This window comes from Spirosoma harenae (assembly GCF_054776975.1).
In genome coordinates this window covers 115,344-230,686 of record NZ_BAAHBD010000027.1, presented here as the reverse complement: position 1 = coordinate 230,686, position 115,343 = coordinate 115,344, and the positions used below count along the sequence as shown (strand labels likewise).

The window sequence follows — 115,343 nt, the reverse complement described above, 5'->3', positions numbered from 1 at the left end:
AGGAAAACTCTATATCCTGCACGGCGTTGAGGAGAAACTATACATCGTTGATATTTCGGGCTTTGTGCCTGGGGTCAGTTCACCAATCGCAGCCAGTACACTTACTGGGTTTGATATTGGCACGTTTGTGCGAAATGCCCATCCAAACGCGCCAGATCCGAAAGATTCGAACCCGTATAACCTCACATTTGGTCCGAATGGCGATCTGTTTATTGTCGACGCTGGAGCCAACGCCATTATTCGTCGGGATAAAACATCTGGTGCATTGAGCATTTTCGCCGTTTTCCCAGACGTACCTAATCCAACGTATCCGGGTACAGTAGCGAATCCGGCAATGGGCCCTCCAACGATTGATGCTGTACCAAGTGGGATTGTCTTTGATGGGTCGAACTTCTTTGTCAGTACACTGTATGGGTTTCCATTTCCTCCGGGTATCGCCAAAATATATCAGGTAAGTGGCGCTGGCACCCCACCGCTTAGTCCTTCGGTATACAAATCCGGTTTCTCAGGCCTTACCGATTTAATCTTTTCCCCCAGCGGCAAACTGCTGGTGACCGAATTTGGATTTACTCCTCCCGGACGCATTGCGAATGGCGACGATCCAAGCGCAACGTTGTTCTCACCCGCTATTACGCCTGTAGATATTCATTTGAGTACACCTTTCGGAGATACCTATTATCTACTGTATTATGGTCCAGGCATCGTGGTGAAATTAACGGCGAACTGATCTCTTATAGGACGCTGATTTCATGCCCTTTGACAATCAGCGTCCTATCGGTTAAATGAAACGATTTCTCTTAAGACCGTTACTTTTCAATAGCCTGCTCGTATAAAGTAGATAAGCCAGATCGAAAACTGGCACGCTAATTGAATAAGACAGGGCATGACGAATCGTAATGTTATCAGCGCGGGCATCAGTTTGGGTATGCTTCTTTTCTCGGTGGCCTGTTGGACAGTTGTATTCAAACTGTTCGTTTGGTAGTTACCCCTTATTCCACCTAGGATTACTGGCGGCTGTCAATTTATTCACTATTTCATCAGAAATGCTTATTTTTGGTCAATCCAGACCGGGCCATTTTAGCCCATAAACCGGCTTTTACTGGGTCTGCTATGACCGAACGAGTTGCTTTTTTCGATACACCTCTCCTTTATCTCAAGGGATTAGGCCCTCAACGGACAGAATTGCTCAACAAAGAGTTAAACCTGTTCAGCTACGGCGACCTGATTCAATACTACCCTTTTCGCTACGACGACCGAACCCGTTATTACACGATCAGTGAGTTGATGGACTCCATGCCCTCTGCACAAGTTCGTGGTCGGCTCCGCGACTGGTACATGGAAGGAGAAGGCCCCAAAAAACGCTTAGTGGCCAATTTTCAGGATGGAACAGGTACGATGAGCCTGGTTTGGTTTCAGGGGATAACCTACATCGAAAAAATCCTCCGGCGAGACGGCGAATACATAGCCTACGGCAAGCCGCAATCGTTTAACGGTCAGTTCAGTATTATTCACCCCGAACTGGAAAACACCGCAACAAGCACCGAACATGAAGCTGGTTTTTTTCCGGTCTATAACCTGACTGAAAAACTTCGCAAACGCCACATGGATAGCAAAGCCATTGGCAAAGTGATGCGAATGCTGCTGGAACAATCGTGGCCACATATTCGTGAAACGCTACCCGATTCGCTGATCCAACAGTTTCGACTGATCGGTAAGCGAGAAGCGATGTGGAATATCCATTTGCCACAAAATCAGGCCTGGCTCAAACAGGCGCAACGGCGATTGAAATTCGAGGAGCTGTTCTACAATCAACTCCGACTAATCAAAAACAAGCTCATTCAGAAAGAGGAGTTTCCGGGGCAAATTTTCCGGGATACTTCGCTGATGAAGCATTTTTACAACGAGCTGCTTCCCTTTGAATTGACACTGGCGCAGCAGCGAGTGATTAAAGAAATTTACGCTGATTTCCTGACGGGCAAACAGATGAACCGACTCTTGCAGGGGGACGTAGGAAGCGGCAAAACGATTGTTGCGTTTATTGCCTGTCTGATGGCTATTGGCAATGGCGCACAAGCTTGTTTGATGGCGCCAACCGAAATTCTGGCCGACCAGCACTACAACGGCCTCAAACCCTTTGCCGATGCGATGGGCCTGAATCTGGGCATTTTAACCGGCTCCACGAATAAAAAACGCCGACTGGTTCTTCATGAAGAATTGCAATCGGGGAAAATGCATATTCTGGTCGGTACGCATGCCCTGCTTGAAGATGTCGTACAATACAAAAATCTTGGCCTCTGTATCATCGATGAACAACATCGTTTTGGTGTAGCGCAACGAGCCAAATTGTGGCGTAAAAACGAAGTCGTTCCGCCCCATATTCTGGTCATGACCGCAACGCCCATCCCACGAACGTTAGCCATGACACTTTACGGCAATCTCGATGTATCGGTCATTGACGAGTTACCTAAGGGTCGAAAACCAATCAAAACGGTGCATAAGTACGATAAGCATCGTTCGGAAGTGTTTGGCTTCATTCGCCAGCAAATCGAACTGGGTCGGCAAGTGTACGTCGTTTATCCGTTGATCGAAGAATCTGAAAAGCTGGATTACAAAGATTTAATGGACGGGTACGAAAGTATGCAACGAGCATTTCCTCGTCCGAAGTATGAGATCGGGATTTTGCACGGGAAGATGCTCCCTTACGAAAAAGACGACGAGATGAAGCGGTTTCTTAAAAACGAAACACAGATTCTGGTTGCGACTACCGTAATTGAAGTAGGTGTAAATGTACCGAATGCGAGTGTTATGGTCATCGAAAGTGCCGAACGATTTGGCCTGTCGCAATTGCATCAGCTGCGCGGACGCGTTGGCCGGGGAGCTGATCAATCGTACTGCGTAATGATGACGGGCTACAAACTCAGCACTGATACACGTACCCGGCTCGAGACGATGGTACGTACTAATAATGGCTTCGAAATTGCGGACGTCGATCTACAACTACGCGGTCCTGGTGATCTGTCTGGTACGCAGCAAAGTGGTGTCATGGATCTGATGATTGCCGATTTAGCGAAAGATGGCCCGATTCTAGCTGCCGCCCGCGATTCGGCTCAAGCCATTCTAAACGAAGACCCTGAACTCGTACTTCCCCAACATGCGCCCATCCGAAATCATCTGGATGGCATCAAACAAACCGATAGTAACTGGGGCCGCATTAGTTAGTATCCCTTCCCTATAGCCAAATCCACCATCCATGTAAAATACATTCCATTGGATTTTACTGGCGTCTATATTTCTACCGCTCAGTGTATAATCTGACCTCAATGTTTAACAATCACCTGATGATCAGCCTTATACTCAATTACAATCGTATTCGTAAACCGTTATTCGATCCATGTTCGGCAAGAAATCACCAACTACGCCAAAGCCTAAAAAATCTCCCCTACGGGAATGGCTCGACTCCATACTATTTGCTGTCATAGCCGCAACGCTCATTCGATTTTTGACCTTTGAAGCGTTTGCCATTCCGACGCCCTCAATGGAAAGCGACTTGATGGTGGGCGATTATTTATTTGTCAGCAAGCTGCATTATGGAATCAGAACTCCCAAAACTCCTCTTCAGGTACCACTGACCCATCAGAAAATCTGGGGAACGAATATTCCTTCCTACAGCACGGCTATCCAGCTGCCTGTCTATCGATTACCGGGTTTTACGACAGTGAAAAATGGGGATGTGGTCGTCTTTAATTATCCGCCTTTAAAACCGGGAGAACCAGATTATCCAACCGACCTAAAGACCGATTTTATCAAACGATGCATTGGCATTCCTGGCGACATCGTCGAAATTCATCAGGAAGAGGTGTCTATCAACGGGAAAGTATTTCCAACACCTGATCGGGCCCAAACCACCTATTTTGTCAAGACTACCGAAGAACTAGACGAACGGTTCTTTCGCAAATTCGATATTGTAAACGATTATAAATCGGCAGAAGGGCCGTTCATCAACTGGCAACCACTGGCGCAGTATAACGATACCACAAAAACATACAGGTTAGTTGGCTATCGAGTGAATACGACCAAAGATGTAATTGCCAAATTCAAAGCATTTGACTGGGTCAAAGGCATTGAATCACAGACGGAACCCGCAGGGCAGACCGAACAGGGCATTTATGGCAGCTCTGCTTTCGCCTGGAACAAAGACAATTACGGACCATTGACAATTCCCAAACAGGGCATGACTATTCCTATCAATAGCCAAACGATTGCGACATACGGGCCTGTCATTGAGCGTTATGAAGGAAATGAGAATGTGGTTATAAGCCCAACTTCGATTCAGATAAACGGAAAGTCTATTCAGTCATACACCTTTAAACAAGGCTATTATTTCATGATGGGCGATAATCGTCATAACTCCGAGGATTCGCGTTACTGGGGGTTTGTGCCCGAAGATCACATCATCGGGAAAGCGGTTTTCGTATGGCTGTCTGTTGATCCCGTTCCGGCTGATATCTGGCACAAAATCCGCTGGAATCGTATATTCCGATTGATTGATTAAGCCAACCAAACATCGTTTAATCCCTCCACCCTTCTGGCTTAAACGGTGTTTGGTTATCGGTTTGCAAGCAGGGCGCTAACGGTGGCCGGTCAGCATTAGGCCAGAGCCGGACTTTGGCTTTTGCACGCTCGCCAATATAAGGTGGTGAAGGTTCTGGAATCGGTTGGCGAGAATTGATCGCATAAAAGAGCGCATCTCCAGCTTCATTATACGAACCAGTCGCACGTGTAGTATCAACAGGTCCGGTTGCTCCATAAGCCACAACGCCCTGCGTATCCTTGCGATCCAGCCAGTAATGAACCAGCGAAACGGCGGACGCGGTAAAATAACCTACTACGCGCACCCTCGATTGCCCAACCTGACGAATATTTCCGACTAAAGCTGTTGGAGGTGTGTCGGCCAGACCACCCGAATGTTGAGTCTGTTCCTGAAAGAGTTTAAAGTATCGGTAAGCGTCAGGCGCCAGCGAACTCTGGCGAATATCGACTAACCCCGGACCGGAATCATAAAACGGTACTTGCGCGACCCGTTGTAAGCTAAGCAATCCACCATTGATATACTGATCGTCAAAAACTTGAATATCATATCCGTAAATGATCTGCCAGCAAGGTGTTCGGCAACGATAATCATACAGCCAATCTCCGCCGGGAACTTCAGGAGCTTCTTCGCCTGCTTTACCCGGCGATGGACTAAAACAATCTTCATTAAGTTCGTTACCCGTTACAAAATAATCACGATCCTTATACACACCCGGCAGTACTTTATTGACCGCATATACACCCTGCCGACAGGTATGACACCACGCCTGACGTTCCCAAAGTTTCCACTCCCAACGGTAATAATTATGCGTTGCCGCCGGGTCCTGCGTATCAATAAAGATGTCGTGAGCCGCCCGATACCCCTTTAGCTGCTGTGCCGATAAACTGGTTGGATTAAACTTGGCGCGAACTTGCGTTATAGGAGGAACATCAAGCATTATCTGCTGTGTAGATTCGTAACGAGTTCCATCGGTAAGCGTAAATCGAAGTTGATACACATGCCCCACCTGTCCTTTGAAATCATTCGGCAACTGATAACTCCCATCAATGGTCTCGTGACAGGGAATCACCTGCGATGAATCCATAACTACTTCCACCATGGCTTTCGTGATGGGATTCGTGCTGAATTGACCCGTCAACCGATCTGTAAACGCTCGTTTAAGCTTAATTACCTGTGCCTCAGCCAGGTTAGTAACAGTACCATCTACAACAAGCAAGTCAATTGTACCGACGGGGCTGGAATTATCAGGATCAATGCAGGCAGATATGCCCGCGAGGAGTAGAATTAAAACTAGTATCTGTAATGGAATAGCGCGCATGGGGGACTGTTGAGTACACTACAAAGCCTTTTACGCCATCACTTTACTACCAGTAATCATGTATGAAACGCGGATTTTAATGATTTTTTATAATAGGCACTAATCATAATTATCATTAAAACCCGCGTTCAATTTATTGTTTTACCCGATTACGGAAACTTCGGGAATTTGCTAAAATCCGGTTTACGCTTTTCCATAAAGGCATTTTTGCCTTCCTTGGCCTCTTCCGACAGATAATACAATAGTGTAGCGTCGCCCGCCAATTGCTGAATACCCGCCTGTCCATCAAGTTCAGCATTGAATGATGCTTTGAGCATTCGAATAGCAATTGGACTCTTCTCAAGAATTTTACGGCACCAGCTAATCGTAACTTCTTCCAGTTGATCCAATGGGACAACTTTATTAACCAGACCCATATCTAATGCCTCTTTTGCATCATACTGATCGCAGAGGAACCAGATTTCACGGGCTTTTTTCTGACCCACAATCCGCGCCAGATACGACGAACCAAATCCGCCATCGAACGAACCCACTTTCGGACCAGTCTGACCAAAACGAGCATTTTCGGCCGCAATCGTCAAATCACACACAACGTGTAACACGTGTCCACCGCCAATCGCATAACCAGCGACCATGGCAATAACAGGTTTTGGAATACGTCGGATCTGCATTTGTAAATCCAGCACATTCAGACGCGGCACCTGATCTTCACCTACATAGCCGCCATGGCCACGAATCGATTGATCACCACCGGAACAGAAGGCCTCTCCACCTTCACCTGTCAGAATAATTACACCGATCCGTTCATCCTGCCGGGCCAGCTCCATCGCTTCCGACATTTCCTTGACAGTTAAGGGTGTAAATGCATTCCGTTTATGTGGTCGGCTAATACTAATTTTAGCAATTCCGTCATAATAGCCGAACAGAATTTCCTTGTATTCCTTAATCGTTTCCCAGGGGTAATTGCTTTGCATAGTTAGTAATAAGTGATAAGCGATGAGTGATAAACGATAAGTTTACTGACGCTGGCATTTACGTAGTGCGTCAGCAAGCTCATCGTTTATCATTTATCACTCATCGCTTCATAATTGGTTTCATGATATTCAACATCCCACGTATGGTCGGCCATCATGCGGACAGTCGCTAAACAGCGCTCAAATGGGAATTTGCGCCCCCATTCGTGGGGACCGACCATTGATAATAAATCGGTGCCGTTCTTTCGCTGGTAAAAATAGTAGGTGTGCCCAACCACTGGCTCAAAACTCATGTGAGCGGAGTAAATACGCTCCGACACCTCGACACGATGACGGATAGCCGTAGCCTGTTCGGCCAGCAACTGCATTTGTTTATACAACTGGCTCAGTTGCATATCGGTTTGCTCACGCATGGCGGCCACCGCCCGGCCTGTGATTTTACCTTTGTCTTCGGGGCGAATGACTGCCCCGCCGGCCGTGTGTGCATAGGCGAGCAGACCTGGCGATTCGGCCACTTTATCCGGCGAAATCGGATTAATGAATACTTTCGCTTCTTCCATAGTTGTTAATTTGGGATACCGCCCGGCGAACATCCGGTTCGCTGTCGTTGAATGACAAAAAATAACGCATCTTTACACCGTATGAATTGGTGTGATGCCACAAAAATACGCGAAAACCTTATGGAAACTACCACGCGCCCATCAGATGGCTCAACAATGTCGCGTCAGGACTTCTTTCGCCTTGTTGGAATCAGCATCGGTACCATTTTGTTGACAGATGCCAGTACAGCCTGTGCAGGGCATACTACCGAGGAATTATCACCGGATAAAATTCCCACAATTGACTTTACTCTCCAACTAGACGCAAAAGCCAACGAAAATTTAACGGTGAAAGGCGGTTATATTGTGACGAATAACATTATTGTCGCCCAAACGAAAGATGGCCAATTTATAGCCGTAGCGGCCAAGTGTACGCAGGACAACACATTGTTAGTTTTTAAATCGGCTTCCGGCGAATTTTACTGCCCACTTGATCTGTCTCGATTCGACACGACTGGCAAAATCGTTTCAGGTCCAGCCACTACTCCACTTACCAAATACGTTGTTGAGGCAAATTTGCCAGCGGGTACAGTGAGGGTACATAATTGATTACTGTATGATTATCGATCCCGTTGATCCTGATAGTTGGCCCGACCCAAAAACGCCGTACGAAGCGGAAGCATTAACCTTTTGCATTGACTGGTTAAGTGGTCAGACTGTATTTATGCTTCATACATCGGGGTCGACGGGGACGCCGAAGCCCATTCGATTGACACGCTCGCAGATGCAGGCCAGTGCGCAATTAACTGGTCAGACACTTGGGCTTCAGACTGGCGATGCGGCTCTAGTTTGTCTCAACATACGCTACGTGGCAGGTATCATGATGCTGGTGCGTGGATTAGAACTCGGTTTGCCGATGACGATCATCGAACCGACAAGTAATCCATTAGCTCAGTTCGAAGTCGACAAAACTCGATTTGCCTTCACTGCATTCGTGCCTTTGCAACTTCAGACGATTTTAGAAACATCCCCCGATAAACTGCCAATCCTGAATCGTATGCGGGCAATTCTTGTTGGTGGAGCGGCTACGAGTCCAGTGTTGGAGCAAGCTTTACAGATAATTACAGCCCCTGTTTATGCCACCTACGGCATGACCGAAACGGTTTCTCACATTGCGCTTCGGCAACTAAATGGACAGACTAAAACAGATTCCTATACGGCGCTCAATGGCGTTCAACTGGGCACCGACGAACGAGGTTGTCTGCATATCATTTCAGCAGCTACCAATTTTGAACCTGTCCAAACGAATGATGTAGTTGATTTGCAGGACGATCGGCATTTTCGATTACTTGGCCGGGCTGACAACATCATCAATACAGGCGGAGTGAAGCTACAGCCAGAACCGATCGAATCACTGATTAGTAAAGAGTTGAGTAACTACGGATTCTCGTATCGTATTCTGGTTGTTGGGCTGGCTGACGAGCAATTTGGCCAGCGCGTTACGGCCTTTGTTGAGGCATCGGATTCTGTTGATAATAGACGTTTTTCAACTGCATGGCAAGCCGTTCAGAAAGCAGTCCGGGAACGGATCGGACCGTACGCTGCCCCCAAAGATGTTTTTATTGTTCCTACCTTTGTCGAAACGGCTACAGGTAAAATCGACCGTCGGGCAACAGCAGCCGCTTATAGTTCAGCCATATAGCTGATTTCTTACAACAGTATGTTTAAAACGCTTCACATTCGCTACCAGACGGCCCGTTCCCTACCGGCACCATACGCTTATTTTTACACACTTACAGCCCACCCGATCGGTACGAATGCATTACAAGTCGAACTCGCTATTACCTATCCTGATCGGGAGGATATCGACGACGATGAATTAATTGCGGAAGGATACACACGGGATGATGATTTCACCTGGTCGGGCAAATTGCCTAAAGCCTGGCTGGAAAGTTTCGCCAATTTACTGTCAAAAACCAGACTACAATTAATTGACGAAGAGAGCCTTGGTGAAGATGATGATTTTTGGGAAATGAGCATTGAGTCGGATGACAAAGGAAGCAAAACAGGGACACCTGCCAACGCTGATCTTTGGCAATATCTGGTGCAGGAGCTTATGCAGGCAGCTTACGAAGCAACCCATCGGGAGCGACCATTCGAGCTGATTTACCTGGACTCAAACAATAGTCAGGGAGATATAGAACTACATTTGACCGCTTCATTCGCGGAAAGGAATGTAATCGTTCGGCAAATACAAAACCAGCGAGAGAAAAACCGAACACTGCCCTGGTCGACACTTCAGCAGGTAATGAGTCAGGTATACAAGCACGATTTTTCGGCTGATGATGCGCAGTTAAAACGACCCAAACGGGATGGGCAGTGGCTGAATCTGGGCAGCGAAGAATGGTATGATATTCGTAAGATACCGGCCTTAATCAGGCTTTTAAACAAGTTATAACAATGCGCAATTCGGTGTGCTTGTTCCTGATCTGTATATCGACTGCTCTTATGGCACAATCGACACCTAAACCAAGAGGACGCGATCTTGGCATTCCTTTCAATGGCAAACCTGGAAAATTTAACGCGATTACCGATGTACCGGGTGTATTGGTTGGCTATACAACGAGAATAGAAGGGGCAGGTGCGTGGAAAGTTGGCGTTGGGCCTATTCGAACAGGAGTCACGGTCGTGATGCCGACGGGGAAAACGGCGAAAAGTTATCCGGCTGGCTACTTCATTTTCAACGGAGATGGCGAACTGACGGGTATTCCAGCTATCCACGATTATGGAGTAGGTTTCGGACCGATTGGCATTACCAATACGAATAGCGTCGGAGTCGTTCGCGATGCCATCGGTGCTTGGTGCTACCAGAAATTTGCGTCAAAAAATCCACTCGATTTCGCGTTTGGGTTACCTGTCGTTGGTGAAACCTGGGATGGTGTTCTGAACGATATTAACGGCTTGCACATTCAGAAAGAGCATGTCGTAAAAGCGCTGGACGGGGCTGCTTCCGGGGCAATTCAGGAAGGAAATGTAGGCGGTGGTACAGGTATGGTTTGCTACGCCTTTAAAGGCGGTACAGGAACTGCTTCCCGTATCATTTCCATTGGAAATCAGACCTATACAGTTGGCGTTTTAGTCCAGGCAAATTTTGGGAGACGACCTGATTTGTTGATTGGTGGATTACCCGTGGGTCAGGAAATTACGGATATAATGCCTATCATGAACGAAAAAGATGGGTCGATTATCGCCATTGTAGGTACAGACGCACCGCTGGTTTCAGCCCAACTAAATCTAGTAGCCAGGCGAGTTACGCTGGGCATTGCTCGCACAGGAACGTATGGTACGAACAGTTCGGGCGATATTTTCATGGCATTTTCAACACAAGCCCCAGAATCCGATCAGGCGACGAAAATAACTCGCTATCAAGCAATTGACAAATCCAGCCTTGACCCACTATTTAAAGCTACTGTTGAAGCGACAGAGGAAGCGATCATCAATGCGCTGGTAGCGGCCGAAACGATGGAAGGGATCAATAACAATAAAGTGTACGCCCTCCCCCACGACCGACTCCAGACAATACTCAAAAAATACAATCGACTTCAGAAATAGTCAGGTTAAACTTCCTTTTCCCAAATTTCAGCAGAGACCATCCCTCCTACCTGCTGACTTTGTTGTTTTAATACAAATCCGGCTTGCTTCATACACTGCTGCCAGTCAGCTAATTCCTTCGCTTCGATTGAAGAAACAAATCTGAAAAAGCGAATCATCACCCAAAGGACCGCCTTTTGACGCCAGCTGTTCGTCTGTACAAAGTCTGTGATAATCCATAAACCGTTTTCTTTTAATGCGTTCCGAAGCGGTGGTATAAACGCTGTTGTTAGGGTTTCTTCTTCATATAAATCGAGAACGAAGGGGGTTAGTATGACATCAAAATGTTCGTCAGGCATTAAAGTACCCCAATCACCCCTTCGAAAATCTACTGAACCTGTGATTCTCTGGTTCAGTAGTCGTTTACTGGCCTGAGCAATCATTTGAGATGATGTTTCGAGATAAACAACTCGCTTTGGCCGACAGCGACTTAAGACCTGTTCAAGTAGCCAACCCGTTCCGCCCCCAACAATAAGGATAGACACATTAGCCGAAATTCGATCCAGCCAGACAAGTTGCGCTCGTTGCAATTTTTGACCAAAAACAACCCAAGCCAGTGCGTCGTAAAACGGAGCGATTCCGTCGAAATTCTCACCTGAGTATGTTTTCCTGCGCATTTAATGGTTCATCTCCTTTCACAATTGATGATTTACCCAAAGCCCGGTTATAAAAATAGGCTTTCCCCTGCGTTCATAATGACAAAAATGATTGCTTTCTACTTCTTTGTTTCTTCGCCAAACAATAGAAAATCATTGTACATAGCGCACTCACGAATCATTTCCTGATGGAACATAGTACGTGTGTGATTATTGACATACTCATTGAAGAACTGACTATACTTCGACTTTCGTAACGCTTGCATCTTCTTTACGAAAGTTGAATCTTCATCGTACACATACCCATTGCGTGTCTGCTCGATTGATTTTTGCAGATTGAAAGCATTCTCTTCACAACGAGCCGCCATGTAGGCCGATCGGTCGGCGATTGATTGGGTTTTAGCCGCTTTTGCAGACTTTTCAAAGTAAGAACGAGCGTAGGTTGTTGTGTAATAGTCCGTATTCGCCAGGGCCTCGAATCGCTTTTGCTTTTCGGTTGGATCAGTGGGCAGATCATACAGAATTGGCTCAGCACCACTCCAATACGCCCTTTGTATGAGCCACGCATTGCCGTACCAGCTTAAATTCCAGGCACCGCAGCCTAACTGATAATATAACTCAGCCGCTTTATCGCCCGAAGCCGTTTTAGCCTGCTGCTCCAGTTCGGCCATTCGTTTTGCAAACGTGAGTGGGGTATACGGATTCTCTTCTGGCTCAGCCGGAAAGTTTACGGCTCCCGCCATATGCTTTGTTTTTTTTGTCGCATCCGGATTGTCCTCCACCTGCTGAGCCGATGCCGACAACTGAGGCATTTTTACTGCAAATGGATTTTTTCCGAAAAACATGGAAAAATTTTCGTTCTCCCAAGTTTTAGGATCGACCTTGGCAAAGGCGTCGGCGGCTTCCGCATAGCGATGTTCCGACATTAATCGACGGCCAAAGAGCAGATTCAGGTAATCATTGGTTAAGCCGGAAAGTTTCAGCAATCGTTTGTCGAAATCTGTTGGATTGGTTTGCGTCGCGTAGGCAATTGTTTGCTGGACTACCACCGGCGCGAGCGTATCCTGAATCGTATTGGGATCGGCGACACTTGCAAAATATCCGTTTTCTCCGCCTTGCGTTGTAAGCATCGTCAGTAAATACGCTTTGGCTAAATTCGGTCCCTCAACTTCGGGTGTTTTCGACCGGCTACACCCGGACAACCACCCACCTTTCGATGCCGTTTTTTCCTGATACAGATCAGCAAACTGTTTACAGGTAGCGACGAAGGCATTATTCAGTCGAAAGTTTCCGGTGGTATCAAACTCTTCCAGATACCCAATCAGCTTATTTTCAACCTCTGGCGTAATCTTGTCTGTTTGTGCAGCTAATAACAACATCCGCTGTACGGCAATCTGTTTTTTTAGATTCGGATTCTTGGTAGGTAACTGAGATGCCTGATCCAGATGTTTTTGAGCCGTCTCGTAGTCTTTGCCAATGTAATCGAGGTATGCACCCGCCGTATACCAGAATGCGCCATCACCAAGCTCCTTATTCTCAGCCGATTGAATAGCGAACTCCCGCAGTTTATCAAAATAAGTCAGGGCTTCAGCTTTCCGCCCAACAAACCCCGATGAATCCATTGTCGACATTGTTCCATCATTATAATAATTCTCGGAAGGAGTAAAAAAATAGTATTCATTCCGGTTGATTTCGCGCGCCATCACCAGTTCGACAAGTGGGTTTTTAGGCGATAAATGCACCAACGCTTTCAATAAATCCAGCCCATCTTGACCTGGTTGAATCGCGCAAAGCGCATACACAGCCGCACGTTCCTTGTCGGTCTTTGCGTATTGTAGGGATTCATCATGAAACTTGATACCATACTTGCGTAAGCTGTTTTCGGCCGCAATTCGTCGCGATGGACAACGATCAAATACCTGCGCAAATTCATAAATAGCCAGTGCCGTATCGCCCAACGATAGTGAAGCGCCTGCCCGTCGGCACAACGCCCAATCGCTGATGAACGACTTACTGGACAGTGGATTTACCAACTGGTCATAAAGCTTTTGGGCCTGTTTATAATCGCCCAGTTCACTGGCTAACTTGACCGTTTGAAACGCATATCGCTCTTTCAAAAAAGCATCGCTGGTGGTTTGATAAGCATTTTTTGCGTCATTAATTAATTGTGGAAGCCTTGTGCTATCAATCGGTGCAGCATCCGCCGACCACGGATTAGACTGACCATCATCGACGGTCCAGGCAAATTTCAGATAATCAATAGCGGCTGTTTTCGTAGGCTTCAATGCCGATGTTAATTTGCCGACAGCATCAGGTTTTTCTCCATAAACTGCCTGGCTGACAACAGTTTCCGATATATCCCCACCCGTATATTTTGCCCATGCACGAACATTTTCATCGACTACAATTGTATCTTCTTCATCCATAACATCCCACTCCGAATCGGCATAAAACTGCGGGGAGAACATATATGGACGATCGCTCTGGGGCGTATTTGCCGATTCGGGCAGGAAAAAGCTCATAAACTCATTCGGATCGAACGAGGGTCCACAGGCAAAACCAAGCAATATGGCTACAGAAAAGGCTATTTTACGGAAGCGGACGGAGAAGGGTTTGGATGGTTTCACGGGAATAGGACGATAGAACTATTGAATCGAGGTGGTATAAAGCAAATGTAATCGACGGGTTACTAATCTGATTGAGTACCTTCTTTTTTTCGGTCAGCAAGACCGAAGCCGATACAGCCTCAGCCCGAAACAAATCACCCCGACGAATGGAAAAACCAAAGGCTGACGTATCCCGACTGGCGATAAATCGGGAACTATCTGATTGAGCCGACAGGAAATTTGTTTTAGCTAATGCAGACCGATCTACATTATTGAGGAAAGTAAGGAAACGATTGTTTCGATACACGACCGTCCAGCGAAAGAGTGGCATCACCAGATCGAGTGGCAATGGATACGTAGATAAATACGATAGATAGCTATCAGCGATTTTGGCATCGTAGATTGAGTTGCGCGTATCAGCTCGTTTCCAATCCGCTACATTGTAAAGCATCAGCATACCACGACTAACTGGCGGAATTCCCGTCTGATCCGTGTATTTAATCTGATGCAATCGAATTGTTGCCGAAAGAGGGCAGTTTAATTGAGCCTTTAATAGTGTTAGCAGTTGAAAATAGCGATCGCGCGTCTGTAAACTCCAGTCGCAGTCAAACTGCACTTCCTGAAATTTAATAGACTGTTTTTTAGCCAGTTGCTGAATAGCCTCCGTAATATGTCTGGCTAAATCAGGTAAGGCCGATGGCGTTAAATTCAGGAGCGTACGGTTGGTGATAAAAACTACGGGGATAATATTTCCCAGCGGTTTCTGTCGGAATCGAACCAGAGCTTTGGGAATGGGTTGACGGGTTTTAGGGTCCCAGTCCACGTCAAAAAAGTGTAAATAAAGTTTGTTAACGTTGGCGCTTTCAAGCTGTACTTTCTCTGATGGGGAGGGATCATACGTAGCTTTCCAGTGGTAAAAAGCAGGCAAAATCTGTTTGGGCTTTTCGTTGGATTGGCAGGACAAAATAGCTACCAGTAAGCCTGCCATCAGTGCTATACCCTTAACTCTGTCTGTCAATTGTGTCATTTACTGTAAATATAGATGACCAACCGTTGCCTGGATGAAACTGCTCAGAATCTATAGTTCAGAGATGGATTTTCGAGATTGTTGATCCAGTGCTGCACCTGTGTAAGTGTCCCCACAAAGGCACCTGGTTGACCACTCACTTCTCCTTTATTCTGGTCAATGTCCAACGTGACAGTGCAGGATAATAAACCTGGATATAATCTGAGTTCCATCATGACTGTCGATGCATTGAGCCAATCGATATCGGAGGCAGACCACAAGCTATTTAGCGTAAATAAGGTTGCATCATCACTTATACGGGTCAAATAGGGCGAATCAATCCAGTGACTCATTCGTATTTCATTACTAGCCAAACTTACCTTAAATCGATTATCAGGCGAAAAGTACTCTTCCATTTTTACCGCTTTTAGTTGACCAAAAATAGGATGGTCCTTACCAACGGTATAGAAGCAGTTAACAGCTGGCGACTATGCATGAACAATAGGCAGTCGAGAGTTTATAGTTGGCGGTTGGCAAAAAAAGAATCCTGAACGGCCAGCCATTCAGGATTCTTGAACACGACGATCAGAAGTTATCGACCAAAGTTCACGCCATAGGCAAAATTGAACGAAAACAGGCCACTCCCCTGTCCGAAACTCGTAATGAAACTCGTGCCCACATCTATATAATCCCGGTTTGGCAGTCGAATGGCGTATCCTGCCCCTGGTTCAAATCGGAATGAGGTGGCAGCCAGTTGACTTACCCCGATATCGACACCCAAATTCAATCCAACGTGCAAACCATCAACGATATAGAAACGGGGACCAAACGTTATTGGAATCGAAATACCCGAAGCGGTATCGAAATAGTATCGATAATACTCTTTATATCGCCCTTTGACCAGAAAAAATTCCGCACCTGTTTTCGCCGTGATCGTAAATTTAGATCCTAATAGATGCTGGTATCGAAAATCCAGTCCCGTCTGGAAACCGGTTCCATTATATCGGCCAACGCCTACGCCAGCCTGTGTTCCGATGAATAAAATCTGATTGCGTCCCTGCGCGTGAGTCATTGTTTGTACGCCGGAAACTATCAACAGCGTAAACAGGCTAAGAAGTGCGTAGCGTTTCATAGGAGTTTATTTTGATGCGTTGAATTTTAAAGCTAATGTCTCGCCAGATTGTACGTCGGTTTCCGACAAATTGAAGATGATGTTGTTACCATCGGCATCCGCAACGAGTTCGCCATCGACGTAAAGTCCATACGCTTCGCTGCTTTTCTGGACCTCCACATTGTCGATCTCGATCGAGGAATCTTTCTGTCCCGTTACTTTCAGCGTCAGCGTAAGGGTAACATTATCGTCGGAAGTGGAAGTCAATCGAACCGTACCCGAAATGGTTTGGCCGCCCTGGGTGTAGGGCATTCGGGGGAGATCAATTTCATCGGAACCTGCCGCGTAATAAAATGACGTAAGCTTGTACGACCCCTCAACTGCCTGAGCTGGCTTCCGTGGGTTGATATCGTTTTCACCTTTTTTGCAGGCACTAAAGGCCACAGATACGAGCAGGAAAAGAAGTAGCTTTTTCATGATATTGTCTGTTTTTCGAGTGATTTCCGTCAATCACTGAGGCAAAACTACCGGCTCAAATCAGGCCCGACAATACCACATTTGTATGATTTTTCAGGATCAATTTTGAATGAGTGAATGATAGAATGTGTGAATTATTTGCGTCAATCTATTCTACTATTCTATCATTCACTCATTCAAAATTCATTTCCTCCCCAGATACTTATTAACAGCCTCCACCTTAGAGTGTACCTGGAGTTTTTCGTAGATGTTGAAGATGTGCTTGCGAACTGTAGTCGGGCTAACAAATAGTTCGTTAGCCACTTCTTTATGGCTGTGCCCTTTGGCAAGTCGGTCGAGGATTTCACGTTCGCGGGGGGTTAATACGTCGAGTTCGCTGGTGGCCGTGGGACTGACGTGAAAGGAAACGGCAATTTTACGCGCAATGGTGCTGCTCATTGGCGCACCTCCTTCGTATAGCTCATTTATGGCTTCAAGGAGTTTATGCGGTGGACTACGTTTTAGGATGTAGGAATTAGCCCCTGCTTTCAGGGCTTCGAAAACGGTTTCGTCCTCGTCGTACATCGTACACATCATAAACTGCGTACTGGGGCAAAGCCCTTTCAGATGACGAACGCAATCAATCCCATTCATACCTGGTAAGTCGATATCCATCAGCACGATATCGACACAGTGGCCCGGCAGATAGTCGAGTGCAGCTTCGGCGGTTTCGAACGTAGCCTGACAGCTGAACCCATCGGCTCCGTCGACCAGAATGGCTAACGATTGACGGATAGGCTCTTTGTCTTCGACAATGGCGACGGTGATCGGGGTTTTCATCCGGCAATATTGACCGTTTTTTCTATGGAATGCTATACTACGTTTGTAGTATTTTCTTAACTGCGATTGGCGGATATGGATACGTAATTTTCACACAAGTACCTGCCGATGACGAAGAAATTTCACAATTACCCCCCGATTCGGCAATGCGTTGCTGCATATTACCGAGTCCGTTTCGTAGCGATGTTTTCTCATTTGGTGTAAATCCGCGCCCATTATCCCGTACTTCAATCACCAGCTGATCGGTTTCGGGGCGAATTGTGAGTGCAATCTGGGTTGCCTGCGCGTGTTTGACGGCATTATTCAATGCTTCTTTTACCGTCAAAAATACGTTTCGGCGATCAGCCCCCCGAACAGCAATTTCCTGAGCCGATTCTTCTACATCGGTTTTCAGAATAAGCGATGTATTGTCGATAAATTCACTGGCATAAGCTCGTGTATAGGCGATCAATCCGTTCAGGCTGTCGTTTTTGGTATTCAGCGACCAGATGATTTCGTTCATGGCCGTGACCATATCCGCTGAAATACTCGAAATTTTCTCGACTTCGGGGGTTGTGTTTGGCCCCATACGCGTTTTCACAACTTCACTGAGCAGACCGATGGCCGTCAACGACGCACCTAAATCATCGTGCATTTCTTTTGATATGCGTAATCGCTCCTTCTGCTGCCCCTGCAATTCTGATTGCACAACTGCCAACTCACGTTCTCGCTTAGCGATTAATAACGCATTATCAGCCGTACGCTGACGTTGGCGCGTGTATAGATAACCAAATGCCAATGCCCCTGCCACACTCAACGTAATCAAGCCCGCAATCAGTAGCCACAAATTCTTGCGTTGATGTTCCTGTTCCAGCCGGTCAATCTGGCGCTGTTTTTCAGCTAGTTTCTGGCGAGCTTCGGCTTGCTTGATCTGGAGTTCATAATCTTCCAGCAATTCTTTTGTTTGCTGATTATTGAGCGAATCATCGACGCCGATGTATTTATCGAGCCACTCGGCTGTGGCTTTATAATTATGAAGTCCTTCATTAGCAATCGCATATTCGCGATAAATATTCCGAAACTCCGTTAAGCCAACTTTATTTTTTTCTGCAATGGCGTGCGATTCATCCAGTAATTTTTTAGCCGCTTCATATTGCTTCATCTGGCTTCGGGTCTGCGCTATTGTCATCAAAATATGCAGTTCATGGCGAGCATTCCCCAATTGCCGACTGAATCGGAGTGCTTCATTCCGATAATACAAAGCCGAATCATAGCGTTGATCCAGGCTGTGTTCAAACCCTATATTGTTGTACAGATTGATCATAAAATCCAGGTCATTTTTCGGATCAATCCATCGTTTGGCTTTCTGGTAATAGTCCATCGTCTCGGTACGTTTACCCTGATCGCTGAAGACGACACCCATGTTAAAATAATCGGAAGCGATGGATCGTCGGTCGGCTTTATCTTGTGTCCAGGTTGTATCGATTGCTAAAGCTCTTCGGTAATACTCAAGCGCTTGCGGATACATTTTCTGTTTGCTGTATATGTATCCCAAATTCTGATTAACAGCCGCCACATTTCGTAGACTTCCTATTAATTGCATGTACCGGGCGGCCTGCTTGTAATTTGGAATAGCCTCCTGATATCGGCCCATGAACAGCGCGGTGTTGGCCAGTGCAAAATAACTCAGTCCCAGGTGGCGCTTCGAGGTGTCTTGTTTGGCCTTTTGAACAGCATTTTGCGCAATTGTCCGGGCTTCTTCATGACGTCCCATATTGTTCAGTTGATACGCAAGCAGTCGGATACTTTCAAAATAGCCTTTAGTAAACTCTATTTTTTTTGAGAAGGCGTAGGCTTTCCGATAATAGTTCAGGGCATTTTCCGCCTGCTGTGTTTCAATGGCTTCTCCTTTTTTCAGCAGGCTCAACACGTAGCTGGTATCCGTCGGATTTGGTTGTGACTGTCCAAAGCAGGTAACACCGTTTAGTCCTATGATTAGCCAGAATCCCCAAAGCAATTTAGACGGCATAGTATAATTCGTTGGCTTAACGCACTATCGATTAACAATTGAAAATCAAAAATTCTTTGCTTAAGTAAGCTAAAATCTACATGTTCACATCATCATTAAAGCCCCTCAACTTATGAAACAACCTTTTCTGCTTGTCTCGATTCTGTTGATTTTCATTCCGACTGTAGTTGTATTCGGTCAGCGTCAGGAGATTTCTATTTCGCCCGTTGGCCTTTTAAATCTAAGATATCAATTGGTTCATTATGAACACTATCTGGACACGAAACAAAGCCTGACGTTTTCATTGGGCTATAACGGACATGACAATACCGGGCGTAATCTGGGCATCTTATACCCTCCTCGTACGGATCGGTTCACCAATTCACGGTTGGCAATCGGTTATCGCTATTATATACCCGGTTTAGGTATTGGCAACGATCTGAAATTATTTGTATCTGCACGCGCTGTTGTCGATTACTCCAACTTGCAGCTTTCTACTGATTCCCGATATACAATTTCTCCCGACTCATTAAAAGCTGGTAGTTTTTCACTGGCTCCCGAATTGCTATTCGGTGGAAAAGTGACCTTTCTAAACCGCATTACTTTATCAGGAGCGGTTGGCGGCCAGTATTTGTTCAAACTTTTCTCTACTCAACAAATCACTCAGAATCAGCCCTATTGGGACGCCATTTACTGGACAAATGATGGTCAGGATTGGCAACGTAAACGGAGTGCTACGACCCATTTTCGCCAGGAATGGTATCCGTCTGTACAGATTACACTTGGTGTTATTTTAGGAAAACGGTCGAGATTAGTTGACTAATAGTTTGACCTTTTGTTATAAATCAGAAATTGCGTGTTTTTGTCCTTCCGACGTTAGAAGGAATCTCAAGCCTCTTAATAGCTAAACATGAAATTTCTCCTAACATTGGAATGATAAAGACGCTGTTCATGTAGCGAGAAAGGTAACCCAAGTCTGTTATTTTCGATCCGAGTGACCAAGATCTTTTTCTGGATTGACGATATCCCGAACGAGCTGTTTTAATTCCTTAATGTCGGGGAAACGCCCAGCCACTTTACGGTCGAAAATTACCTCTTCATTTATACGAACCGAAAATCGACCGCTGAATTCTGAGGGGTGTAATAAAACACCATATACATCATCAGTAAATGTAGTCAGTAATTCCTGTGCCATCCAGGCCGATCGCATCAGCCACCCGCATTTCGGGCAATATTCTATTGTAACTGTTGGCTTCATAAATAGTATACTCTCTACTCGGCTAATGGACCGTATTTTCGGTTGATTAGTTCAGCGATTAAGCCTGTCCAGCCAGTTTGATGGCTGGCCCCTACGCCCCGGCCGTTATCGCCATCAAAATATTCATAGAACAACACATAATCGCGGAAGTTCGGATCCTGGTACTTGGGATGCTGCCCCAACGCAGGCCGTTTGCCATTTCCGTCTGTTGTGAACAGGCTTATCAATCGATTTGTGAGCTCACACGCAACCGTTTTGAGCGTAACCTGCTGGCCTGATCCTACTGGATACTCAACCGTAAAACTGTCGCCGAAATAGTCGTAGAATCGTTCCAGGCTTTCGACAATCAGATAATTCGTTGGCATCCAGACGGGTCCGCGCCAATTGCTGTTTCCCCCAAACATACCACTATCGCTTTCCGCAGGGGTATACGTCAAGCGAAACGTGGTGTTGTCTAAGGTAAATTCGTAAGGATGATCGCGGTAATATTTGGATACAGCCCGAATGCCGTGTGGGCTTAAAAATTCAGCCTCATCCAGCATTTTCGACGCCAGCGATTTCAGTCGAAAACCGCGAAGTAAACTTAAAAGCCGTTTTTCATCAATGCCCGTTTCGGTGTAACGGGAAACCTGATTATATAAATCGGGCCGATGACTCTGAAACCAATTCATTCGACGCAGAAATTCTGGATTTACTTTTAACAATTCGTGATCCAACACCTCTACAGCAAATAGTGGAATAAGCCCAACTAATGTCCGTACGCGCATGCGCTCAACACTGCCATCGCTCATCCGGAGCTGATCGTAAAAAAACGCATCTCCTTCATCCCAAAGTCCCAGATTGTCTTTTCCAATGTTTGTAATGGCGCCGGCGATGTAGAGAAAGTGATCAAAGAATTTCGTGGCGAGTTCGTCGTAAACAGAGTCATTTCGAGCCAGTTCAAGAGCGATCCGCATCATGTTCAGTGCGTACATAGCCATCCAACTCGTGCCGTCTGCCTGTTCGAGATGACTGCCATCCGGGAAAACCGTATTCCGATCAAAAACACCAATGTTGTCCAGTCCTAGAAATCCACCCTCAAAAATATTATTGCCAACTTCATCTTTTCGGTTTACCCACCAGGTGAAATTGAGCATCAGTTTGTGAAAGATTCCCCGTAAAAACGTCCGATCTTCCTCTCCTGGCGGTTTTCGCTCCAATTCCTGATGATAAATTCGCCAGGCAGCCCAGGCCTGTACCGGCGGATTCACATCTGAGAAATTCCATTCATACGCAGGCAATTGGCCATTCGGGTGCATGTACCACTCGTTGGTCAGCAGCATCAGTTGCTGTTTGGCAAAACCGGGATCGATTACCGACAGTGCCACACAATGAAAGGCCCAATCCCAGGCGGCATACCACGGATACTCCCATTTATCGGGCATAGAAATTACCCCAGCATTAATCAATTGCAGCCAGGTGTGATTACGCCCTTTTAATCGCTCAGGCGGAGGAGGGGGGCTATTTTGGTCCCCTGCTAACCATCGGGAAACGTCGTAATAATAGTATTGTTTGCTCCACAACATTCCAGCAAAGGCTTGCCGCTGCACTAATTTCTCATCAGCAGTTGCCTGAGCGGGTTGAATATGGGCGTAAAATTCGTCAGCTTCCTCCTTTCGCTTCGTCAAGATCTGTTCAAAATCCACGAAAGGTGTCAATAATTCCGCTCCAAGCGGGCCGGGAGCTTCTAATCGCAATCGGATTTGGATAGAATCTTTTGGCTCAACGACCAGCCGATAATGGGCTGCGGCTTTTGTTCCTGTATGTTTTGGATTAACGGTCTGTGCCCCGAACACAACGTGGTTATGAATACCATCTTTCGGGTATTGCGATCCAGTATGGATGTTATAGAAACGAATCATATTGGTCTCATTATCACAAAATAACCATTCCGGTTGACCCTCCGCATGAAGCACATACCGACCTAAATCTGAATCGTCTACGGATACCGTTCCGGCAGGTTGTAAAACAAGAGAAGGCCGATAATTGGGTACACCGTCGGAATCATCACCAAAAATCCAGGTATTTCGAAACCAGAGCGTTGGCAGCAGGTGCAACTCAGCGGCTTCGGCCCCTCGGTTGTGCACCGTAATGGCCATCAGAATATCCTTTGGCCCCGCTTTGGCGTATTCGACAAACACATCGAAATACCGATCCTCATCGAAAATACCCGTATCGAGGAGTTCAAACTCAGGATCTAGTCGGCTACGCTGGCGATTTTCTTCAATCAGTTGCTGATAGGGATACGCAGCCTGAGGATATTTATAGAGCATTCGCTGGTACGAATGCGTCGGCGTGTTGTCGATATAATAATAGAGTTCCTTGACATCCTCCCCGTGATTTCCCTCCCCGTTTGTCAGGCCAAAATAGCGTTCTTTCAGAATTGGGTCTTTTCCATTCCAGAGCGTTAGTGCGAGACACAATTGTTGTCTATCGTCCGATATTCCAGCAATCCCATCCTCTCCCCAACGGTAGGTATAGCTGCGTGCCATGTCATGCGTGACATAGTTCCAGGCATCACCATTTGCGCTATAGTCTTCCCGAACCGTACCCCACTGTCGGTCAGAGACATACGGCCCCCATTGACGCCAAGCCGGATCTTCCAGACGTTCTTGTTCGATAGTCAACTTATGATTGTTAAGGATGAATACTAAGTGATGAGATATGAATGATGAGTGATGAATTTACTGACGCTAACAATTATTATAGTGCGTCAGCAAACTCATCACTCATCGTTAATAACTTACCCTCCAGTCGCAAATCCCTCAAATACGGTCATGCCACCGTCGATGAAGATGCTGGCGCCGGTAATATAATCGGATAAATCAGAAGAAAGGAAAACGGCGAGATTACCGATGTCTTGCGGTTGACCAATTCGATTGTATGGAATCAGCGTCATCAGGCTATTCAGTGCTTGCGGAGTTTCCCAGGCAGCGCGGTTGATGGGTGTTTGAATGGCTCCTGGACAAATGCTGTTTACTCGGATTTTACGGTCGCCGTACTCCTGCGCCAGCGACTGCATCAGCATCTTAATGCCTCCTTTCGATGTCGCATAATTGACATGACCAGCCTAGGGAATCAACTCATGCACAGAACTCATGCAGATAATTTTTCCGGTAGCAGCAGACACTTCCGGACGCGGTCCCCGGCGCAGGAATTCTCGAATGGCTTCGCGGGCACATAAAAATTGTCCCGTCAGGTTAACGTTAATTACGGTATTCCATTGATCGATCGTCATTTCGTCGAACTTCGCATCTCGTTGAAGTCCAGCATTGTTAATCAGAATATCGACTGTTCCATAAGCGGCTACAACATCGGCAAACATCTTGATTACCTGCGATTCCTGACTTACATCGCACTGGGCTACCATGCCATTTCCCCCCGCATCGATAATTTCTTTCAATACTGCATCGGCGGCTGGTTTGCCCGATTCGACGGGATAGTTTACGACAACCGTAGCTCCGGCAGCTGCCAGCGATTTAGCTACCCCGGCACCAATACCACTACTGGCACCGGTAATAATGGCAATTTGCTCTTTTAGTATTTGATCCATGAATCGTAAAACAGAATTTGATGAATAAATGGATGTACCAATTCGACCCCACCGGATCCAAACTACAACCTATTGACGGTTACTCCTGTTTGAACTCGCGCAATTAAATGAATTTAATATTGGGCTAATTATTTCTAAGCAAAACGATAAATTAACATAAACTTCTTTTTTAGTGACGTTAAAATTCAATAGACTTACAGCTTTAAATCAGCCCAAACCACAAACCAATGGCTCAGACAACCCTTAATCCCTATCTTTTCTTTCCGGGAAATTGCCGGGAAGCTATGGAATTTTACAAGCATATTTTTGGTGGCGAACTAACCCTGAATACGTTTGGCGATGGCCCACCAGATGCACATGCTGATCCGAAGGCAAACAGCGAAGATGTAAAATCAAAAATTATGCACGCTCGTCTTTCTGGCGACATTGTTTTGTTAGCCAGTGATGATCCCAATAGTACAGAGTCAAACAAGAAGGGTCATTTCAGTTTATCGCTGGAAGGCACAGACAATGCTAAACTAACCGACTACTTTGAAAAACTGTCTCAAAATGGAACGGTACAAGCACCACTCGTCAGACAATTCTGGGGCGATGTTTTCGGAATGGTAACCGACCAATATGGTGTCAACTGGATGGTTAGCATTAATGCATCAGCAGCTTAAACACTTCGTAAACTGGCCAGGCTAAGCTCGGCCAGTTTTTTATAGCCACCCAACGACAGCGTCACTTCAATATCAGCCAGCTTATTTTGAAGAACCATTCCGACTCCTCGTTGCCATCCTAGCGCTAAACCATGTACATGCGACCGCCCAAGGCAACCGGCTTTAACTGATGTGAATTAGGCTGAATAGTGTAAACTTTCCCGGTGAATCCGTTCAGATAAATTTTCCGTTGCCAGTCTAAAACCCGCATTTTCCTGTATTAATCACCCATAACACCAAACACGACTGTAATTACCGTGTTTGCGGAAAAATTTTGCCATTCTACTAAAAGCAACGTCTTAGAAAAGTATAAAGAAATCTTATGATGCTCATTTTGCACATATGACAAAATCATACACTACGTTTCCCTAATTAACTAATGTTATATAAAATTGCGCTTACCGTTCATAATAAAATATATAATAAATTATCTTTTTCAAATACAGCATATCTGATCTTATCATTCAAAATATCTATTTTCAATCGGTTATAAAAAGGGGTTTTCTAATGTAATTGTACTATATAAATAAAAAGTAGTTTCCCAAACGTATATAGTACAATTATTTAGAATTATTAGAAAAATACAATCCATGCGCGATTTTCATGGACTTGTTGTACTTTTCCAATAATCACCCTATTTAACAAATAGGCAATTGTACAAAAAAAAGAATATTCACCTTCAGAATGCTTTACAGGCGCTTGTCTATTGCATTAAAGCTAGTTAACACCACACCTTTGTAGCGGTTAAAACAAAAAAATATTTCAAACCAATGAAACAGTTCCGTTTATCAATTGCCGTACTTTTATCTGTATGGGGTCTGGCAGGCATGGGAGATGTCAAAGCAGACAATGGATCAGGAATGGGTGGTGTGAAAGTTGAGAAGTCCGAACAAAAGAAAGTTAAAGTTTATACAAAAGCTGGTGCTTCTGTTGACGTGGCGATCATCGACGCTGACGGTAACGTGCTCTACCAGGGATTCATCGCAAAAAACGCTAAGGGTGCTACGTCGTTCAACCTGAATAACCTGCCTGACGGTCAATATTTTCTGACAGCTGGTAATAATTCCTGGTGGATGTCGCAGGGGATTACGATTAAATCAAACAGCGTTAATATTGATGAGCGTAACATTCAGCAAATTGCTGAGCCAACGCTAACAGCATACGAAAAAAACAAAATTGAAGTATCGCTGCCTGCGAAAAACGTAGAGGCATCTACGGTTGCTATCTACGATACGCAGAATGTTCTGGTACAAACTGACACATTCAAAGGTGCTACTCGTCGATTCGATTTATCAAGTCTGCCTGATGGAGCTTACACATTTATTGTAGGTTCAAGTCAGAAACAATTTGCACAGCGAATCGACGTTCGTCACTAAGCCATCACTAGAGAAGGGCTACCTGATATAGCGTAGTTCATTACACTCCTCAACTTTTGCGGCCAGTCTTTTCGGACAAGCCTGGTTGCCCACCATTCTGCCCGCTGCTCAGAGAGCAGCGGGCTTTTTTGTGTTATATGAATGCGGCAATGGCTGTTTGTGGATCCATTACATCTGTTTTAGTCAATTTATCAAACGCATTTTGCTTCTGTTTCGGGCTATCCGAGACGGATACTGCTGGCTGATGAAGTAGTGCACCATTTTTACGGCTTCAACGGTTGACACTGGAAAAAGGATCGAGCAGTTGACCCCATCTGCCTTACGGGGATTATGGTGATTCGATAGCCGGATCTTGCCATTCAGGCAGCCAATATACAGTGAGCCAGTGGTGGCTTTCTTAACAGAATAGATTTTGATATTGTAGGCAAACAGCTGGTTCAGGACAAGCTGCTTGAGCGCGGCTACTGTTGTAATACGATCTATATCCTCCATACGTGTTTATGTGAGGAATAGTATTTTGTTACAGAGTAGGGAAAGATTTATTTTTCTTTCACGGAATCCGCCGGAGTGGTGGCCAGGCAGTAATCTCAGAGTTATTACTACTATTTATCACTAATACTGTGGTACTAGTTTTTTCGGCTCTTCTGAATACTATTCATATGGAAGGAACATGGATATTAGGTAAATTAAAGCTCGTACCTGCATCAATACATCAGAAACGGGTTAACCAGGACGGTCAATGAACTGACGACGAATATAATCCAGACGGGTAATTTTAAAAACCACTTTAATTCTATATCAACTCACTGTCAATCAATCTCCTAACAGCCAGATCCTTCATCTTACATTCGAACACAATATCAACCTCTTTCCCGTACGTGTTCGCTGGTGTATACAGCCAATCCGCATGAGCTTCCCGACGGGCTTTTGGATCTTCGTACACTTGTCGTGAGTTGGAATAGTGGAAAACGGGACGGACATCCCAGGTATTATAAGCCGTCAGAAAAGCTTCTTCCTCCGTTTGAGTTCCCGGATTGAGCAAATGATGGAAATAATCGAAGACAATCGGAATCCCCGTACGCTCATAAACCGACACCAGGTCAGCCACCGTATACAAACTCACCCGATCATCATTTTCAACCGTTAACCGAGCGCGCAGATTTTCAGATAGTAAGCTAAAGTTCTGGACAAATCGAGTGAGTGTAGCGGCTTTATCGCCATACGTTCCGCCAACGTGAATATTAATTTTATTCCAGTGCGACGGCGTCAAACCCATTAAATCAAACAACTCTGACTGATATTCAAGATCAATCTGTGTATTGGCCAGTACTTTTCCTTCACCAGCCAGTTTATTGAACGGGCCGGGGTGAATGGTCAATCGGATCGGTCGGCTGCCGATTTCTTCAAGAGTTGCCCGAATGTCTGGAAAATCAGGCAGATTCGAAATGCGGTACTCGGACGCCCAGGGGAACAAATCCGACGAAATACGAAACAGGCCAAATCCATTCCCGATATTCCAGTCGACGATTTTCAGTAAATCTTGTACGTTTTTCAGGGCCAGCTCCGAAGCATACGCCAGACCTCGCTCTGTAAACGTTCTCCTGATCATTCCCCGGTTTGTCGTGATTTTCTCTGCCTGAAGCGTTAGGTTAATACAGGCGTATCCAATGTTATATGGCATTTGATTCATTGCCTCATAACAGGAATCTCAACCTTGAGGTTTTACTATTTTGACCGTTTGGTCAAAAGTTAAACCTTAGTAAAGAGTCAGTGACTTATTTTACCTGCGCAAGACACACCCTTTGCCAATGTGAGCTGATTCAGCATTGAATCTGTTTATGGAAGATTTTACGCCTGACCAAATAGTTACGATTACCAACGGTTACTGCAATATGGCTCGTGCACTAAACGCCTATCAGGCACAGCATTGGCTTGAGCTTTCGCATGAACAACAGTTGGACCTGAATGCCTATCAGAATAGTTTATTGAATCGTTCGCACGATCTCCAGACGAATGCAACCCGACCTGCGTTTTCCGATGCGATTTCAATGGCCGCCAGCATTCAGCAGGCCACTACCAGCGCCCAGGATAGTCTACGTTATATTGACAATACGACGGTTGCCCTGAATGTAGGAGCCGCCACGGTCGCCCTTGCGGCCTATGTTGCCCGAGCCAATCTACGCGGTATCCAAACGGCCCTGCGCGAATTAAGCGATTTGCTGGTGATAGCGAGGGAAGGGTAAATCAAAAAAACTAAAAGCGAACAACCGTCAGTCCTGGTTTGGTCTAACGGTTGTTCGCTTTTAGTTTATACAATTAAACAATCAATCCTGAAGGAGATTTAACTCCGACGAGTTCGACTTCAAAGGTAAGCTCCTGGCCAGCCAATGGGTGATTGGCATCAAGTGTAACTGTGGTATCGGTTAGATCACGGACAATCACGGGAATAGGTCGTGGATTACCGTCTTCGTGCATATTGAGAGTCATTCCCAATTCGAGTGGAATATCATCTGGAATATCCGTCCGATTCAAGGTAAAAATCATATCCTCATTCGTCGGACCGTATGCATCTTCTACAGGTATATTGATCCTTTTCTTGTCCCCCTGATTCATACCAGCGACTCCTTCATCGAATCCCTTAATCACCTGACCGCTACCCACTGTAAACTCCAACGGCGTGCGTCCTTCTGACGAATCGAATATGGTTCCATCGGTTAGCGTTCCAGTATAATGTACCTGAACAGTATCACCTGATTTTGCTTGTGCCATAATACAAATAGTTTTTTGTAATGATGCTGCAAAAATACCGGAACTTCCGGCTAGAGTTCATTACGCTATTAATTTTTAGCAACTTGTTAACCTACCGAAAAGTTTACGGTCTTCGGTTTACAGTTAGTTAACGTCTTTTTCCCATTTGCGTAACTCATCTGTAAACCGAAGACCGTAAATCAGGTAAACTACTGATTAACAGAGTCTAAAAATTTAATACTCGATACCGTCATAAGCGGCTGAATCGCTTTAGCTTTATCGTTTTTAAAGACAAAATATACATCGTGAACTCCTTCGGTATCTTTCAGATTCATCTTGACGGATGGCACCGGACGTCGGGGTCTTGGCGGGGGTGCAGCGGCAGTTCCTGCGGTTGCTGATGTACTAGCTGGTGCTGCTGATTCCATTTGAGCCATCAATTTAGCCATATCAACTTCTGGCGCTACGTCAACATTAGTTTCCCCAATCAACGGTCCGGTCGGTGAATCCAGCCTGACTTCAACAGTACCACCTGCACTGCCTTCCCGTCGTTGTGCCGATGCATTCATATCCAGTTTCTTGATCCCGGTCAGATCGAGTTTGTGAAAACCAATATATGAATTGGCGAACGGAATCACGTTCATGCCTGCCCCCATACCACGACCTTTCAATTCAGCTCCATGTACGACAGCCGCACTCGATGCATCTACCTGGGCACTACGCAAAACAATCATTTGTTCAGCTGTTTGCGTCGGAATTCCTTTAGCGCCCCGGTCGGTATAAGCAGCCCGAACCAGCACTGACCCCTGGCCATTGTCACCTTCCGGCAATTTAAGACTGTAGGTTCCTTTGGTTGGCAACGTACTAAATGTTTTCTCGTTGATGTTCAGAATATATTTCACGATAGCTTCTGCATCCGCAACAGACATAGCTGGGTGGCCGGGCATGGCGACATCGCCCCAAACACCTACTCCTCCATTGCGAATTTTCTTAACTAACTGATCCATAGCTCCGGCATTGCCTTTGTATTTTGTAGCAATAGCCGTAAACATAGGTCCAACTGATTTCGCGGCTACCTGATGGCATACCTTACAATCGCTCTGAGAAATAAGCGTTTGGGCTACGGCATATTGAGTAGATGCATCAACGCTACGCTGCCCCTGCATAACTTCAGCATAGTCGAATCCCTCAGAAGTATAGTCGATACTCATCGCCACTTGCGACGGAGAAATTTTACCATTAGTCAAATTACCGTCTTCTTTATCATCTACACTCACATTATATTGAATGGGTTGATTTGGAAAGAAGAACGTTTTGTTACTGGTCAGATTTAGTGCTACTGCAGGCGGTTCATTTCCAGCAATAATTTTTACCGACTGACTATTGGCAGCACCTTTCGAGTCAGTTACTGTCAGCGTAGCCGTGTATACGCCCGCTTTGTCGAAAGTCACGTCTGGGTTGGCTGTTGCAAACGTTTTTGGCGCAACGCCAGGAGCTGTTACTTTCCATTGGTATTTGAGTTGATCGCCGTCGAAGTCTTTCGACCCATCCGCTAATAGTGTTAATTTAAGCGGAACAGTACCTCCTTTTTTACTGGCTGATGCCTGAACAATTGGTTTTCGATTTCCTCCATTATACTCAATCCGAACCAATCTGGAGTTGTTACTCTTGCGGAACCAGTTGCTACCATATTCCAGTACGTACATATCGCCATCGGGACCAAACTTCATATCGATAGGCTCGACTGGATGGTAGCTGGGAAATACACGTTCCATCGATTTATAATTTCCTTCGGCATCCATCGTAATGGCCATAATCCAGCCACGCGAGAAATCCGTTGCGATCCACTTGTTTTCGTAATATGCAGGCCAGGGACGCTTGGCCCCTTTGAAATCGGCCTGGTGATAAATCGGCCCACCCGTTGCCGAACGAGAGCCTGTACCAACCAACGGAAACTCCTCCGATACACCATACGGATAATATATAAAGGAAGGCGCAACGGGGGGCAACTCGCTTAACCCCGTATTATTTGGCGACGTATTAACCAGTTTATCCGGATCTTTTTTGGCTAGTGGTTTCTTTTCGGCGTAATCATACACTGGGAACGCCTGCCGATTTCCGACAAACCACGGCCAGCCAAAGTTACCCGGTTTACGTGCCTGATTCAATTCGTCGTAGCCACGCGGGCCAATTTCTGAGTCTGAAGTGGCGTCTGGACCAACTTCACCCCAATATATATAGCCAGTCTTGCTGTCAATCGAAATACGCCAGGCATTGCGATGTCCCATCGAATAGATTTCCGGACGCGTTTTTTCGGTTCCTTTTGGGAATAAATTGCCTTCAGGAACGGTATATGTCCCATTCGATTCGGGATGAATACGGAGAATTTTACCCCGCAAATCGTTCGTGTTCCCCGCATGCCCCTGATCATCCCAACTGCTGCGGCCAGGTCGTTCGTCAGTTTGGGCGGCCTGCTGGTTTCCTGTATTATTCCCGACAGTCAAATAGAGGTTTCCGGTTCGATCCCAGGCCATTCCTCCGCCCGTATGGCAACATACTTCGCGTTGAGTTGGGACTTCGAGCATTACCTTTTCTGAGTTCGGTACCAGCTTACCATCGCGAAGTTCCCAGCGCGTAAGTTGGTGTTGCTTCTTTGTCGGATGCGCGTAATACAAATACACCCAATGATTTTGCTCGAAATTCGGATCGAGCGTAAGGCCCATCAGTCCTTCCTCAGCTTCAGTTACCTTTCCTTCCGCCGACGTATATTTCGTATTGACCGGAATCTCTCCAATCAGATCGACCGTTTTGGTGACCGGGTCGTATTTTTTGAAAGCGCCTTTCCGTTCAATAATGTAGGCCGTCCCATCTTTTGCCACTTCAAACACCATTGGCTCATCGAGATCCTGCGCTAATACAACTGGCGTAAACCGGCTCTCGTCGGGCTTCATGGGTGCTTCCTGGACAACGAATGAAGCAAGCCCAACGAGAAGTGTGGTATTGACTACCAGCGAAATAGGCCTACGCCATTTGCTGACTAACCTGTTCACGCCCATTGGCGATAGATAAATTGAAGAGATCATATTAAGCCTGTAGTTTCTTCAGATGTGTATAACTCGTTGCAATACTTTCGAAAGGTTCAGCGGCCATATCCTGCTCCACAAAGAAATATTTTAGCCCAGCCGTTTTTGCCGCAGCAAACGCATGTTTAAAATCGACAACCCCGTTGCCAACTTCGGTAATCGTTTTCATGTCCGCTTTGATATCCTTGATGTGCCATAGGGGGAATCGACCCGGATGTTGTTCAAAGAGTTTTACTGGATCTTTACCCGCTTTCGTTGCCCAGGCCAGGTCTAATTCCATCTTTACCAGATCTTTATCCGTTTGTGAGAGAATCAGATCGTATGGCGTTTTTCCGCCTTCTACTGAGTCAAATTCCGTGGCGTGGTTGTGGTACGCAAAGCCGATACCTGCTTTTTTACAAGCCTCTCCCGTTTTTTGAAATACCTCAATTGACTTCTGAATCTCATCAAGTGTTGCCACGGGCGTACTGGCACAAACCAGATACGACAATCCACCTTCTCCCGCTTCATCTACCAACTGCTGGTAATTATCTCGCAGGTTAAGCATGGGTGGCATTTTAGAAAAATCCATTCGCTGCCCTCCTCCCGCTGGAGCGGCTCCGGTTGCACTGGCCGGAGGTGTAGGACGGGGCTTGAATGGAGCACCACCCGCATGGTGGGCCCGCCAGATCATGCCATATCCTTCTACCAATTTTTTAAACTCTTTTGCGGTATAGCCATAATATCCGCTCTTTAAACTAAACGCCGATTCTACTTCCTTATAGCCCACTGCCGCTACTTTTTCAAGCGTTCCTTTCGGATCATCGCTCATAGCACGAAACAGGGTAAATAACTGTAAACCAATAGGTCGTGGAGCAATTGAACTAAAAAGCGAATCTGCATGACTAAGCTTCGGTAGTAATAGGCTACTTATAGTCAATGCGCTTGCATCGCGAAGAAACGTACGTCTGTTTGTCATAGGTAAAAAAGTAAGGTATATAGATCGAATCAAGAAACAAAAAAACGTCAGTCTATTCACTCGTGAAAATCGAATAGACCGGAAGCTCAAAAACGTCGGCAGATTCCTAATTTCAACCGATGAACGGACTCACCGAATATGTATATTCTACATACTGAAATTACAAAAAATAAAAGGCTAATTCTTACAGAATCTACGATTGATTGTAAGAATTAGCCTTTTATTTTAATCAAAAAACGCCTGTTGTTCAGGACTTTACTAACGCAATTTTAATACGCCCGAGCAAATACAACGCGTCCTTTTGACGGTTTTCCTGAATACACGCAAACGCCCTCTTCAGCCTCCTGGCTGAATGGAATACAACGGATAGTGGCTTTGGTAGCCTCTTTAATAGCCTCTTCTGTTTCAGAGGTTCCATCCCAATGAGCCAATACGAACCCATTTTCAATCTGCGTCTGGAATTCGTCAAACGTATCGGCGTTGAACGTGTGCTCTTCCCGAAACGCTTTGGCTTTGTTGTAAATGCTCTCCTGAATATCGTCCAGCAACGCTTTGATCCGCTCGGTTAATCCATCGAATGGCACCGTTTCTTTCGTTTTTAAGTCACGTCGAGCAATTTCGACCGTACCATTTTCCAGATCACGACCACCCATAGCTAGTCGAACAGGCACTCCACGCAGTTCGTATTCGGCAAATTTCCAACCGGGTTTGTTCGCATCCGAATCGTCATATTTAACCGAAATACCTGCTTTTTTCAGCTCCTGCACCAGTGGCTTGATTTTAGCTGAAAGCTGATCCAATTGCTCTTCTGTTCGATAAATAGGGACGATCACGACCTGAATAGGCGCTAGTTTTGGCGGCAATACCAATCCATCGTCATCGGAATGGGCCATAATAAGAGCGCCCATCAGTCGGGTCGAAACACCCCATGATGTGCCCCAAACGTAATCGAGTTGATTCTGTTTGTTCAGGAATTGCACATCAAACGCTTTTGCGAAATTTTGCCCCAGAAAGTGTGAGGTGCCAGCCTGAAGAGCTTTCCCATCCTGCATCATCGCTTCAATGCAGAGCGTATCTTCGGCACCAGCAAAGCGTTCATTAGGTGTTTTAGCTCCTCGAATTACTGGCACTGCCATCCACTCTTCCGCGAATGTTGCATATACTTCGAGCATCTGGCGGGTTTCGGCTTGTGCTTCTTCTGCCGTTGCGTGAGCGGTATGCCCTTCCTGCCATAGGAATTCGGCGGTACGAAGGAAAATCCGCGTACGCATTTCCCATCGTACCACGTTTGCCCATTGGTTCACCAATAGTGGCAAATCACGGTACGACTGAATCCAGTTTTTGTAGGTACTCCAGATTACCGTTTCAGAGGTTGGGCGTACGACCAATTCTTCTTCCAGTTTCGCTTCCGGATCAACAATTACACCCGAACCATCTTCAGCATTTTTCAGCCGATAATGGGTAACGACGGCACATTCTTTAGCAAATCCTTCAACGTGCGAAGCTTCTTTGCTTAAAAATGATTTTGGAATAAATAACGGGAAATACGCATTCGTATGCCCCGTTTCTTTGAACATATCGTCGAGCGCACGTTGCATTTTTTCCCAGATGGAAAAACCATAGGGTTTAATGACCATACACCCTCGAACAGCTGAATTTTCGGCCAGATCGGCTCGTTTCACTAACTCATTATACCACTCGGAGTAGTTTTCACTACGGGACGGAATCGCTTTAGCCATGTTGGAATGAAAAAAAGAGAGAAGAATCAGTAAGAAAGATGGCCAGTCAGTTTGCGTATATCTACTTACGTGACCCACTGATCTCCTGAAATCTTTGCTCTTTTTTCTAGAATGAATTAAACCTTAGTTAACAAAATGGAGTCTAATAGGTAAGAGCTTGCAAATATAGGTTTTTGCTCTATTTTTGTAATGAAACCAGTCAATCTTGTGTTATAGTGTTGAAAAGGCTAATATCATGAGTCGTTATTACTTTAATTCCCTTGCCAAATGAAAACGCAACGCCTATATTCTTACCTGACGTTGGCTGCGCTGATTAGCATCTGGAGCTGTACCTCCAGTCGCCAGACGGCACAGAACGCAGGTGATGTCGATGATCTGTACGGTAGTGCCGGCAGCTCGCCAGTTTATGCCAGCAATTCAGATGCTTATAGTGGACAATCGTCTCGTCCACAACAGTTTGGTCGCCAACAACGAACAAACCGCAACGCCAATCCTGACTACAACGATGAACAGCAGGGTTATAACTCCAATACCGACGAATATTACACTGAATTAAGTGCTCGTAAACTGAACCGGGGTCTTTCGCCTGATCCAGGTTGGAATGACGATAATTCATACAATTCCGGCTTTGTGAATGGTTACAATGCTGCTACGGCATCGGCCTATAGTTGGAACCGTTGGGGCTTCAACAACACTGGATTCTATAGCGGACTTGGCCTTGGTTTAGGCATGGGTGCTTTCGGCTATGGCTATCCTGGCTTCCGTCTTGGTTTTGGCAATCCATTCTACTCGCCATTCGGCTATGGTAGTGCGTTTGCCTATTCGCCATTTGGATACGGCAGTTTCTACGATCCATTCTATAGCTCATATGCATACGGGTGGGGAGGATATAATTCTTTCTATTCGCCGTTCTATGGATACGGTAGCTATGGTGGCTTCTATGGAAGCCCTGTCTATGTGAATAATGTTTACGTAACGGGTGCTGATCCTTATCGTAATCGGACATATAATAGAACTTTCGAACGATCGGCTGGTCGCTACACCTCAGGCTTCGACAATTCGACACGTACTTATAATCCGAACGGTGGACGAGCAAGCGCAACTACTTCGGGCGCAACGGGTAGCCGGGGTGATGGATATTACGCACGTCCTAGCAATGGCAGCAGCCGGGGTAATTACTATTATGACAATAGCTCGAGTGGAAACGGTCGTGTAAGTTCTGGTGCAACAGCACCAGCTTATAACAGTAACTCAGGTAGTTCTGAATACTACGCCCGTCCTCGTGAAAGCAGCCGGGGTAGTTATACTCCATCAGGTAGCTCAAGCGGTGGCCGGAGCAGTTATCAGCCAAATTATAGCCAACAAAACTCAGGTTATAGTCAACCAAACCGGGGTAGCTATCAGCAATCACAGCCAAGCTTTAGTCAGCCAAGTCAGCCGAACTTTAGCCAACCAAGCCGAGGTAGCTACCAACAATCAACGCCTAGTTTTAGCGCTCCTTCCGGTGGTGGAGGTGGTGGCTTCTCGGGTGGCGGAGGTCACTCAAGTGGTGGCGGTCGTGGTCCACGATAACCACTTATATAAATTAATCAATAAAAAATCCCCGCTGATTAGACAATTAGCGGGGATTTTCGTTTTGTATTATTGAATAGGTGGCGTATTTATATAATACTAATTAAACGTTTATACGTTACGATGTTCTAAGACGTATATATATACTAAGCGTTGTCCACCAATCGCTTTTTATAAAGCTTACTTACCATGAATAAGCATTTTTATTTTTCTGTAGCCTTCGGGTTGCTTTCGCACCTGACGTTTGGTCAGGGAGCTGCATTCGATTATGCGGATGATGCCTTTCGGTATTCGGATTTCAGTCAGAATGGTACGGCACGTTTTCGGGGCATTGGTGGAAACCATGCTGCTTTGGGTGGCGATGCCAGCAATTTGTCGGGCAATCCGGCCGGATTGGCTTTCTACAATCGTTCGGAATTGAGTATCAGCCCCATGTTTACATCGGCTAATAATCAAAATACCTTTCTGGGCCAAACGACTACCAGTAGCGGTGGCAAAGTGAGTATTGGCCAATTTGGGCTTGTTTTACCGGGGAGCAGCAATGGAAGTCGTCGCTGGCGTCGAACGGCTTTTGGCGTAACGTATTCGCAGTCAACCAATTTTTTCGACTACATCGATACGCGCGGGTTGAATAACAATCCCAATTCATCAATTGCGCAGACATACATCAACGCAGCAAACAATGCGAAGTATAGTGAAGCTGAGTTAAGTGACTCATTCTTCCCAAACAGCCGGCAGGCTGATTTCAAAGAAGCAGCGGCTTACGGTTTGTACTTGATTAATCCGACTAATTTAGGCGCTAACGGATCGGGACCACCATACACCCGTTACGACGCAACGGTACAAAAAGACCAACGTTCGACCATCAGCCGTTCTGGCGCTCATTCGCAATGGACGTTATCGTATGCCGGTAACCTGGATGATAAGTTTTACATCGGCGGTTCGATTGCCCTAACCCGACTTAAATATTCATCGGAGGTTATTTTTCTGGAAACACCTGTGAACGGTAGAGTCTTTACAAACTACGGCCAGACGAACCGACTTGATGTGAGAGGTAGTGGCATCAATGCCTCGTTGGGCTTTATCTACAAGATTGTTCCAGCGTTCCAGATTGGAGGTACATTGATTTCGCCAACGTTTAGCAGTGCTAACGAAACTTTCGGCCAGACGTTAACAGCCGTTGCCAAAGATCCAGCACTTCAGCTAAAAACGAATTATGTCGATGTAGTTGACCCGTCTAACGATTTCACTTATTCGCTGCAAACGCCTTTGCGGGCATCAGGAGGTGCTACTTACTTTCTGGGAAATGGTAAAATCGGTTTTCTGACGGCCACTGCGGAGTATGTCAATTACCAGGGTATGCGCGTTCGAACAAATGCCTTCACCAATCAGCAGGATAATAGCGATTTTAAAAACGACGTAAAACGTTTTGTTCAGGATACATATCAGAATGTAGTAAACGTGCGGGCAGGGGCCGAAATCCGGGCAGGGGTCGTACGAGTGCGCGCTGGTGTTGGTTATTTACCCAGCGCCTACAAACTCGACTTAGATCGGGTAGCTAAAGCGGATCGTAGCAAACTGTTGCTCTCTGCTGGATTAGGCATACGGAATGATAAATTCTTTGCTGATATATCGGGCTCTTATCTAACCTATAAATCAGGCTATTCTCCATTCCAGCTCCCTAGCGATGCCGATACGCCAACTGTTTTAACTAACAACCGAAGCACAAATTTGATGCTATCGATGGGTGTATTTTTCTAAGTGACGAGCGATAAACGATGAGTGATGAGTTTGCTGACGCATTCAATAATCGTTGGTGTCAGCAAACTCATCACTCATCGTTTATCACAACCACTCTCCTACTTGCCGAAGTATCTCCTCTTCGGTTGTCTCTCCCGAAACAATAATGTGCGCCTGATTATAAATTGGGAGTCGGGATTCGTACCGTTTTTGCAAAACGATTGGCAATTCAGGATCACTTGGATTATTGAGGGGTCTATCTTCCTGCGCGTGTGTAAGAATACGCCTGACTAACACGTCTACTGGTACATTCAGAAATACAGATACGCCTGTTGCATTGATATAACTGATATTGTCGTGGAAACAGGGCATACCTCCTCCGGTCGCAACAACAAAGCTGCCTCCGGGCTGAATCGTCCGCAAAATCCGACGCTCTGCTTCTCGAAAATACCCTTCTCCTGATTGCGCAAAAATATCCGCAATGGATCGCCCCTCTTCCCGAACGATCAATTTATCAGTATCAATAAAACGATAGTGTAGTTGGTCGGCCATACGCTTACCCAGCGTACTCTTACCCGAAGAGGGCATACCAATCAAGAAGATGTTCTTCATTTATTAAAAGAGTGAATGAGCGAATGAGCGATTAGATAAGCCGGATGGTTTCGCTCATTTACTCTTTCACTTAATATCTCTTCACCCTTTGACCACTTTTTTCACTTCTTCCGCGTCTGGCGTTGAATTGTAGTGCCATTTACCACGTACTACGCCATTATTCATCAGCCATGTTCCAGGATTGGAACGCATAATGGTTTTCAGGACGGTGGCATCCGCTTTATAATAGGGTACGTTTTCTAGCTGAAACTCCTTACGGAATGCCTTGATTTCATCATCACTCGTCGATGTCAGAATATAGGGTGAAATCGTTGAACCCTGCAATCCTTCTACCAACGCCCGAATCGCTGGCAAGCTGCCAGCATCAATATCTTTTGTATTTTTTATAATAATGAAGAGTTTAGCACCCTTAAAAGTCTCCTGCGTGAAATCGCCTTCATCATCCCAGACGCGATAATCTGTAATCTTTGGTTTGGCTTTTTCATTGATCAGCACCATTTCCTTGAATTTATAGCTCTGATCGGTTGGGTATTGCTCAAATTCAGTGGTTTTCCCATCTTTCTCCATGACATACTTATATCGCAATGGTTCGGATGGCTTCATCTGTGTCGGAATGCTCTTACCAACAGCGTACGGTAACATATCGATCGGTGGCAGAAATTGAACGGCGTAAATACCTAGGCCAAGGGTAAACACAATCGTTAGTGCTACCAACCAACCCGTATTTCGAGCGCGGAGTCGGTTGCGATGCCCGATAATAAAGAGGATCAATACAGTCAACACAACGTCTTTACTGAAGGATGTCCAGGGCTTAAGTTTGATCGCGTCCCCAAAACAGCCACAGTCCGTTACACGGTCGAAATAAGCCGAATAGAAGGTTAGGAACGTAAAAAAAATAATCAAAAAAAACAGTAACCAGACCGTCACTTTGGGCTTATAGGACGCTAACAACGCAACACCAAGAATCACTTCAGCCGCGCAGAACAATACTGACATGACCAGTGTGAATGGAACAAGCGCCATGAAGAAGTCGTGCATGAACGGGACATCCTGCGCGAAAACCTCGAAGTACTCTTCAAACTTTATCTGCGTGCCAACGGGGTCGTTGAGCTTGATAAGACCCGAAAAAATAAACACAATTCCGACCAGGATACGGGCAATCCGGGCCGCGATTAACATGGGTGGTGTACCTGTTTTAACTTTGGGTTGGGCAGTTGTTGATGCGCTCATTCGTCACTAAGTCGTGAGTTTTATTAAACAGAAAACAGCGTAGTTAATCATATCCATATAATTGGCCTCAACGCCTTCCGACACCAACGTATTGCCTTGATTATCTTCAATTTGCTTGGTTCGCAGCAATTTCATCAGAATAATATCGGTCATCGAACTGACGCGCATATCTCGCCAGGCCTCACCATAGTCATGATTTTTAGCAAAGAGTAGTTCAATAACCTGGCCAATTTGACCGTCGTAGAGTTTTTCCAGCTCATCAGTAGGAATATCGGTGCGCTTATCGTGCACTAACTCCAACTGAATCAGCGCCATAACGCAGTAATTAATTATACCAACAAACTCTGGCTCGATACCCTCTCCTACCCGACTCACACCCGTTTCCTGTAACGTACGAATGCGTTGTGCCTTAATAAAAATCTGATCGGTGATACTGGACAGCCGAAGAATACGCCAGGCAGTGCCGTAATCTTTATTTTTTTTCAGGAATAGATCTTTGCAGCGTTGGATAACCTGCCGATATTCGGACTCAGTATTGGACATAGTTTGACGTCTGTGGGTTACAGTTCGAGGTTATGTGAACGAAGTAATCTTCAGCTTCAAGCCACAAACTACAAACCTAACCATGTTCAAAAGTACAAAAAAAACACTGAACTGCCGGGGACGTCTGGTCGATTTGTCAAAGCCAGTGGTCATGGGCATCCTCAATGCGACTCCCGATTCGTTCTTTGCCGGAAGCCGTATTTCGTCAGAAAAAAGTGCCATTACAAATGCAATTGAAGTAGCCCAGCAGATGCTTGATGAAGGGGCTACGTTTCTGGATATTGGCGGATACTCAACCCGCCCAGGCGCTGCCGCTGTCGATGCGAATGAAGAGGCCGACCGAGTGCTTCCAATCATTGAAGCCATTGCCGCCACCTTTCCCGATGCCCTGATTTCAATTGATACCTTTCGTGCCTCGGTGGCGCGCCAGGCCATTCGAGCTGGAGCCGTACTGATTAACGATGTATCGGGCGGTACACTTGATTCGGCTATGTTCAGTACGGCGGCTGAGTTGAGTAAATACATGTCGGTTCCGTATATATTGATGCACATTCGGGGCACTCCTCAAACCATGCAATCGCTGGCAACCTATCAAAACGTGGTCACTGAAGTCATCGATGAGCTAGCGATTCGTCTGGCCGAATTACGATCTGTAGGGATAAAGGATATGATTCTAGACCCCGGCTTTGGTTTTGCGAAGACACCAATGCAAAATTTTGAGCTACTAAATCACCTCGATGAATTTAGCCTGTTTGACGAGCCAGTGCTGGTCGGATTATCGCGTAAAACGACGATATGGAAAACCCTGAATATCACGGCCGATAAAGCCCTAAATGGCACTACTGTTTTGAATACAGTTGCCCTGTTAAAAGGCGCTTCAATTCTGCGCGTACACGACGTTCGTGAAGCTGCCGAAGCCATAAATTTAACGCAACAACTAACTTTTTTTTAAGATGTGCTTGCGTTTAGGAAATTAAACTTCTACTTTTGCATTCCCAAACGACGACGACAAGTCAGACACAAGGGAAATGATTCGGTAGCTCAGCTGGTAGAGCAATACACTTTTAATGTATGGGTCCTGGGTTCGAATCCCAGCCGAATCACAAAAAGCTCCAAGCCGCTCAATTGAGCGGCTTTTTTTGTTTATGTACCTCAACTTTCACTGAATTTGAATGGGTCAAATTCAGCTATTTTCACACTATTATTAAATTCTATACTTGGTACTCAAATCATATTTTGTCATTCCGACGATAGGAGGAATCTCAAACTTGACTACTACTGAAGTTTGAGATTCCTCCTATCGTCGGAATAACAAAAACACAGTAAAATTTGACTCAGAAAATATATTGTTTAAACTCCCTTCATGTCAAATTTTTTACCCTTCCAACTCTCATTATTTTTGCTGGCTCAGAACGATTTGATTCCAATCAACTAGCAAGAATCGTTCTGGATAAATAGCACCACTATTAATAAATTGGCATTTTTCAAGAACAATTATAATCAAAATTACAAATCGGGCCGTTTAACAGGAAATTCCGACAAAAGCTGTTTTTGCCCAATTTTTTTGTTAGTATATTGCAAGACTTTGTCACAAACGCCCTTCTGTCTGACCACCATCTCCGGATTAATTGAAACGTCGGACTATTTAGTAATTTTTGATTTTCTTAAAAATCGCTCCCGTTTTTTGCAATTTTCTTAATTAAGAATCCGAAAACGGAGGCATTATCCAACGCTGTTACGACCATGTCTGATCAGGTTGACCAATTAGCGGGCTTATATCGCCCCGAGTTTGAACACGATAACTGCGGCATCGGCTTTGTAGCCCATATTAAAGGCCGTAAGTCTCACCAGATTGTATCGGATGCACTCCAAATGCTGCGTCGGATGGAACACCGAGGGGCCGTTGGATCGGAACCCAATTCTGGTGATGGCGCAGGTTTGCTCATCCAGATACCCCACGAGTTTTTTGTTGATGAAACTCGGAAGCTAGGTGTTCACTTACCTCCTGCGCTTGAATACGGCGTAGGAATGGTTTATTTTCCGAAAGACGTATGGCTTCGGGAAGAATGCCGGGCGGTGCTTAACCGGAAGATGAAGCGACTCGGCCTTGAACTTCTTTGTTATCGAGTCGTGCCAGTCAATAATAGCGATCTTGGCAACGGATCGCGTTCGGCTGAACCGCAGATGGAGCAGGTGTTTATTAAACGCCCAGTTGACATCACAAACGCTGAAGATTTCGAGCGTAAACTCTATATTCTACGCAATTACAGCACCCGCATCATTAATGAAACGATTGCGGGTGTTGATCACTTTTACTTTTCATCGCTTTCTTGCCGTACCATTACCTATAAAGGCCAGTTGACGACGCTGCAACTGGAGCCCTACTTCCCTGATCTACAGAATGAAGAAGTGGTTTCGGCGCTTGGTGTTGTGCACTCGCGTTTTTCCACGAATACATTTCCAAGCTGGAAACTGGCTCAGCCATTCCGGTATATTGCCCACAATGGTGAAATCAACACGGTTCGGGGAAACGTAAACTGGATGAAAGCGGCTGAAGGCCTTCTGGAATCATCCAAGTTTACCAAGGAAGAGATGGACATGCTATTACCCATCTGCGACCCTAAACAATCCGATTCCGCAAACCTCGACAATGCCATTGAATTGTTGGTGATGAGCGGCCGGTCGTTGCCCCACGTCATGATGATGCTTGTTCCCGAAGCCTGGGATGGTAACGAACACATGGACCCGGTTCGGAAAGCATTCTACGAATTCCACGCTGCACTTATCGAACCCTGGGATGGTCCAGCGTCGATTTCCTTCACAGATGGACGCATCGTTGGTGCCACCCTCGACCGAAATGGACTACGTCCATCACGTTTCTGGGTAACCAATGAAGATGTAGTCATTATGGCTTCCGAAGTAGGTGTACTGGATATTGATCCAGCTACGGTTGTTTCGAAAGGTCGTTTACAGCCCGGCAAAATGTTCCTGGTTGATATGGAGCAGGGACGGATTGTTTCGGACGAAGAAATAAAAGCGGACATCTGTTCGAAACAGCCCTACCAAGAGTGGCTTACTGATAATAAAATCAAAATTCAGGATCTGGAAGCGCCGATCCGCTCGTACAATCCATACGATCCGGTTAAGCTACTTCCGATGCAGCAGGCCTTTGGTTTTACGTCCGAAGACTTGCGCATGATTCTGGCTCCGATGGTCGAAACGGGTAAGGAAGCGCTAGGATCGATGGGTACAGATGTACCACTGGCGGTACTATCGGATCAGAGCCAGCACATGAGCCATTACTTCAAACAGTTATTTGCTCAGGTAACGAACCCACCGATCGACTCGATTCGGGAGAGGTCAATTATGTCGCTCATTTCGTTTGTAGGGGCAACGTATAACCTACTCAGTGAATCGCCCGAGCATTGCCATCAGGTTGAATTAGAGCAACCTGTACTAACAACCAAGGAGTTCGACAAACTTCGTTTTATTGATCAACCGAAGTTTCAGGCTAAAACCATCAACTGTCTGTTTACGGTCGATGGATCAGGTAGTTCCCTCGAACGAGCCCTTGACCGCATTTGTCGCTACGCTGAGGATGCAATTCAGGATGGTTATTCCATTCTGGTTTTGTCTGACCGTTCGCTCGATTCTAACCATGCTCCGATTCCGTCGCTATTGGCAACGTCAGCGATTCACCATTATCTGATTCGCCAGGGATTACGGGGTAAAATTGGTATCGTAGTTGAAGCGGGCGATGTTTGGGAAACGCACCACGTTGCTACGCTGATTGGTTATGGCGCATCGGGCGTAAACCCGTACATGGCGTTTGAGACGATTGCCAGCATGAAAGAAAAAGGCTTGCTGGCCGTGGACTACGATCTCGACAAGCTCTTCAAAAACTACGTCAAAGCAATCAATGGCGAGTTACTCAAAATCTTCTCGAAGATGGGCATCTCAACCCTGCAATCGTATCAGGGTGCCATGATTTTTGAGTGCCTAGGGCTAAATCAGGATGTTGTCAATCGCTACTTTACAGGCACTGTATCGCGTATTGGAGGCATGGGACTGGACGAGATCGCCCGCGAAATTCTGGTACGACATTGCGTCGCTTTCCCAAAGGCTCCCGTAATGACTCCACGTTTGGAAGTTGGTGGTATTTATCAGTGGAAACAGCGGGGTGAAAAGCATATTTTCAATCCCGATACGATTCACCTGCTCCAGCAATCGACCAAGAAGAACGATTACTCAATCTTCAAGAAATATTCGAAACTGATTGATGATCAGACCCAAAAAGCCATCACACTACGCGGTCTGCTGAAATTCAAAAAAGGTATTTCTGTACCGCTGGAAGAAGTTGAACCGATAGAAAGCATTTTCAAACGATTTGCGACAGGTGCGATGTCATTCGGGTCAATTTCGTGGGAGGCACATACAACGCTGGCCATCGCGATGAACCGAATTGGCGGTAAAAGCAATTCGGGTGAAGGCGGTGAGGATGAACTCCGTTACACCCCGCTCGAAAACGGCGACAGCATGAATTCGGGTATCAAACAGGTTGCTTCAGGACGTTTCGGCGTAACAAGCTATTACCTGACCAATGCCCGTGAATTACAAATCAAGATGGCGCAGGGTGCGAAACCCGGCGAAGGTGGTCAGCTACCCGGCTTTAAAGTCGATGACTGGATTGGTCGGACGCGTCACTCTACCCCTGGCGTTGGTCTGATTTCGCCCCCTCCGCACCACGACATTTATTCGATCGAGGACTTAGCGCAGTTGATTTCTGATCTCAAAAATGCCAACCGGGAAGCACGCATCAGCGTGAAACTCGTATCGGAAGCGGGCGTTGGAACAATTGCAGCCGGGGTTGCCAAAGCTCACGCTGATCATATTCTAATTTCGGGCCATGATGGTGGAACGGGAGCTTCTCCGCTTTCTTCAATTCGTCATGCAGGGCTTCCCTGGGAACTGGGATTAGCCGAAGCGCATCAGACGCTAGTTAAAAATAAACTACGCGGTCGAGTAACGGTACAGGCTGACGGTCAGATGCGTACGGGTCGTGACCTGGCGATTGCCGCTCTGCTCGGTGCCGAAGAATTTGGCGTTGCCACTGCCGCACTGGTCGCTACGGGTTGCATTATGATGCGAAAGTGTCACCTGAATACTTGCCCAGTGGGCGTTGCAACCCAGAACACAGAACTACGTGCTTTGTTTACGGGTAAGCCAGAGCATGTCGTAAACATGTTTACGTTCCTGGCGATGGAGCTTCGCGAGATTATGGCAGAACTGGGATTCCGAACCATTAACGAAATGGTTGGCCAGTCTCAAATGCTTGAAATGCGGGAAAATCTTGCTCACTGGAAATACAAAAAGGTTAATCTCGACGCGCTGCTTTATAAAGAACCAACCAATCTGGATGTTGCTCTTTATAAGCAGGAAGAGCAAAACCACCATTTGGACGAAGTTCTTGACCGGAAACTGATTGAACTTGCCCAACCTGCGCTGGCTTCGGCAGAATCGGTTTACGGTGAGTTTACAGTACAAAACATCGACCGTAGTATTGGTACGATGCTGTCGAACGAAATCTCGAAAGTGTACGGTGGACCAGGGCTACCAGAAAGCACCATTCATGTTAAACTACGCGGCACTGCCGGCCAAAGTTTCGGTGCATTTAGTACGAGCGGTATTAAACTCGAACTCGAAGGTGATGCCAACGACTATTTCGGCAAGGGACTCTGCGGTGCACAATTAATTGTTTATCCTGACCGGACGGCACAATTCAAGCCAGAAGAAAATAGCATTGTCGGGAACGTATCGTTCTACGGTGCTACATCTGGAGAAGCGTTTATCCGTGGCATGGCGGGCGAGCGATTCTGCGTACGTAACTCGGGTGCTAAAGTGGTTGTAGAAGGTATTGGTGATCACGGTCTCGAATACATGACAGGTGGCTTAGCAATTATCCTTGGAAAAACGGGACGCAATTTTGCGGCTGGTATGTCAGGTGGAGTAGCCTACGTTTGGGATCAGGATGGTTCGTTTGCGTCAAAAGTCAATCCTGAAATGGTCAGTCTGGAAGGTCTGAATGAGGAAGATCAAGGCATTGTTCGAGAATATGTCGACAAGCACTTCCAATACACTACCAGTAATGTAGCGCTATCGTTGATACAGGCTTGGGATACGCTTATTGGTCAATTTGTCAAAGTAATGCCTGGTGATTTCCGTCAGGCGCTGGCTGGCCGAGGTATTTCGCTGGCTGATCAAATCCGCGACAAAAATATTGTTTATCAGGACATTGTCGTAGACGTGACGAACGGGTAAGAATTATAGTACTATGGGAAAACCTACCGGATTTTTAGAATTTGCGCGTGAATTACCTAAAAAGCGCGACCCGCAACAGCGGATTCATGATTATAAAGAAATTGAAGTAGCTCATTCAGAGCAGGACTCTCAGCGGCAGGCAGCTCGTTGCATGGATTGTGGCACCCCATTCTGCCATAGTGGTTGTCCATTAGGCAACATCATTCCTGAGTTCAATGATGCCGTTTATGAAAAGAACTGGGCGTATGCCTATGAAATTCTAAGCTCGACGAACAATTTCCCTGAATTTACAGGTCGAATTTGTCCGGCCCCCTGCGAAGCCTCCTGCGTATTAGGTATTAATAAACCGCCTGTAGCGATTGAGTTTATCGAAAAATCAATCATCGAAGCTGCGTTTGAACACGGTTACGTAGTTCCAAAACCACCGAAAGAGCGGACCGGCAAAAAAGTAGCCGTTGTTGGTTCTGGCCCGGCTGGTCTGGCCGCAGCGGCCCAATTGAACAAAGCTGGACATACAGTAACGGTGTTTGAACGCGCCGATCAGATTGGGGGCCTGCTTCGTTATGGTATTCCTGATTTCAAACTCGAAAAATGGACCATCGACCGTCGGATAGCCGTTATGGAAGCTGAGGGTATTACATTCAAAACAGGAGTTAATGTTGGCGGATCAAACAAAGCCTGCGACCTATCGGCCAAAGACTTACAGAATGATTTTGATCTGGTCATGCTCACGGGTGGCTCAACGGTTCCCCGCGATTTACCAATAAAAGGGCGCGATCTGAAAGGCATTTATCCGGCAATGGAATTCCTGAGTCAGCAAAACAAGCGGAACGCAAACAAACCGCTGGAGGTTGATCATCAGGGAGCAAAATACACTAACAACGATATTTGGGCGACTAATAAAAATGTAGTCGTTATCGGTGGTGGCGATACAGGTTCTGACTGTGTTGGCACATCAAATCGGCATGGAGCAAACAGTGTCACGCAAATTGAGCTGATGCCTATGCCACCGAAGGAGAGAGCCGAAAATACACCCTGGCCGAATTGGCCGATGATGCTCCGGACCAGTACCTCACATGAAGAAGGTTGCGATCGTCATTGGTCAATCAATACCAAAGAGTTCATTGGTGATGAGGACGGTAACCTGAAAGCTCTGCGTATCGTAGATCTGACCTGGAAGTCGGAAAATGGTCGAATGCAGATGGTTGAGCTACCGGGTTCTGAACGTGATATTCCTTGTGAATTGGCGTTGTTAGCCGCTGGTTTCCTACATCCGCAACATAACGGACTGCTAGATGATCTTGGCGTTGAATACGATGAACGGGGCAATGTGAAAGCCATTAATTATCAGACAACTACGAACCCAAAAGTATTCGCAGCCGGTGATATGCGTCGTGGACAATCATTGGTAGTCTGGGCAATTTCGGAAGGTCGCGAAGCCGCTCGCTACGCCGACAAATACCTTATGGGTGATAGTATACTAGAAGCGAAAACAGTTTCGATGATAGCAGTCGAGTAGCCTTTCCATCTATGCATAAACCAATAAAAACCCTGCCGTTTAACTAAGCGGCAGGGTTTTTATTATTCTACCCTTAAACAACTTCTGGTAGGCTTTGCAACATGCCTAATTCATTCACACTAAGCGCTTTCATAGTCTGCTACGATATTCGTGTTAGTACGCACGTATCAACAGTTGTCGATATCGAAAGGAAGCCTACTGAAGACGAAGCAAAACAATTACTTTATCCCGTTGCGGATGACTATTTGCGAAAAAATTATGGAGATGCCTATCAATACGAACTTCTGAATTTAACCATTCGATGAATTCTACTGTCAATGTCTACAAGGTCACAGGCTCCTCTTTTTCGTCGTAGAATAAATAATTCAGCAGATCACAGTACGGCTTGATGATTCGGCAACCCCGTACGATTTCATCAGCGAAATTTGGCTTCAATACTTCTTTATCGGTGAAGCGATGTAGGAAGAATAATTCTTTCCGGCGCAGTAAATCTATTTCTGGATGATCGGCGGGATAGCCTTTTGGCATTACTTTTAACATCTCACCATGTGCTTCAGGAAAATAGGATTTGAATTCGTCCGCTTCAATAATGTCTTTCAGTTCCTGAACATTATAGTCCACTTCTTGCCGAAATTTAGCCAGGTTCGCTGGGGTGGGTTGCCACATACCTGCTCCAACAAATGACTGATTATCAGGCTGTATATGAACATAGTAATCAATCCGCCCAGAATGTCGCCCACCAGGGCCGATCGCAAACGCCAAGTTCGATTTATAGGGAGCTTTATCTTTCGAAAACCGAATATCACGATTGATACGGAAGATGCAATCTTTTACAGACGTATTAGCCAATGGTTCGTATGGGCTAAGGCCTGCCAGCACACGCTCGACTACACCACAGAGCTCGGCTTTTGCCTCATCATAACGGGCCCGATTGGCATGAAACCATTCTCGATTATTGTTTTGAACGAGTTCGCGCATGAACTCCAGCGTAGACGCTGTAAACGTAGATTTTGAAACCGATTGCTTTGCCATAACTCATCAAAGTTAGGCAATTTCCCTGTATAGCTTACAGCGTTAAACGCCTATTTACGTTCAGTCCAGCATTATTTAACCATACTCTTCTAGGGCTTTTCGAAACACCTTACTGCCCGTTCTTAAAAGTTCATAAGCACTTCTCAAAAGACCTAAAATTAGATTAATTCATTAATAATCATTACAAATCGAATAACTAATCGTTTGCTTTAGAGTTATTAAATCAGTAGATTCGGTACATATTCATCAAACGCTTACAGACATGAACCTGTTGACACGCATCGAGCACTGGGGCGATACGCATCACCCCGCCTGGACCGATGTCCTGCGGATTATGCTGGGCATTATACTGATTCTAAAAGGGATCAGTTTCATTAGCGACACGGCTTACCTGACTAAACTGGTTGGTGGCCTGCATTTTAGCCTCTGGACGGTGATGATTGTGCATTATGTTGCCTTTGCGCACTTAATGGGTGGATTTCTGATTATGCTCGGTTGCCTGACACGGTTAATGGTAATTTTTCAATTACCCATTCTGGTTGGTGCTCTGTTTTTTGTGAACATTCGGGAAGGGTTTTCACCTTTAAATTCCGAACTCTGGCTATCGCTCATCGTTCTGGGGCTTCTACTCTTATTCCTGGTCATCGGCTCCGGACGATTTTCAATGGATGAATACGTTAAGCAGCATAGCCACTAGAACCTGAACCGGGATTAATGTGATTTAACTGATTAGGCTGATTTTGTTATTAATTCGCTAGATAACGCTTTGCAAAATCTGTTTCATCCTCAAATCCGTTAACTCCCGGTCAGAAAATATACCGTATCTCACACCACGGAATCTCTTCCCGAACTAACCCTTCAAAAATTTCAATCATTTTTCGCTTTAGCTGGTGGTTGTAGCGGATATTCCAGCCACCAAATTGGCTCACTTTACTTTCCTGTAATTCAGGAACCCACAATAACTCTTCGGCTTTGGGATTGATGGCTAGATTAGCCTGGTGCTGCCACTGGTTGTGAGTCAGAAAAATAACTTCACATTTGAGTTGCGCCCGAACCTCGGGACGTAGTGATGCATCGAGCTGGCGAAATAGGTTGCGGTAATCGTTGCGCCACTGCTTCCCTCCGTAAACAATCACCGGTGAGAAATTAACGTGGACTTCGTAACCTGCATCGTAGAAATCGTTGATGGCTGCGATACGTTTCTCGATACTGTCCGTACGTACATCTACTAACTTGCTTACATGACTGGGCATCAGGCTGAACCGAATCCTCACTTTTCGTTGCGGATCAAATTTGAGCATCGCCTGATTCACAAATTTCGTAGCAAACGTAGCTTTCGCGCGCGGGTGTCCACGATAAAACTCGAATACCTGTCGAATGCCATCCGTTAAACCATAATCGATGGCTATGTCGGAATTGCAGCCGATGTCATAAGTATAAAATTCAGGATCAGTTTGGTTGATTGATTTAGGCCAGGGCAGGCTCATGACATGGTGATCGACCGATGCTATATTCTCTTCTACGTTGGTGAAGAGCGTAATAGGATTCACGGTTTTATGTCGATCGACGTAGCAATAAGCACATCCACCAAAACACCCATTAGCCAGGCTCGGAGCAATGTAATCTGCACTACGTCCGCTCCATTTAATATCCTGCGACTTCAATCGACCCAGTACCAGTACGTCGGATTTAATCTTGAAATGATTCATACCCAGCTCAGGTAAGCGATTGTGCTGCTTCACCTCAAGCGCTTCTGCTTGCGGAAATTTTGCCAATACTGCCTCCCCTCTCCCATTCAGAGCGTCAGCGGTATAAAGTATGTAAGACGGATTAAAATCAGGCATAAATAGACGTTGAGGCTACAAACAATAAACGTCTAAACAGCTGGCTAAGTTCAAAGAAACAAATACCCAAACCTCTGACTTACAAATAATTACTTACTATTTTCAACCAGTATTGGTGAATCAAATATATCGTCAAAAATCACTTTTCCATCTGGCTTTATAAATCGGACGGCATCTACTGAACCTGTTCCTTCAAAATCATAACTAATCCCAACAATGTCTTTGGGCGCGGCAGTTGTCTGGAATTCGTAAGCCTTTTTATTGTTCACAAATAGTTTCACTAAACCATTACGTACCTCGCAACGAACATCAACCCATTGCGACAAATCTGCGCCAAAAGCGGATAAATCCGTGTCTCTTGCATCGGCATAATAGCCTGGCAGGCAGATATTTAAATCGCCAACACAACCTTTTGCCGAAAGTGGAATAGAAAAGTATTCATTCTTACAATGAATCATAATGGTAACGCGCTGGCAGATAGCTGACCCTTGTTTGAAATCGTTTTTTAACCGGGTTTCCATCGTAAAATTGTCACTGCGAAGGTCACCCAACTCCCGCACATAGCGATAGCGAACGGTGGGTGCTTTTGGCTGCATAGGAATATTCTGCTGCTGAATCATCGCTACCGGTATTCCTAAACTACCTTTTTGCCGAACCTCTGCTTCCTTAAAATACACAGGTACTGGTTCCTGCATGACCGATACGTTCCATCCTTCCGATGGAATCAACAGATTATGTTCCTGTACAATCTGATTACCAATGATCAGCTTCGCGCGGAAATAGCCAGGGTAATAATAAATTGACGTATGTTCGTGACCGTTCTTCCGAACGCGTTGTCGACGTCTTGGGTCCCACGATTGCTGAATAAATACTGAGTCGGTGGGCGATGACGTAGCGTCGTAATGAAACACTACCGAATTAGGAATTCCCTTCGTTACGCGCTGGCTGCTAAACGAAAAATCATCCGGCGAAAGAGGCCGATGCTGCATGTAATTCAGGAAAATAGCCGACAAAACGACCAAGCCAACAAGCAACAGTGCGCCGAACCACAATCGTCTTGCTGAATTTGGTCGAGCAGCTTTCGGGGCGATAGGAACGGTAGGTTCTGGGAACTCGGTAATGGATGGAGAATTGGGCAGTACTCCTTTTTTGAACTGCTGCCAGTTTTCGTAGCCGATAAATTGCACTAAGGCATTCAACGTAGTGGTCGTGGGGGCAGATTCGTATTTCACGCGACCCCACACCCGCTTGAGCGTCGTTACGCTTAAAGTAACGTTCGTCTGTTCGGCAATCAGCTCGCTTAATTGCTCAAAATCCTGAGTTGACCAGCTTTCAGCACTTTCCCAGGCTAACTTTTCTTCGATTAACTGGCGACACCGAGCGAGTTGCCAGTCTTGCTGTTCCGTGACCATAACCGGTCAATTTCAGTTCATTACGTCGTTGTGCAAACTTGAACACAAGTTGAACGACTTTGAATCGTCCATTTGCCCGCCAAGCTGGAAGTTTGTCTCACTTCAATCAAATGTAATGAAACGTACAACGAAAACCGAAAGCAAGACGATTCATCTCAGAACGTAAACTCCCAAATCCATGAAAATCAGATTATTGTTCATGCTTGCCCTCACCACCTTTGGCCTTACAACTGGAATGGCTCAGGGACCTCAGCAGAAACTGCCACTCAACACAACGGATGGATTGATTCCAGTTCATGTAAAATTGTCTGCCGAGACTTATCTCGGTAAAAAATCCGTCCGCGTGGTCGATGCTGGAGACCAGTCGACGGCGGGTTCCTCGCAGATTTATGCAAAAATCAAGAATTTACATTTTCACAATGGCACAATCGAATTGGAAGTTGCTGGTAAACCCTTGCCTACTGCTGGTGAACAGGCGCGAGGCTTTGTTGGCATTGCCTTTCGCATTACGGATACCGGCACTTTTGAATGCATCTACCTGCGCCCAACGAATGGCCGGGCTGATGATCAGGTTCGACGCAATCATTCCGTCCAATATAGCGCCGAACCTGACTTCCCTTTTAACGTAAGTCGCAAAGAAGCGCCGGAAAAGTATGAATCCTACGTTGATCTGGTAGCTGGTGAATGGACGAAAGTAAAGATTGTGGTAGAGGGTGAAAAGGCCCGACTGTATGTCCACGGCGCATCGCAACCCACGTTGATCGTCAATGATCTGAAACACGGTCCGAACGATGCAGGTGCCATCGGTCTAATGATTGGCCCCGGTACCAATGCTCATTTTGCCAATTTGGTGGTAACTCCAAAAGACTGATTACTGTCTATTATCCAGACACACACTGATTCATTAAAGCGGCTACCTCTTTTCATAGAAAAGAGGTAGCCGCTTCAGTTTTAATGTTTCACACAGTAATACACACAGTATCAGACCGTAAACTCAAAAGAGGAGCTCACATCGCTGCTTTTTGCATATCTTAGAAGAAACTCCACAGGCATGAAATACTATCTCCTAACCCTACTGAATATTTTGTGGCTACAGTCTCCCAGTACGGCACAACACGCTCATAATCATTCAGCCAGCTCACCCGACGCCAACGTTCGCAAGGTAATGTTACCAAATCCGCAGTTGATGGACGGCATTGGCAAAAGCCACCTAAAGATTACGACCCGTTCTGATTCAGCGCAAAAGTATTTCGATCAGGGACTGTCGTTGCTACACGATTTCTGGGATTTTGAAGCATTACGCGCTTTCGAGTATGCTGCCAAACTGGATTCAACTGCGGCTATGGCTTATTGGGGAATTTACCTGACTCCGGCTGGCTCAGACGAGAAAAGAAAAACCAATCGTGCGACTGCATTAGCTAAAATCAAGAAGCTACGTAGTACCGTTTCTGAACACGAACAACTCTATTTACAGGCCATTATCGCCGAAGACTCTGCCGGAAAAGAGAAAGGCGAAAAGGTATTTATGCAGGAAATGGAAAACCTGATGTATCGCTATCCCGACGATGAAGAAGCCCGGCTGGTTTTATGGAATCGGAGCATTGGCGGCAGTTATAAACCTGATGGGAAACCCGGCGAAAACACCCTTTATGCCCAATACATCCTGGAAAAATTGTTAATCAGTCAGCCGAATCATCACGCTGTGCATCATTATTGGGTGCATCAGATGGAAAACTGCTGCCCGGAGCAGGCACTCGTAAGTGCCGACAAATTAGCGTCGCTTGCCCCCAAATCAGGCCATATGGTTCACATGCCGGGTCATATTTATTATCGATTAGGCAATTATAAAAAAGCCCGGCAATCGTTTCTGGAATCGATGCGCGTCGACTCGGCGTACATGGCGGAGCAACACATAAACCGGCTCGATACCTGGAATTACAGCCATAATTTACTTTATCTGATTGCCAACAACGTGGAGCAAGGCCGTTATCGGGATGCAATGGCTATTTTAAAACGGCATCAGGATTACAAAGCTCCCGACGATACGTCTAAGACCAAAGATTATCAATCGGCTTTGTTTCGAGTCGGTGTTGTTGACGCGATTGATCTAGAAATGCGCTTTGGTAACTGGAGTCAGGCAGCCGATAAATTGACGCTAAGTGCAGCGGGAGATACGTTATTGAAAAATAAGGAAAAAGAATTAGTCAGTGCTAAGGGCTTCCGGCAATTAGGTTTAGCCTATTTACGCGGAATGGATGCGTGGGAAAAAGGGAAAACCGACGTAGCAAAACGGTACGCCGACGAACTGGATGCTACGTTATGGCGGCTTGGACAACAGGAAAAAAGTCTTTCTGAAAATGAACAGAAATATTACAATTTGTATTCCTACGAATTGCAGGGGCTGGTTTACAGCTCGACTGGCGATACGGCCAAAGCATTTAAATTATTGAAAGAAGCGGTTAAACTGGAAAAAGAGCAAGGTTACGCCGAACCGCCCATTTACCACCGTCCCATATTATTAACGCTTGCCCAGGCTTATCAACGCGCCAAACTATGGAACAAAGCCCGCGCTACGTATCAGTCGTTACTGAAAGAACGACCCAATAGCGGCTTTCCACTTTTTGGTATGGCTCAGGTCTGGGAGGCCGAAGGAAATCGTGCTGAAGCCGCCAAAGCGTATGAAGTGTTTCTGAAAACCTGGGACGAAGCGGATTCAGACCGGCCTCAAGTCAAAAAGGCGAAGGAATGGTTAAAAGCTAACGGTAAGTTACTGACGGCCAGCAACTAACTTACCGATTATCGAAAATTTATCTGAATCAAATCACCAACGCGCCGGTTTCTCCAATCCGGATTTGTTGACTGTAATTTTGTCGTCGTGGTTTCAATGAGCCATAGTTGTTGAGCCTCGTCATACTCTATTCGAGTGATACGTTCCCGAAAAATGGTTGATTCGCTACGCTGGTCAGGCAGCCTGTCAGATTCAATACGTCCCTGAACCAATTGAACAACGCGATCCGCCAACGTCTGAACGTCAATTTCATGGTGGCTGACCAGCAACGTAGTCGTTTTCCATGTTTTATGCAGGTTAAGTAAAACCTGACGTAACAGTTGACTAGCCTGTGCATCCAGAGCAGCAAACGGTTCATCAAGCAACAACAGTTTGGGCCGACGTACCAACGCGCGAGCAAGGGCAACACGCTGGCGTTGCCCTCCCGACAATCGCGCAGGTTTCTGATTAACAAACGATTTCAACCCGGTTGCTTCGATCAACTCCTGAACAAGCGGCTGCTGATCAGTTGCTACTGCGTACTGAATATTTTCCCGAACGGTCATATTTGGGAACAAGGCTGTATCCTGAAAAACATAACCGATAGATCGCTGTTGAGGTGGGCGATTCACGCGTTGATACGTATCTAGCCAAACCATTTCATTCACAACAATACGTCCCTGTTGAGGTGTTTCCAGACCTGCCAGTAATCGCAACAAGGTCGTTTTACCTGAACCAGATGGTCCAACTAAAGCAGTCAAACTGCCCGAATCAACAGCCAGGTTAACTGTAAGATCGCTGGTTCCTTCGGCAAACAAGCGGGGTGTCACTACATCAATCTCGATCATACTGTTACCCGCTTATTAATAATGTAAACCAGTAACAGAATAGCAAACGATAAGGCTAGTAACAGGGCCGCGTAGGCATGAGCCGTTTGAAAATGAAGTAGTTCAACTTCGTCGTAAATGGCAATAGAGGCCACTCGGGTTTGTCCAGGCAAGTTTCCGCCGATCATCAGTACTAATCCAAATTCACCAATTGTATGCGCAAATGTCAGAACGATACCTGTTAATAAAGCGGGTTTGCAGTTAGGTAACAGCACTCGCCACAAAGTTCGGGTGGGCGACTGTCCAAGCGTGTAGGAGGCTTCTCGCCAGGAAACAGGCAGATTTTCAAGGCCCGCCTGTACAGGGTGCACCATAAATGGCAAACTGTAAATCAACGAAGCTACGACTAAGCCTTCAAACGAAAAGACCAATTGCAGATCGAAGATTTTTAATAACCAGGCTCCTACTGCGCTCGTCGGACTAAACGTTAGGAGGAGATAAAACCCAACCACGGAAGGTGGCAGAACCAACGGCAAGCTAATAATGGCTTCAACAACCGGTTTGAATCGAAACCGGCTCAGTGCCAGCCAGCCAGCCAGCGGAATGCCAACAACAAGAAGAAGCAAAGTTGTTACTCCTGCCAGATGTAGTGTTAGCCAGATCGGTTCCCAGTCAATGGGCATAGATGCGTAATGAGTGATCAGCGATGAGTGATGAACGATACGTGATGAGTTGGCTGACGCACTCAATAATGTCTGGCGTCAGCCAACTCATCGCTTAATTTGATAGCCGAACTTTTGCAAAATACGACGGGCAGTTGGACTACCCAAAAAAGCTAGAAATTGTTGAGCAGTTTTAGACTGCTCCGTACGTTTCAATACCACTACGCCCTGGGCAATGGGTGCATATTCTTTTGCGGGCAAATCGACCCAATACCCTCGCTTGGTCAGACCAGGGCTGAGCACAACCGATTTGGCAGTAAAACCAACCTCTGCGGCCCCCGACAGAATGTATTGATTGACCTGTGCAATACTCTCTCCATACACAATTTTTGACTGTATGTGATCCAGTAACTTTCTGGATTTCAATAGCGAAACAGCGGCTTCACCATAGGGAGCAGTAGCTGGATTAGCAATGGCAATATGCCGAACGGAAGGGTCAGTTAACATTTTCAAATTGGCTGCAATTGGCAAATCGCCCGCTGTCCACACTACCAGCGAACCGTAGGCGTAAACAACGGGTGCGTCTATCGTTAGTCCTGCTTTATGCAATGTCTGCGGATACTCCATATCGGCAGAGAGAAACACATCGTAAGGAGCGCCCTGCTGAATCTGGGTTGTAAGCTTCCCTGACGAATTCACAATGGGTTCAATCGCAACCCCCGTTTTCTGCTGAAAGGCCGTTTTAAGCTCCTCCATTACAAACTGAGCATTAGCTGCCACCGCAACGCGTAACGATTGTGCAACTAGACTCAATGGGAACAGTAAGAGGACAAAAAGTAGTTTTTTCATAGAGTACAATCTTGCCGCCAACAGTTATTTCTTACTCATTCGCTGTGGCCTGGAATACTGTGGATTCTGAATGAATGTACCGTCGGGAAACAATCGCTTTCTAATCGAGGCCATTCTTGTGAAAAACATCCTGATACAATTTTGCTCCACCGTGACAGCGAGCCTCGATATCGTCAGTGTTTACGCTTCATTACCCAATGCATCAAACATACTTATAAGTTACTACACTGATAGGCAAGCTACCATTAAGGCAAAAAACCAGACCGTTATTTCCGCACAAATATAGCGTTATCAAAATAACTTCCCATCGACTCCTATTTATCATTATCGGCTGGGCTATTTATATTCGCAGACGGCTTTCGTTGCTTTATTATTATGCCAGACTCTCCTGCTCAATCGCTTTCTTCTGTCGCCAATAGACGATTCTGGCGAGTACAGTTTATCTATCTGGCAGTAAGTAGTTTGAGCTTACTACTCCTGCTCTGGTTGCCACGAAATCAGGATTGGCTTCAGGAAAAAGTGAATTGGTTTTATGAGCAACGAGCGAGATTGGGCAACAAAAACGACGTTGCTACGCGAAAGCTGAAGGGGTATGGCGATGCATACGTATTCACTAATTTAATCCGCGAACGCTGTCAGTCAGATGATTACTTCCTGATACCTCCGCAGGCATATCTCATTCGAAATGCGTATCAACAGGGTAAGTCGACGGGCTATAACTGGCTATATCCCAGTGTATTGTATTATCACCTCGGCATGTCGGTTCATTTGCTGGATATGACGGCTCCCGATTCGCTGTTACAGCGTGCCACTCACACATTCTGGGTGTATGAGAACAAGATTTTTCTGCTAACATTTAAGCCACATAATCGTCCATTGGTACTGGCCGAATTCAGAAAATACGATCCCCATTTCTTTGCCTACACACCCGAACAGGCTCGTGCCTACTACAAGATAAAGCCATGAGTCTACCGATCGCATTTGTCATCCTGACCCAATTTCTGATTGGTTTTGGCATAACGACCCGATTCCGGGCGATGACGAACGGATTTAGTCTATTAGGCGTCGCTATGCTGGCTGGGCTTGGCATTAGCTCTGTACTACCGTTTTTACTGCAATTTACTGGCATTCAGATTGCAACAGTTCCGGTCTTTATCGGGCTAGGTGTACTTGCGGTTCTTTCTGTTACTTTACTACGTGGGCAACGAGCTTACCTGCGTAACCTATTTACCTGGAATCAGTTAGCCGTCCGGATATATGAATTGCCTTTTCTCGGATTTTGGGCGTACCTGTTGTTTATCAGCGCCTGGAAATGTGCGTGGTTTCCAAACCTCCCGTTCGATACTATTGTCGGCCCTGATCTCATCGCTACGTTTGCGGTGAAAGAACATACGCTGGTTTCGTCGGTGTTTACCAGTCATTTGCCCTCTGTTTCGTTATTCAGTAATCAGCCCTTTTACGCGCCTTTAACGGCCATGCAGCAAATCATTTATTTGCTCGCGGCTAACGGCATAGGCGCATTTGCTTTTGGCAAAATATGGCTTACAATTTTGGTTATTACTTTTGGACTATTTTTCTATGGCGAACTACGCGATCGAATTCATCCGTTACTAGCGGGTATTCTCATTACAACCCTGGCTTGTAGCCCGGAATTATTTGCTTACACATTCCTGGTGCAAACCGATTGGGCCAATGCGGCTTTCTTCGCGACTGGAGTAATGTTGCTTCAGCGCTATTTTGACGTTCCACGACGCAGTACGTTCCTGGCCGCGCTATTGTTCTTTGTTTTCGCATGCTGGACACGTACAGAAACCATTTTATTTGTTTCAACAGGTTCGTTATTACTGTTTAGCAAATCGTTACGTACCTCACCGGGCAAAGCAATCCTGAGAGCATTAACACTGGTTTCGGCCTGTCTCCTACCCTTTATTCTCTGGAATTACATTTTTCTGCGCGGATACGTGACCCTGCCCCCCAACGCCCATTTAGGCACATTTCAAACCATTTCCGGCAACTACTTTACTGAATTATTCGCTGTTTATCAGGCTATGACAGACTCCGTGCTTCTTCATGAAACGTACTGGAATTATGCTGTCGTGGTGTTTTTAGCACTTACTATACTGAATCTGATCATTTTTCGAGACAGATATGGTCTATCCATACTTATCTGGATAGTAGCAACGTACCTATTCTTTGGCTTCCTGATTTTGCACATTGAAGGGGCCAATATTCCTTATACTTTCCGACGAGGGTTTTTCAAAATTCTCTTTTTGATGTATTTCTATCTGGGTTCTACGTCTCTATTTAAGCGGCTTTCGAACTGGCTGTATCGGTGGGAATCACAACCAATATCCATCAATACAGTCTCCTGACTTTCCCTTAAAAGCCGAGCCTGAGTAGACTGCTTGAGCTAATGCGCAGTTTGGAGGGATTATGGCTATACGACCGATATCAGCGAACTTCCATCCTGCGGTTTTAGCCAGCCCAAACTTTGGTATGGATGGCCGTGCTCTTGCAAGATATGCTCCACCTCGGCTGAATTTTCCGGCAAAACAGCCACGAGCAACCCTCCACTGGTTTGCGGATCAGCCAGAATGTATTTCTGCTTATCCGTCAACTGACCTACCTTGTGACCATAACTCGCCCAGTTTCGCTGAGTACCGCCAGGAAAACAACCTTTATCCATGTAATAATCGATACTGGTGATCACCGGCACTTTGTCAAATTCAATTACGGCCGATAGCCCACTGCCTTCGCACATTTCGGACAGGTGGCCGAGTAATCCAAAACCGGTTACGTCGGTCATAGCTTTAACACCTTCCAGTTGGCCGAATACTTCGCCCAGTTTGTTCAAGGTCGTCATGTTATGCAAGGCGGTGGCAGCATCTTCGGCACGTAGAATGTCCTTTTTTTGAGCTGTGGAGAGAATTCCGACACCAAGTGGTTTGGTCAGGTACAGTCGGCAACCAGCCGTTGCGGTTGAGTTTTGTTTTAATTGAGGAATATTGACCAGGCCGTTGACAGCCAAACCAAAAACGGGTTCAGGACAATCGATGCTATGCCCACCCGCCAGCGTAATACCCGCTTCTGCACAAACGGCCCGAGATCCTTCCAATACTTTTTGGGCAACTTCAGGTGGAATAATATTAATCGGCCATCCCAGAATTGCAATTGCCAGAATCGGTTTGCCACCCATAGCATACACATCACTGATCGCGTTGGCCGACGCAATACGTCCGAAATCGTAAGCATCATCAACAATCGGCATGAAGAAATCGGTTGTCGAAATCAGGGCTGTTCCGTTACCCATGTCGAGTACGGCGGCATCGTCTCGCTTATCGTTGCCAACCAGCAAACGCGAGTCTACTGCTTGTGTGACTGGGCTATGAAGTATTTTATCGAGAATAGCCGGACTGATTTTACAGCCACAACCAGCACCATGCGAGTATTGAGTGAGTTTAACTGTTGGTGTATTCATTCGTTTGGACGCCCTTTTTTTGTACGTCGATTGTTTCAATAAATGAGATCAATTGCTCAGCGCAACTAGAAATTGCTGAGTTGGAAAGGGGTAGTGAAAAAATCTGGTCAGCCTTACGTTTGCCTAACGCATTCCGATAGCTTTTATCGTAATAGACTAGCGCCAGTCTGATAAAATCCGCCATCCGATCTTCCTGAATAGCAGCAATCGCCTGTTTGGTTTGAAGTGGGCCAAGTCGTTTATGGATTCGCTGGGTACAGACCATCAGAAAATCTTTGTCCAGCTTACCGTAATCGTCAACCAGATTCGCTACACGCTTTTCCAGATCAACCTGAATATCAATCAATACAGACGCTCCCATCAGACGCCAGAATGAATTCGGGATAATCAATTTTCCGATCTTTAAACTTTCGTCTTCTACCCATACGGGTCGTTGTCGATCCAATGTTTTTAGCTGGTCAGCCAGGTTATTCTCAAACTGTTCCTGTGTCGGTTGTATCAATCGATTTAGCGTTCCATATGATGATCCCTGATGCTTGGCCAAATCCTCCAGATCGATAACCTGTTGATTCATTGTACGAAGTTGCTGTAGAATTCTGGTCTTACCCGAGCCCGTCATCCCGCCAAGAATCACCAACTGGAAGAGGGTTTCGAATTGATCAAGCACCCATCGACGATATTGCTTATATCCGCCCTCAATCAGGTAAACGTCAAACCCATATAAGTTGAGCGCCCAGGCCATGGCACCGCTACGCATACCTCCGCGCCAGCAATGCACGGCAATTTTTTTATCGGGAGCCATTTCCAGCGCCTGTCGGATAAATCCCGACCATTTCGGCCCTGTCAGATCAAAACCTAATAGTATTGCCTGTTCCCGCCCGACTTGCTTATACGTAGTGCCAACCTGTACACGTTCCTCATTACTGAATAATGGCAAATTGAAAGCGCCGGGAATGTGTCCATGCTCAAATTCAGCGGGCGTACGCACATCTGCCAGCTTTACAGACTGTTCAAGACTCAGGAAATCACCTATTGTTATGGATTTAATCATGGTACTCGAAAGAATGATACGAATATCGCTCATCAATCCGAGAAACCGTAAACCATATAACGCACTGAATCAGATACGTCAATTAGTAGGGGTTCCGATGTTAGGTTCTCAATGGGGGAATACACTAACTCAACGAGCTGCAACATATCAGCGGCTAGTTTCTTCATCCGTTTATTGTTCTCCTTCAGATGGCCTATAAATCCTGAACCTCTTTAAGCGGTTTCCAGGGTGTTTTTGCTAATTCTGCGTCTTTGGAGTCGCCTGAGCAAACTCGGCACAGGTACGTAACTTCTACTGACCAGCCACGATCGGTATTTCCTAATGCCAGGCGGATTTGGGTGCGCGGGGTTAACCAGGTTACGGTTTGGAGTTCGCCCACTTGCGCGGTTTTTCCTTTACCGTATTTATCCGTTATCAAAGCGGCCAGGTCAATGGCGGCCTGTTTTACATCAGCTTCTGTAATGCTTGCCCTTACGTAATAAAAATAGTTCGCCGACAAAAGCGAATCGCCGTTAAACTCATATTCAAGCCCGACATTCCGTTCTGCTAAAGGAACCTGGACGTAAGTGAGTTTTTCTTTTTTTACCGACGTTGGTTTAGTAGCTTCAGATTCCCTGACCTGCTTCGGCGAAAACCCCCAACGCACTTTTCGAACGTCAAATTCCGGCTGAGCCATCAGTTGGGTCAGAGCGATCAGTTGGAGAAAAAGTACGCTAAGAATTCGCAAACAGGTAGTTTTCATGGTCAATTCTGGCTAAAATTAGTACGGATTTTACCAACCCGATCCAACCAGTACAATCGGAATCCGAAAGAGATTGTTTCGCGAACGTATTCTCTTTTCTGTTTTTCACAACTGCAATGACAAGTAAAAAACATCCTGATTGAACCTATATAAGGAGAGCTTACCAGGTTCATGAAAGCCCTATTCGATTCTATCTAAAAATGATACGACCTTATCCGTTTCTCCAAAAGACAATCTTTCTATTTTTTCTTCTTTTTTCGGTAGAAATCGCGTTTTCGCAGGCTCAACCGAACGGCCGCGAAAAGCCTTTACGTTTGTTTATGATTGGCAATAGTTTTTCGCAAAACGCATCGAAGTATTTACCCGAGTTAAGTAAAGAAGGTGGTCACGTATTGGTAATCGGACGCGCCGAAATTGGCGGCAGTTCACTACAACGGCATTGGGAGCATGCTGAAGCGGCCGAGCTGAATCCCGATGATCCAAAAGGAAAACCTTATAATGGAAAATCGCTGAAGATGCTGCTTTCAGACGGCGTCTGGGATATTGTTACCATTCAGCAGGCGTCCATACTTTCCGGCGATGTAGAAACGTATCGACCTTACGCCCGCAACTTATACGATTATGTCAAGAAACTACAGCCAAATGCAACCATCGTCTTTCACCAGACCTGGGCTTACCGAACTGACTCAAAGGATTTTAGTCGGATAGCGAGTGGTGATTCGGCCAAAAGTTCAGAACAAATGTGGGAGAAATCGAGGTCGGCTTATCATACCATTGCCAACGAATTAGGAATCTCACTCATTCCCAACGGCGATGCGTTCTGGCAAATTAACTCCAGCCCGAAATGGTCGTACCAAAAAGACAACTCGTTCGATCCCAAACAGGCAAAATCCTCCACCCTACCAGATCAGACGCATTCACTGCATGTGGGTTATCGCTGGGATAAAGACAAATTAGTTTTCGATTCTCACCACGCCAACGAGGCTGGTTGCTACTTAGGCGGATTGGTTTGGTATAGCTTCCTCTTTGGCGAATCGCCCGTCAAACTAACTTTCAAACCTGCTGAAGTAGACGATGATTTTGCCCGCCAATTGAGAAAAGTTGCCTGGAAAACGGTCAAGAAGCAGAAGAGAGTGAAAATAAAGTGAAAAATACTAGCTTCTTTGTTTCAGGCCACACAATAAAGTTGGCGATTCTGCGTTTTAAGAGAGTTACGTTTCATTTGCTCCGGTAGTCAATCTGCTGGAGCTTTTCTTTTTTAGGCAAATCCAATTCGAAACTCTGTCCAACCATCATCGCCCGTTTTGAGCGAGAATGAAAGTTGGTGACTCAGCAACACTTCACGAGTGAGCGTCAGACCAATACCTTGTCCTTCTGGTTTTGTGCTGTAGAACGGATTAAAGAGATTTCCAACTTCTTCGACTGGAATGGGTTGCCCATTATCGCGGATGAGTAACTCGTGTGCTTTACTGTTAATTTCAACGACCTGACCTGGCTTACAGGCTTCAATGGCATTTTTTATTACGTTTAGAAGTACCTGCTCGATCTGCTCCACATCAACCAGTTGTTCATTATGTTCGTCGTCCAGAATAGTCAATGGAATACCTTGCCCATCTGCCATTGGCTGCATAAGTCGCACTACATTTCGAACAATCTCGCTAATGTCCTTCAGTTGTTTCTGGGGTTGTGGCAATCGCACTACGTCGGCAAATCGACGCATAAAGCGATTCAGTCTATTGTTCCGCTCAATAGCGACCTGCACAGCATGCTGTACATCAGGTTCGTCAACGTAGGATTGTGAAATGTCAAGAATTGAGTTTACGGCGCCAATCGAATTGTTCACTTCGTGCGCCATCATCCGGATAACTTTGCTGTAGGCTTTCTTTTCCGTCGCCAGAATTTCGGGGGTAAGTTCTTCAATAATTAGAAACGACCGCCGAAAACCTCTGTCCATAAAATTCGCCCGGAGCACTTTGTAGGTTTCGATGCCGTTTGGCTTCATCACCCGTGATTCTCCGTCGGCTAAATCAGCTACTTGCGCTAGTAACGAATACCCTAGCGCATCCAGTGGCTTACCCACCACATCATCGGATTTTACGGATAACAACGTACTGGCCCGTGGATTGACAGACGCAATATTTCCATCGAAGTCGAAAATCAGGATAGCGATGGGCGCGGCTTCGATCAGTTTGTTTAAGAAAAATTGCTGTTCCACCTGTCGGGTACGTTCGAGTCGAAGCTGGTCGATCATGAGATTATAGACCATTATGAGTTCATCTACTTCCTGATTACCCGTTGGCACAAATTTGACCGTAAAGTCTTTATCCCGAATGGCTTCAATACCGGAAGCAATAAATTCGGACGGCTGCTGGAAAAGCTGATAAATACGCAATGCTACGTAACCAGAGGCCAGAATCAGGATTTCTGAGGCAATAAACAGTAGTTTATCTTGCTGTAAGATCCAGCCAATCAGTGCAATAAGCACCAAATGAACAATGGAGATATAAATCAGGTAACGCGTTCGCAGGTTGATGTGCATTGAGCAGAAGGCAAAGGGTTCGGGGCAGAGGGTAAAGGTAGAGAGCATATGTTAATAATAACCCCATGCCCTCCGTCCTTACCCCTCTGCCTCTGAATACGGTATGCCAAATTTCTCCAATCGACGGTAGAGTGCAAAACGGGTGATACCCAACGCTCGTGCCACTTTAGCGACCCTGTTCTGATGAAAAGCCATTGCACGCTGAATCATCTGGTACTCCATTTCTTCCAATGTCATGGTACCAACTTGTGGGAGAGGACTAAGGGCTTGGGACAGTGGGTTGGGGGCAGTAGGTAAATTTCGTTCAAAATCATCGGGTTGAAGTTCGTCGCTAGAGGCAAGGAGAACGGTGCGCTCAACAATATTTTTCAGTTGACGGATATTGCCGGGCAAGGCCAGGTTTTTCAACCATTTCTGCGCGCCTGAACTCACGCGCAAGTCAGGGCGATTATAAATGGTTTTCAGGTTGTTGACGAAGTAATTAACCAATAACGGAATATCGCCCGAACGTTCGCGGAGAGCGGGTAGCCGAACAGTAATGAGGTTGATTCGGTAAAACAGATCTTCGCGAAATAGTCCGTTGCTAACCATTTCTTCCAGATTCCGATTCGTGGCACAAATGACCCGCACATCCACCGTCCTCGACTTACTACTGCCTAAGGCCTCAAACGTTCGATCCTGTAATACCCGCAACAGCTTAACTTGACTTGCCGGATCAAGATCGCCGATTTCGTCCAGAAAAATAGAGCCTTTGTTAGCGAGTTCAAATCGACCAATGCGATCACTTTTGGCATCCGTATACGCTCCTCGAACGTGACCGAAAAGTTCACTTTCAAACAACGTACTCGAAATTCCCCCCAAGTTTACCTTTACAAATGGCTGCCGCTTCCGACGGCTATTCTGGTGAATGGCCTCAGCAATTAACTCTTTTCCCGTACCACTTTCCCCCGTTATCAGGACGGGCGCATCGGTGGGAGCCACACGCCCGATAGTCGATAGCACGTCCAGCAGATTGGCATCTTCACCAATAATATTATCGAATTGAAACTGCTGATCAAGTTTCCGTCGACTAGGCGATACAGTTACCGTTTGCGCTTGTACCAAATTAAGCGCCGTTCTGACGGACTGGACGAGGTGTTCGTTTTGCCAGGGTTTGGTGATAAAATCTTTTGCTCCTGCTTTCATTCCATCTACGGCCAGGTCAATGCTGCCCCAGCCCGTAATCAGAATGACTGGTACGTTCGGAATCCGCTCCCGAATCCGACGAAGTAACCTCAGTCCATCATCGCCCGACGTATCGACCGAGAAATTCATGTCCAGCAAAATAACTTCCGGTGTCTCCTCCGCCAGCACCTCAAACGTCTCGAAGGGACCATCCGCCAGGCGCACAGCAAAGCCCTCTTTCTTAAATAGTAGAGAAAGAGACGTTTGAACAGCAATATCGTCGTCGATGATAAGAATCATTTCAGCAGAGGACTGGGTATTAGCCACAAATTTATTTGCGCTTCATCAAAAATGATCGAACTATACTTCTATCCTATTCCTCATGCAAAGCTGTGGCGGGTTGAATCATGGCAGCCTGCCGACTTGGGAACAGGGCACATATTGTAACGATGCCGTATATGACCGCAATTGCAATAATAATCGCTGTTACGTACACACCTGCCTGGACATCAAAAACATTTAGCAGTGGAAATTGACTGGCGAAGAGCAGACCGATTAGCATAGCAAACGTAGCGAGCACCCAGATTTCGCTAATGAATTGGGTTGAAATACCGCTGCCTGTTGCGCCAATGGCTCGGCGTAGGCCTATTTCGCCCCGACGTTTGGCGATGCTCAGATTCAGTACGCCGAACAGGCCCAGTGCCACGTTGATCAAGAGAAACGTACACACAATCAGCGCCACAATGACCGGCACCAATACCAGATTATGCTGGTTTTTTCGCGAATCGGACAAGTAGTCGACTTCAACGCTCCAACCTGTTACCATCGACGCAATGTCTTTCACAATTTTCGCTTCGAACACCGCATCGGTTCCGGGTTTCACGCGTATCAGCATGGTGTCGTTCCAGGTTTCATTGAGCTTTACCAGTTCAAAAATCGCTGGTTTATCCGTCATAAATTCCCCTTTCGCCTTGAATTTATCGACTACTCCAACCACTCGAAATTTATCGGCAAGGATTTTCCCCAATGGATTTTCGTCGCCAAACAAACCCTCTTTTGCTTTCTGATTTATCACAACGGGTTTGTATTTCCCAACGCTATCGACGTTTCGATACCAGCTCCCGGCCGTTAACGGGATGTCGAGCACTTTCACGAAATCCTCATCGGTCACATAAAAATCAGCCAGTACCTTCCGCTTATTATATTCGACACCGTTATTCATCTGATTGGCCGAAAAGGGGAAATTACCACTCATTCGAGAAACGGCCGCCACCTCAGAATAAGCTTTCAGCCGCTGTAATATGCGCTGCTGTTTATCAGCGATGGCAACCGTATCCTGATTGTTTCTCAGGCCAATAGCCCAGACGTTCTCATACGTGAACCCAAGCGGCTCCCGGTAATTACCAACGTTAATGACAATCAAGGTCGCCAGTCCGAACAGTACCATAAACGAAGCCCAGATTTCCACGATCAGTAGTGCGTGCGACCTCTTTTTGTTCCAGATTAATTTAAACAAATGTTGTAACATAGGAGTAAGTGTTTGGGGCAGAGGGTTCGGGTCAAAGAGGATTTATCCAACCCTCCGCCCTTACCCCCATGCCCTATGCTTTTAAAGCTTCAGCAATAGTAAGTTTCGACATACGGAGAGCGGGAAGTACGCCCGACAGGAATCCGAAAACCAGACAAACCAACAGGCTAACCAGGAAAACGTTTAGGTTGATGGTCAGGTCGGCAAAGGCAATCCAGCCGCTTGCATTAATCAGGTGAATGGCAATACTTGTCAGAGCTAACGCAATTGCCCCGCCAATCAACGTAATGAAAATATTCTCCACGATAAACTGCCAGACCAGCGTTTTAACAGGAGCTCCAAAGGCTTTACGAATGCCAATTTCAGAACCACGCTCCATGATGCGACTAACGTTAATATTGACCAGATTGATGGCTGGCAATCCCATCACCATTAGCATGATGAAAGCAACGACACCGAAAAAGATGGTCTTGAGTCCCGCATTCTCACCGATAATAGTACCGATAAAATTCTCCATGTAGGGTTCACAGCGTACTTCCAGCACACTATATTTAAAACCATCTTCTACGCCCGGTAGAGGAATCCGGTTTATTCGAGCCTGAAATTCATCCTGAATGGCCGCAAAATCAGATTTGTTTTTAGCAAGTATCATGCAGACATATCCACCTCGCTTACCACTTCGCTGGTAATTACTTTTGGGTGTTGTATAGGGGAAATAGACATCAGCATAACTAAATGGCCGGGTGATAGGCCCACTTTTAACAACGCCAATAACCCGATAGCGAATATTTTCGATCTCGATCGTCTTTCCCACCGCCGTCTCCGATTCGTCAAAATACTGTTTCTTCAAATCATCGGTAATGACCGCTACGTAATCGCCATTAGCAATATTTTGTTCGTTGTAAGGTTTTCCTTCCAGAAATTCGAATCCGTTAACGTACCAGAAATCCGCATCGGTAAACTTTGTATTCAGTTTAATTTTCTGCGAACCCACGTACGCATTCGAGCTATTGATAAACGTGGCAATCGTTACCCGTTCGGGCGTTTTCAACGTTTTCGTGAAATCCGTTAAAAACTTGAAACTCATAGGCCCCGAACTCCGGGATGTTCGGGTCGAATCCCGCAAATCCATCTGCATAATGTACAGGGTCCGATCCCGCCTAACTTCAGGATAATGAGTGCCGAAGAGGTGATCGAGAAACGATGTTAGTACCATTAAAACAGTTAGTGTCAGGCTGATACCGAAGAGCGTAATGAAGGTATAGAACGGATGCCGCAGCAAGACCTTCCAGGCGATTTTTATGTAGTTTAAAAGCATTTTTAAATGAGTGAACGAGTGGATGAGTGAAAGAGCGGAAGAGTAAGGGATCATGCTAGCTTTTCGCTCATTCACTCTTTATAAAACTTGCGTGCCATCAAATAACCTTACCAGCCTATGCGTCCGTTTGGCCATTTGTTCGTCGTGGGTAACCATCACAATGGTAGCCCCCTCGTCGTTAAGTTGCTGGAGGATGTTCATGATCTCGTTTCCCATCGCACTGTCGAGATTTCCGGTTGGTTCGTCGGCCAGAATAATGTCGGGATTTCCGACGATAGCCCGTGCAATTGCGACCCGTTGTTTCTGACCACCAGACAGTTGCTTAGGAAAATGCTTCATACGATTCCCCAAGCCTACTTTCGCCAACGCATCTTTAGCGTACTCCTGACGCGGTTTACCATTTGTAGATCGATATAGCAAAGGAATCTCTACGTTGTCTAGCACCGAGAGGTCATTGATCAGGTGGAAGCTCTGAAAAATGAATCCAATTTTCTGATTTCGCAACCGGGCCAACTCTTTGTCGCGATATTGCGTAACGGGCTGCCCATCAAGCTCTACCGTACCTTTCGACGGTTCATCGAGCAATCCCATTACGTTCAGTAGCGTACTTTTGCCACAACCCGAAGGCCCCATAATGGAGACGAACTCGCCTTTCTGAATATCCAGATTGATGTTATTCAGCGCCAGCGTTTCGATAGTGCTGGTCCGGTACACTTTTTCGATGTTTTTGAGGTGTATCATAGCTTTGGTGTTTACCTCACCCCCGGCCCCTCTCCTGTTTTAGGTGAGGGGCCGGGGGTGAGGTGAGTTACTTTATTTTCTGGTTTGTTTCAAAATCGTATAAAGTCAATAAACGAAGGGTATAAAACGCTTGCCAGTAGTCACGGAGGGCGATGATAGCGTCGCGACGGGCGCGGTCTTTTTCCTGCGTAGCAATTCCTAAATCCGTCACACTCAGGTCGCCGAGTTTAAATCGATCCTGCGCAATCTGATAGCGACTCTGGCCAATTTGATCAGCTTTTTCGGTCAGGGTTACCTGCTGGCGAAGCATCTGTAGCAATGTCACCTGTGTAAAAATCTCCTGCTCAAATGTCAGCTTATCCTGTTCAACGGTTTGCTGCGTCAGTTCCCGATTAGCCTTTGCCGTTTCAACCAATGCCTGCGCTCGTCCCCAGGTCATAATTGGTAAAGTGAACTGAAGCGACACATATTCGCGATTCTGCGGACGTACATAAATATCACCCAAATTCGGCCCCTGATTCGACAATCCGTAACCGGCTGTTAGTGCAGCATTCAGCCCATTATTTTTGCGTGCTTTTTCGAGATCCCGGTCGGTCTCCAGCAATCGTCGACGGAAGCCGATAGCGCTGGAACGGTTGGCAACGGCTTCATCGAGGGCCTGTCGAACGTTGACGGCTAACATCGGTAATTGATTGGGAATAGCCAGTTTAAGCGGCTGCAATTGAGCCGTATCACGCATTCCAGTAAATGACCTCAGACGTAGCGAAGCCACTGCTTCTGTTTGCCGGGCCGAAGCCAAATCTTTCTCCGCATTCAACACGCTCAATTGAAGTTGAAGTAAATCGTTTTGCGAAATCTTGCCCAGATCGAGTTTGTGCAACGCAATGTGATACAGCGTATCGTTGTTAATGCGATTGGTTTCAGCGATCTGAAGATTCACCTGCGCCACCAGCAAATCAAAATAGAGTGTGGTAGCTGATAACGAAACCTGTTCGCGAGCCTCGAGTGACTGTTGATTGCCTTCGGCATAAACCAGCGGCTGAATCTTTCGATCCCATCGCATCAGGTTGAATTGGAACAACGGCTGACTCAGTCCAATCCCAAACGGAACGCCATTGTACAGCGTATTTCCCTGAATGAAATTATCGAATCGCTGCAGTTGTTTCTGAATAAAAATTGTCCCACCCGTTGGCGCAATCGTCTGACTTAGCGATAGATTCAAGATCGAGTTATTGTAGGATACGGGCTCGAACTGAATGTTTCCATCGGGTTGTATTACCTGAACATACGACCGGGTGAAGTTGGGCAGCGTACCATCTAGACTTAGTTGAGGTTTGAACTGTGCCAGAAATGACCTGTACTGCCAGTAGTTCGTCCGTAATTGCGTACTGGCTCGCTTGGCCGCTACCGACTGATTTTGAGCTAATTGTAGCACTTCGTTCAGTGTGACAGGTTGCGTTTGCCCGGAAGCGGTTTTACCCAATAACCACAAACCGAGTAATAAAAAACAGATGCGGTTCATAGCGATTATGGTTTCTTGGGGTCAACGGTGATTTCTGCCAGATTCTCATACTCGCTCAGGTCGGTCAGAATAACCTGTTCTCCTGCCTGCACCCCCTGTTTGATTTCTACAAAATCGAAGTTGGACAAACCGACGGTCACTTCCCGCCGTTGTGCTACGTTACTACCCTTTGGCAATACGTAGATGTATTGTTTACGCTTACCCTTAAACGTCGGTCCGTTGGCTACTCGAACCGCTTCTCCAACACGATCCGTGATCACAAATACATCGACCTTCATATTTGGTCGTAGCGATGCGTGGTGACTATTATCTAATTGAACCACGAATTGCAAAACCCCATTTTTCACAGCGGGTTTCACCTGAGAAATCTGCCCCCGCAGGCTCGTTTCGTTCACCTTTACAATGACGGGCAAACCTGCTTTTACCTGACTGGCGTATACATCAGAACAGGAAGCTTCGATTCGAAAACTGCCTAAATCAGCCAGTTTAGCTAATATTTCACCTTCGTTTACTGACGAGCCAATATTCTCGTTTACCCACGTCAACACGCCAGGCCGGTCGGCAACGATGTTGGCCTGATTCAGTTTGTGGTCTAATTCTTTCAGATTTTTTTCTTCGATCTGCGCCTGTAGAGTTGTCTCGCGTAAACTGGCCCCCATCGATTGCCGGTTGTAAACCAGATCATTTTCCAGTTGTTTTTTCTCCAACTCAGCAACACGTAGTAAGTTTTCCGCGCGAGTTACGTCTTCGGCAGTGCTGCCTCCTACTTTCTGCAACCGGCGAGCGCCTTCCAGATCAGCTTTTAGTTTATTGATATTGAGCAGTTTAATCTGATCGTTCACTTCGGCATCGTACAAGCTTTTGTTCAACTTCATACGGAGTTGGTCAATACCATTCCGTTTCAGTGCTAGCTGGTCAGCCAGTTTCTCCCGCTCAATTTCAGACAGTGATTTATCGAGATCAAGGATCGGCTGACCAGGTTTTACGGCTGTACCTGGCAAGAGTAGAATACGTCGAATGCTGGCCCGAATCGGACTAGTAAAGATTTGTTCGAAAGCCGGAATAACTTCGCCCGTTGCATTCAGTGAGTTTTCAACGGGGCCAGTCTCTGCGATCGCCGTCCGAATCCGACTGGCTTCCACCGATGTTTTCAGGGCATTTCTTGCCCATAGGACCGTAGCGACTAATCCGACCACAATGGCTACCCCGATGAATAGGTTTCGGTTTCGGCTTCGATTGGCGATCTCTGGGGCAAGTTCTTTATCCATTTTCTCTGTTGTCAGTCACAGAGAATAAAGCCAAACAATGTGCCAGTACGTAATATTCTATTTATCAATCAATTAGTCTATATCAAAGCACCAGAAACTGTGCGATTTCGCACAGATCGTTACGTTTCCGCACGAGCGCTCCAACTGAAAAACTATCTGAACGTTTTTTTTTCAACATGAAAGCCGGAAAGCTTTTCGTACCTTTTTAACTTTAGTTTTTTCATTATTGGTTTATCCTCAAAAAATGACAAAAGTTACCCTCTCTATTCTTTTCCAGTTTCTTGCTTTGCTTTCCTTCGCGCAACCGAATCTGGTACCGTATGTCCACCCGCTGATTGGTACCGAAAAAATGGGGCACACGTTTCCCGGTGCGACCGTACCGTTTGGTGCAGTCCAGCTTAGTCCCGATTCAGACACGCTTTCCTACGATTTCAACGGCAAATACAACGGTGATGTGTATCGGTATTGCGCAGGCTATAAATACGAAGACAAAACGATCGTTGGTTTTAGTCACACCCATTTCAGCGGAACGGGCCACTCTGACCTCGGCGACTTTCTGATTATGCCTACACAGGGCGAATTACAACTCAATCCGGGCGTTTCATCGAATCCTCAACGTGGCTATCGATCAGCGTTTTCGCACGCCAACGAAGTTGCCGAAGCGGGTTATTACAAGGTTAAATTAGACGATCATAATATTCTGGCCGAATTGACGGCCTCTACCCGCGTTGGCGTACATCAGTATACGTTTCCGAAATCAGATCAGTCGCACATCATTCTGGATTTAATGCATGGCATTTACAATTATGATGATAAAGTTGTCTGGACGTATGTGCGTGTCGTGAACGATACGTTGATTACGGGTTATCGCCAAACGACTGGCTGGGCCCGTACCCGAACGGTTTATTTTGCCCTATCGTTCTCCAAACCGTTTAAAAGCTACGGCCAGAAAAATCTCGATAAACCGCAGGTTTACAAAGGGTTCTGGCGAAAATTTGATCAGACACGCAATTTCCCGGAAATCGCTGGTAAGCGAATTCGCATGTATTTCGATTTCGATACGCAGGAAGGCGAAAAGATTAAGTTGAAAATGGCGATCTCGCCAGTGAGTCAGGAAAACGCGCTGGCCAATATGCAGAACGAGGTTCCCCACTGGAATTTTGAGCAGGTAAAAACACAGGCACAAGCCGCCTGGAATCAGGAACTGGCTAAGATTCAGATCGATGCATCAGAAACGGATAAGGTAAATTTTTATACCTCGATGTATCATGCGTTTGTGAACCCAACCATTTATATGGATGGCAACGAGCAATATAAAGGACTGGATCAGAGCGTTCATCGAGCCAATGCATTTACCAATTACACAACATTTTCACTTTGGGATACGTATCGGGCGCTACATCCTTTTTTCAATCTGATGCAGCCGGGACGTAACAACGATATGGTACAATCCATGCTCGCCCACTACGATCAGAGTACGTTGAAAATGCTGCCCATCTGGTCGCATTACGCCAATGACAACTGGTGTATGAGCGGTTACCACAGCGTATCGGTGCTGGCCGATGCAATTATCAAAGGTGTATTTAAAGGCGATGCCCAAAAGGCGTTGGAAGCCTGCATGGCTACGTCCAATCACCGTGAATACGAAGGCATTGGTGATTACATCGATAAAGGCTACATTCCGGCTACGGCCAATGGTACGTCAGTTTCTAATACGCTTGAATACGCTTACGACGATTGGTGCATTGCGCAACTGGCGAAAAAATTAAATCGGCAGGACGTGTACGAAACGTACCGAAAACGCGCTCAAAACTGGCAGAACGTTTTCGACAAATCCATCGGATTTATGCGTCCACGGCTAACGGATGGAACATTTAAACCTGAGTTCGATGTGTATAGTACTCACGGACAAGGCTTTATCGAGGGCAATTCCTGGAATTTCAGTTTCTTCGTCCCACAAGACCCCGCTACATTAGTTCAGTACATGGGAGGCCCAACGAAATTTGCCGCCCGACTTGATACGTTGTTTGCGATGAATTTACCTGATAAGTTCTTTGCTGAAACCGAAGACATTACCCGTGAAGGAATCATCGGTGGGTACATTCACGGTAACGAACCTGCTCATCACGTAGCGTATCTTTACAATTGGGCGGGTCAACCCTGGAAAACGCAGGAACGTATCCGCATGATTCTTAAAATGCAGTACAAACCTACCCCAGATGGGTTAGGAGGTAACGATGATTGCGGCCAGATGAGTGCTTGGTATCTGTTTTCGTCGATGGGTTTTTATCCTGTAGCACCTGGTTCTGAAGAGTATGCGCTGGGCAGCCCTTCGGTGAAAAAAGCGCAACTAAACCTCGACAATGGCCAAACGTTTACGATTGAAGCCATCAATCAGAGTGATAAAAACGTCTACGTACAGAAAGTTCTACTGGATGGTAAGCCATTGACCAAGCCGGTCATCACTCATTCCGATATCCTGAAAGGCGGAAAACTGACGTTTTACATGTCGGCTAAACCGACTAAGAAGTGAATAGCGTAGTTGTTTATTCTTTATCATCCTGACAATAGGAAGGATCTCAATTTGTCCTTATTTGTATATTAGGAAACGGTAAGATCCTCCCTGTCGTCAGGATGATAAAAAATAAACTTACTGACTATTAGGTACTTCTTCAATGTACTTATTCTCCAATCACAACCACGGCTTTCCCAACAACCCGGCGCTCCATCATATCCGTAAGCGCCTGAGGAGATTCGGCCAGTGAGTATAATTTCGATACGTGGGGCGAAATCTTACCTTCTGTCGCCCAGATCGCGAGTGTCTGCATATTTTGTCGGTTCAGCGTAGCCTCTTTCTGAGCAAACATGCCCCAGAATACACCCACAATAGAACTACCTTTCAGCAAAGCCAGATTCAGTGGTATTTTGGGAATTTCACCTCCAGCAAAACCAACGACCAAATACCGTCCTCGCCAGGCCAGCGATCGAATGGCAGGTTCAGCCCAACGATCGCCAACAGGATCATAGATCACATCAACCCCATTCCCTTGTGTAATTTCTTTGATTCGTTCACGCAAGTCTTCGGTGCTATAGTTGATCAAATGCGCAGCCCCTTTCTCCCGACAAACAGCTAATTTTTCATCCGTTGACGCTGCCGCAATGACCGTTGCCCCCATTAATTTCCCTAATTCAACAGCCGCTAACCCTACTCCACCAGCAGCCCCTAACACCAGCAATGTTTCGCCTTCTTTAAGCTGCGCCCGATCTTTCAGCGCGTGATACGACGTACCAAACGCATAAAGCGTCGATGCGCCGGTTACGAAATCCATTCCGTCGGGCAATTGAATTGTTGCACGGGCATCCGCAATGCGTTCTTCGGCCAAGCCGCCATGCGTGCCAAACGTAAATACACGATCACCAGGCTTAACATGTTTGACCCCTTCACCTACTGTTTTTACGACGCCCGAAGCTTCACTTCCCGGCGAAAACGGCAAAGGTGGTTTGAACTGGTACATATTTCTGATCGTGAGTGTATCAGGGAAGTTCAAACTACAGGCTTTCACTTGAATTAAGACCTCACCCGCTCCCGGTACTGGCGATGGGACATCTTCGAGCGAGAGCGAATCAGGTAACCCATAGACACGACAAAGAATGGCTTTCATAAAAGGCGAATTAAGAGAGTTAGGAAATGGTCAATTTTCATAAACTAGTTAGGCATACAAATCGATTTACCGAGTAAAACTGATGGATCGCCGAAAAAACATTGGCACCCGTTCCTGCCCACAAGTGGTTTCTACTATACTGATATGTAGGCGTATAGACCCTAACGAAATAGCAGTATAAATAATCTTGTGTGCATGAATGTTTAATGCTGAATTCGCGTTAATTTGACGCCATTACACAAGCCACTACCCATAAGCCCCTACTCAACCTATGACTGGAAGCAAACTGGATTTATGCCTAAGCATGGGCTATTTTCGGATGCATCAGGACATTTTTACGTGCCAGATAGCCCGTTTTGGCAATCGGCTTTGCGCCGTACATTGGCTACGTATTGTGCTACCGGACGTTACCTACGGAACGAAGCAACTGAGACTGCTACGTAGCAATGAAAAATTTTCGGTTGCGGTTAAGCCATTTGCGCTGAACGACGAACTAGAAACTCTCTACGCCAAGTATCGGGATTCGATTAATTTTGACGCACCCGATTCGGTTGAAGCCTGCCTGCTGGACGGCGCTACTGAGAATGTTTTTGATAGCTATGTGGTTGAAGTTCGTGATCAGGGAAAGTTAATAGCCGCTGGTATTTTTGACGATGGGAATCAGAGTATTGCCGGGATCATGAACTTTTATGATCCCGACTATCGGAAATACAGTTTAGGCAAATTCCTTATGCTGCAGAAGATGAAACATGCTCAGCTTCAACGTAAAACCTATTACTACCCCGGCTATCTCGTTCATAACTTCCCTAAATTCGACTACAAACTGTTCGCCTGTGAACCAGCAACAGAGGTTCTTCATGCCACCAGTGGCATCTGGATTCCATTTTCGTGGGAAACCGTTAATGCATTGTCTATCAGCAGTCTAAGCGATTATTAGTTTTAGGGTGGGAAACCCAATTAGTTTCCCACCATGAATACGGCATTACTGAAGAGTAATTTTCCATTGTACCAGAACCCTCTGAAAAGCGGATTATCGGCCAGGTACACAACACTTCCACGACCCATATTCTGAACGCCCATCAGCAGTGTGTTTTTCAATTTTTCCTTAGCGTTTCTTCCCGAAAAACCAGCTACGTAATTATCCGTTTTTAGATACCCGACATTCCAGCCATCTTTCAGAAAATCAAAGTTAAAAGCGTTCTGAACCAGCGAATAATAGCCCCCCGTTAGGCCAAAACCCAGTGGGTGGCTCGTATCGAGATTAACGCGGTAAATACTTCCGGGAATTTCATCCGAAATAGCTGATCGTTCGCGGTTTACGTATAGTTTGATCGAATCGGCAGCACCCGCTTTTTTGGCTTTATCTGTTGGTTTTTCTTCTTTTTCTTTTAGCTCGAACCCTTCCTTACCAGCGAGAAAAGCAGAAGCCCGTTCCATAGCAATGAGTTTTCCACCTGCCCGAATCCATTCTTTGATCGATGCCAATGTTCGATCATTTAACACACGGCTGTAATTGTAATTAGTCGGTAGCACCAGCACATCGAATTTACTCCACTCCACATTAACCAATGAACCTCCATCGAGTAGCGTTACGGGGTATTTTAATTCCTGATCGAAAAAGTGCCAGACCTCCCCTGCCGATGGCGGAGGAGTCCCTTCGCCAACCAATACGGCCACTCGCGGAGCTTTCAAACCAGATACGAAATCAGAGCCAAAATCAGAGCCTGATGTTACAAAGCCAGTTTGAACAGGAACCACTTCCGCCCCTACCGAAGTAGCAGCCTGCATAACTACTGAACCAAGTCGATCGCCTAACCGCTCATTGCCCGTTCGTGCGATAATTAACGTTCCAGACTGGTAGGCTTTCCCTTCTAATTCAAAGCTTTTTTCGGCGGCTCGAACCCGAATTTTCTGTTTTAGCAAATTGGCTAGCACCTGCACAGATGGTAATGATTGCCAACGAATCAAATAGGCGTATGGGGTACTGGTAGTTGAGCTAGGAATCGTAGTTGCTTGCGTTGGAACGCTTCCCATTTTTGGATCAATACGGGTTGGCAAACCATAGGTTTGTAATCCGAATGCATAAGGCAGCGACCAGGCGGTAATGTCGTACGTTGCCGAATCCTCCAACGCCGAATTCTGTTCAAACAAGATTTTCAGCAGTGTCGATTTTGGCTGATAGGCGCTAATCACAATATCTTCAGCACCTACCGACACATTTTTATCAACTTTCTGGGTAGTGTAATTGAATCCATTCGCTGCAGTCTGCGCTTTTCCGGCAACGCCAAAACTGATTTTGTTACGATCGAGTAATTGCTGTAATGCCTTAAGCCGACCAGCATCCCCATTCGATTTAATGACATAACTTTTATACGGACCAATTGGTGAATTCCGCGATTTATCGAAAAACTGACCAAATTCCTTCACGATTTCAGCCGGTCGATCCGCGACCGATTCGAGGGTAGCAATACTAGCCGTATAATGGTGATCTATCCGTTGACGAAGCGTGAGTGTATCGCCGTCGGCTTTCGTGATCGCCAACCCGGCACGACCACTTCCGCCCTGTTCATAGGTCATCCCAATCGCACCATTATAGGTTGGATACGTATCGCCATAACTCGGATAAAACAGATCGAATCGTTCGCGTGTATAATAAAGCCAGCCACTCTTGTCAAAATACCGGCTGCAATACTGACCAATAATTTGCTGGAATTGGCGCTGATATGGGGTTATGTCTTCGTGGTATGGTTTGGCCGACGGGGCAAAATAATAAGGACTTTCAACGCCCATTTCATGGAAATCGCCATGCAGTTGCGGCATCCATTGCTGGTACAAAGCCATGCGTTGCTGAGTGATTTCCTGCGTTTGCCAGGCCCAGTCGCGGTTTGGGTCAAACAGATAGTGTGTATAACGACCACCAGGCCAGGGTTCATTATGTTCACGAGCATTCGGTGTTGGATCAGGAGTTCGACCCAGCATTTGATTATACCAGTTCACATAGCGATCATGCCCATCTGGATTCAGGCCCGGATCCAGAATAACGACAGTCGTGTTGATGATTTTCTGCGAAACGACATCGGATGTGTTCAACAGGCGATAGAGGACCTCCATAAATGCTTCTGAACTCACCGCTTCATTTCCGTGTACGTTGTAACTGAGCCAGGCAATGGGTGGCTGTGACGAAGCTGTCGGTGTTCCATCCATCAGCCCAATTCGTTTGAGATTATTCGTCCGAATTTCTTCAAGTCTTGTCATATTCGCTTCAGAAGCGATTGCGACGACCATCAATTGTCGTCCTTCGTAGGTCGTACCATACGGAATCAGTTTTACTCGAGTTGGAAATTGACGTGCAATTTGTTCAGCGTAGGCTAAAACACGATAGTGCGGTGTGAATCGTTCACCAATCTTGTAGCCTAGAAATTGATCAGGTGTTAACGGAGTTGTTGAAGAAGAGGACGTTGACTGAGCCAAGCCCGATACGGTTGCTGTTAGCAGAGCTGCCAGCAGTAGAACGTGTTTCATGTATACGGTGAAAAATCGAAAAAGCTAACTCCTTCAAAAATAGCAGTAAATCGATCAGAAACCCTTTTTTTAGAAAAATTTTACCGCTAGTAGTTGTATTATAAAAACATAGCCTTACCTTTGCACCACGTTTCGCTAACGCAGCGGCTAAATCGCCAAAACGTTAGGTCTTGGACACAAGACGGCCGATTCGTCTAGCGGTTAGGACATCGCCCTTTCACGGCGGTAACACGGGTTCGATTCCCGTATCGGTCACTAACAATTAAACAAAAGCTCAAAACCAGCCCTTTACAAGGCTGGTTTTGTTGTTTCTACCCCCTATTCTCGGATCAATCTCAAAAGTTATGGAGAAATCGTATGCTATTGCTCAAAAGCAATAGGCCACTCAAAAGCGGGAGATCGGCTAATGGTGCTTCAAGATACGCCCCATTCTTTTGTTGAAACCAGTGAAGGAGTAGCCCGTTTACTGGTGATGCATCAGGCTGCGGCTCAACTAAAGGAATACTTCCGAACGGTCATTCAACAGGCTGATCAGCGTATTGTGGGGTGACGAGTTTTAGGGATGAGGAGAATGATATACAATCGACATTTTTGGAGATAGGATTCTGTAACCAACTAAGCACCGAGCGATGCTATCCTATCCGCCTGTGGGCTACTCAATCTTGCTGGGCTTTTGATAAATATAACTGGTCTTCTTTGGTAAGATTTTATCTAACCAGCTCATACGCTGAAGAGGCAGGCTGGTAGCCCCTTTTTTGAGAGAATCAAATGAAATACCCGGTTGTCGAATCAATAATTCACGACTAGCTAAGGGTTCTCCCAGACCACTAGCACTAAAATCATAGGTAGTGCAAACACAAATGAGCGTATCCGCTCGAAGCCAGTCGTGGTTTTCACCCCATAAGCCGCAATTGAAATGCCGATAACCTATGGCATCCTTTCGACCGTTTCCAGTTTGGAATACGCTCATAAAAAAATGGAGTTGCGGAATAGCGCCATCAATAAATTCAATCCAGCCAGCGAAATCCATGGCTTTCCAGTATCGATCGAAGGTGAGATAACCGTCTTTATCGGAGCCTATCGTCCAGGCCATTCGATTGAAAATATAGGGATCTGTGTTTCCCCGGGCTTCATAGGTACGATTATAGCTATACCAATTACCGATGACGCCTTTAGCTAATGTAGAGATATGCGCCCTTTTTCGAAGAATGTGCCCTTGGGGAATGGCGGAAGATGGCTTTGAAATGTATAACCAACTTAGTATTAGCAGCACACCAACCAGCCCGATCGCAATCGCTTGCAGCCATCGTGCCTGAATCCGTAGGCGGTAATTAGTGGCCGTCAGGTTTTGAATAGTTTGTGCCGTGCCAGCGTCAGTTTTTTCCTGTTGCTCGGAATTGAGCGCTGACTCATAATCGGTTTTATAGGCGTTAAAATCTGGATAGCCCAGCGTTTTTGCCAGTGCTAAAAAGAACTCCGGATTCGCATTAATATCAGTATTTTTTTTAAGGAGATTGTCGTAATGATTCCGATAATTGCTGCCACTGAATCGGTGTCCAGTTTTCAGGGCGACATATTCCGGCAATCGATTTTTACCCAGATGGGGGCTAGATTTTGCCCATACTTCTTCCCCTTTAACATTACGCATGTTACCCAACACCTGATTCATGGGAGCCGGTGGGTCTTCCGGATTATTGAATTCCAGGGCTAATTCCTCCCGAAAATACTGGCGCAAGACGTCGTTCCATAAGGTTTCAAACAGCTGGCGGTCGGTAACCATACCACAAATGAAATAAATAGATATATCTGATAGGAAAGCGCCCAAACAAGGCAAATTACGCACTTTGCTATCGACAAAAACAGCTGTGTAAGTCTGTGTAAATAGTACTGCACACAACTTAACAACGCTGTGATCTTGACTTTACAATCAAAAATAATGGAAATTTCATACGAAATAGCCGGAAGCGGTTCTTTGGCTTTCCAGCGATAACGTTAGTATGTCAACGACTTTTACCAACTAAACACGTTTGAGAATGAAAACTTTATTGGCCGCCTATCAGGCAAAATCAAGCAACCCTTTCTCGTTTGAGGTGACGCAGGGCGATGAATCGATTGGTGAACTTACCTATAAAAACTGGTTTCAGTTTACGGCTTCCATTGAACTGGCTAACCGTTCGACCTATTCGATTATTCCAAAAGGATTTTGGGGATCAACCATTGAGTTGAAAGAGGCTGACATGGTGTTGCTGACATTCTCCATGAACTGGAATGGAAGTATTGCGCTAAAAACCTATTTTGATGCTATTGAGAAAGAATATCTTTTTAAGCACCGAGGTGTATTTAACGAATCGTTTCTACTTATCGACCAGCAGGAAAATGAATTAGTAGTCATGAAGCCTCATGTGAAATGGAGCCACCTGAATTATAATTATACGATTCAGCCATCTGATCGCTTTGAGTCTCTGGCGAATAAGGAATTACTCTTGCTGACATCCATACACTGTGCTAACTATTATATGTCGCTAATGGCCGGTATGTATTAACTTTTTTCGCTGGCTTTTCGACATACACTAATTGGTATGGCCCTAGCGAATTAACACGTTCGTTATACTGGTTATTAACCTACTTATCGATGAGATCGTCGCCAATAAGATGATCCTTTTGGTTATTGACCATAATATAAATACTCATGATGCGACAGGAGGCACCGTTGGCAGACGGGCAGAATCATGCCAGTAACGCCGTAACATCAATACATACTCATGCCAGCTTTCCAGATCGTCAGGTTTTTGGGTATAGGCCACTGCTCCCTGTTCGTAGGCTTGCTCAATTTTATCATTCTCATCCAGATAGCTCAGGATGATAATAGGCACTCGACCTTTAAAACGAGACCGTAATTCTGGCAATAAGCTTAACCCATTAGCTGATTCGCGCAGGTCAATATCTAAAAGAATGAGTTGGGGCGGCTGATCAGCCTGGGCATCCAGATACGCCAGTGTTTCCTGAACAGACCGGGTATTGGTAAACCGCGCCTGAGGAAATACCTTTTCAGCGACTCTAACCATAAGATCATGAATGGGTGGTTCATCATCCACCACGAGGATGCTAAATATTTGGATAGATGGTTCTGACAGCATAAGTTCAGATAATGAATAGCGGTAATTTTATATACTGAACCAATTTTGGAGTCGCTTGTATAACAGGGCATTAATCGCTTCGTTGATTGACCCGGCGGGTGGGTATTTTAGCGAACCTAAACCAATAAAGACGAATCTGCTCTGCAAGATCGACCAATTCCTGATGTTGCATAGGTTTGATCAGGAATGTATTAGCGCCTAGTTCATAGGCTCGGTTAATATCTTCCTCGTTGTCGGATGTCGTTAAAATCAACACAGGTACATGTCGATACAAGGGCGAACTTTTCAAATGAGTAAGCACCTCAAATCCACTTATCCGGGGCATATTTAGGTCTAACAACACTAAGTCAGGCAAGAATTCTGTACTATTAATACTTTCTAAAACATCCGTACCATCGCTGGCAAATCGAAGATTGTAGAAGGCCGAATCCCTTTCAAAAGCGGTTTTTAAGAGATACTGATCATCTTCATCATCATCGATGATCAACACATTAAACGTATTTTTCATTCGCTTCTATTGGTATGAAACCACCACGCTACCGCAAACCTAATTTAAAAACCACCAAGACCTTTCTCGCTGATAAGATGTAAGGGATGACGTTTCGTACTTTGGAAGGTAAAGTTCGAAAAAATGTTAGCCTGTTACAAGGAAACGGCCTCCGTATCTGTCTCGATAAATCCTCCCATATCAGACGAAGGAAAACTATACGCTACCCATAATGAGTTTAAGAGAAGCTTTCTAGCCAGAAACAGAAACCCTTCCTGGTTTCTATCGTTTAGTTGTAAATCATTTTCAGCCAACTCTTTACTCAATACCGATAAGAGAAAAGACCAGGCATTGAGTAAACTCCTCTTAGTATTTGCTCTGGCTTTGGTTAATCCCCAATCAATCTCATCTCGCAGCAACTGTATGTGCTTTTTGATTAGCTTTGGACGTGTACTGAAAGCTGAAGCCGATTAAAGTAAAAACGATGAAAAGACTCCTATACTTCTCTTTAGCGATTTTTTGGGCAGGAGCCTGTAAGCAAGTTTCGGATAAGAGTACCAACCGCGTAGTCATAACGGGGATAGACACTTCCAAAAAGCCGGGGGATGATTTTTTTAAGTATGCCAACGGCATTTGGTATGATACCGCCCGGATACCGGCGAGTCAAACAGGTGTAGGCTCCTATTCGTTTTTGAATTATCCCCAGCGTATGCGGTTGCAGGCAATTCTGGATAGCATTTCAGCAGACACTCACCCAGCGGGAAGTATCGAACAAAAGGTCGGTGATTTTTATGCGTCAGGCATGGACACATCCGCTATTAATAAGCGCGGGTATGATCCTATCAAGCCTTTGCTCGCCCGCATCGATGCCATAAGCGATATTTCTTCATTGCTAAAAGTGGTGGCCGAAGAACAACAAGCAGGAGATGGTTCGATTATTGGTTTTTCGGTAGGCCCTGATGACAAACAGAGTACAATCAATATTGCCCAGTTTTATCAATCTGGTATTGGCTTACCCGAAAGAGATTATTATTTCAAGACTGATTCGTCAACACTTGCAATTCAACAAGCCTATAGAAACTACCTCACCCGCCTGTTTGAACTGACAGGTACTGATGCTGCTACCGCCCAGAAAAATGCACTCGTAGCTTATACTATTGAAAAACAACTGGCAACCGCACATCGAACGAATATCGAACTTAGAGATGTGAAGGCTAATTACAATAAACTAGCAGTCGCGGCTCTGTCCCAAAAACACCCTAATCTAAACTGGGCAACGTTAGTAAAAGACCTGGGCGTACAGGTTGATTCGGTCAATGTAGGACAACCGGCTTATTATGATAAGCTAAACACGCTGTTAAAATCAGTTTCTATCCAGGATTGGAAAGTCTATTTAAAAGCCAACGCGCTCACCAATTACTCGAATTTCCTGAGTCAGCCATTTGTGGATGCATCTTTTGCGTACACAAAAATTCTGACCGGACAAGCCGTTAAGAAAACACGAGCCGAAGAAATGGTGCAAGCAGTTGATGGTTCGCTCGGTGAAGCATTGGCCCAATTGTATGTAAAAAAGTATTTTCCGGAAGCGGCTAAGAAACGAATGGCTACGTTGGTAGACAATCTGGAAAAAGCGTTTGAAGCCCGCATCAATAAGCTGGATTGGATGAGTGATTCCACCAAAGCCAAGGCAAAAGAAAAACTGTACGCTTTCACGGAGAAAATCGGCTACCCGGATAAATGGAGAGACTACTCGAAGGTAGACGTGAAACGAGATGCTTATTTTGAAAACCGACTGTCTGCCAATAAAAATGAGTACCGTTACAACCTGGCTAAAGTGGGGCAGAAAGTCGACCGGACGGAATGGCTTACGACCCCACCAACCGTGACGGCATACAACAATCCTCCACTCAATGAAATTGTTTTTCCGGCGGGTATCCTACAATCTCCGTATTTCGATGTGAATGCGGATGATGCGCTGAATTATGGCGGAATCGGTATGGTGATTGGGCACGAAATAACGCACTCCTTCGACGATCAGGGCGCCCAGTATGATAAAGTCGGAAACGTGACTAATTGGTGGAGAAAAGCGGATTACGCAAAGTTCAAAGCGAAAACCCAGCAGGTTATTGACCAATACAATCAATTTACCGTATTGGATTCCGTGCATGTAAAAGGGGCACTAACAGTTGGGGAAAATACAGCAGATATTGCCGGGGTTGCCATTGCCTATGATGCGTTTAAGTTGACAGAACAAGGCAAAGACACAACGAAACTGGACGGATTTACACCTGATCAACGGTTTTTCATCTCGGTAGCCCGAATCTGGCGGGTAAAAACACGGGATGCGTATATGGGTATGTACGTAAATACCAATCCGCATTCACCAGCCAAGTGGCGGGTAAATGGGCCCCTAATGAATTTCACGCCTTTTTATAAAGCCTTTAATGTGCAACCGGGCGACAAAATGTACAAACCCGAAAAAGAAAGGATAACTGTTTGGTAATGAGATTATCACAAGGAGCTACGAAAAAACTTTAGTGCTAACTGAATCACCGCTTCGTGAACCTGGTGCCGATCAACCGATTTGTCATCTGCGAAATAAATAGGGTCTGATTTTTTCACCTCGTCAATAGCTTCGTTCAGCATCACGTAGTGCCCAGTTTTCCCGCCAAATTCATGATAGATTGAGCCTGGTATTAGGGCGTGAAAATGGCGGGCGTTCGTTGCGACTGGGGCCATACTATCGCTTTCTGAACCTATAATATATAGTGGCGCATGGATGGCTTTCATCTGGTCTTTACGGATAAACCCCTGACCGAGTGCGGGCGAAATTGACAGAAATGCCTTTATTCGATTATCGTTCAATGCGGGCAGATTTTTTATGGCGGCTTTTAGGGAGGGGTCGTCCAGATAGCGGGCCACACCAGGCAGTTCAGGAATATCTAATTCGTTACGGCCTGTCGTTTTGTAATAGGTGATCAAGGCCTGATAATCCAGCACCGCCCCTGCCAGAGCAATAACCGTATAGCCCCCAAACGAAAAGCCAGCTGCGACCACCCGTTGAGGATCAATCACCGTGCGAAAATTAGGGTCTTTTACTAAAGCGGTCAGAGCGAAACTAATGTCTAATGGACGTTCCCATGGCTTGAGAAATTCAAGAGGAACCTTGTTGTCGTACGTATTGCCCCAGTGATCTACAGCAGCTACAATAAATCCGTTTTGAGCCAATCCCTGCGCCAGCCACTCCATTGTTAATCGGCCACCGCCCGTACCGTGAGAAAGCATAATCAGAGGTAATCTTTGATTAGGTAAATGCCCATTCCGCACAGTATGCTGACGAAGAAATGGAGAAAACATCTTATCGCTCGCTTTTAATGTGTCGTCGGTTGGATACCAGACTTCCGTTACGACTGGTCGTTTGCGGGTTTCATCTGTGAAGGTAAACGTACGCTGACCAAGTTGAGCAGGTAACTTTTGCTGAGCAAAGGTTACCTGTTGAATCAGTAGAAGGGCGAAAATTGTGGGCAGTTTGTAGTTCATCGTTTTGTTGATCGGGTGGTACAAAGCAAGCCCTGGTTTGCCGGAAAAACATTGACAAAAGTCAACAATTTACTTTTTCGCCTTCAGGCGGCTCAATGTCTCCTGAGATATGCCCAGATAATCCGCAATGATCTTAGCGGGAAGTCGCTGAATGAGTTCCGGGTTAGTATGGAGTAGCGCATCATAACGAGCTTTTGCGTCTAACGAAATAAAACTTTCGATCCGCTGAATGGACGCAATGTAATCGAGTTCCAGCCCAATTCGATCCATTGTTTCCCAGGCAGGAATAGTCCGGTAGAGCGCCTGCCGATCGTCATAACTCAGCGTGAGCAATTCCGAAGGTTCTGGGCTTTGTACTGACGCCAGTGAAGGTTGTCGAAGAATAAAACTGGGAAACGCCGTTCCAAAACGATTTTCGAATACCAAAAAGCGAGTCGATTCATCCCCTTTCTCATCTGTCAGAAATACCCGCAAACATCCTTTTACTACGAAATAAATATATCGGGCAACGCTTCCTTTGGCTACAAGAATTTCATTCCGCTGAGTGAATTTCGGCTTGAAACAGTTCGTAACGAAGGCTTCCTCCTCGGCTGATAACGTAATTTTTCCGGTAAGAAAGGCTCGCAGGGCAGGGTGCATATAGAGTAGAGTAATTCCTAACCGCTAAATAAAAGCAACTTACTGTTAATATAGTTTTGTCGTTCTGGCTTACGAATAAAGCGTTCTTTATCCAGCAATTCACCAAACACCTTTCCCATGCCTCTAACGAATTATCACCTCTTCGTGGGCCGTTACGACCGTGGCCTGATGGCGTCTGACGCCAACCATTTCGAAATAAAACTCAACACCGGCACTGAGTTTTATCGGATCGCTGTCAATGTCCGTTCGCAGGATGGATCTATGCTGATGGCTTATGTCGATGAGAATTATCAGCATGAATTATGCAATCGTCTGCTGGAATCGTTCCCCGAAAACGGCAATTTTACTATTAACGACACGGCAAAGCGAAAACAATTTGGTCTGGATTTTTTACGGCGAAACATGGTCGGCGATTTCAATAAAATGGTCGTTTTACCCAACAACGCACCCGGACTGGATAATGATCTGGAAGATAAATTGACGTTAGCACTAACTAAATCGAAAGCCGATCCTGCTTCCCGGATTTTTGCGTTCGGGGAACAGTGGCCAAGTACCAATAAGCCTGATAAATACTTTCCTGAAATAAAAGACCAGGGACTGCACGACATCCACATGAATCAGGGCAATCCAACGGGTTCTTTCGATAAAGATAACGGTGTTTTTCAGGATGGGGGTTTGCTGATTTACTATCCAAGTTTAAACCGATGGACAGCTATTCTGCTAGCCTTTCAAACTCAATTCAACACCCTCAATCCGGCTACGCTGCATACCGATGATCAGACTGGTCATCGTATTACCAGCACCTCGGATGGCGGACCAGTCGTAGTCGATACGGAGGTTGATGGTGATGTTGTTATTGTGGCCGCGTTGGTAAATCCGAAAGGAAATGAAGTTGGAAAAGAGAAGGTTATTTTACTGAACACCACCGACGAATCCATATCGTTAAACGGCTGGAAACTGGTTGACAGAAACCGTCATGAATTTTTGATCAACAATGTTACGATCAATGCTACCAGTGCTCTGGACATAACAATTACGGCCAACAGCAATTTCAATTTGGGCAATAAGGGAGGAACCATTTCGCTCCTGAATAGTCAGGGCATTAAGACTAGCGGAGTTCAGTACACAAAGCAACAAGCGCAGGCAGAAGGAAAATTGATTAAGTTTTAATCAAGTATAACCCTATGGGTCAGATGTTTATAGTCATTATGATTCTCTACAGATAGTTGACCATAGGGGGCATACTACTCGCTCTGCATACTTATTTACAACCCAAATGCATACAGAGCAACGAGCCAGGCCATCATGGTTAGTGCATTTCGAACGTAATTCAGATTGATCCATAACATTGCCAGTCGGTTAACGTGTGAGGCTGGAAGCTGATCTGCTTTCAAGAGTTTTATAGCCGTTGGAATAAAAAACGTAAAAGTGCCTAACCGCTCAAGGAGTGTAATGAATACGGCGGCAAGCCACCAGGTATGGATAGGCTGTGGCGAAGACCAGGCGACAAACAGATTAGCCAGGGTGATCAGTGTCAATGGGCCAGTCGTAACAAAGGACCAAAATTTTCTTCCCGGATCGAGTTCGTTCATGAACGTGTTATTGACCTGATAACCAGATAGCGCTGATTTGGAAAGCCACTGAGGAATAGTTAACCTGGCTTCATAAATTCCAGCACCGAAGGCTATACCTAAGTTGATAATTAATAACAGAAGCAAACTCGTTGACAGAGAATCCATAATTGTAGTCAGATAAATACCTGTGTGATTTGAGGCTGCAAACCTATCAGATTGCCTTTCGGAATGCTGACAATCAGGAGTCAACTGGGAAAAGATTGGGATTAATTCAGGAAATCAGGCGATCAAGTTAGTGTCAGTACGATAACCCTCCGACGAAAATTCGTTTTTCGGTGAGAAGACGGATTAGAAAAATCAGATCTTTCGCTTAGAGCATATAGGCAATCTGATCTCTCGAAACGTACATGGAAAGACGACAATTTTTAGCTTCTGTAACGCCCGTTCTCGGCTCGTCGTTGCTATTGAGCAATGCTTCAATTACCCTCGCGAATCAACCAGCTTCCGGAGCAGACTCGCTTACGGTAGGCCAGGTGATGGATCTGATTTTGAAATCGATTCCCAATGCGCCTTTCCCTAAAACGGTTGATACCTTAAAAAGCGGTAGTGCATCCCAGCAGGTTACGGGCATTGTGTCGACCATGTTCGCAACGACGGAAGTGATTCATAAAGCGATTGCGGCTGGCGCTAACTTTATTATCGTCCATGAACCTACCTTTTACAATCACCTCGATGAAACGGATTGGTTACAGCAAAATTCGGTTTTCCGACAGAAATTTGACTTACTGACAAAGCATAATATCGCTGTCTGGCGATTCCACGATTACTGGCATTCGCATCGACCAGACGGCATTCGGACGGGTATGTTATCAGCCTTAGGGTGGACAAATTACATGGATGCATCTAATCCCCAGCTACTGCATATGCCCGCTACGCCCCTTCATCAATTGATTGCTCATGCAAAACAGAAATTGGGAATTAAGCTTGTCCGTGTAGTTGGCGATAAAAATCAGACTTGTCAGAAGGTTTTGTTATTACCGGGTGCGGCTGGTGGGCGTAATCAGATAATGGCGATTGAAAAAGCACAACCAGACGTGGTGTTCTGTGGAGAATCCAGCGAATGGGAAACACCCGAGTATATTCGCGATGCGCGGCAGCAGGGCAAAAAAATATCGCTGGTCGTGTTGGGGCATATAATGAGTGAAGCGGCCGGTATGGAATGGCTGGTTTCCTGGTTAAAACCCCAGGTTCCGGGTATTAAAGTCAGCTACATTCCGTCTGAGAATCCGTTTACGTATGAATAAGTAAAATTTTCACACTCGAAGAAAATTGAGGATTGAATCAGGAGATAAGCACAAGGAATCTGCTTTACCTTTATATTCCCCATTTTTCACTCCTGGTTCAAGTATGTCTCAAGTTATCAATGTTGGTTTAGTAGGGTTTGGATTATCCGGACGATATTTTCACGCACCATTTCTATCGGTCAATCCGCGTTTTCATCTTAAAAAAATTGCCAGTAGCCGGCCAGAGGCTGTTCAGCAATTCAATCCAGCCATTGAATGGGTAGCCACCGCCGACGAACTATTTGCCGATCCGGCAATTGATCTCGTTTTCATTTGCAGCCCCAACGAAACCCATGTTGAATACGCCCGAAAAGCATTAGAAAATGGGAAAAATGTAGTGGTCGAAAAACCGTTTGCGCTTACGGAACAGGAAGCAATCGATTTGCTTGAATTAGCACAACGTCAGGGAAAATTGGCTACAGCCTATCAGAATCGCCGGTGGGACTCTGATTTCTTAACAATTAAACTCTTGTTGAGCGAGGGTGCGCTCGGTACGCTTGTTGACTACGAATGCCGGTACGACCGTTTCTCTCCCGTTCCACCAAACTCACAAAGCTGGAAAGAACAGGCCGGTGTTGGCCGGGGGAATCTCTACAATCTGGGGCCTCACCTACTCGATCAGGCGCTACATCTGTTCGGCAAGCCTAACACCGTGCAGGCAGTTGTTCGGATGAATCGGCCCAACAGCCATGTCTATGATTATTTCGACATTAAATTAGGCTACACAGACAAAGTTGTCCGACTGGAATCCAGCCTAATGATTTATCAGAATCAGCTTCGGTTTAGTCTGCATGGTACAGAAGGATCTTTCCTAAAAGGAGGATTAGATCCGCAGGAAGAACGCTTACGAGTCAATCAACTGCCCGATCAGCCAAGTTGGGGCGAAGAACCGGAAGATCGTTGGGGAACATTGTATCGGGATGGAAAGGCTGAAGTGATTGAGAGTGAGCTAGGCAATTACACCCCTTTTTATGACAACCTCTACGACGTCATTGTAGAGGGCGCCGAACCCGCTATCACACCAGCTGATATTCAACAGCTTGCTCGTGTGATTGATCTGGTACAGGAAAGCAATCGCACACTCCGAACCTTATCGTTTTAATTATCCAGACATTGCTAGGGTTTATCTGTTGTGGTCAAACGTAAGTAAAACTTGACCATTTCCTGGCTACCCTTAACCACCTGACAAACATTCAATCATGACGAAATATCGCTGGCGAATTGTTGGATTATTGTTCGTTGCTACGACAATCAACTACCTGGATCGTCAGGTCATCAGCCTGCTCAAGCCAACCTTAGAGACTATCTTCAACTGGACCGAAACCGATTATAGTCATATTGTCATGGCTTTTCAGGCAGCTTACGCCCTTAGCTACGTTGTTTTTGGCCGACTGATCGATCAAATTGGCGCTAAAGTAGGCTACACATTGGCCGTTTTTATCTGGACAATTGCAGCGGCTCTGCACGCAATTGCAACCAGTACATTCAGTTTTGGAATCTACAGAGCACTACTAGGTTTAGGCGAAGGTGGCAACTTCCCGGCAGCCATAAAAACCGTGGCAGAATGGTTTCCCCGTCATGAACGGGCGCTGGCTACGGGCATTTTCAATGCAGGAACCAATATTGGTGCGGTCGTTGCGCCGATTGCCGTTCCCTGGATTTTAGGCGCATATGGCTGGCAGGTAGCGTTTTTGTTGACAGGATTGATCGGTTTTATCTGGGTGGTTTTCTGGTGGCTTATGTACGAAAGTCCACAACACCACAAAAAGGTATCTGCTCAGGAATTGACTTACATTCAGCAGGATACGAATACAGACACTAATAGCGAACTGGCATCCAATGTACGCTGGATCGATCTACTTCAATACAAGCAAACCTGGGCGTTTATTTTGGGGAAATTATTGACTGATCCAGTCTGGTGGTTCTTTCTGTTCTGGCTTCCCTCCTACTTTGCCGCTTCGTTCAATCTTGACCTGAAAAAACCTAGCCTACCGCTCATTATTGTTTATACAGCCGCTACTATTGGCAGCGTCGGAGGTGGTTATTTATCAGGCTATTTTCTCAATCGAGGTTGGACAATCAACCGTTCCCGCAAAACGGCAATGCTGTTGTATGCACTTTGTATTGTTCCAATCATGCTTACTCGTTATGCAACGTCGATCTGGGAAGTCGTCGGTTTATTAGGTCTGGCCGTTGCAGCACACCAGGCCTGGAGCGCGAATCTGTTTACGCTCGTATCGGATATGTTCCCGAAAGCAGCTATCAGTTCTGTAGTGGGATTAGGCGGGATGGCCGGTTCAGTGGGCGGGCTCCTTTTTCCAATTGTGGTTGGGTCGCTATTAGATACGTATAAACTTGAAGGCAACATTACGACGGGCTATAATTATCTTTTCCTGATATGCGGCAGTGCTTATGTCCTGGCCTGGCTACTGATTCACATCTTTGCTCCTCGTCTTCAACCGATTACATTTTCAGATAGCACGGTCAAAGGTGAGGAGAATTAGCCGTATAGAAACTATTTATTCCCCGATCTACGTCATCCGTTTAGTCATTTACACTCCTTATTTATTCCGCCTTTTTGACTCTGTGGCATTCAGGTACTTTTGATTCATCATTCCAGCAAATCGTTGGATGGGTTTGACTGGAAATGTGGATCGCCTGATTGCCATGAAATTTATTACAACCATCAACTGGGTAACCATCGCAATTGGTATCCTGCTGCTCGCGTATGTGCTCCTGACCAAGAAATCGTTGGGTTCCGATCCGGCAGGGCGCGGTATGGAACAAGCGTTTGCCTTATTTGGCTTGATCTTATTGGTTATCCTGTTGCTGGCCAATTTCCTACCGATCCCCTGGGTACGGGTTGCCATTTTTATCCTACTATGTTTACCCGCTGTCGGAGCCATTTCGCAGCTTATTTCTTCAGCAACCAGCTCATTAACAACCAAGAATCTAAAACAGGACCAGTACACCGGAGCCTATTATTTCACCGACCCCATCCGACGTGAACTCGCCAAGGCAATTGCAAGTCGAGATAGTAATCAAGTAAAAACACTACTTCAATCACCCATTCCTAATCTAAATAATCCGGGTACGGATGGTGTTACACTGCTCGATTTTACGGCGATGGGTGCTATCAGCGCTGCTGATGAACAAGCAACAATTAGTTGTCTTTCGCTGCTGATGGATAAAGGTGTAACTCTCGAAAGTAGCGATCCGAATCATACACCTACGCATGTACTTATCTGCCGAGGTTCTACAACAGGATTATTGGAATGGTTACTGAAGAAGAAAGCGAATCCCAATGCACCCGACCCGACGGCTGAAAATGCGCCTATGCTGTTTTCAACCATGACTGCCTATAATGGGGATCGAGCCGAAAAGATTCGACTGTTGATTGATGCTGGCGCTGATCCAAACAGTCGATTTCCAGCCAGCGCCCGTAGTTGGTTAGCTGGTCATACGGCTTTGCAAGCCGCTGCCCGTCAGGAGTTTTGGGATGTTTGTCAGGTATTGCTTGATAAAGGAGCTGATCCTTCCCTAATCGGGCCACAGCATTTTGTCTTTACTGATTTTGTAGCCCATCAGGTCAACCTAAACACCCAACCGGGTAATCAGTCAGAAGCCTTTGACAGTATGCAGAAAACGCTGGCGAAGGTGCTGGCAAAATCAAACTCTAAGTGATTGGTTGTAAAGATAATCCAAACTGTTCCTGTGTCTGTGTCCTCACAGACGCTTGAGCGTCAGCAAAGATTGCCTACCGGAAAGGCGTCTGTGAGGACACAGACACGAGAGATTTACTTAAAACAGAACTAAAACATAGTTAGCATCTATGAACAAAAAAGCATTTCGTCAGGCTATTAGTCGAAAAGCAATTCGAATGAAGGTGGGCGGTTTTCGACCTTTGGATACGCCTTATGCTTCCTGGTTTGGCAGGGTGCTTTTAGGCCAGCCTGATGAATTGTGGCCACTGTCGAATGGGAAACCGATGCTGCCGTTGTGCCAGATTAATCTTCAGGAATTTCCATTCAAACCCGAACTCGTTCAGGATATAGCGTTTATTACCCTGTTTATTGACGCCGATACAACTCCTGTCTCCGGAAATCCGAATGGAGCAGGCTGGATATTACGAACCTATACTTCTCTCGAGGACCTGATACCAATTGTTCAACCAACTTTCGTTTCAGCAATCAAGCCGTTTCAAATGGCTCCCGAAATCATTGATGCCGATTTTCCGATGCTGGAAGATTGTCCAATTGCCCTCCCCGCTTCTCTGGAAGACGACTACGATGATCTATTTCCCAACACGGATGGGATTAAACTCGGTGGATGGCCAACGCTGATTCAGGGTGAAATTGACTGGCCACCGCTCAATCAACACTCAACAACGCCTACGTTTGCGTTCCAGATTGATAGCGTTGAAAAAGCACACTGGCAGTGGGGCGATAATGGCGTAGCTTATTTTGGCCGAGATTCTGCAATCGGCCAGGAAAGCGAATGGACATTTTCCTGGCAATGCTATTGACCTTTCTGATTACAGTTATGTACTTGCAGCAACTGGCTTTTCTTCCTTCTTCGCGTTTTTCTTCAATTCCTCCAGCCCTTTCTTTCCATAAGCCAGTCGCGTAATACCGACATATAAAACGGGGACGACGAAAATAGCGAGCGACGTTGCCGCCAACATCCCACCCAATACCGTTCGGCCAATCGTAGCGCGTGCTACCCCACCGGCGCCAGTGGCTAAGGCCAAGGGGAATACGCCTAGAATAAAGGCAAGTGATGTCATCAGAATCGGGCGGAGTCGCAATCGAACGGCTTCAAGTGTCGATTCAATCAGGTCTTCGCCTTTGTCCACGCGCTCTTTTGCAAACTCCACAATCAGGATGGCGTTTTTAGCCGCCAGCCCAATCAGTGTGATTAATCCAATCTGCGCGTAAACGTTATTGCTTAAATAGGGGAATAAGATCAGGGCAATAATGGCCCCTAATGCACCGATCGGTACTGATAACAAGACAGAAAATGGAACCGACCAACTTTCATACAGGGCCGCCAAAAAGAGAAATACAAAGCCCACCGACAGCATAAAAATGTAAATCGATGAATTTCCGGCATTGATCTCTTCCCGACTCAATCCACCAAAATCGTACGCATACCCAGCAGGAAGCACTTTTGCGGCTACTTCACGAAGCGCATCATTGGCCTGACTACTACTGAAACCCGGTTTTGCTCCGCCATTCAATTCAACCGACCGGAACAGGTTAAAGTGAGAAATCAACGGCGCGTTTTCAATAACCGTCGTTTTGATAACCGCACTAATTGGCACTAACTGTCCAGACTGATTACGCACATAATAATTGCCCAGATTTTTAACGTCCGTTCGGTACATGGTGTCGGCCTGTGCCACTACCCGGAATTTACGGCCATAAATAATGAAATCATTGACGTACTGACTACCCAGATACGTTTGCATCGTGCGATACACATTGCTGACCGATATACCTAATTTCTTACACTTGTCGCGGTCAACATCGACTCGGTACGCTGGTGTTTTAGCGGTAAAATAAGAGAATGCCCGGCCAATTTCTGGTCGTTGGTTTGCTTCTGCCAGGAAGTTCTGCACCACATTATCGAAAGCCCGTACATCGTCGTTCGTTTCTCGCTGTTGAACCTCGAACGTAAAACCAGAACTTTGCCCTAGTCCTGGAATAGCAGGTGGCTGAATTACCTGCGGCCGGGCATCATTCAGTACCGACAAAGCTCGCTGTAACTTAACCACCAACGAATCGGCCTGCATACCCCGCTCTTTGCGCTCGTCCCAGGGTTTGAGTTGAATAAATACGGTACCACTGTTCGATTTGGACGCAAATGTAACGGCATTCAGACCACCTAAAGCCGAAAAGTGCGCAACGTACGGCTGTGCTTTCAGAATGTCCATCACCTTATTGAGCACCACCAAACTACGAGCCGTTGAAGCGGCTTCAGGAATTTCGTAGGTAACAATCAGCCGCCCTTCGTCTTCAGTAGGAATAAAGCCGGTGGGTTTTGCCCGGAACAAAAGAGCTGTTCCAATGTAAACGACAATCAGGCCGACAACAACCAGCGGAGTCGCTTTGATGAGTCGTTTGACGCTATTGGAATAGGCATTCGTCATCCGCTCGAACACCTGATTAAACTTGTAGAAAAACTTATTAAAGCCCGTTGCTTTTTCATCAATATGCATGGGCCGAAGCAGCATCGTACATAAAGCTGGAGTCAGCGACAACGCTACAAAGGCCGAAATCAAGACCGAAACAGCAATGGTAATAGCAAATTGCTGATACAGTCGCCCGACGATACCCGGAATAAACCCGACCGGCACAAACACAGCCGCCAGGATCAGCGCAATAGCAATAACGGGTGCCGATATTTCGGCCATAGCTGCTCTCGTTGCTTCCTTCGGCGACATTCCTTTGTCAATATTAACCTGGACGGCTTCCACCACCACAATTGCGTCATCGACCACAATACCGATGGCAAGTACAAACGCAAAGAGTGTCAGGGTATTAACAGTAAACCCGAGGGGAACAAATAAGGCAAACGTACCAATAATCGATACCGGAATAGCCAGCAAGGTGATGAGGGTGGCCCGCCAGCTTTGGAGAAATAAAAACACCACCAGTACAACCAGTATAAGCGCTTCCACCAGCGTTTTAACCACCTCCTCAATCGACACTTGAATCACCGATACCGATTCGAATGGCACTACGTAGTTAATGTCTTTGGGGAAGGTCTTTTTCAGATTATCCATCGCAGCATACACGCCTTTTGCCGTTTCCAAGGCATTGCTACCAGGTAATTGATAGACCAGCAGATAAGCCGCTCGGTTACCATCGACAAACGAGTTGCTGGCATACGAGAATTTCCCCAGTTGCACGCGAGCCACGTCGTCCAGATATACCAACGAACCACGGGCGGGGTCGCTGCGAACCACAATCTTCTTAAACTCGTCTTCTTTACTGAGTCGGCTGTTGGTAAAGACGGTATATTCAAATGCCTGTGTAGTTGGTTGCGGGGAGGCTCCTACTGAACCACCCGCGACCTGTAAGTTCTGTTCCTGAAGGGCTGCCACTACATCATCGGGCGTTAGGCCAAGCTGTGCCAGTCGGTCAGGTTTGAGCCAGATCCGCATACTGAAATCATCGGCACGACTAAAAATATCTCCCACACCCGGCACCCGGAGCAGCGCGTCACGGATGTAAATGTTCGCGTAGTTATCTAAAAAGGAAACGTTGTGGGTTTTGTTAGGCGAATAAATCGCGACCAGCATAAATAAGGACGGATTCCGCTTCCGCACGACGACCCCTAATCGGGTAACTTCTTCGGGTAATTGCGGCTGAGCGATACCCACACGGTTCTGTACATCCAGTGCAGCGATGTTCACATCAGTCCCGATTTTGAACGTCACGTTCATGGTCATCCGGCCATCGTTGGTCGCATTAGTTTGAACGTAGTCCATACCGGGCGTACCGTTCACCTGCGTTTCAATGGGCGTAGCAACGGTCTGTTCAACCGTTTGCGCATCCGCTCCTGTATAGGTACCCGTCACCTGTACAACCGGGGGTGTAATGTCAGGATATTGGCTGACAGGCAGGCTTTGTAAAGCCAATATCCCCAGCGCGACAATCACAACGGATATTACAATGGCCGTAACTGGCCGGTTGATGAATGTTTCTGCGAACACGTCTTTTTAGAATTATGAACGATGAGTGATAAACGATGAGTGTGGTTTTTAGCCAGCCCATTCACCACTCATCACTTATCGTTTATCACTAATTTTCACTTTCGCTCCCTCGCGGATTTTCTGCGTTCCTTCGGTTACGATGGTTTCGCCTTCAGACAGGCCGTTTTTCACAATCACTTTATCGTTGATACGAGCGCCGAGGGTTACTTTTTTCTGGCTCACTTTACTGCTATCGCCCACAACAAAGACAAAGTATTCGCTCATTTGCTCCGTTACAGACTGATACGGAATCAGCAGTTGCGGTTCACCCGTACTGTTTTTCACCCGAAGGTTGGCGTTCAGACCCGGTTTCAGTTGCTTGGTCGGATTTGGAAAGGCAATCCGCACGCGCAATGTACCCGTTTGTGGATCGACAGCGCGATCAACGATGCGCACGGAACCCGGATACGTATACGGCTGTCCACTTGGAAGCATCAGAAGAAAGGTTGAATCGCGCGTTACGTTTGGGCTATTCTGTAACTTTAGGAATCGCTGAATCTGTGACTCATCAATCTGCACATCAGCCGAAATGGGGTTATCCGACGAGATCGTATTTAATGGTGTCGATCCTGGAGCAACGGCGGCACCAAGTCGCACTTGCGAAATACCAATAGTCCCATCTAGAGGTGCATAGATCGTGGTATATTTCAGGTTTGTGCTCACCTGCCGAATAGTTGCTTCGGATGCTTCGACCTGCATTTTAGCCGCTTCTAAGGTTGCATTAGCATTATCGACTAATTGCTTGGCAACGGCATCCTGCTGCGCCAACGTGTTGTAGCGATCAGCGTCTTTCTGTGCCCGGTTTAGATTCGCTTTCTGTACGTTGAGGTTTGCAACCGCCTGATCGTATCCGGCCCGATATTGCTGAGGATCAATTGTATAGAGTTTCTGGCCTTTACTAACACGTTGGCCATCCTGAAAAAAGATGCCCGTAATATTACCGGCTACCTGCGGCTGAATTTCAACCTCAAGCAAGGGAGTTACCGTGGCCGGAAATTCATCATAATAGACTGCACTGCCCTTCGTTACTGTCGCAACCGAAACAGCCGTAGGAGGTGGCGGAGCTTGTTGTTGATCCGGCTTTTTACCCCCACAGGCCGTTAGAAAGACCGCCAAACTTACAGTGCTTATAGTTATATACTGCTTCATGTGTTGTGTGATGTTGGGTTTGAGAACCCGACATTTGGTTTGAGATATGTCAGGTTTTAGGGCCCGACATCATATCAATAGTTAATACTGAATAACGCCTAACGATTTTTGCACATCCAGTTTAGAGATTATCACCTGATATAGTGCATTGAACAGGTTCAGTCGGGCGGTTCGCAAGTCGGTTTCGGCAATGGTAACGTCCAGATAAGTTTTTATCCCAGACCGATATTGCAGATTAATGATTCGGTATACGTCTTCCGCCATCGTTAGATTTTCGCGGAGAGCAAGGTAATTGGCCAAGTTGCCTTTATACGTAGCTAATGCCTGCGCATATTCCGCATCGACCGCACTCGTTAAGGAAGCCAGATCCCACTGCAATCGCTGCACTTGCAATTCGGCAATTTTTGTCTGTTGAATACGTCTTCCACCCTGAAAAATGGGCAAGGCAATCGACAAGCCAATCAGTGAATTCGGAAAGACCATCCCAAACAACTGACCAAAGCTGTTATTCTGATATAAGAGGTTGTAGTTACCAAAAGCAGCAACCGATGGCAAATAAGCCCAGCGATTATACCGCACATTCGCGTCCAATAGTCGCCCTTGTGTCAGCAAAAGCTGGTATTCAACTCGATTTTGGGGATTGGCCAATTGAAGTGTATCCAGCGCTAATTCGTTGACTAATTGAATTGTATCGTAGGCAACAGTAAGCTGTGTAGTGGGCGGATAACCCATTGTCTGCTTTAAAGCCTGGTATTTAGCTCCAACCAGATCACGGTATTGTTTCTGCTGAGCACGCGTATTATTGAGCGCGATAGCGGCCCGTTGCGGATCGGTTTTATCGACAATACCACTCTGATATTGATTGGTTGCATCCTGAAGGCTACGCTGTAACCTGGCAATGTCACCACTTAGAATATCGACCTGTCGCTGCGTCAAAATCACGTCGTAAAACGCTTTACTTACATTAACGACGACATCAATTTTATTCCGTACCGTATTCTGTGATGCCTGCACCCGGTACGCATCTGCAGTCTGATTAGCCAACAATAAATCCCGATTAAAGATATTTTGTGTGAGGGATAGAGAAGCCGTTGACGTATTTTTTGCGCCAATCACCCGTGGGACGACCTCTCCGGTTGTTGGGTCAGGAAAGAGCGTTGCTGGTTGTTTCAAATAATGTTGTAATCCGTAGCCAGCCGATATTTGTGGGTACCAGGCCGCTAAACTGCTTTGAACCGTTCGTTCAGCAATTTCCTGATCAATAACCGATTGTCGAACAATGGGTTGATGATTTAGTGCATATTGGATGCAGTCTCCTAAAAATGCTTGTTTCGACAACGAGTCGGTTGTCTTTTGAGAAAATCCATGAATTGATAAAAACCAGCCAACTGAAAAGAGGAAGCCGATAAACGTTTTTTTCATATATCCTGAGGCCCGTAAACCGCCCGTAATAGATAGTCAATGGCGTGTACTACTTTAACAACCCGTCTGAATCCCTATTTTGTTCGTTCATTAATAATAAATTAACGAGCGGCATTAGGCTACTTAAGTAGTTTTATCAAGCGCCTACTAGCGAATTTTCTTGGCTGTTTATAGGTCATAACTAAATCTTGCCCACTAAGGTTAACCGGCAATTGGCCAACCTTTCGTTTGTCAAACCGGGCCAAAGACCGTAATTTCGGGACTTTATCGTAGCGACTAAGCGACATGGCGGAAGTAACGAAGACACCTGAAGAAGAAATTACCGACTCAACTGGCGCACCGGAACGGTCTCTGAATTTTATTGAACAAATCGTAGAAGAAGATTTAGCGGCTGGCAAGAATGATGGACGCATTCATACGCGTTTCCCGCCCGAACCTAATGGCTACTTACATATTGGTCACGCCAAATCCATCTGCCTGAATTTTGGTCTGGCCGATCAGTATGGCGGTCAAACTAACCTCCGTTTCGATGATACCAACCCAGTTACCGAAGACACCGAATATGTTGATTCGATCAAAAACGACGTTCGCTGGCTCGGTTTCAATTGGGAAAACGAATTCTACGCGTCTGATTATTTCGACCAGCTTTACCAATTTGCCGAAACGCTGATCCAGAAAGGATTGGCCTACGTTGACGATTCCACTTCGGAGGAAATTGCCGCTCAGAAAGGAACGCCAACTGAACCCGGTCGCATGAGTCAATACCGGGATCGGAGTGTTGATGAAAATCTCGATTTGTTCCGACGAATGAAGAATCGGGAGTTTCCAGACGGCGCGAAAGTATTGCGAGCTAAAGTCGATATGGCCTCGCCAAACATGCAACTCCGCGATCCAATTATTTACCGGATCAAACACGCGCATCATCATCGAACGGGCGATACCTGGTGCATTTACCCGATGTACGACTTCGCGCATGGACAATCAGACTCGATTGAGCACATTACTCATTCGCTTTGTACGCTCGAATTCGAAGTACACCGGCCCTTATACGACTGGTTTATCGACAAGCTGGATATTTTCCCATCCCGACAAATCGAGTTTGCGCGGCTCAACCTGACTTATACGGTGATGAGCAAACGGAAGCTCAAACTCTTGGTCGAAGAAGGTCACGTGAGTGGTTGGGATGATCCGCGCATGCCGACCATCGCGGGGATTCGTCGGCGCGGCTATACACCTGCCAGCATCCGTGAATTCGCTGACCGAATCGGTATTGCTAAGCGAGATAACCTGATCGATGTAGGTTTGCTGGAGTTCTGCATCCGCGAAGAGTTAAACAAAACAACGCACCGCGTAATGGCCGTTCTCGATGAAAAACCGCTGAAACTGGTCATTACGAATTATGAAGTCGGTCAGGAGGAGATTATGCGGATTGAAAACAATCCCGAAGATCCGGCTGCGGGCGAACGGTCAGTACCGTTTAGTCGGGAAGTGTACATCGAGCGTGACGATTTCATGGAAAACCCGCCAAAGAAATTCTTCCGGCTTTTCCCTGGCGGCATGGTGCGGCTAAAAGGCGCCTATATTATAAAGTGCGACGAAGTCGTAAAAGATAACGCGGGTGAAATTATTGAACTCCGCTGCTCGTACATTCCCGAAAGTCGTAGTGGTTCAGATACGTCGGGAATTAATGTAAAAGGCACGATTCACTGGGTATCTGTACCACACGCCGTAGAAGCCGAAGTACGTCTATATGACCGACTCTTCTCTGTCGAGAATCCAGCCGCTGACGAGCGCGATTTCAAAGAGTTACTCAATCCAAACTCGCTCGAAGTCGTCCGCGCATTCGTCGAACCAGCCTTGGTTGAAGCCGCCCGTTCTGGCGCTCAATCGAACTTCCAGTTCATGCGCAAAGGCTATTTCATCCTCGATTCCGATTCAACAGCCGACAAGCCTGTCTTTAATAGAACAGTAACGTTGAAAGATACTTTCGCGAAAGAAGTGAAGAAGGGGTAAATGCTGGTAGTTAATTTTTTATAAATCGGGTGGCGTTTATAAAATGCCACCCGATTAGTTTAATTATGGTATTAGTATGCCAACACTTTTCCGGTTATTTGGCTTTCGTTTCTTCTACCGGATGTATGACTTAATGAATGAGCCATGCCATGTACATGCAAGTGACGATGGTGTCAAATTATGTAAGTATTGGATTCGAGAAGATGGTAGTTTTGTATTGGCAGATTCTATAAAAATTAAAACAGCTGAGCGAAAGAAAATTGAAAAGGCAATAGTTGACCACACAACTCAGATTAAAGAAACGTATGAGAACGACTGCAAGACCAGAAATACTACCGCCAAACGAGTTAACAAGGGTCGTCAACGCCCCAAATTTGCCGATCTACCTACTTTTATTGGTGTAGAAGTAAAGGTCGATACGATATGGTTTAGTTTGAGTGACGGACGTACGATAATAATTCCGCTAGCTTGGTCTAAATTATTAAGTGAAGCTTCTGTCAAACAGCGGACTAATTTTACAATTAGTGCCTATAATATATTCTGGGACGATATTGATGAAATAATTGGCGTTGAAAATGTGCTGTTCGGCAAGGAACTATATCTGTAAACAATAAGGGTTGATCACAAGATCAACCCTTATTGTTTACGTTCTCGCCTTTTTTGGAATAGTGTATTTACCCACTACTTCGCCATCGTCACGGATCATTTTTAGATTTAACTCTTTTGCGGTCGCATGGAGTTTGATGAGCGTTCGGTTGCCTTCCAGTGGCCCTCCTCCTATTACGATTGGATAATTATGTTGCGTATCGGGATCGTGGGTGCCGTAGCGATGCGTGTGACCAGAAATCTGGAGATCAATTTTGGCTTTGTTTAACAATGGTCCGAAAACTTCCTGGCAATGCATCGGTCCATGCCAATCTCCTGAATGATAAGGCGATATATGAATCAAAACCACCCGAAATGGTGCTTTCTTGAATTCTGCGCTTTCAATTTCTTTTTCCAACCACTTTTTCTGTGTTTCACGATATCGATCAAAAGCCGATAAGCCGCCGTATTCAACGCTATCGTCGGTTTTGTCCTCGCCCGAATCCAGAATCACGAAACGCACTGGTCCGCGTGTAAAGGCGTAGTAAAACTTATTGTCCGGGTAAGCGTAGTATTTCGGAATATGCCGAGAAAAGCTACCTCGACATTCGTGATTACCCTGCGTCAGAATAAAAGGCATTTCGGTCGCAAAAATGTCGACTGTTGGCTTTATTAGATGATCGACCATTTGCTGTTCTTCCGTCACCCAATCAAAGCAATCGCCGTTGAACACGACAAAATCATAATCGCGCTTATTGCCGGTGTAGCCGTGACGATACAACAACTGCGGAATAATCTGCGGGCGATCGTGAATGTCGTTAAAAATTACTGTCTTGAACTCTTCTTCATTTTCAGCTGGGGTCTTGAAACCATACATCGGACTGCTAATGGTTTCGCCAAACTCTACTTTCGAGCCTTTGTAGCCTAGCACTTCGGTCGAAACAAGTTTGTATTTATGTTCGGTACCGGGTTTGAGTCCAGTCAGGGTAATTTTGTTGATCCGGTTATTGGCTTCAATCAGTCCGTTTACATACCCAAACTCCCGCTTGCTGGTATATGTGCCGGCCCCGTATTCTACCCAGCTGAAGCAGTTTTTATGGGTAATCCACATAATCGTGATTTCTGTGGTACCTATATTTTGCAGGTAAGGACCGACTACAAAATGATTTTTCTCGTCAGCGCTAGCGGAAGAGGTGGGTTCAGCCAACACGCCAGTAGTTGGTAACAGGCTGATAGCGCCGAGTTGAGATATTTTTTCGAGAAACGAACGTCTGTCTGATAGCATAACGAATTGGAAGAGTTAGGATTATGAGTGATTTTGTTATGCTGAGGTACGAAGCATCTTAAGGTTTCCATACTAACTCGTTTGGATTCTTTAAGATGCTTCGTACCTCAGCATGACAAAATAATCTTTGAATTACTTACCAGCTCGGATTCTGTTTTAGGTTCGTATTCAGCAACAGTTCCTGTGTTGGGATCGGGTACAGATAATCGCGGGACTCGTTGAATTTTTTGTTGATGTGTCCGTTGACAACAATATTCCCTCCTTTGGCACCATTTTCCAGCAGGATTTCGCTGCCTAGTTTAAGTACCTGAGCCCCCGCAACAGTGGGTTTCGTCCCTTCGTAGATAACAAGATCAACTTTCCCGTTTTTATCCAGATCGTAGCTACCAACACCGGGGAAATACATACCTTTAAACACTTTCGTCAGCAGTTGACCTTCTTTCCAGCGAATCAGATCGTCCCAACGGAAGAAGTTTTCCATTACCAATTCAATACGACGTTCCCGACGGATTTCCAGAATAACGCCCACATTACTACCGCTGAGTTGCGTGTACTGCTGCGCCTGATACGGGTCAGGATTGGCATTCGCAGCTGCCAGATTGATGTTGGGCATTCCAACTCGATCACGGGTCAACTTGGTGGAAATATCGAGGTCGGCCTGCGTCAGCGTACCGCGTTCGGCTTTGGCTTCGGCATAATTCAGTAGCACTTCTGCATACCGGAACACAGGCATATCAGTAATGTCTTTGCTGAACGTATCCCATTTCGGGGCCGACACGAATTTGATGAGTTGATAGCCCGTAACGGTCGCGCCAAATTCGGGAACGAGCGGAGTTGTTTCGCCAATTCGCGTGTAGCCTGGTGTACGAATCGTTTGTGCCAGTCGCGGATCGCGGTTCTGTACTTCATCGGCAAATTGCATGGTTTCGTAGCCTTTGATGTCTGTAAAACGCGTACCATCGGCCATCAAATAACTGTTTACCAACTTCTTCTCCAGACCAGGCTTACCGTACGAAGCCGTCATTGTATAGTAGTTCAGGTTATGATAAACCTGTAATTCATCACTGAAATCCCGCGCCAGAATAACCTCTTCAGGAATGGCATTGTCAGACGAAAATAGTTTCATATACGCTGTCGACGGAGTAGCCTTGTAAATGGTATAGCCACTGTTTTTCATCAGGTTATCCGACGCGTCGATACTGGCGTCCAGAAATTTGTTGGCGTCGGGCAGATTAAATTCGGCGTGATACTTTCGGAAAGTTCCTTCATATAGTCCCACTCGGGATTTCAGCGCCAACGCCGTCCATTTCGTAATGGTATTTACCTGACGCGATGCATCCAGATTCGCAATAGCGTAATTAAGATCTGCCATAACCGAATCCATCACCATTGTCCGAGGATCACGTGCTTTGGTCAACAGAGCATCGTCCGTTACTTCGATGGTACCCGTATACCACGGTACATCGCCGAAACGCTTCACCATACCGAAGTAAAAATAGGCCCGGAAAAATTTTGCCAGACCATTATATTTTACAACCGCCTTTTTATCAGGGCACTTATTTGAATTAGCCAGGAAATAGTTGATATTCCGCAAGTTACCCCAGCTCCAGCCGCCCCCGCTTGTAGGTACAATTCGTGTTCCCTGAAGTTCGTCGCGAAGGCTGTTTTTCACGACATTATCGACATCTTCATTGTAGACATCCTCAGCCGAAGGCAAGGCATTATAGAAGGAATTCGTGTACAGCAGAAGGTCGTTTTCCGTCTTAAAAAAGGTATCTGGCGAGATCGCATCCTGTGGAAGTAGATTCAATTCACAGGATACCAGACCAATCGATATAGCTAGGAGTGCAATTAGTTTTTTCATCGTTTTACGGATTGAGAGTCTGTTCAGAACGTGAGGTTTAGGCCCGCAGAAATCGTTTTCGATAATGGATAGGTTCGTCCGTTGGTAGCGTCCCCATCAATTTGCTCTGGATCGATGTATTTCGTTCGCAATGACGTGAACGTCAGCAGATTTTCGCCACTTACGTAGACGCGCGCTCTGCTAATTCGAATCTTTTTGGAGATACTTTCTGGGACAGTGTAGCCAATCACCACATTTTTCAGGCGTAGATAACCGATATTCTGAATGTATCGGTCGTTGGGAGAGCGTAAATCGCCACCGTCGTTCAGCGCCGTGTATCCTCTTAGAATAGGGAAATAAGCATCTGGATTTTCGGGTGTCCAAACGTCGTCAGCAAAATCTCTCGGAATAAACGAGTAGTATGGACGTGAGTAAGGGCCCCAGAATTTATCGGCGTTATTACCTGGATACCAGTGTCTTCGGAGGATTCCCTGCGCAAATAACGATACGTCAAAGCCATTCCAGGTTGCCCCTAGATTCATCCCATACCGATAGCGAGCCCGGTCGTTCCCGACGATAATCATATCACCGTGATTGGCCAATGTATTCGCTCCCTGATCAATTTTACCATTACCATCTATGTCATTGAATTTCAGATCTCCGGCTTGCAATTTACTCCAGTCGCCGGGAGCGCTGAGCCGTTGCCGGTTCACAAGCGTTTGATCAACTTTATAGGCCTGCGCTTCATCGTTGGTTTTGAAATAGCCATCAATCGAATATCCCCAGATATCGCCGATCGTCTGTCCTTCATAGCGGCTCGACAGGATTTTATTCGGATTGTCGTATTTGGTGATCGTCGATTTCGAATCGGACAACATGAATGAGACGTTGTACGCCAGATCTTTGCCCCCTACTTTGAATTGATCACGCCAGGCAAGAGCCAGTTCAAATCCTTTCGTTTGCAGATCGCCCGCGTTTTCGGTTGGTACACTGGCCCCAAATACAGCAGGAAGCACCCTACCCGGAACCAACATATCGGTCGTATTCCGAACATAGGCATCGAACGACAGATTCAGTCGGTTTTTCAGCAACGTCGCGTCCAGGCCCAGATTGGTCGTCGTTGCTTTTTCCCAGGTCAGATTAGGCGAAATCGGGTTTGGGCTATTCACATAAAAAAGCTTCTGCCCATTCGCGATCCAGCCCGATTGAGCCGTTGGCATGGTTGGGATGTAGGGATAGAAGCTTGCCGATGCTGTATTCGATGGCAACTGATTGCCCAGGGTTCCATAGGAAGCTCTGATTTTCAAGTTATTAATAACATCACGCGCTGGGGCAAAGAACTCTTCCTCGCTCAATCGCCATCCGGCTGATACGGATGGAAAGAACCCATATCGGCGGCCAACGCCAAATCGAGACGTACCATCGTAGCGACCATTTACTTCCAATAGGTATTTTCCAACATAATCATAATTCATGCGGAAGAACGTGCCAAACAGTGCGTATTGATACGAATCTCCAGCCGATAACTGCTCTCCTGTACCCAGATTTAAATCATTTAGGCTTTCGGAAAGCAGGTTTTTCCGGGCACCGAATAAGCGTTGGTGTCTTTTGGTCTCATAGTTCATCCCCGCCATCGCCGAGAGATAGTGTTTGCCGAACGTGTGATTATAGGAAGAGTATAAATTCGTAACACTCATCGGATCGAACCACATCGTTTGGCGATATTGGTCGACATTGTAGTTAGGTACTGTGGTTAGAATACCGGGCTGAATGGAATATTGAGCCACGGCAGAACGGTACCAATCATCGGCGATGTAAAATGAGTACGAATAATTACCGACCAGATTCCAGTTCTTCGTGAAGTCGATCGTAATCGAGTTGATTGTTGTTAATTCGTGGACTTTTTTCTCACCGCCCGCTACGCCCTTCAACAAGTTTGCAAACAAACCATCGCCAATAGAATAGTTGTTTTTCAGCGTGTTATACGTAGCGGTTCCATCGGGATTAAGCGGTGCATACGCCGGAAGAGCGTGTACGGTGACGGCAACGAAGTTCGCATTGGCACCACCCTCCAAACCCGGATATTTATACCGCGAATCGAAGTACTGCGTATTGTTGCTCACTTTCAGCCAGGGCGTCAGTTGCGCATTGATTTTACTTCGAAGCGTATACGACGTAAACTTATCCGTGTTGATGCGCATAATCCCGTCTTTCTCGAAAACAGAACCCGACAAAAAGTAATTGATTTTATCGGTTCCACCAGACAAATTCAGGTTGTGCTGCTTGGAAGGCTCTGTCATGATGAAGAGCGCATTCCACCAATCGTAATTCCCGTAGTAGTTATAAATATCCTTACCGTTGACGTTTTTAACGACTGTCCACGGGCGCGATGGATCTTCTACTTTATCGTAGCGACGAGCTTCCAATTCTTTGTAATCTTCCTGCGAGTACCGTGTGTAACTGTTACCCGTAGCACGCGTAAACGCTTCATCGTTCAGCATCACGCTTTCATACCCGTTGGTCATGAAATCGGTGCTCACCGTTGGTTTCGACCAGCCGAAATTGTTGCTGTACGAAATGGTCGTTTTGCCGTTTTTAGCTGTTTTGGTTGTTACCAGAATCACGCCAAAAGCACCACGAGCCCCATAAATCGCCGAAGCAGCCGCATCTTTCAGCACTGAAACCGACTCAACATCAGCAGGGTTTATCCGGTTGATGTCACCGGGTATACCGTCGATCAGGACCAAGGGGCCACCTCCATTGATGGACGTTTCCCCGCGAACGTTCAGGCTTCCCCCCTGCCCCGGCTGACCCGTACTGAATGTAATGTTCAGGTTTGGAACCATCCCTTGCAGAATCTGAGACATGTTGTTCAGCGGTCGATTTTCAAGTTCTTTCGCCTGAACCTGCGTTACAGCTCCTGTCAGGTTTACTTTCCGTTGAGTACCATATCCCACTACGACTAGCTCTTCAAGTGTCTTATTATCAGCTGTCAGCGTAACGTCGAGTGAGGAGCGATTACCAACTGCAATCTCCTGTGATGTATAGCCAACGAAACTGAAAACCAGTACGGCAGACGCATTGGGTACAGTAATTTCATATGCGCCGTTTCCATCGGTCGTGGTCCCCCGCGATGTGCCTTTTATCACCACACTGACACCCGCCAGAGCCCCCTGACCGTCGGAGGCCGAAACGGTTCCCTTCAGTCGAATGTCGGCAGGAATAAAGTTAGCCACAGGTCTCGCCTTAAGCTCCTCCAGAAACCCCATTTGTCGGCTAACCTTCTCGCGAGCCAGTACAATTTGCTCATTGATCAGCTTATAGGTAATGCCTCTGGGCGAGAGCAACAGGTCTAATACTTTCGACAATTTTTGATTTTTCTCATCAATCGACACCTGCTCTTTCAACGGAATCCGACTGCTGTACACAAACCGGGTATTCACTTTTTCCTGAATCTGATCCAGCGCTTCTTTTAGCGTTACATTGTTGAGTCGAAGTGTAATATCCTTACTTAGAATTGATTGTGCCGACAGCTCCCGAGCATCAGCAATGCTGACCAGCAGAACGGCAAGTATGATCTGAAGTAATCCGTATCGCATAAGTTTTCGCCAGTCAACGGACTTGTTAAGGAGTGATTTTTGCATAATTTTGATTGTCAGATGGTTCGTCACTGTTTGATCAATCATCCTTTTGTTCGGTGGTACGAATAGAGAAAGGATGGTATTCATAGGCCGGGGGTGGTGGTACACTCCCGGTTTTTTGGTTATGTAGGCTCAGATAAATCTTCTCATAAATAGCAGTTGGGGTTATGGGTGATTACGTAAGTAATAGTTATATCTAGCTATCTAATAAACTCATTCACAAGGCAAACCGTCGATCAGGATAGTCTTTCCTGACTGAGTATAATTTGCATCCAGCGCGGTGCAGAGCATTTCCATAATCAGTGGTAATGATTGTTGCTCAAAATCGGCGCTCAGGCGGCAGGATGCGATTTTCGGATTAGATAATCGCATCTTTATGTTGAATCGTTTTTGGAGTTTTCCGATAACCTGATCTAAAGGGGTGTTATCGAATACAATGGTAATGGGCTCGTAGATTTCCTTTCTCGCTTGACTGGGTATGGTTGATGAAATCAATCGTTTCGAATCGATTTCGAAAACAACCTGCTGACGAGGTTGCAGAATCACCTGCTGTTCACGCCGTTCCCGATCCGGTGCGTTTACCTGTACTTTTCCAGTCACTACCGCAACCTGAAATACATTACGGTTCGTCAGCGCTTTTACATTAAAGCTGGTTCCCAATACTTTAATGCTCATTTCGCCACTCTGGATAAAAAATGGGCAGGTTTTGTCTTTCTTCACCGAAAAAAATCCTTCGCCCGAAAACGAAACCAATCGCTTATCGCTGGCAAATTTTTTCGGATAGGTTATTGAAGCACCCGCCTGCATCCAAACCGAGCTCCCGTCGGGCAAGGCGAACTTAACTGGACGAGGTTTATGATTGACAAACTGGGTTGTCGCAACGAATGCGGACTTAGTTACCGGTGTCGCATCGTCTGACTTTAGAAATGCAGCAATCTGGTCGGCAGAATCGCGATAGGTCGTATAAACCGTAATCGCCAGGAGTATGGAAGCTGCCAACCAGGCCGTCCACCCCCATGAGAGCGTTCTTACAACGGGCACTTTCTCGTCGCTCAATCGTTCCTGAATCACAGAGAACGTTTCTTCCTGTAGCTGTTGCTGCTCGGTTTCGGGTAATGAGTCCAGGAAATCAGTCGTCCCCTGCATGGATGCATACCAGGCCTCCACCTGCTCTTTTTCCTGTTCAGTGCATTCGTTCCGGAGGTACTTATCCAGTAATTGCGGAGAGATCTTGGGCATGGTTTAGGTGGATTACAAAACCTAAGTCGCGCGCCAAGCTGACAACCCTTAGTCTATTCCGAAAAATTTTCGAATTATTTTTAATCGTACACTAATCGAACAAGGTAAGCATGTAGATAACCATATAGGCGTAATGCTCCTTCAGATGGGCTTTCAAGACGCGTAACGCCTTGGTAATGTGCTGTTCGACTGTTTTTTCGGAGATAGCTAATTGTTGGGCAATCTCCCGATTCGACTGCCCTTTTCGGCTACTGATAAATACTTCTTTACATTTATCGGGGAGCAATTGAAGTCCTTCTTCGTAACGCTGTTGCAGATCAGCTAGAAGCAACGGCTGGTCGGTTTGTTCGACCGAATTCTCCTGATGCACTTCCCATTGATTATAGTATTGCTGCCGCGTGTATTCTTTACGGTAATGAGAAATGATCAGGTTTTTGGCTGTGGCAAACAAATACGACTGGTTCGACTCAATAGCGTTTGTATGTCGTTGTTTCCAAAAACTAATAAACGCTTCCTGCACAATTTCCTGAGCGACAAACCGATCGTTTACCTTACTGAACGCATAATTAAACAAAGATCGAAAATGCCGATCATACAGATCAGCAAACTCCTTTTCGTCGTTACGTTCATCGGAATAGGCCGTAAACATGGAGTTCATACGCTGAGTTTCCTAAGTGCGTTTGAGTGATTTATGCTACAAAGGTCGGTATGCTGTATTTTTAATCAGTCACTTGCTGATTAAGGATTTCTTCGTTTTTCGCAGTCAATATTAACAAATAATTAATAGCATAATACTGGAGCATGTTTGTGTCACTTGTATTAAAGATAACAATTCTGTAGGCAAGAGAAAATGATTTAGGTTTATTTTTACCGATCCATAATGATATACGATTTCTGGCGATAGAAAGCCGTTCTTGAATTGATTGTTACCTTATGTCTACCATCCGTAAATCCAGCAATCCTGAAGAAATTCACGTTTACGATAAAGAATACTGGTGGGCCAAAACACCTCAGGAGCGATTAGCCGCAGCTCTGAAGTTGATCAGACGAGCTAAGGCAATCTACTACGCGAATCCAACCAATCCCCCTTTAGGCAATGGACGACAAGTACTTAAATCTGATAAGCCTATTCAACGAAGAGGCCGTTGACTATGTCGTACTGGGCGGACATGCGGTGATCGCGCATGGATATCTACGTACTACGGGTGATATTGATATTTTCGTGCGGCCCAGTAATGATAATGCAGATCGGCTTTTACGAGCGTTATACCGCTACGGTTATCAGGACGGAGAATTTGAGCATGAAGATTTCACTAAAGTGCCCAATTATTTATCGTTCAATCGATATGATGAATGGATTGATCTGATGACATTTACATTAGGCGTTTCATTTGATGATTGTTATCAAAACCGAGTGGTACTTCTAATTGAGAATGTACCGACTAATATCATCAGTTTGCCTGATTTAATCCGTAATAAACAAGCTCTCGGTCGACCACAAGACTTGCAGGATTTGGAGAACTTGCCAGGAGGAACTGAATAAGTTACCTCCCACAATCTGCACTGCCTGCGCAGGCTAAGCTGACAAATAATTCGGAGCGGATTTTCCAGCCTGAATCGGTTTTGCGCCACATTGATAAATACGTCCCCGTGATGGTTTGAATCCCGTCCGAGCGTTTAAAACGACCTGTCCAATGGCCGTGCTCAGCAGCAAGTGGGCTCATTGTACTGATTTCTATCTGGTCAGTAGTCCGTACATAGCCCAGAAAGGCGGGATCTTTGAATTGAACCGATACGGACGCCAATACGGAATCACGGCCCGATACGTGTGAGCCACTTCCTCGCGTCACTTCGATGTCAGGCAGCATCGTTTCACCAAATCCAGCAAGATCGCGCGACTGAATGGCCTGATTCGATTGCTTGCGCAATGTTCGGGTAGAAGCCTCATCCGCCGACTCCGTAATCGTTTTTTTACGGTTGGTTTGAGCTGACAAATAACCTGGTAATAGAAGCAGTGTTACTGAAATCAGTCGAAGCAAATAAGCCATATTAGAATCAGTTTAATCTATACACAGGATACCGACTATGCGTTTTTTCGTAGTAAGGCGTTTGCCTGTAAATGAAATCCAATTGCGCATTGGCACTTTCGGCAAAGGCCTTGTCAGACGCTCGTTTTTCGGCTAATTGCTTCTGTAATTCTGGATTCTTCTTCACAAGTTCGGCAGCGGTATCCTCGAAAATATAGCCAGAGAAATACTCTTTCTGATCGAGAATACTGTCGAAAAAATTCCAGGCGAGAAAGGAGTCAACAGCCTGCGGTTCAAGCGTTTCAACAATATATCGATTCGTTGACTGGTTCGTCTGAATCAGGTAATCGCCTTTGTAAAATTGAATGCGTTGCTCTTCAGTCCTTACCTTCACTCCTGTATGTAAATAATGTCCTTCGTAAGGTCGCTGTGGGGTTTTATAGTCCGTTATGTAATAAGCCGAAACCGTCATTAGTGTATCTTTCGGAAGCGGCTGGAGCAGTACACCACTGCGTTTGAGGAGGCTAATTACTTCGAGCCAACCTTGCGGAATCACGTACGCACGAGGTTTTTCGACTTGATTTTCAACGCTAAACGTATTGTAATACGGAACGCGCTTGGTGAAGGGTTTCGAACGGTCGTAATACAGTCGTTTTAGTCCTGATACATCGCTGGGTTTGTAGGTAGCGGTATAACCGAGAAACGTTATGGAATCTGCTGTTTTAGTTCGATCCAGTTTATAATTCAGGGCAAACGTTTTCTGCTGACGAACCGCTTCATTCGCTTTCTGCTGATTCGAAAGTATCGTCTGCGCTTCTCGCTCGCATAATCGCATCACTTCCTCATCGAATGCGTAGGATGCTTTCACCCTCGCTGGATAAGGCTTCCACATGTGGGTTTCCAGCGTAAAGCCAAAACAGTTAAATAAAGCCGCATAGCCCGTCGTATAGCGTGGAGAATCGTAATACCCAATCAGGCCGCTTTCGGGTGTATCGCCCGCATGGTTTACGTAAGGTGCCGACGGAAATCCTTTAGCTGCCAACATTTTATCCAACGCAGGCTGAAACG

94 protein-coding genes, 2 tRNA genes and 1 pseudogene (2 of these 97 cut by a window edge) are annotated in these 115,343 nt (G+C 46.0%); 40 read left to right on the top strand and 57 right to left on the bottom strand.

Going from position 1 to position 115,343, the window contains the following annotated elements:
* The 3 genes from ACYVE4_RS26025 to lepB all read left to right on the top strand — a co-directional run.
* Nucleotides 1–727: the 3' portion of a ScyD/ScyE family protein gene (locus ACYVE4_RS26025; protein WP_461043214.1), read on the top strand. Its footprint begins 344 nt before the window's first position; the window shows 727 of its 1,071 coding nt (coding positions 345–1,071); the start codon falls outside the window, past its left edge; it ends in the stop codon at nucleotides 725–727.
* A gap of 383 nt (nucleotides 728–1,110) precedes the next feature.
* Entirely contained in the window at nucleotides 1,111–3,219 is a 2,109-nt protein-coding gene (recG, locus tag ACYVE4_RS26020; RefSeq protein WP_461043213.1) for an ATP-dependent DNA helicase RecG, read from the top strand.
* A gap of 172 nt (nucleotides 3,220–3,391) precedes the next feature.
* Nucleotides 3,392–4,552 (top strand): signal peptidase I, encoded by a 1,161-nt coding sequence (gene lepB, locus ACYVE4_RS26015; RefSeq protein ID WP_461043212.1) that lies wholly within the window; start codon nucleotides 3,392–3,394, stop codon nucleotides 4,550–4,552.
* Nucleotides 4,553–4,568: 16 nt separating this feature from the next.
* Here the strand turns inward: lepB and ACYVE4_RS26010 are convergent, their stop codons facing one another.
* The 3 genes from ACYVE4_RS26010 to ACYVE4_RS26000 all read right to left on the bottom strand — a co-directional run bounded on the left by ACYVE4_RS26010 (nucleotide 4,569) and on the right by ACYVE4_RS26000 (nucleotide 7,443).
* Entirely contained in the window at nucleotides 4,569–5,909 is a 1,341-nt protein-coding gene (locus ACYVE4_RS26010) for a DUF4249 domain-containing protein (protein ID WP_461043211.1), read from the bottom strand.
* Between the two features lie 149 nt (nucleotides 5,910–6,058).
* On the bottom strand, nucleotides 6,059–6,883 hold the full coding sequence (gene menB, locus ACYVE4_RS26005; protein WP_461043210.1) for a 1,4-dihydroxy-2-naphthoyl-CoA synthase: 825 nt from the start codon (nucleotides 6,881–6,883) through the stop codon (nucleotides 6,059–6,061).
* Nucleotides 6,884–6,972: 89 nt separating this feature from the next.
* Complete coding sequence (locus tag ACYVE4_RS26000; RefSeq protein WP_461043209.1) at nucleotides 6,973–7,443, bottom strand: DUF2452 domain-containing protein; 471 nt, start codon at nucleotides 7,441–7,443, stop codon at nucleotides 6,973–6,975.
* Nucleotides 7,444–7,563: 120 nt separating this feature from the next.
* On the opposite strand from ACYVE4_RS26000, the gene ACYVE4_RS25995 reads away from it, so the two are divergent.
* From ACYVE4_RS25995 to ACYVE4_RS25980, 4 genes are read left to right on the top strand one after another with little or no spacing between them, the layout of a single operon-like run.
* A complete protein-coding gene (locus ACYVE4_RS25995; protein WP_461043208.1) occupies nucleotides 7,564–8,031 on the top strand; it encodes a QcrA and Rieske domain-containing protein in 468 nt (155 codons plus the stop codon).
* Between the two features lie 7 nt (nucleotides 8,032–8,038).
* Entirely contained in the window at nucleotides 8,039–9,124 is a 1,086-nt protein-coding gene (locus tag ACYVE4_RS25990) for an AMP-binding protein (RefSeq protein ID WP_461043207.1), read from the top strand.
* An 18-nt stretch (nucleotides 9,125–9,142) separates the two neighbouring features.
* Nucleotides 9,143–9,880 carry a hypothetical protein gene (locus ACYVE4_RS25985; protein WP_461043206.1) on the top strand — a complete coding sequence of 246 codons (738 nt, stop codon included), beginning with the start codon at nucleotides 9,143–9,145 and terminating at the stop codon, nucleotides 9,878–9,880.
* A gap of 50 nt (nucleotides 9,881–9,930) precedes the next feature.
* Nucleotides 9,931–11,034 carry a DmpA family aminopeptidase gene (locus ACYVE4_RS25980; RefSeq protein ID WP_461043205.1) on the top strand — a complete coding sequence of 368 codons (1,104 nt, stop codon included), beginning with the start codon at nucleotides 9,931–9,933 and terminating at the stop codon, nucleotides 11,032–11,034.
* Between the two features lie 5 nt (nucleotides 11,035–11,039).
* Here the strand turns inward: ACYVE4_RS25980 and ACYVE4_RS25975 are convergent, their stop codons facing one another.
* The 8 genes from ACYVE4_RS25975 to ACYVE4_RS25940 form a co-directional block, all read right to left on the bottom strand.
* On the bottom strand, nucleotides 11,040–11,690 hold the full coding sequence (locus ACYVE4_RS25975) for a class I SAM-dependent methyltransferase (protein ID WP_461043204.1): 651 nt from the start codon (nucleotides 11,688–11,690) through the stop codon (nucleotides 11,040–11,042).
* Between the two features lie 98 nt (nucleotides 11,691–11,788).
* Nucleotides 11,789–14,296 carry a hypothetical protein gene (locus tag ACYVE4_RS25970; protein WP_461043203.1) on the bottom strand — a complete coding sequence of 836 codons (2,508 nt, stop codon included), beginning with the start codon at nucleotides 14,294–14,296 and terminating at the stop codon, nucleotides 11,789–11,791.
* On the bottom strand, nucleotides 14,259–15,302 hold the full coding sequence (locus ACYVE4_RS25965; protein WP_461043201.1) for a hypothetical protein: 1,044 nt from the start codon (nucleotides 15,300–15,302) through the stop codon (nucleotides 14,259–14,261). The genes ACYVE4_RS25970 and ACYVE4_RS25965 overlap by 38 nt, the downstream gene beginning before the upstream one ends.
* Before the next feature lie 44 nt (nucleotides 15,303–15,346).
* The gene (locus tag ACYVE4_RS25960) at nucleotides 15,347–15,697 is read right to left on the bottom strand and encodes a hypothetical protein (protein WP_461043199.1); all 351 of its coding nucleotides are present in this window, start codon (nucleotides 15,695–15,697) and stop codon (nucleotides 15,347–15,349) included.
* Nucleotides 15,698–15,873: 176 nt separating this feature from the next.
* On the bottom strand, nucleotides 15,874–16,413 hold the full coding sequence (locus tag ACYVE4_RS25955; RefSeq protein WP_461043198.1) for a hypothetical protein: 540 nt from the start codon (nucleotides 16,411–16,413) through the stop codon (nucleotides 15,874–15,876).
* Between the two features lie 6 nt (nucleotides 16,414–16,419).
* Nucleotides 16,420–16,869, bottom strand: coding sequence for a putative periplasmic lipoprotein (locus ACYVE4_RS25950; protein ID WP_461043196.1), 450 nt, complete (start codon nucleotides 16,867–16,869; stop codon nucleotides 16,420–16,422).
* Between the two features lie 183 nt (nucleotides 16,870–17,052).
* A complete protein-coding gene (locus tag ACYVE4_RS25945; protein ID WP_461043195.1) occupies nucleotides 17,053–17,688 on the bottom strand; it encodes a response regulator in 636 nt (211 codons plus the stop codon).
* A 37-nt stretch (nucleotides 17,689–17,725) separates the two neighbouring features.
* Nucleotides 17,726–19,696, bottom strand: a complete 1,971-nt coding sequence (locus tag ACYVE4_RS25940) for a tetratricopeptide repeat-containing sensor histidine kinase (protein ID WP_461043194.1) — start codon at nucleotides 19,694–19,696, stop codon at nucleotides 17,726–17,728.
* Nucleotides 19,697–19,808: 112 nt separating this feature from the next.
* On the opposite strand from ACYVE4_RS25940, the gene ACYVE4_RS25935 reads away from it, so the two are divergent.
* Nucleotides 19,809–20,498 carry a hypothetical protein gene (locus ACYVE4_RS25935; RefSeq protein ID WP_461043193.1) on the top strand — a complete coding sequence of 230 codons (690 nt, stop codon included), beginning with the start codon at nucleotides 19,809–19,811 and terminating at the stop codon, nucleotides 20,496–20,498.
* A gap of 156 nt (nucleotides 20,499–20,654) precedes the next feature.
* Here ACYVE4_RS25935 and ACYVE4_RS25930 read toward each other — a convergent pair whose 3' ends face one another.
* The 3 genes and pseudogenes from ACYVE4_RS25930 to ACYVE4_RS25920 form a co-directional block, all read right to left on the bottom strand.
* On the bottom strand, nucleotides 20,655–20,933 hold the full coding sequence (locus tag ACYVE4_RS25930) for an Rdx family protein (RefSeq protein ID WP_461043191.1): 279 nt from the start codon (nucleotides 20,931–20,933) through the stop codon (nucleotides 20,655–20,657).
* Nucleotides 20,934–20,947: 14 nt separating this feature from the next.
* Nucleotides 20,948–23,599, bottom strand: coding sequence for an MGH1-like glycoside hydrolase domain-containing protein (locus ACYVE4_RS25925; protein WP_461043190.1), 2,652 nt, complete (start codon nucleotides 23,597–23,599; stop codon nucleotides 20,948–20,950).
* Nucleotides 23,600–23,715: 116 nt separating this feature from the next.
* Nucleotides 23,716–24,525 (bottom strand): annotated as a pseudogene (locus tag ACYVE4_RS25920) (glucose 1-dehydrogenase).
* 227 nt (nucleotides 24,526–24,752) lie between these two features.
* On the opposite strand from ACYVE4_RS25920, the gene ACYVE4_RS25915 reads away from it, so the two are divergent.
* Entirely contained in the window at nucleotides 24,753–25,187 is a 435-nt protein-coding gene (locus ACYVE4_RS25915; protein WP_461043189.1) for a VOC family protein, read from the top strand.
* Between the two features lie 809 nt (nucleotides 25,188–25,996).
* Entirely contained in the window at nucleotides 25,997–26,602 is a 606-nt protein-coding gene (locus ACYVE4_RS25910; RefSeq protein WP_461043188.1) for a T9SS C-terminal target domain-containing protein, read from the top strand.
* A gap of 183 nt (nucleotides 26,603–26,785) precedes the next feature.
* On the opposite strand, the gene ACYVE4_RS25905 is transcribed toward ACYVE4_RS25910, so the two are convergent.
* Nucleotides 26,786–27,094 carry a hypothetical protein gene (locus ACYVE4_RS25905; protein ID WP_461043187.1) on the bottom strand — a complete coding sequence of 103 codons (309 nt, stop codon included), beginning with the start codon at nucleotides 27,092–27,094 and terminating at the stop codon, nucleotides 26,786–26,788.
* A gap of 301 nt (nucleotides 27,095–27,395) precedes the next feature.
* Entirely contained in the window at nucleotides 27,396–28,292 is an 897-nt protein-coding gene (uvsE, locus tag ACYVE4_RS25900; RefSeq protein WP_461043185.1) for a UV DNA damage repair endonuclease UvsE, read from the bottom strand.
* A gap of 202 nt (nucleotides 28,293–28,494) precedes the next feature.
* Here uvsE and ACYVE4_RS25895 point away from each other — a divergent pair, with 202 nt between their 5' ends.
* Complete coding sequence (locus ACYVE4_RS25895) at nucleotides 28,495–28,845, top strand: hypothetical protein (protein ID WP_461043184.1); 351 nt, start codon at nucleotides 28,495–28,497, stop codon at nucleotides 28,843–28,845.
* 73 nt (nucleotides 28,846–28,918) lie between these two features.
* On the opposite strand, the gene ACYVE4_RS25890 is transcribed toward ACYVE4_RS25895, so the two are convergent.
* The 4 genes from ACYVE4_RS25890 to proS form a co-directional block, all read right to left on the bottom strand.
* Nucleotides 28,919–29,371: an FKBP-type peptidyl-prolyl cis-trans isomerase gene (locus ACYVE4_RS25890; RefSeq protein WP_461043183.1), complete on the bottom strand. Its 453-nt coding sequence runs from the start codon at nucleotides 29,369–29,371 to the stop codon at nucleotides 28,919–28,921.
* Between the two features lie 188 nt (nucleotides 29,372–29,559).
* Nucleotides 29,560–32,433 (bottom strand): PQQ-dependent sugar dehydrogenase, encoded by a 2,874-nt coding sequence (locus ACYVE4_RS25885; RefSeq protein WP_461043182.1) that lies wholly within the window; start codon nucleotides 32,431–32,433, stop codon nucleotides 29,560–29,562.
* A gap of 1 nt (nucleotide 32,434) precedes the next feature.
* Nucleotides 32,435–33,391: a sugar phosphate isomerase/epimerase family protein gene (locus tag ACYVE4_RS25880; protein WP_461043181.1), complete on the bottom strand. Its 957-nt coding sequence runs from the start codon at nucleotides 33,389–33,391 to the stop codon at nucleotides 32,435–32,437.
* 269 nt (nucleotides 33,392–33,660) lie between these two features.
* On the bottom strand, nucleotides 33,661–35,130 hold the full coding sequence (gene proS, locus ACYVE4_RS25875; protein ID WP_461043180.1) for a proline--tRNA ligase: 1,470 nt from the start codon (nucleotides 35,128–35,130) through the stop codon (nucleotides 33,661–33,663).
* A 267-nt stretch (nucleotides 35,131–35,397) separates the two neighbouring features.
* Here proS and ACYVE4_RS25870 point away from each other — a divergent pair, with 267 nt between their 5' ends.
* Nucleotides 35,398–36,702 (top strand): hypothetical protein, encoded by a 1,305-nt coding sequence (locus tag ACYVE4_RS25870; RefSeq protein ID WP_461043179.1) that lies wholly within the window; start codon nucleotides 35,398–35,400, stop codon nucleotides 36,700–36,702.
* A gap of 189 nt (nucleotides 36,703–36,891) precedes the next feature.
* Complete coding sequence (locus ACYVE4_RS25865) at nucleotides 36,892–38,463, top strand: hypothetical protein (protein ID WP_461043178.1); 1,572 nt, start codon at nucleotides 36,892–36,894, stop codon at nucleotides 38,461–38,463.
* Between the two features lie 84 nt (nucleotides 38,464–38,547).
* Here ACYVE4_RS25865 and ACYVE4_RS25860 read toward each other — a convergent pair whose 3' ends face one another.
* The 3 genes from ACYVE4_RS25860 to ACYVE4_RS25850 form a co-directional block, all read right to left on the bottom strand.
* Nucleotides 38,548–39,054 carry a shikimate kinase gene (locus ACYVE4_RS25860; RefSeq protein WP_461043177.1) on the bottom strand — a complete coding sequence of 169 codons (507 nt, stop codon included), beginning with the start codon at nucleotides 39,052–39,054 and terminating at the stop codon, nucleotides 38,548–38,550.
* Between the two features lie 81 nt (nucleotides 39,055–39,135).
* Nucleotides 39,136–40,233 carry a BT_3928 family protein gene (locus tag ACYVE4_RS25855; RefSeq protein WP_461043336.1) on the bottom strand — a complete coding sequence of 366 codons (1,098 nt, stop codon included), beginning with the start codon at nucleotides 40,231–40,233 and terminating at the stop codon, nucleotides 39,136–39,138.
* A gap of 57 nt (nucleotides 40,234–40,290) precedes the next feature.
* Nucleotides 40,291–40,827 carry a DUF1599 domain-containing protein gene (locus ACYVE4_RS25850; RefSeq protein WP_461043175.1) on the bottom strand — a complete coding sequence of 179 codons (537 nt, stop codon included), beginning with the start codon at nucleotides 40,825–40,827 and terminating at the stop codon, nucleotides 40,291–40,293.
* A gap of 82 nt (nucleotides 40,828–40,909) precedes the next feature.
* On the opposite strand from ACYVE4_RS25850, the gene folP reads away from it, so the two are divergent.
* From folP to ACYVE4_RS25825, 5 genes are all read left to right on the top strand, one after another.
* On the top strand, nucleotides 40,910–41,779 hold the full coding sequence (gene folP, locus ACYVE4_RS25845; RefSeq protein WP_461043174.1) for a dihydropteroate synthase: 870 nt from the start codon (nucleotides 40,910–40,912) through the stop codon (nucleotides 41,777–41,779).
* A gap of 78 nt (nucleotides 41,780–41,857) precedes the next feature.
* A tRNA-Lys gene (locus tag ACYVE4_RS25840) sits at nucleotides 41,858–41,930 on the top strand.
* A 640-nt stretch (nucleotides 41,931–42,570) separates the two neighbouring features.
* Nucleotides 42,571–47,145: a glutamate synthase large subunit gene (gltB, locus tag ACYVE4_RS25835; RefSeq protein WP_461043173.1), complete on the top strand. Its 4,575-nt coding sequence runs from the start codon at nucleotides 42,571–42,573 to the stop codon at nucleotides 47,143–47,145.
* 13 nt (nucleotides 47,146–47,158) lie between these two features.
* Nucleotides 47,159–48,664 carry a glutamate synthase subunit beta gene (locus tag ACYVE4_RS25830; protein ID WP_461043171.1) on the top strand — a complete coding sequence of 502 codons (1,506 nt, stop codon included), beginning with the start codon at nucleotides 47,159–47,161 and terminating at the stop codon, nucleotides 48,662–48,664.
* A gap of 101 nt (nucleotides 48,665–48,765) precedes the next feature.
* On the top strand, nucleotides 48,766–48,969 hold the full coding sequence (locus tag ACYVE4_RS25825; RefSeq protein ID WP_461043170.1) for a hypothetical protein: 204 nt from the start codon (nucleotides 48,766–48,768) through the stop codon (nucleotides 48,967–48,969).
* Between the two features lie 16 nt (nucleotides 48,970–48,985).
* Here the strand turns inward: ACYVE4_RS25825 and ACYVE4_RS25820 are convergent, their stop codons facing one another.
* On the bottom strand, nucleotides 48,986–49,696 hold the full coding sequence (locus ACYVE4_RS25820; RefSeq protein ID WP_461043169.1) for a DUF2461 domain-containing protein: 711 nt from the start codon (nucleotides 49,694–49,696) through the stop codon (nucleotides 48,986–48,988).
* 262 nt (nucleotides 49,697–49,958) lie between these two features.
* Here ACYVE4_RS25820 and ACYVE4_RS25815 point away from each other — a divergent pair, with 262 nt between their 5' ends.
* Complete coding sequence (locus ACYVE4_RS25815) at nucleotides 49,959–50,393, top strand: DoxX family protein (protein ID WP_461043168.1); 435 nt, start codon at nucleotides 49,959–49,961, stop codon at nucleotides 50,391–50,393.
* Between the two features lie 109 nt (nucleotides 50,394–50,502).
* Here the strand turns inward: ACYVE4_RS25815 and ACYVE4_RS25810 are convergent, their stop codons facing one another.
* Together ACYVE4_RS25810 and ACYVE4_RS25805 are read right to left on the bottom strand one after the other, a co-directional pair.
* Nucleotides 50,503–51,540 (bottom strand): spore photoproduct lyase family protein, encoded by a 1,038-nt coding sequence (locus ACYVE4_RS25810; protein WP_461043167.1) that lies wholly within the window; start codon nucleotides 51,538–51,540, stop codon nucleotides 50,503–50,505.
* 89 nt (nucleotides 51,541–51,629) lie between these two features.
* Entirely contained in the window at nucleotides 51,630–52,952 is a 1,323-nt protein-coding gene (locus ACYVE4_RS25805; protein WP_461043166.1) for a hypothetical protein, read from the bottom strand.
* 178 nt (nucleotides 52,953–53,130) lie between these two features.
* Between ACYVE4_RS25805 and ACYVE4_RS25800 the strand changes: the two genes are divergently transcribed.
* Together ACYVE4_RS25800 and ACYVE4_RS25795 are read left to right on the top strand one after the other, a co-directional pair.
* On the top strand, nucleotides 53,131–53,823 hold the full coding sequence (locus ACYVE4_RS25800) for a hypothetical protein (protein ID WP_461043165.1): 693 nt from the start codon (nucleotides 53,131–53,133) through the stop codon (nucleotides 53,821–53,823).
* Between the two features lie 180 nt (nucleotides 53,824–54,003).
* Nucleotides 54,004–55,740: a tetratricopeptide repeat protein gene (locus tag ACYVE4_RS25795; RefSeq protein ID WP_461043164.1), complete on the top strand. Its 1,737-nt coding sequence runs from the start codon at nucleotides 54,004–54,006 to the stop codon at nucleotides 55,738–55,740.
* An 8-nt stretch (nucleotides 55,741–55,748) separates the two neighbouring features.
* Here ACYVE4_RS25795 and ACYVE4_RS25790 read toward each other — a convergent pair whose 3' ends face one another.
* The 3 genes from ACYVE4_RS25790 to modA form a co-directional block, all read right to left on the bottom strand.
* On the bottom strand, nucleotides 55,749–56,567 hold the full coding sequence (locus ACYVE4_RS25790; protein ID WP_461043163.1) for a sulfate/molybdate ABC transporter ATP-binding protein: 819 nt from the start codon (nucleotides 56,565–56,567) through the stop codon (nucleotides 55,749–55,751).
* Nucleotides 56,564–57,229 (bottom strand): molybdate ABC transporter permease subunit, encoded by a 666-nt coding sequence (gene modB / locus ACYVE4_RS25785; RefSeq protein WP_461043162.1) that lies wholly within the window; start codon nucleotides 57,227–57,229, stop codon nucleotides 56,564–56,566. The genes ACYVE4_RS25790 and modB overlap by 4 nt, the downstream gene beginning before the upstream one ends.
* A gap of 87 nt (nucleotides 57,230–57,316) precedes the next feature.
* The gene (gene modA / locus ACYVE4_RS25780) at nucleotides 57,317–58,057 is read right to left on the bottom strand and encodes a molybdate ABC transporter substrate-binding protein (protein WP_461043161.1); all 741 of its coding nucleotides are present in this window, start codon (nucleotides 58,055–58,057) and stop codon (nucleotides 57,317–57,319) included.
* 375 nt (nucleotides 58,058–58,432) lie between these two features.
* Between modA and ACYVE4_RS25775 the strand changes: the two genes are divergently transcribed.
* On the top strand, nucleotides 58,433–59,023 hold the full coding sequence (locus ACYVE4_RS25775; RefSeq protein WP_461043160.1) for a hypothetical protein: 591 nt from the start codon (nucleotides 58,433–58,435) through the stop codon (nucleotides 59,021–59,023).
* Complete coding sequence (locus tag ACYVE4_RS25770; RefSeq protein ID WP_461043159.1) at nucleotides 59,020–60,429, top strand: hypothetical protein; 1,410 nt, start codon at nucleotides 59,020–59,022, stop codon at nucleotides 60,427–60,429. The genes ACYVE4_RS25775 and ACYVE4_RS25770 overlap by 4 nt, the downstream gene beginning before the upstream one ends.
* A gap of 65 nt (nucleotides 60,430–60,494) precedes the next feature.
* Here the strand turns inward: ACYVE4_RS25770 and selD are convergent, their stop codons facing one another.
* From selD to ACYVE4_RS25755, 3 genes are all read right to left on the bottom strand, one after another.
* Nucleotides 60,495–61,535 (bottom strand): selenide, water dikinase SelD, encoded by a 1,041-nt coding sequence (gene selD / locus ACYVE4_RS25765; RefSeq protein WP_461043158.1) that lies wholly within the window; start codon nucleotides 61,533–61,535, stop codon nucleotides 60,495–60,497.
* Entirely contained in the window at nucleotides 61,516–62,586 is a 1,071-nt protein-coding gene (gene mnmH, locus ACYVE4_RS25760; RefSeq protein WP_461043157.1) for a tRNA 2-selenouridine(34) synthase MnmH, read from the bottom strand. Before mnmH ends, selD begins: the two co-directional genes overlap by 20 nt.
* A 193-nt stretch (nucleotides 62,587–62,779) precedes the next feature.
* Nucleotides 62,780–63,328, bottom strand: coding sequence for a hypothetical protein (locus ACYVE4_RS25755; RefSeq protein ID WP_461043156.1), 549 nt, complete (start codon nucleotides 63,326–63,328; stop codon nucleotides 62,780–62,782).
* Nucleotides 63,329–63,528: 200 nt separating this feature from the next.
* On the opposite strand from ACYVE4_RS25755, the gene ACYVE4_RS25750 reads away from it, so the two are divergent.
* Nucleotides 63,529–64,476 (top strand): DUF4886 domain-containing protein, encoded by a 948-nt coding sequence (locus ACYVE4_RS25750; protein ID WP_461043155.1) that lies wholly within the window; start codon nucleotides 63,529–63,531, stop codon nucleotides 64,474–64,476.
* 110 nt (nucleotides 64,477–64,586) lie between these two features.
* Here the strand turns inward: ACYVE4_RS25750 and ACYVE4_RS25745 are convergent, their stop codons facing one another.
* The 7 genes from ACYVE4_RS25745 to ACYVE4_RS25715 form a co-directional block, all read right to left on the bottom strand.
* Nucleotides 64,587–65,867, bottom strand: coding sequence for a sensor histidine kinase (locus tag ACYVE4_RS25745; protein WP_461043335.1), 1,281 nt, complete (start codon nucleotides 65,865–65,867; stop codon nucleotides 64,587–64,589).
* 78 nt (nucleotides 65,868–65,945) lie between these two features.
* Nucleotides 65,946–67,331: a sigma-54-dependent transcriptional regulator gene (locus tag ACYVE4_RS25740; RefSeq protein WP_461043154.1), complete on the bottom strand. Its 1,386-nt coding sequence runs from the start codon at nucleotides 67,329–67,331 to the stop codon at nucleotides 65,946–65,948.
* Nucleotides 67,332–67,404: 73 nt separating this feature from the next.
* Entirely contained in the window at nucleotides 67,405–68,559 is a 1,155-nt protein-coding gene (locus ACYVE4_RS25735; protein ID WP_461043153.1) for an ABC transporter permease, read from the bottom strand.
* A 73-nt stretch (nucleotides 68,560–68,632) separates the two neighbouring features.
* Nucleotides 68,633–69,877 carry an ABC transporter permease gene (locus ACYVE4_RS25730; RefSeq protein ID WP_461043152.1) on the bottom strand — a complete coding sequence of 415 codons (1,245 nt, stop codon included), beginning with the start codon at nucleotides 69,875–69,877 and terminating at the stop codon, nucleotides 68,633–68,635.
* Between the two features lie 78 nt (nucleotides 69,878–69,955).
* Nucleotides 69,956–70,618, bottom strand: coding sequence for an ABC transporter ATP-binding protein (locus tag ACYVE4_RS25725; protein WP_461043151.1), 663 nt, complete (start codon nucleotides 70,616–70,618; stop codon nucleotides 69,956–69,958).
* Between the two features lie 67 nt (nucleotides 70,619–70,685).
* The gene (locus ACYVE4_RS25720) at nucleotides 70,686–72,140 is read right to left on the bottom strand and encodes a TolC family protein (RefSeq protein WP_461043150.1); all 1,455 of its coding nucleotides are present in this window, start codon (nucleotides 72,138–72,140) and stop codon (nucleotides 70,686–70,688) included.
* Nucleotides 72,141–72,145: 5 nt separating this feature from the next.
* Complete coding sequence (locus tag ACYVE4_RS25715) at nucleotides 72,146–73,408, bottom strand: efflux RND transporter periplasmic adaptor subunit (RefSeq protein WP_461043149.1); 1,263 nt, start codon at nucleotides 73,406–73,408, stop codon at nucleotides 72,146–72,148.
* 244 nt (nucleotides 73,409–73,652) lie between these two features.
* Here ACYVE4_RS25715 and ACYVE4_RS25710 point away from each other — a divergent pair, with 244 nt between their 5' ends.
* A complete protein-coding gene (locus tag ACYVE4_RS25710; protein ID WP_461043148.1) occupies nucleotides 73,653–75,941 on the top strand; it encodes a GH92 family glycosyl hydrolase in 2,289 nt (762 codons plus the stop codon).
* Nucleotides 75,942–76,089: 148 nt separating this feature from the next.
* Here the strand turns inward: ACYVE4_RS25710 and ACYVE4_RS25705 are convergent, their stop codons facing one another.
* Entirely contained in the window at nucleotides 76,090–77,070 is a 981-nt protein-coding gene (locus ACYVE4_RS25705; RefSeq protein ID WP_461043147.1) for an NADPH:quinone oxidoreductase family protein, read from the bottom strand.
* Nucleotides 77,071–77,341: 271 nt separating this feature from the next.
* Between ACYVE4_RS25705 and ACYVE4_RS25700 the strand changes: the two genes are divergently transcribed.
* Nucleotides 77,342–78,007 carry a GNAT family N-acetyltransferase gene (locus ACYVE4_RS25700; protein WP_461043146.1) on the top strand — a complete coding sequence of 222 codons (666 nt, stop codon included), beginning with the start codon at nucleotides 77,342–77,344 and terminating at the stop codon, nucleotides 78,005–78,007.
* A 20-nt stretch (nucleotides 78,008–78,027) separates the two neighbouring features.
* Here ACYVE4_RS25700 and ACYVE4_RS25695 read toward each other — a convergent pair whose 3' ends face one another.
* Nucleotides 78,028–80,592: a M14 family metallopeptidase gene (locus ACYVE4_RS25695; RefSeq protein WP_461043145.1), complete on the bottom strand. Its 2,565-nt coding sequence runs from the start codon at nucleotides 80,590–80,592 to the stop codon at nucleotides 78,028–78,030.
* A 183-nt stretch (nucleotides 80,593–80,775) separates the two neighbouring features.
* On the opposite strand from ACYVE4_RS25695, the gene ACYVE4_RS25690 reads away from it, so the two are divergent.
* Both ACYVE4_RS25690 and ACYVE4_RS25685 read left to right on the top strand, forming a co-directional pair.
* Nucleotides 80,776–80,847: transfer RNA gene (locus ACYVE4_RS25690), tRNA-Glu, on the top strand.
* Between the two features lie 151 nt (nucleotides 80,848–80,998).
* Nucleotides 80,999–81,142 carry a hypothetical protein gene (locus tag ACYVE4_RS25685; RefSeq protein WP_461043144.1) on the top strand — a complete coding sequence of 48 codons (144 nt, stop codon included), beginning with the start codon at nucleotides 80,999–81,001 and terminating at the stop codon, nucleotides 81,140–81,142.
* Between the two features lie 102 nt (nucleotides 81,143–81,244).
* On the opposite strand, the gene ACYVE4_RS25680 is transcribed toward ACYVE4_RS25685, so the two are convergent.
* Nucleotides 81,245–82,372, bottom strand: coding sequence for a hypothetical protein (locus ACYVE4_RS25680; RefSeq protein WP_461043143.1), 1,128 nt, complete (start codon nucleotides 82,370–82,372; stop codon nucleotides 81,245–81,247).
* 253 nt (nucleotides 82,373–82,625) lie between these two features.
* On the opposite strand from ACYVE4_RS25680, the gene ACYVE4_RS25675 reads away from it, so the two are divergent.
* Nucleotides 82,626–83,135 carry a hypothetical protein gene (locus ACYVE4_RS25675; RefSeq protein WP_461043142.1) on the top strand — a complete coding sequence of 170 codons (510 nt, stop codon included), beginning with the start codon at nucleotides 82,626–82,628 and terminating at the stop codon, nucleotides 83,133–83,135.
* A gap of 144 nt (nucleotides 83,136–83,279) precedes the next feature.
* Here ACYVE4_RS25675 and ACYVE4_RS25670 read toward each other — a convergent pair whose 3' ends face one another.
* Together ACYVE4_RS25670 and ACYVE4_RS25665 are read right to left on the bottom strand one after the other, a co-directional pair.
* Complete coding sequence (locus ACYVE4_RS25670) at nucleotides 83,280–83,729, bottom strand: response regulator (RefSeq protein ID WP_461043141.1); 450 nt, start codon at nucleotides 83,727–83,729, stop codon at nucleotides 83,280–83,282.
* Between the two features lie 70 nt (nucleotides 83,730–83,799).
* Complete coding sequence (locus tag ACYVE4_RS25665; RefSeq protein WP_461043140.1) at nucleotides 83,800–84,237, bottom strand: response regulator; 438 nt, start codon at nucleotides 84,235–84,237, stop codon at nucleotides 83,800–83,802.
* 463 nt (nucleotides 84,238–84,700) lie between these two features.
* On the opposite strand from ACYVE4_RS25665, the gene ACYVE4_RS25660 reads away from it, so the two are divergent.
* Nucleotides 84,701–86,719 carry a M13 family metallopeptidase gene (locus ACYVE4_RS25660; RefSeq protein ID WP_461043139.1) on the top strand — a complete coding sequence of 673 codons (2,019 nt, stop codon included), beginning with the start codon at nucleotides 84,701–84,703 and terminating at the stop codon, nucleotides 86,717–86,719.
* An 8-nt stretch (nucleotides 86,720–86,727) separates the two neighbouring features.
* Here the strand turns inward: ACYVE4_RS25660 and ACYVE4_RS25655 are convergent, their stop codons facing one another.
* Together ACYVE4_RS25655 and ACYVE4_RS25650 are read right to left on the bottom strand one after the other, a co-directional pair.
* Nucleotides 86,728–87,756 carry an alpha/beta hydrolase family protein gene (locus ACYVE4_RS25655; RefSeq protein ID WP_461043138.1) on the bottom strand — a complete coding sequence of 343 codons (1,029 nt, stop codon included), beginning with the start codon at nucleotides 87,754–87,756 and terminating at the stop codon, nucleotides 86,728–86,730.
* A gap of 69 nt (nucleotides 87,757–87,825) precedes the next feature.
* Entirely contained in the window at nucleotides 87,826–88,395 is a 570-nt protein-coding gene (locus ACYVE4_RS25650) for a Crp/Fnr family transcriptional regulator (protein WP_461043137.1), read from the bottom strand.
* A 117-nt stretch (nucleotides 88,396–88,512) separates the two neighbouring features.
* Here ACYVE4_RS25650 and ACYVE4_RS25645 point away from each other — a divergent pair, with 117 nt between their 5' ends.
* A complete protein-coding gene (locus tag ACYVE4_RS25645; protein WP_461043136.1) occupies nucleotides 88,513–89,565 on the top strand; it encodes a DUF2278 family protein in 1,053 nt (350 codons plus the stop codon).
* A 95-nt stretch (nucleotides 89,566–89,660) separates the two neighbouring features.
* Here the strand turns inward: ACYVE4_RS25645 and ACYVE4_RS25640 are convergent, their stop codons facing one another.
* Nucleotides 89,661–90,134 (bottom strand): DUF1772 domain-containing protein, encoded by a 474-nt coding sequence (locus tag ACYVE4_RS25640; RefSeq protein ID WP_461043135.1) that lies wholly within the window; start codon nucleotides 90,132–90,134, stop codon nucleotides 89,661–89,663.
* Between the two features lie 242 nt (nucleotides 90,135–90,376).
* Here ACYVE4_RS25640 and ACYVE4_RS25635 point away from each other — a divergent pair, with 242 nt between their 5' ends.
* From ACYVE4_RS25635 to ACYVE4_RS25615, 5 genes are all read left to right on the top strand, one after another.
* The gene (locus ACYVE4_RS25635; protein ID WP_461043134.1) at nucleotides 90,377–91,273 is read left to right on the top strand and encodes a Nif3-like dinuclear metal center hexameric protein; all 897 of its coding nucleotides are present in this window, start codon (nucleotides 90,377–90,379) and stop codon (nucleotides 91,271–91,273) included.
* A 103-nt stretch (nucleotides 91,274–91,376) separates the two neighbouring features.
* On the top strand, nucleotides 91,377–92,414 hold the full coding sequence (locus ACYVE4_RS25630) for a Gfo/Idh/MocA family oxidoreductase (protein WP_461043133.1): 1,038 nt from the start codon (nucleotides 91,377–91,379) through the stop codon (nucleotides 92,412–92,414).
* A 97-nt stretch (nucleotides 92,415–92,511) separates the two neighbouring features.
* A complete protein-coding gene (locus tag ACYVE4_RS25625) occupies nucleotides 92,512–93,816 on the top strand; it encodes an MFS transporter (protein WP_461043132.1) in 1,305 nt (434 codons plus the stop codon).
* Between the two features lie 163 nt (nucleotides 93,817–93,979).
* Nucleotides 93,980–94,996: an ankyrin repeat domain-containing protein gene (locus ACYVE4_RS25620; RefSeq protein ID WP_461043130.1), complete on the top strand. Its 1,017-nt coding sequence runs from the start codon at nucleotides 93,980–93,982 to the stop codon at nucleotides 94,994–94,996.
* Nucleotides 94,997–95,144: 148 nt separating this feature from the next.
* The gene (locus tag ACYVE4_RS25615; protein ID WP_461043129.1) at nucleotides 95,145–95,837 is read left to right on the top strand and encodes a DUF1963 domain-containing protein; all 693 of its coding nucleotides are present in this window, start codon (nucleotides 95,145–95,147) and stop codon (nucleotides 95,835–95,837) included.
* A 15-nt stretch (nucleotides 95,838–95,852) separates the two neighbouring features.
* On the opposite strand, the gene ACYVE4_RS25610 is transcribed toward ACYVE4_RS25615, so the two are convergent.
* From ACYVE4_RS25610 to ACYVE4_RS25600, 3 genes are all read right to left on the bottom strand, one after another.
* Nucleotides 95,853–99,032: an efflux RND transporter permease subunit gene (locus tag ACYVE4_RS25610; RefSeq protein WP_461043128.1), complete on the bottom strand. Its 3,180-nt coding sequence runs from the start codon at nucleotides 99,030–99,032 to the stop codon at nucleotides 95,853–95,855.
* A gap of 75 nt (nucleotides 99,033–99,107) precedes the next feature.
* On the bottom strand, nucleotides 99,108–100,220 hold the full coding sequence (locus tag ACYVE4_RS25605) for an efflux RND transporter periplasmic adaptor subunit (protein ID WP_461043127.1): 1,113 nt from the start codon (nucleotides 100,218–100,220) through the stop codon (nucleotides 99,108–99,110).
* A gap of 81 nt (nucleotides 100,221–100,301) precedes the next feature.
* The gene (locus ACYVE4_RS25600) at nucleotides 100,302–101,642 is read right to left on the bottom strand and encodes a TolC family protein (protein WP_461043126.1); all 1,341 of its coding nucleotides are present in this window, start codon (nucleotides 101,640–101,642) and stop codon (nucleotides 100,302–100,304) included.
* Between the two features lie 285 nt (nucleotides 101,643–101,927).
* Between ACYVE4_RS25600 and ACYVE4_RS25595 the strand changes: the two genes are divergently transcribed.
* A complete protein-coding gene (locus ACYVE4_RS25595) occupies nucleotides 101,928–103,655 on the top strand; it encodes a glutamine--tRNA ligase/YqeY domain fusion protein (RefSeq protein WP_461043125.1) in 1,728 nt (575 codons plus the stop codon).
* Nucleotides 103,656–103,731: 76 nt separating this feature from the next.
* Nucleotides 103,732–104,262 (top strand): DUF2442 domain-containing protein, encoded by a 531-nt coding sequence (locus ACYVE4_RS25590; RefSeq protein ID WP_461043124.1) that lies wholly within the window; start codon nucleotides 103,732–103,734, stop codon nucleotides 104,260–104,262.
* Nucleotides 104,263–104,298: 36 nt separating this feature from the next.
* Here the strand turns inward: ACYVE4_RS25590 and ACYVE4_RS25585 are convergent, their stop codons facing one another.
* The 5 genes from ACYVE4_RS25585 to ACYVE4_RS25565 all read right to left on the bottom strand — a co-directional run bounded on the left by ACYVE4_RS25585 (nucleotide 104,299) and on the right by ACYVE4_RS25565 (nucleotide 112,906).
* Nucleotides 104,299–105,525 carry a purple acid phosphatase family protein gene (locus tag ACYVE4_RS25585; RefSeq protein ID WP_461043123.1) on the bottom strand — a complete coding sequence of 409 codons (1,227 nt, stop codon included), beginning with the start codon at nucleotides 105,523–105,525 and terminating at the stop codon, nucleotides 104,299–104,301.
* A gap of 136 nt (nucleotides 105,526–105,661) precedes the next feature.
* Nucleotides 105,662–107,389, bottom strand: coding sequence for a RagB/SusD family nutrient uptake outer membrane protein (locus ACYVE4_RS25580; RefSeq protein ID WP_461043122.1), 1,728 nt, complete (start codon nucleotides 107,387–107,389; stop codon nucleotides 105,662–105,664).
* A gap of 23 nt (nucleotides 107,390–107,412) precedes the next feature.
* Nucleotides 107,413–111,012 (bottom strand): SusC/RagA family TonB-linked outer membrane protein, encoded by a 3,600-nt coding sequence (locus ACYVE4_RS25575; RefSeq protein ID WP_461043121.1) that lies wholly within the window; start codon nucleotides 111,010–111,012, stop codon nucleotides 107,413–107,415.
* Between the two features lie 210 nt (nucleotides 111,013–111,222).
* Complete coding sequence (locus ACYVE4_RS25570) at nucleotides 111,223–112,248, bottom strand: FecR family protein (protein WP_461043120.1); 1,026 nt, start codon at nucleotides 112,246–112,248, stop codon at nucleotides 111,223–111,225.
* A gap of 91 nt (nucleotides 112,249–112,339) precedes the next feature.
* On the bottom strand, nucleotides 112,340–112,906 hold the full coding sequence (locus tag ACYVE4_RS25565; RefSeq protein ID WP_461043119.1) for an RNA polymerase sigma factor: 567 nt from the start codon (nucleotides 112,904–112,906) through the stop codon (nucleotides 112,340–112,342).
* A gap of 275 nt (nucleotides 112,907–113,181) precedes the next feature.
* Here ACYVE4_RS25565 and ACYVE4_RS25560 point away from each other — a divergent pair, with 275 nt between their 5' ends.
* A complete protein-coding gene (locus ACYVE4_RS25560) occupies nucleotides 113,182–113,397 on the top strand; it encodes a hypothetical protein (protein WP_461043118.1) in 216 nt (71 codons plus the stop codon).
* The gene (locus ACYVE4_RS25555; RefSeq protein ID WP_461043117.1) at nucleotides 113,345–113,791 is read left to right on the top strand and encodes a DUF6036 family nucleotidyltransferase; all 447 of its coding nucleotides are present in this window, start codon (nucleotides 113,345–113,347) and stop codon (nucleotides 113,789–113,791) included. The genes ACYVE4_RS25560 and ACYVE4_RS25555 overlap by 53 nt, the downstream gene beginning before the upstream one ends.
* 1 nt (nucleotide 113,792) lies before the next feature.
* Here ACYVE4_RS25555 and ACYVE4_RS25550 read toward each other — a convergent pair whose 3' ends face one another.
* Both ACYVE4_RS25550 and ACYVE4_RS25545 read right to left on the bottom strand, forming a co-directional pair.
* The gene (locus ACYVE4_RS25550) at nucleotides 113,793–114,296 is read right to left on the bottom strand and encodes a YybH family protein (protein ID WP_461043116.1); all 504 of its coding nucleotides are present in this window, start codon (nucleotides 114,294–114,296) and stop codon (nucleotides 113,793–113,795) included.
* A 7-nt stretch (nucleotides 114,297–114,303) separates the two neighbouring features.
* Nucleotides 114,304–115,343: the 3' portion of a M14 family metallopeptidase gene (locus tag ACYVE4_RS25545; protein WP_461043115.1), read on the bottom strand. It continues 682 nt past the right edge of the window; the window shows 1,040 of its 1,722 coding nt (coding positions 683–1,722); its start codon lies off the right edge, out of view; its stop codon occupies nucleotides 114,304–114,306.

Excerpts from the sequence above, each read along its gene's own strand:
- ACYVE4_RS25590 (WP_461043124.1), top strand. The coding sequence starts at position 103,732 with ATGCCAACACTTTTCCGGTTATTTGGCTTTCGTTTCTTCTACCGGATG.
- ACYVE4_RS25570 (WP_461043120.1), bottom strand. The coding sequence starts at position 112,248 with ATGCCCAAGATCTCTCCGCAATTACTGGATAAGTACCTCCGGAACGAA.
- ACYVE4_RS25720 (WP_461043150.1), bottom strand. The coding sequence starts at position 72,140 with ATGAACCGCATCTGTTTTTTATTACTCGGTTTGTGGTTATTGGGTAAA.
- ACYVE4_RS25990 (WP_461043207.1), top strand. The coding sequence starts at position 8,039 with ATGATTATCGATCCCGTTGATCCTGATAGTTGGCCCGACCCAAAAACG.
- ACYVE4_RS25980 (WP_461043205.1), top strand. The coding sequence starts at position 9,931 with ATGGCACAATCGACACCTAAACCAAGAGGACGCGATCTTGGCATTCCT.
- ACYVE4_RS25585 (WP_461043123.1), bottom strand. The coding sequence starts at position 105,525 with ATGCTATCAGACAGACGTTCGTTTCTCGAAAAAATATCTCAACTCGGC.
- ACYVE4_RS25575 (WP_461043121.1), bottom strand. The coding sequence starts at position 111,012 with ATGCAAAAATCACTCCTTAACAAGTCCGTTGACTGGCGAAAACTTATG.
- ACYVE4_RS25850 (WP_461043175.1), bottom strand. The coding sequence starts at position 40,827 with ATGTCCAATACTGAGTCCGAATATCGGCAGGTTATCCAACGCTGCAAA.
- ACYVE4_RS25715 (WP_461043149.1), bottom strand. The coding sequence starts at position 73,408 with ATGGATAAAGAACTTGCCCCAGAGATCGCCAATCGAAGCCGAAACCGA.
- ACYVE4_RS26000 (WP_461043209.1), bottom strand. The coding sequence starts at position 7,443 with ATGGAAGAAGCGAAAGTATTCATTAATCCGATTTCGCCGGATAAAGTG.
- mnmH (WP_461043157.1), bottom strand. The coding sequence starts at position 62,586 with ATGATTAAATCCATAACAATAGGTGATTTCCTGAGTCTTGAACAGTCT.
- ACYVE4_RS25560 (WP_461043118.1), top strand. The coding sequence starts at position 113,182 with ATGTCTACCATCCGTAAATCCAGCAATCCTGAAGAAATTCACGTTTAC.
- ACYVE4_RS26010 (WP_461043211.1), bottom strand. The coding sequence starts at position 5,909 with ATGCGCGCTATTCCATTACAGATACTAGTTTTAATTCTACTCCTCGCG.
- ACYVE4_RS25960 (WP_461043199.1), bottom strand. The coding sequence starts at position 15,697 with ATGGAAGAGTACTTTTCGCCTGATAATCGATTTAAGGTAAGTTTGGCT.
- ACYVE4_RS25600 (WP_461043126.1), bottom strand. The coding sequence starts at position 101,642 with ATGAAAAAAACGTTTATCGGCTTCCTCTTTTCAGTTGGCTGGTTTTTA.
- lepB (WP_461043212.1), top strand. The coding sequence starts at position 3,392 with ATGTTCGGCAAGAAATCACCAACTACGCCAAAGCCTAAAAAATCTCCC.
- uvsE (WP_461043185.1), bottom strand. The coding sequence starts at position 28,292 with ATGAATCAAATGCCATATAACATTGGATACGCCTGTATTAACCTAACG.
- ACYVE4_RS25645 (WP_461043136.1), top strand. The coding sequence starts at position 88,513 with ATGCCTCTAACGAATTATCACCTCTTCGTGGGCCGTTACGACCGTGGC.
- ACYVE4_RS25890 (WP_461043183.1), bottom strand. The coding sequence starts at position 29,371 with ATGGCACAAGCAAAATCAGGTGATACTGTTCAGGTACATTATACTGGA.
- ACYVE4_RS25750 (WP_461043155.1), top strand. The coding sequence starts at position 63,529 with ATGATACGACCTTATCCGTTTCTCCAAAAGACAATCTTTCTATTTTTT.
- menB (WP_461043210.1), bottom strand. The coding sequence starts at position 6,883 with ATGCAAAGCAATTACCCCTGGGAAACGATTAAGGAATACAAGGAAATT.
- ACYVE4_RS25595 (WP_461043125.1), top strand. The coding sequence starts at position 101,928 with ATGGCGGAAGTAACGAAGACACCTGAAGAAGAAATTACCGACTCAACT.
- ACYVE4_RS25740 (WP_461043154.1), bottom strand. The coding sequence starts at position 67,331 with ATGATTCTTATCATCGACGACGATATTGCTGTTCAAACGTCTCTTTCT.
- ACYVE4_RS25800 (WP_461043165.1), top strand. The coding sequence starts at position 53,131 with ATGAAAATCAGATTATTGTTCATGCTTGCCCTCACCACCTTTGGCCTT.
- ACYVE4_RS25985 (WP_461043206.1), top strand. The coding sequence starts at position 9,143 with ATGTTTAAAACGCTTCACATTCGCTACCAGACGGCCCGTTCCCTACCG.
- ACYVE4_RS25755 (WP_461043156.1), bottom strand. The coding sequence starts at position 63,328 with ATGAAAACTACCTGTTTGCGAATTCTTAGCGTACTTTTTCTCCAACTG.
- ACYVE4_RS25860 (WP_461043177.1), bottom strand. The coding sequence starts at position 39,054 with ATGAAGAACATCTTCTTGATTGGTATGCCCTCTTCGGGTAAGAGTACG.
- ACYVE4_RS25855 (WP_461043336.1), bottom strand. The coding sequence starts at position 40,233 with ATGTTAATCGCGGCCCGGATTGCCCGTATCCTGGTCGGAATTGTGTTT.
- ACYVE4_RS25795 (WP_461043164.1), top strand. The coding sequence starts at position 54,004 with ATGAAATACTATCTCCTAACCCTACTGAATATTTTGTGGCTACAGTCT.
- ACYVE4_RS25685 (WP_461043144.1), top strand. The coding sequence starts at position 80,999 with ATGGTGCTTCAAGATACGCCCCATTCTTTTGTTGAAACCAGTGAAGGA.
- ACYVE4_RS25905 (WP_461043187.1), bottom strand. The coding sequence starts at position 27,094 with ATGGAGGATATAGATCGTATTACAACAGTAGCCGCGCTCAAGCAGCTT.
- ACYVE4_RS25710 (WP_461043148.1), top strand. The coding sequence starts at position 73,653 with ATGACAAAAGTTACCCTCTCTATTCTTTTCCAGTTTCTTGCTTTGCTT.
- modA (WP_461043161.1), bottom strand. The coding sequence starts at position 58,057 with ATGAAAAAACTACTTTTTGTCCTCTTACTGTTCCCATTGAGTCTAGTT.
- ACYVE4_RS25975 (WP_461043204.1), bottom strand. The coding sequence starts at position 11,690 with ATGCGCAGGAAAACATACTCAGGTGAGAATTTCGACGGAATCGCTCCG.
- ACYVE4_RS25940 (WP_461043194.1), bottom strand. The coding sequence starts at position 19,696 with ATGCCGTCTAAATTGCTTTGGGGATTCTGGCTAATCATAGGACTAAAC.
- ACYVE4_RS25790 (WP_461043163.1), bottom strand. The coding sequence starts at position 56,567 with ATGATCGAGATTGATGTAGTGACACCCCGCTTGTTTGCCGAAGGAACC.
- ACYVE4_RS25655 (WP_461043138.1), bottom strand. The coding sequence starts at position 87,756 with ATGAACTACAAACTGCCCACAATTTTCGCCCTTCTACTGATTCAACAG.
- gltB (WP_461043173.1), top strand. The coding sequence starts at position 42,571 with ATGTCTGATCAGGTTGACCAATTAGCGGGCTTATATCGCCCCGAGTTT.
- recG (WP_461043213.1), top strand. The coding sequence starts at position 1,111 with ATGACCGAACGAGTTGCTTTTTTCGATACACCTCTCCTTTATCTCAAG.
- ACYVE4_RS25805 (WP_461043166.1), bottom strand. The coding sequence starts at position 52,952 with ATGGTCACGGAACAGCAAGACTGGCAACTCGCTCGGTGTCGCCAGTTA.
- ACYVE4_RS25865 (WP_461043178.1), top strand. The coding sequence starts at position 36,892 with ATGAATAAGCATTTTTATTTTTCTGTAGCCTTCGGGTTGCTTTCGCAC.
- ACYVE4_RS25605 (WP_461043127.1), bottom strand. The coding sequence starts at position 100,220 with ATGAAGCAGTATATAACTATAAGCACTGTAAGTTTGGCGGTCTTTCTA.
- ACYVE4_RS25820 (WP_461043169.1), bottom strand. The coding sequence starts at position 49,696 with ATGGCAAAGCAATCGGTTTCAAAATCTACGTTTACAGCGTCTACGCTG.
- ACYVE4_RS25950 (WP_461043196.1), bottom strand. The coding sequence starts at position 16,869 with ATGAAAAAGCTACTTCTTTTCCTGCTCGTATCTGTGGCCTTTAGTGCC.
- ACYVE4_RS25555 (WP_461043117.1), top strand. The coding sequence starts at position 113,345 with ATGGACGACAAGTACTTAAATCTGATAAGCCTATTCAACGAAGAGGCC.
- ACYVE4_RS25620 (WP_461043130.1), top strand. The coding sequence starts at position 93,980 with ATGAAATTTATTACAACCATCAACTGGGTAACCATCGCAATTGGTATC.
- ACYVE4_RS25910 (WP_461043188.1), top strand. The coding sequence starts at position 25,997 with ATGAAACAGTTCCGTTTATCAATTGCCGTACTTTTATCTGTATGGGGT.
- ACYVE4_RS25895 (WP_461043184.1), top strand. The coding sequence starts at position 28,495 with ATGGCTCGTGCACTAAACGCCTATCAGGCACAGCATTGGCTTGAGCTT.
- ACYVE4_RS25665 (WP_461043140.1), bottom strand. The coding sequence starts at position 84,237 with ATGAAAAATACGTTTAATGTGTTGATCATCGATGATGATGAAGATGAT.
- ACYVE4_RS25615 (WP_461043129.1), top strand. The coding sequence starts at position 95,145 with ATGAACAAAAAAGCATTTCGTCAGGCTATTAGTCGAAAAGCAATTCGA.
- ACYVE4_RS25660 (WP_461043139.1), top strand. The coding sequence starts at position 84,701 with ATGAAAAGACTCCTATACTTCTCTTTAGCGATTTTTTGGGCAGGAGCC.
- ACYVE4_RS25770 (WP_461043159.1), top strand. The coding sequence starts at position 59,020 with ATGAGTCTACCGATCGCATTTGTCATCCTGACCCAATTTCTGATTGGT.
- ACYVE4_RS25825 (WP_461043170.1), top strand. The coding sequence starts at position 48,766 with ATGCCTAATTCATTCACACTAAGCGCTTTCATAGTCTGCTACGATATT.
- ACYVE4_RS25745 (WP_461043335.1), bottom strand. The coding sequence starts at position 65,867 with ATGCACATCAACCTGCGAACGCGTTACCTGATTTATATCTCCATTGTT.
- ACYVE4_RS25815 (WP_461043168.1), top strand. The coding sequence starts at position 49,959 with ATGAACCTGTTGACACGCATCGAGCACTGGGGCGATACGCATCACCCC.
- ACYVE4_RS25995 (WP_461043208.1), top strand. The coding sequence starts at position 7,564 with ATGGAAACTACCACGCGCCCATCAGATGGCTCAACAATGTCGCGTCAG.
- ACYVE4_RS25915 (WP_461043189.1), top strand. The coding sequence starts at position 24,753 with ATGGCTCAGACAACCCTTAATCCCTATCTTTTCTTTCCGGGAAATTGC.
- ACYVE4_RS25870 (WP_461043179.1), top strand. The coding sequence starts at position 35,398 with ATGAAAACGCAACGCCTATATTCTTACCTGACGTTGGCTGCGCTGATT.
- ACYVE4_RS25695 (WP_461043145.1), bottom strand. The coding sequence starts at position 80,592 with ATGAAACACGTTCTACTGCTGGCAGCTCTGCTAACAGCAACCGTATCG.
- ACYVE4_RS25945 (WP_461043195.1), bottom strand. The coding sequence starts at position 17,688 with ATGAAAACCCCGATCACCGTCGCCATTGTCGAAGACAAAGAGCCTATC.
- ACYVE4_RS25775 (WP_461043160.1), top strand. The coding sequence starts at position 58,433 with ATGCCAGACTCTCCTGCTCAATCGCTTTCTTCTGTCGCCAATAGACGA.
- ACYVE4_RS25955 (WP_461043198.1), bottom strand. The coding sequence starts at position 16,413 with ATGAAACGCTACGCACTTCTTAGCCTGTTTACGCTGTTGATAGTTTCC.
- ACYVE4_RS25880 (WP_461043181.1), bottom strand. The coding sequence starts at position 33,391 with ATGACAAACAGACGTACGTTTCTTCGCGATGCAAGCGCATTGACTATA.
- ACYVE4_RS25730 (WP_461043152.1), bottom strand. The coding sequence starts at position 69,877 with ATGCTTTTAAACTACATAAAAATCGCCTGGAAGGTCTTGCTGCGGCAT.
- ACYVE4_RS25630 (WP_461043133.1), top strand. The coding sequence starts at position 91,377 with ATGTCTCAAGTTATCAATGTTGGTTTAGTAGGGTTTGGATTATCCGGA.
- ACYVE4_RS25675 (WP_461043142.1), top strand. The coding sequence starts at position 82,626 with ATGAAAACTTTATTGGCCGCCTATCAGGCAAAATCAAGCAACCCTTTC.
- ACYVE4_RS25670 (WP_461043141.1), bottom strand. The coding sequence starts at position 83,729 with ATGCTGTCAGAACCATCTATCCAAATATTTAGCATCCTCGTGGTGGAT.
- proS (WP_461043180.1), bottom strand. The coding sequence starts at position 35,130 with ATGGCTAAAGCGATTCCGTCCCGTAGTGAAAACTACTCCGAGTGGTAT.
- selD (WP_461043158.1), bottom strand. The coding sequence starts at position 61,535 with ATGAATACACCAACAGTTAAACTCACTCAATACTCGCATGGTGCTGGT.
- ACYVE4_RS25735 (WP_461043153.1), bottom strand. The coding sequence starts at position 68,559 with ATGTTACAACATTTGTTTAAATTAATCTGGAACAAAAAGAGGTCGCAC.
- ACYVE4_RS25705 (WP_461043147.1), bottom strand. The coding sequence starts at position 77,070 with ATGAAAGCCATTCTTTGTCGTGTCTATGGGTTACCTGATTCGCTCTCG.
- ACYVE4_RS25580 (WP_461043122.1), bottom strand. The coding sequence starts at position 107,389 with ATGAAAAAACTAATTGCACTCCTAGCTATATCGATTGGTCTGGTATCC.
- folP (WP_461043174.1), top strand. The coding sequence starts at position 40,910 with ATGTTCAAAAGTACAAAAAAAACACTGAACTGCCGGGGACGTCTGGTC.
- ACYVE4_RS25885 (WP_461043182.1), bottom strand. The coding sequence starts at position 32,433 with ATGATCTCTTCAATTTATCTATCGCCAATGGGCGTGAACAGGTTAGTC.
- ACYVE4_RS25830 (WP_461043171.1), top strand. The coding sequence starts at position 47,159 with ATGGGAAAACCTACCGGATTTTTAGAATTTGCGCGTGAATTACCTAAA.
- ACYVE4_RS25725 (WP_461043151.1), bottom strand. The coding sequence starts at position 70,618 with ATGATACACCTCAAAAACATCGAAAAAGTGTACCGGACCAGCACTATC.
- ACYVE4_RS25640 (WP_461043135.1), bottom strand. The coding sequence starts at position 90,134 with ATGGATTCTCTGTCAACGAGTTTGCTTCTGTTATTAATTATCAACTTA.
- ACYVE4_RS25680 (WP_461043143.1), bottom strand. The coding sequence starts at position 82,372 with ATGGTTACCGACCGCCAGCTGTTTGAAACCTTATGGAACGACGTCTTG.
- ACYVE4_RS25930 (WP_461043191.1), bottom strand. The coding sequence starts at position 20,933 with ATGAAGCCAACAGTTACAATAGAATATTGCCCGAAATGCGGGTGGCTG.
- ACYVE4_RS25635 (WP_461043134.1), top strand. The coding sequence starts at position 90,377 with ATGGAAAGACGACAATTTTTAGCTTCTGTAACGCCCGTTCTCGGCTCG.
- ACYVE4_RS25935 (WP_461043193.1), top strand. The coding sequence starts at position 19,809 with ATGAAACAACCTTTTCTGCTTGTCTCGATTCTGTTGATTTTCATTCCG.
- ACYVE4_RS25965 (WP_461043201.1), bottom strand. The coding sequence starts at position 15,302 with ATGACACAATTGACAGACAGAGTTAAGGGTATAGCACTGATGGCAGGC.
- ACYVE4_RS25810 (WP_461043167.1), bottom strand. The coding sequence starts at position 51,540 with ATGCCTGATTTTAATCCGTCTTACATACTTTATACCGCTGACGCTCTG.
- ACYVE4_RS25700 (WP_461043146.1), top strand. The coding sequence starts at position 77,342 with ATGACTGGAAGCAAACTGGATTTATGCCTAAGCATGGGCTATTTTCGG.
- ACYVE4_RS25550 (WP_461043116.1), bottom strand. The coding sequence starts at position 114,296 with ATGGCTTATTTGCTTCGACTGATTTCAGTAACACTGCTTCTATTACCA.
- ACYVE4_RS25625 (WP_461043132.1), top strand. The coding sequence starts at position 92,512 with ATGACGAAATATCGCTGGCGAATTGTTGGATTATTGTTCGTTGCTACG.
- ACYVE4_RS25650 (WP_461043137.1), bottom strand. The coding sequence starts at position 88,395 with ATGCACCCTGCCCTGCGAGCCTTTCTTACCGGAAAAATTACGTTATCA.
- modB (WP_461043162.1), bottom strand. The coding sequence starts at position 57,229 with ATGCCCATTGACTGGGAACCGATCTGGCTAACACTACATCTGGCAGGA.
- ACYVE4_RS25565 (WP_461043119.1), bottom strand. The coding sequence starts at position 112,906 with ATGAACTCCATGTTTACGGCCTATTCCGATGAACGTAACGACGAAAAG.